Annotated in this window: 101 protein-coding genes (2 of these 101 only partly in view); 49 read left to right on the top strand and 52 right to left on the bottom strand. The window is 63.9% G+C overall.

Annotated features, from left to right (window positions below; translation table 11 throughout):
* The 4 genes from tauA to PCE31106_RS03390 all read left to right on the top strand — a co-directional run.
* Positions 1-368, top strand: the 3' end of a protein-coding gene (gene tauA, locus PCE31106_RS03405) for a taurine ABC transporter substrate-binding protein (protein ID WP_150562381.1). The gene continues 691 nt to the left of window position 1, outside the view; only the last 368 of its 1,059 coding nucleotides appear in the window; its start codon lies off the left edge, out of view; its stop codon occupies positions 366-368.
* 79 nt (positions 369-447) lie between these two features.
* Positions 448-1,272, top strand: coding sequence for a taurine ABC transporter ATP-binding protein (locus PCE31106_RS03400; RefSeq protein WP_150562380.1), 825 nt, complete (start codon positions 448-450; stop codon positions 1,270-1,272).
* Between the two features lie 140 nt (positions 1,273-1,412).
* A complete protein-coding gene (locus tag PCE31106_RS03395) occupies positions 1,413-2,228 on the top strand; it encodes an ABC transporter permease subunit (RefSeq protein WP_017235496.1) in 816 nt (271 codons plus the stop codon).
* 243 nt (positions 2,229-2,471) lie between these two features.
* Complete coding sequence (locus tag PCE31106_RS03390; RefSeq protein ID WP_150562379.1) at positions 2,472-3,875, top strand: amino acid permease; 1,404 nt, start codon at positions 2,472-2,474, stop codon at positions 3,873-3,875.
* A gap of 147 nt (positions 3,876-4,022) precedes the next feature.
* On the opposite strand, the gene PCE31106_RS03385 is transcribed toward PCE31106_RS03390, so the two are convergent.
* The 4 genes from PCE31106_RS03385 to PCE31106_RS03370 form a co-directional block, all read right to left on the bottom strand.
* Positions 4,023-4,910, bottom strand: coding sequence for an ABC transporter permease (locus PCE31106_RS03385; protein WP_017235494.1), 888 nt, complete (start codon positions 4,908-4,910; stop codon positions 4,023-4,025).
* Positions 4,911-4,913: 3 nt separating this feature from the next.
* Entirely contained in the window at positions 4,914-6,176 is a 1,263-nt protein-coding gene (locus PCE31106_RS03380; RefSeq protein ID WP_150562378.1) for an ABC transporter permease, read from the bottom strand.
* A 104-nt stretch (positions 6,177-6,280) separates the two neighbouring features.
* Positions 6,281-7,315, bottom strand: a complete 1,035-nt coding sequence (locus PCE31106_RS03375; protein WP_150562377.1) for an ABC transporter substrate-binding protein — start codon at positions 7,313-7,315, stop codon at positions 6,281-6,283.
* A gap of 57 nt (positions 7,316-7,372) precedes the next feature.
* A complete protein-coding gene (locus PCE31106_RS03370; RefSeq protein WP_150562537.1) occupies positions 7,373-8,506 on the bottom strand; it encodes an ABC transporter ATP-binding protein in 1,134 nt (377 codons plus the stop codon).
* A gap of 171 nt (positions 8,507-8,677) precedes the next feature.
* Between PCE31106_RS03370 and pdxR the strand changes: the two genes are divergently transcribed.
* Complete coding sequence (gene pdxR / locus PCE31106_RS03365; RefSeq protein ID WP_150562376.1) at positions 8,678-10,186, top strand: MocR-like pyridoxine biosynthesis transcription factor PdxR; 1,509 nt, start codon at positions 8,678-8,680, stop codon at positions 10,184-10,186.
* Between the two features lie 233 nt (positions 10,187-10,419).
* Positions 10,420-11,703 (top strand): 4-aminobutyrate--2-oxoglutarate transaminase, encoded by a 1,284-nt coding sequence (gene gabT, locus PCE31106_RS03360; protein WP_150562375.1) that lies wholly within the window; start codon positions 10,420-10,422, stop codon positions 11,701-11,703.
* A 36-nt stretch (positions 11,704-11,739) separates the two neighbouring features.
* Here the strand turns inward: gabT and PCE31106_RS03355 are convergent, their stop codons facing one another.
* The 4 genes from PCE31106_RS03355 to PCE31106_RS03340 all read right to left on the bottom strand — a co-directional run bounded on the left by PCE31106_RS03355 (position 11,740) and on the right by PCE31106_RS03340 (position 16,150).
* Positions 11,740-12,747, bottom strand: coding sequence for a CobW family GTP-binding protein (locus PCE31106_RS03355; RefSeq protein ID WP_367649252.1), 1,008 nt, complete (start codon positions 12,745-12,747; stop codon positions 11,740-11,742).
* Between the two features lie 5 nt (positions 12,748-12,752).
* On the bottom strand, positions 12,753-14,420 hold the full coding sequence (locus tag PCE31106_RS03350) for an amidohydrolase (protein ID WP_150562374.1): 1,668 nt from the start codon (positions 14,418-14,420) through the stop codon (positions 12,753-12,755).
* The gene (locus PCE31106_RS03345) at positions 14,420-15,841 is read right to left on the bottom strand and encodes a sodium:solute symporter family protein (RefSeq protein WP_017235486.1); all 1,422 of its coding nucleotides are present in this window, start codon (positions 15,839-15,841) and stop codon (positions 14,420-14,422) included. Before PCE31106_RS03345 ends, PCE31106_RS03350 begins: the two co-directional genes overlap by 1 nt.
* 108 nt (positions 15,842-15,949) lie before the next feature.
* Positions 15,950-16,150, bottom strand: coding sequence for a DUF3311 domain-containing protein (locus tag PCE31106_RS03340; protein ID WP_026132274.1), 201 nt, complete (start codon positions 16,148-16,150; stop codon positions 15,950-15,952).
* 300 nt (positions 16,151-16,450) lie between these two features.
* On the opposite strand from PCE31106_RS03340, the gene PCE31106_RS03335 reads away from it, so the two are divergent.
* The 5 genes from PCE31106_RS03335 to PCE31106_RS03315 all read left to right on the top strand — a co-directional run bounded on the left by PCE31106_RS03335 (position 16,451) and on the right by PCE31106_RS03315 (position 22,202).
* Positions 16,451-17,884 (top strand): NAD(P)/FAD-dependent oxidoreductase, encoded by a 1,434-nt coding sequence (locus PCE31106_RS03335; protein WP_017235484.1) that lies wholly within the window; start codon positions 16,451-16,453, stop codon positions 17,882-17,884.
* A 34-nt stretch (positions 17,885-17,918) separates the two neighbouring features.
* Positions 17,919-18,308, top strand: coding sequence for a nuclear transport factor 2 family protein (locus tag PCE31106_RS03330; protein WP_017235483.1), 390 nt, complete (start codon positions 17,919-17,921; stop codon positions 18,306-18,308).
* 176 nt (positions 18,309-18,484) lie between these two features.
* Positions 18,485-20,317, top strand: coding sequence for a sulfoacetaldehyde acetyltransferase (gene xsc, locus PCE31106_RS03325; RefSeq protein WP_017235482.1), 1,833 nt, complete (start codon positions 18,485-18,487; stop codon positions 20,315-20,317).
* A gap of 80 nt (positions 20,318-20,397) precedes the next feature.
* On the top strand, positions 20,398-21,438 hold the full coding sequence (gene pta / locus PCE31106_RS03320; RefSeq protein WP_150562373.1) for a phosphate acetyltransferase: 1,041 nt from the start codon (positions 20,398-20,400) through the stop codon (positions 21,436-21,438).
* Positions 21,435-22,202, top strand: coding sequence for a sulfite exporter TauE/SafE family protein (locus tag PCE31106_RS03315; RefSeq protein ID WP_150562372.1), 768 nt, complete (start codon positions 21,435-21,437; stop codon positions 22,200-22,202). Before pta ends, PCE31106_RS03315 begins: the two co-directional genes overlap by 4 nt.
* Positions 22,203-22,223: 21 nt before the next feature.
* On the opposite strand, the gene PCE31106_RS03310 is transcribed toward PCE31106_RS03315, so the two are convergent.
* Positions 22,224-23,966, bottom strand: coding sequence for a cobaltochelatase CobT-related protein (locus PCE31106_RS03310; protein WP_150562371.1), 1,743 nt, complete (start codon positions 23,964-23,966; stop codon positions 22,224-22,226).
* Complete coding sequence (locus tag PCE31106_RS03305) at positions 23,963-24,949, bottom strand: AAA family ATPase (protein ID WP_150562370.1); 987 nt, start codon at positions 24,947-24,949, stop codon at positions 23,963-23,965. Before PCE31106_RS03305 ends, PCE31106_RS03310 begins: the two co-directional genes overlap by 4 nt.
* Positions 24,950-25,169: 220 nt before the next feature.
* Between PCE31106_RS03305 and PCE31106_RS03300 the strand changes: the two genes are divergently transcribed.
* A complete protein-coding gene (locus PCE31106_RS03300; RefSeq protein WP_130024881.1) occupies positions 25,170-25,958 on the top strand; it encodes an IclR family transcriptional regulator in 789 nt (262 codons plus the stop codon).
* A gap of 4 nt (positions 25,959-25,962) precedes the next feature.
* On the opposite strand, the gene PCE31106_RS03295 is transcribed toward PCE31106_RS03300, so the two are convergent.
* Entirely contained in the window at positions 25,963-26,835 is an 873-nt protein-coding gene (locus PCE31106_RS03295) for an IclR family transcriptional regulator (protein ID WP_150562369.1), read from the bottom strand.
* Positions 26,836-27,176: 341 nt separating this feature from the next.
* On the opposite strand from PCE31106_RS03295, the gene PCE31106_RS03290 reads away from it, so the two are divergent.
* From PCE31106_RS03290 to PCE31106_RS03280, 3 genes are all read left to right on the top strand, one after another.
* A complete protein-coding gene (locus tag PCE31106_RS03290) occupies positions 27,177-28,847 on the top strand; it encodes a GMC family oxidoreductase (protein WP_150562368.1) in 1,671 nt (556 codons plus the stop codon).
* A gap of 43 nt (positions 28,848-28,890) precedes the next feature.
* Entirely contained in the window at positions 28,891-30,219 is a 1,329-nt protein-coding gene (locus PCE31106_RS03285) for an MFS transporter (RefSeq protein ID WP_130024879.1), read from the top strand.
* 237 nt (positions 30,220-30,456) lie between these two features.
* A complete protein-coding gene (locus PCE31106_RS03280) occupies positions 30,457-31,707 on the top strand; it encodes an EAL domain-containing protein (protein WP_017231497.1) in 1,251 nt (416 codons plus the stop codon).
* A gap of 88 nt (positions 31,708-31,795) precedes the next feature.
* On the opposite strand, the gene PCE31106_RS03275 is transcribed toward PCE31106_RS03280, so the two are convergent.
* Positions 31,796-32,902 carry an NADH:flavin oxidoreductase/NADH oxidase gene (locus PCE31106_RS03275; RefSeq protein ID WP_150562367.1) on the bottom strand — a complete coding sequence of 369 codons (1,107 nt, stop codon included), beginning with the start codon at positions 32,900-32,902 and terminating at the stop codon, positions 31,796-31,798.
* Between the two features lie 176 nt (positions 32,903-33,078).
* Here PCE31106_RS03275 and PCE31106_RS03270 point away from each other — a divergent pair, with 176 nt between their 5' ends.
* The gene (locus PCE31106_RS03270; protein WP_150562366.1) at positions 33,079-34,002 is read left to right on the top strand and encodes a LysR family transcriptional regulator; all 924 of its coding nucleotides are present in this window, start codon (positions 33,079-33,081) and stop codon (positions 34,000-34,002) included.
* A gap of 90 nt (positions 34,003-34,092) precedes the next feature.
* Here PCE31106_RS03270 and PCE31106_RS03265 read toward each other — a convergent pair whose 3' ends face one another.
* From PCE31106_RS03265 to PCE31106_RS03250, 4 genes are all read right to left on the bottom strand, one after another.
* Entirely contained in the window at positions 34,093-35,124 is a 1,032-nt protein-coding gene (locus tag PCE31106_RS03265; RefSeq protein WP_150562365.1) for an Ldh family oxidoreductase, read from the bottom strand.
* Positions 35,121-36,443 carry a C4-dicarboxylate transporter DctA gene (gene dctA, locus PCE31106_RS03260; protein ID WP_150562364.1) on the bottom strand — a complete coding sequence of 441 codons (1,323 nt, stop codon included), beginning with the start codon at positions 36,441-36,443 and terminating at the stop codon, positions 35,121-35,123. The genes PCE31106_RS03265 and dctA overlap by 4 nt, the downstream gene beginning before the upstream one ends.
* 183 nt (positions 36,444-36,626) lie before the next feature.
* A complete protein-coding gene (locus PCE31106_RS03255; RefSeq protein ID WP_150562363.1) occupies positions 36,627-37,802 on the bottom strand; it encodes a UxaA family hydrolase in 1,176 nt (391 codons plus the stop codon).
* 49 nt (positions 37,803-37,851) lie between these two features.
* On the bottom strand, positions 37,852-38,193 hold the full coding sequence (locus PCE31106_RS03250; protein ID WP_217425891.1) for a UxaA family hydrolase: 342 nt from the start codon (positions 38,191-38,193) through the stop codon (positions 37,852-37,854).
* A gap of 170 nt (positions 38,194-38,363) precedes the next feature.
* On the opposite strand from PCE31106_RS03250, the gene PCE31106_RS03245 reads away from it, so the two are divergent.
* On the top strand, positions 38,364-39,131 hold the full coding sequence (locus tag PCE31106_RS03245) for a GntR family transcriptional regulator (protein WP_150562362.1): 768 nt from the start codon (positions 38,364-38,366) through the stop codon (positions 39,129-39,131).
* A gap of 107 nt (positions 39,132-39,238) precedes the next feature.
* Here the strand turns inward: PCE31106_RS03245 and PCE31106_RS03240 are convergent, their stop codons facing one another.
* Positions 39,239-40,348: a tartrate dehydrogenase gene (locus tag PCE31106_RS03240; RefSeq protein ID WP_150562361.1), complete on the bottom strand. Its 1,110-nt coding sequence runs from the start codon at positions 40,346-40,348 to the stop codon at positions 39,239-39,241.
* 107 nt (positions 40,349-40,455) lie between these two features.
* Between PCE31106_RS03240 and PCE31106_RS03235 the strand changes: the two genes are divergently transcribed.
* A complete protein-coding gene (locus PCE31106_RS03235; RefSeq protein ID WP_150562534.1) occupies positions 40,456-41,355 on the top strand; it encodes a LysR family transcriptional regulator in 900 nt (299 codons plus the stop codon).
* A gap of 42 nt (positions 41,356-41,397) precedes the next feature.
* Here the strand turns inward: PCE31106_RS03235 and bglX are convergent, their stop codons facing one another.
* Positions 41,398-43,728, bottom strand: coding sequence for a beta-glucosidase BglX (bglX, locus tag PCE31106_RS03230; protein WP_150562533.1), 2,331 nt, complete (start codon positions 43,726-43,728; stop codon positions 41,398-41,400).
* 297 nt (positions 43,729-44,025) lie between these two features.
* Here bglX and PCE31106_RS03225 point away from each other — a divergent pair, with 297 nt between their 5' ends.
* The 3 genes from PCE31106_RS03225 to PCE31106_RS03215 all read left to right on the top strand — a co-directional run bounded on the left by PCE31106_RS03225 (position 44,026) and on the right by PCE31106_RS03215 (position 47,977).
* The gene (locus PCE31106_RS03225) at positions 44,026-45,570 is read left to right on the top strand and encodes a glucan biosynthesis protein G (RefSeq protein WP_254440908.1); all 1,545 of its coding nucleotides are present in this window, start codon (positions 44,026-44,028) and stop codon (positions 45,568-45,570) included.
* 344 nt (positions 45,571-45,914) lie between these two features.
* Positions 45,915-47,294: an MFS transporter gene (locus tag PCE31106_RS03220; protein ID WP_150562359.1), complete on the top strand. Its 1,380-nt coding sequence runs from the start codon at positions 45,915-45,917 to the stop codon at positions 47,292-47,294.
* Positions 47,295-47,551: 257 nt separating this feature from the next.
* Positions 47,552-47,977 (top strand): FapB/FapC family functional amyloid domain-containing protein, encoded by a 426-nt coding sequence (locus PCE31106_RS03215; RefSeq protein WP_150562358.1) that lies wholly within the window; start codon positions 47,552-47,554, stop codon positions 47,975-47,977.
* Positions 47,978-48,074: 97 nt separating this feature from the next.
* Here PCE31106_RS03215 and PCE31106_RS03210 read toward each other — a convergent pair whose 3' ends face one another.
* Both PCE31106_RS03210 and PCE31106_RS03205 read right to left on the bottom strand, forming a co-directional pair.
* Positions 48,075-48,953, bottom strand: coding sequence for an IclR family transcriptional regulator (locus PCE31106_RS03210; protein ID WP_437343783.1), 879 nt, complete (start codon positions 48,951-48,953; stop codon positions 48,075-48,077).
* A complete protein-coding gene (locus PCE31106_RS03205) occupies positions 48,950-49,771 on the bottom strand; it encodes an IclR family transcriptional regulator (protein WP_254440890.1) in 822 nt (273 codons plus the stop codon). The genes PCE31106_RS03210 and PCE31106_RS03205 overlap by 4 nt, the downstream gene beginning before the upstream one ends.
* A gap of 251 nt (positions 49,772-50,022) precedes the next feature.
* Here PCE31106_RS03205 and PCE31106_RS03200 point away from each other — a divergent pair, with 251 nt between their 5' ends.
* From PCE31106_RS03200 to PCE31106_RS03190, 3 genes are all read left to right on the top strand, one after another.
* On the top strand, positions 50,023-50,982 hold the full coding sequence (locus tag PCE31106_RS03200) for an MBL fold metallo-hydrolase (protein WP_150551663.1): 960 nt from the start codon (positions 50,023-50,025) through the stop codon (positions 50,980-50,982).
* Between the two features lie 86 nt (positions 50,983-51,068).
* Complete coding sequence (locus PCE31106_RS03195) at positions 51,069-52,805, top strand: FAD-dependent oxidoreductase (protein WP_150562357.1); 1,737 nt, start codon at positions 51,069-51,071, stop codon at positions 52,803-52,805.
* A 66-nt stretch (positions 52,806-52,871) separates the two neighbouring features.
* Positions 52,872-53,105 carry a DUF2783 domain-containing protein gene (locus PCE31106_RS03190; protein ID WP_150562356.1) on the top strand — a complete coding sequence of 78 codons (234 nt, stop codon included), beginning with the start codon at positions 52,872-52,874 and terminating at the stop codon, positions 53,103-53,105.
* Positions 53,106-53,187: 82 nt separating this feature from the next.
* Here the strand turns inward: PCE31106_RS03190 and PCE31106_RS03185 are convergent, their stop codons facing one another.
* Positions 53,188-53,988, bottom strand: a complete 801-nt coding sequence (locus PCE31106_RS03185) for an IclR family transcriptional regulator (protein WP_017233075.1) — start codon at positions 53,986-53,988, stop codon at positions 53,188-53,190.
* A gap of 303 nt (positions 53,989-54,291) precedes the next feature.
* Between PCE31106_RS03185 and PCE31106_RS03180 the strand changes: the two genes are divergently transcribed.
* The 3 genes from PCE31106_RS03180 to pcaF all read left to right on the top strand — a co-directional run bounded on the left by PCE31106_RS03180 (position 54,292) and on the right by pcaF (position 56,947).
* Positions 54,292-54,969, top strand: coding sequence for a 3-oxoacid CoA-transferase subunit A (locus tag PCE31106_RS03180; protein ID WP_150562355.1), 678 nt, complete (start codon positions 54,292-54,294; stop codon positions 54,967-54,969).
* Positions 54,970-54,994: 25 nt separating this feature from the next.
* Positions 54,995-55,645 carry a CoA transferase subunit B gene (locus PCE31106_RS03175; RefSeq protein ID WP_150551668.1) on the top strand — a complete coding sequence of 217 codons (651 nt, stop codon included), beginning with the start codon at positions 54,995-54,997 and terminating at the stop codon, positions 55,643-55,645.
* Positions 55,646-55,744: 99 nt separating this feature from the next.
* Entirely contained in the window at positions 55,745-56,947 is a 1,203-nt protein-coding gene (gene pcaF / locus PCE31106_RS03170; protein ID WP_150562354.1) for a 3-oxoadipyl-CoA thiolase, read from the top strand.
* A gap of 155 nt (positions 56,948-57,102) precedes the next feature.
* On the opposite strand, the gene leuA is transcribed toward pcaF, so the two are convergent.
* The gene (gene leuA, locus PCE31106_RS03165; RefSeq protein ID WP_150562353.1) at positions 57,103-58,815 is read right to left on the bottom strand and encodes a 2-isopropylmalate synthase; all 1,713 of its coding nucleotides are present in this window, start codon (positions 58,813-58,815) and stop codon (positions 57,103-57,105) included.
* Positions 58,816-59,166: 351 nt separating this feature from the next.
* Complete coding sequence (locus PCE31106_RS03160) at positions 59,167-59,640, bottom strand: Lrp/AsnC family transcriptional regulator (protein WP_150551671.1); 474 nt, start codon at positions 59,638-59,640, stop codon at positions 59,167-59,169.
* Positions 59,641-59,930: 290 nt separating this feature from the next.
* On the opposite strand from PCE31106_RS03160, the gene hppD reads away from it, so the two are divergent.
* From hppD to PCE31106_RS03145, 3 genes are all read left to right on the top strand, one after another.
* A complete protein-coding gene (hppD, locus tag PCE31106_RS03155) occupies positions 59,931-61,004 on the top strand; it encodes a 4-hydroxyphenylpyruvate dioxygenase (protein WP_130024860.1) in 1,074 nt (357 codons plus the stop codon).
* A 163-nt stretch (positions 61,005-61,167) separates the two neighbouring features.
* Complete coding sequence (locus tag PCE31106_RS03150; RefSeq protein ID WP_017233081.1) at positions 61,168-62,556, top strand: amino acid permease; 1,389 nt, start codon at positions 61,168-61,170, stop codon at positions 62,554-62,556.
* A gap of 216 nt (positions 62,557-62,772) precedes the next feature.
* Complete coding sequence (locus tag PCE31106_RS03145; protein ID WP_017233082.1) at positions 62,773-63,972, top strand: amino acid aminotransferase; 1,200 nt, start codon at positions 62,773-62,775, stop codon at positions 63,970-63,972.
* A 117-nt stretch (positions 63,973-64,089) separates the two neighbouring features.
* Here PCE31106_RS03145 and PCE31106_RS03140 read toward each other — a convergent pair whose 3' ends face one another.
* From PCE31106_RS03140 to PCE31106_RS03125, 4 genes are all read right to left on the bottom strand, one after another.
* Entirely contained in the window at positions 64,090-64,980 is an 891-nt protein-coding gene (locus tag PCE31106_RS03140) for an MBL fold metallo-hydrolase (RefSeq protein ID WP_150562352.1), read from the bottom strand.
* Positions 64,981-65,037: 57 nt separating this feature from the next.
* Positions 65,038-66,396 (bottom strand): MFS transporter, encoded by a 1,359-nt coding sequence (locus PCE31106_RS03135; RefSeq protein WP_150562351.1) that lies wholly within the window; start codon positions 66,394-66,396, stop codon positions 65,038-65,040.
* A 64-nt stretch (positions 66,397-66,460) separates the two neighbouring features.
* Positions 66,461-67,477, bottom strand: a complete 1,017-nt coding sequence (locus PCE31106_RS03130) for a succinylglutamate desuccinylase/aspartoacylase family protein (RefSeq protein ID WP_150562350.1) — start codon at positions 67,475-67,477, stop codon at positions 66,461-66,463.
* A 156-nt stretch (positions 67,478-67,633) separates the two neighbouring features.
* On the bottom strand, positions 67,634-68,527 hold the full coding sequence (locus tag PCE31106_RS03125; RefSeq protein WP_017233086.1) for a LysR family transcriptional regulator: 894 nt from the start codon (positions 68,525-68,527) through the stop codon (positions 67,634-67,636).
* 183 nt (positions 68,528-68,710) lie between these two features.
* On the opposite strand from PCE31106_RS03125, the gene PCE31106_RS03120 reads away from it, so the two are divergent.
* Positions 68,711-69,430, top strand: coding sequence for a glutathione binding-like protein (locus PCE31106_RS03120; RefSeq protein ID WP_150562349.1), 720 nt, complete (start codon positions 68,711-68,713; stop codon positions 69,428-69,430).
* 165 nt (positions 69,431-69,595) lie between these two features.
* On the opposite strand, the gene PCE31106_RS03115 is transcribed toward PCE31106_RS03120, so the two are convergent.
* The 4 genes from PCE31106_RS03115 to PCE31106_RS03100 all read right to left on the bottom strand — a co-directional run bounded on the left by PCE31106_RS03115 (position 69,596) and on the right by PCE31106_RS03100 (position 75,395).
* On the bottom strand, positions 69,596-70,801 hold the full coding sequence (locus PCE31106_RS03115) for an NAD-dependent formate dehydrogenase (protein ID WP_150562348.1): 1,206 nt from the start codon (positions 70,799-70,801) through the stop codon (positions 69,596-69,598).
* A gap of 175 nt (positions 70,802-70,976) precedes the next feature.
* Entirely contained in the window at positions 70,977-71,888 is a 912-nt protein-coding gene (locus PCE31106_RS03110; RefSeq protein ID WP_150562347.1) for a LysR family transcriptional regulator, read from the bottom strand.
* Between the two features lie 170 nt (positions 71,889-72,058).
* Positions 72,059-74,617, bottom strand: a complete 2,559-nt coding sequence (locus PCE31106_RS03105; RefSeq protein ID WP_437343782.1) for a penicillin-binding protein 1A — start codon at positions 74,615-74,617, stop codon at positions 72,059-72,061.
* A gap of 61 nt (positions 74,618-74,678) precedes the next feature.
* Entirely contained in the window at positions 74,679-75,395 is a 717-nt protein-coding gene (locus PCE31106_RS03100) for a FadR/GntR family transcriptional regulator (protein ID WP_150562346.1), read from the bottom strand.
* Positions 75,396-75,718: 323 nt separating this feature from the next.
* Between PCE31106_RS03100 and PCE31106_RS03095 the strand changes: the two genes are divergently transcribed.
* From PCE31106_RS03095 to PCE31106_RS03075, 5 genes are all read left to right on the top strand, one after another.
* Positions 75,719-77,425, top strand: coding sequence for a lactate permease LctP family transporter (locus PCE31106_RS03095; RefSeq protein ID WP_017232547.1), 1,707 nt, complete (start codon positions 75,719-75,721; stop codon positions 77,423-77,425).
* 79 nt (positions 77,426-77,504) lie between these two features.
* On the top strand, positions 77,505-78,287 hold the full coding sequence (locus PCE31106_RS03090) for a (Fe-S)-binding protein (protein ID WP_150562345.1): 783 nt from the start codon (positions 77,505-77,507) through the stop codon (positions 78,285-78,287).
* Positions 78,284-79,693, top strand: coding sequence for a lactate utilization protein B (locus PCE31106_RS03085; RefSeq protein WP_150562344.1), 1,410 nt, complete (start codon positions 78,284-78,286; stop codon positions 79,691-79,693). The genes PCE31106_RS03090 and PCE31106_RS03085 overlap by 4 nt, the downstream gene beginning before the upstream one ends.
* Positions 79,690-80,319: a LutC/YkgG family protein gene (locus tag PCE31106_RS03080; protein ID WP_150562343.1), complete on the top strand. Its 630-nt coding sequence runs from the start codon at positions 79,690-79,692 to the stop codon at positions 80,317-80,319. The genes PCE31106_RS03085 and PCE31106_RS03080 overlap by 4 nt, the downstream gene beginning before the upstream one ends.
* Positions 80,320-80,459: 140 nt before the next feature.
* Positions 80,460-81,167 (top strand): OmpW/AlkL family protein, encoded by a 708-nt coding sequence (locus tag PCE31106_RS03075; RefSeq protein WP_150562342.1) that lies wholly within the window; start codon positions 80,460-80,462, stop codon positions 81,165-81,167.
* 176 nt (positions 81,168-81,343) lie between these two features.
* On the opposite strand, the gene PCE31106_RS03070 is transcribed toward PCE31106_RS03075, so the two are convergent.
* Complete coding sequence (locus PCE31106_RS03070; RefSeq protein WP_150562341.1) at positions 81,344-81,916, bottom strand: cytochrome b; 573 nt, start codon at positions 81,914-81,916, stop codon at positions 81,344-81,346.
* Positions 81,917-82,508: 592 nt separating this feature from the next.
* Here PCE31106_RS03070 and PCE31106_RS03065 point away from each other — a divergent pair.
* On the top strand, positions 82,509-83,342 hold the full coding sequence (locus tag PCE31106_RS03065; RefSeq protein WP_150562340.1) for an aldo/keto reductase: 834 nt from the start codon (positions 82,509-82,511) through the stop codon (positions 83,340-83,342).
* Positions 83,343-83,427: 85 nt separating this feature from the next.
* On the top strand, positions 83,428-84,696 hold the full coding sequence (locus tag PCE31106_RS03060; RefSeq protein ID WP_150562339.1) for an NAD(P)/FAD-dependent oxidoreductase: 1,269 nt from the start codon (positions 83,428-83,430) through the stop codon (positions 84,694-84,696).
* An 81-nt stretch (positions 84,697-84,777) separates the two neighbouring features.
* Here the strand turns inward: PCE31106_RS03060 and PCE31106_RS03055 are convergent, their stop codons facing one another.
* Positions 84,778-85,779, bottom strand: a complete 1,002-nt coding sequence (locus tag PCE31106_RS03055; protein WP_150562338.1) for an LLM class flavin-dependent oxidoreductase — start codon at positions 85,777-85,779, stop codon at positions 84,778-84,780.
* Between the two features lie 162 nt (positions 85,780-85,941).
* Between PCE31106_RS03055 and PCE31106_RS03050 the strand changes: the two genes are divergently transcribed.
* On the top strand, positions 85,942-86,358 hold the full coding sequence (locus PCE31106_RS03050) for a winged helix-turn-helix transcriptional regulator (RefSeq protein WP_150562337.1): 417 nt from the start codon (positions 85,942-85,944) through the stop codon (positions 86,356-86,358).
* A gap of 2 nt (positions 86,359-86,360) precedes the next feature.
* On the opposite strand, the gene PCE31106_RS03045 is transcribed toward PCE31106_RS03050, so the two are convergent.
* From PCE31106_RS03045 to PCE31106_RS03030, 4 genes are all read right to left on the bottom strand, one after another.
* Positions 86,361-87,344 (bottom strand): M14 family metallopeptidase, encoded by a 984-nt coding sequence (locus PCE31106_RS03045; RefSeq protein ID WP_150562336.1) that lies wholly within the window; start codon positions 87,342-87,344, stop codon positions 86,361-86,363.
* 141 nt (positions 87,345-87,485) lie between these two features.
* Positions 87,486-88,805, bottom strand: a complete 1,320-nt coding sequence (locus PCE31106_RS03040) for an MFS transporter (RefSeq protein ID WP_017232558.1) — start codon at positions 88,803-88,805, stop codon at positions 87,486-87,488.
* A gap of 174 nt (positions 88,806-88,979) precedes the next feature.
* A complete protein-coding gene (locus PCE31106_RS03035) occupies positions 88,980-89,900 on the bottom strand; it encodes an alpha/beta fold hydrolase (RefSeq protein ID WP_150562335.1) in 921 nt (306 codons plus the stop codon).
* Between the two features lie 231 nt (positions 89,901-90,131).
* Entirely contained in the window at positions 90,132-90,665 is a 534-nt protein-coding gene (locus PCE31106_RS03030) for a MarR family winged helix-turn-helix transcriptional regulator (protein ID WP_150562334.1), read from the bottom strand.
* A 274-nt stretch (positions 90,666-90,939) separates the two neighbouring features.
* Between PCE31106_RS03030 and PCE31106_RS03025 the strand changes: the two genes are divergently transcribed.
* Positions 90,940-92,055: a M20 aminoacylase family protein gene (locus PCE31106_RS03025; RefSeq protein WP_150562333.1), complete on the top strand. Its 1,116-nt coding sequence runs from the start codon at positions 90,940-90,942 to the stop codon at positions 92,053-92,055.
* 40 nt (positions 92,056-92,095) lie between these two features.
* Entirely contained in the window at positions 92,096-93,412 is a 1,317-nt protein-coding gene (locus PCE31106_RS03020) for an MFS transporter (RefSeq protein WP_150562332.1), read from the top strand.
* A gap of 65 nt (positions 93,413-93,477) precedes the next feature.
* On the opposite strand, the gene lhpI is transcribed toward PCE31106_RS03020, so the two are convergent.
* The 6 genes from lhpI to PCE31106_RS02990 all read right to left on the bottom strand — a co-directional run bounded on the left by lhpI (position 93,478) and on the right by PCE31106_RS02990 (position 99,714).
* Complete coding sequence (gene lhpI / locus PCE31106_RS03015; protein ID WP_150562331.1) at positions 93,478-94,428, bottom strand: bifunctional Delta(1)-pyrroline-2-carboxylate/Delta(1)-piperideine-2-carboxylate reductase; 951 nt, start codon at positions 94,426-94,428, stop codon at positions 93,478-93,480.
* Positions 94,429-94,477: 49 nt separating this feature from the next.
* Positions 94,478-95,485, bottom strand: a complete 1,008-nt coding sequence (gene lhpH / locus PCE31106_RS03010) for a trans-3-hydroxy-L-proline dehydratase (protein WP_150562330.1) — start codon at positions 95,483-95,485, stop codon at positions 94,478-94,480.
* 95 nt (positions 95,486-95,580) lie between these two features.
* Positions 95,581-96,834: a metal-dependent hydrolase family protein gene (locus PCE31106_RS03005; protein WP_150562329.1), complete on the bottom strand. Its 1,254-nt coding sequence runs from the start codon at positions 96,832-96,834 to the stop codon at positions 95,581-95,583.
* 5 nt (positions 96,835-96,839) lie between these two features.
* Positions 96,840-98,144, bottom strand: coding sequence for an MFS transporter (locus tag PCE31106_RS03000; RefSeq protein ID WP_150562328.1), 1,305 nt, complete (start codon positions 98,142-98,144; stop codon positions 96,840-96,842).
* 213 nt (positions 98,145-98,357) lie between these two features.
* On the bottom strand, positions 98,358-99,251 hold the full coding sequence (locus PCE31106_RS02995) for a LysR substrate-binding domain-containing protein (RefSeq protein ID WP_150562327.1): 894 nt from the start codon (positions 99,249-99,251) through the stop codon (positions 98,358-98,360).
* Positions 99,252-99,396: 145 nt separating this feature from the next.
* Positions 99,397-99,714, bottom strand: a complete 318-nt coding sequence (locus tag PCE31106_RS02990) for a DUF190 domain-containing protein (protein ID WP_150562326.1) — start codon at positions 99,712-99,714, stop codon at positions 99,397-99,399.
* A 421-nt stretch (positions 99,715-100,135) separates the two neighbouring features.
* On the opposite strand from PCE31106_RS02990, the gene PCE31106_RS02985 reads away from it, so the two are divergent.
* Positions 100,136-100,699, top strand: a complete 564-nt coding sequence (locus tag PCE31106_RS02985; RefSeq protein ID WP_150562325.1) for a hypothetical protein — start codon at positions 100,136-100,138, stop codon at positions 100,697-100,699.
* Positions 100,700-100,858: 159 nt separating this feature from the next.
* On the opposite strand, the gene PCE31106_RS02980 is transcribed toward PCE31106_RS02985, so the two are convergent.
* From PCE31106_RS02980 to PCE31106_RS02955, 6 genes are read right to left on the bottom strand one after another with little or no spacing between them, the layout of a single operon-like run.
* The gene (locus PCE31106_RS02980; protein WP_150562324.1) at positions 100,859-101,281 is read right to left on the bottom strand and encodes a RidA family protein; all 423 of its coding nucleotides are present in this window, start codon (positions 101,279-101,281) and stop codon (positions 100,859-100,861) included.
* A gap of 58 nt (positions 101,282-101,339) precedes the next feature.
* Positions 101,340-102,086: an amino acid ABC transporter ATP-binding protein gene (locus PCE31106_RS02975; RefSeq protein WP_302476040.1), complete on the bottom strand. Its 747-nt coding sequence runs from the start codon at positions 102,084-102,086 to the stop codon at positions 101,340-101,342.
* Positions 102,083-103,042 (bottom strand): agmatinase, encoded by a 960-nt coding sequence (locus tag PCE31106_RS02970; RefSeq protein ID WP_150551703.1) that lies wholly within the window; start codon positions 103,040-103,042, stop codon positions 102,083-102,085. Before PCE31106_RS02970 ends, PCE31106_RS02975 begins: the two co-directional genes overlap by 4 nt.
* A gap of 31 nt (positions 103,043-103,073) precedes the next feature.
* Positions 103,074-103,736: an amino acid ABC transporter permease gene (locus PCE31106_RS02965; protein WP_017232568.1), complete on the bottom strand. Its 663-nt coding sequence runs from the start codon at positions 103,734-103,736 to the stop codon at positions 103,074-103,076.
* Positions 103,726-104,388 carry an amino acid ABC transporter permease gene (locus PCE31106_RS02960; protein WP_026131703.1) on the bottom strand — a complete coding sequence of 221 codons (663 nt, stop codon included), beginning with the start codon at positions 104,386-104,388 and terminating at the stop codon, positions 103,726-103,728. Before PCE31106_RS02960 ends, PCE31106_RS02965 begins: the two co-directional genes overlap by 11 nt.
* Positions 104,389-104,417: 29 nt before the next feature.
* Positions 104,418-105,278 carry a transporter substrate-binding domain-containing protein gene (locus PCE31106_RS02955; RefSeq protein WP_150562323.1) on the bottom strand — a complete coding sequence of 287 codons (861 nt, stop codon included), beginning with the start codon at positions 105,276-105,278 and terminating at the stop codon, positions 104,418-104,420.
* A 200-nt stretch (positions 105,279-105,478) separates the two neighbouring features.
* On the opposite strand from PCE31106_RS02955, the gene PCE31106_RS02950 reads away from it, so the two are divergent.
* Both PCE31106_RS02950 and PCE31106_RS02945 read left to right on the top strand, forming a co-directional pair.
* Positions 105,479-106,351, top strand: coding sequence for a LysR family transcriptional regulator (locus tag PCE31106_RS02950; protein WP_017232571.1), 873 nt, complete (start codon positions 105,479-105,481; stop codon positions 106,349-106,351).
* Between the two features lie 394 nt (positions 106,352-106,745).
* Positions 106,746-108,035 (top strand): MFS family transporter, encoded by a 1,290-nt coding sequence (locus PCE31106_RS02945; RefSeq protein ID WP_017232572.1) that lies wholly within the window; start codon positions 106,746-106,748, stop codon positions 108,033-108,035.
* Positions 108,036-108,063: 28 nt separating this feature from the next.
* On the opposite strand, the gene PCE31106_RS02940 is transcribed toward PCE31106_RS02945, so the two are convergent.
* From PCE31106_RS02940 to PCE31106_RS02930, 3 genes are all read right to left on the bottom strand, one after another.
* A complete protein-coding gene (locus tag PCE31106_RS02940; RefSeq protein WP_150562322.1) occupies positions 108,064-108,972 on the bottom strand; it encodes a LysR family transcriptional regulator in 909 nt (302 codons plus the stop codon).
* Positions 108,973-109,025: 53 nt separating this feature from the next.
* Positions 109,026-109,607, bottom strand: a complete 582-nt coding sequence (gene ruvA / locus PCE31106_RS02935; RefSeq protein ID WP_017232574.1) for a Holliday junction branch migration protein RuvA — start codon at positions 109,605-109,607, stop codon at positions 109,026-109,028.
* Positions 109,608-109,680: 73 nt separating this feature from the next.
* Positions 109,681-110,631 carry a LysR family transcriptional regulator gene (locus tag PCE31106_RS02930; RefSeq protein ID WP_017232575.1) on the bottom strand — a complete coding sequence of 317 codons (951 nt, stop codon included), beginning with the start codon at positions 110,629-110,631 and terminating at the stop codon, positions 109,681-109,683.
* Between the two features lie 193 nt (positions 110,632-110,824).
* On the opposite strand from PCE31106_RS02930, the gene gtdA reads away from it, so the two are divergent.
* The 5 genes from gtdA to PCE31106_RS02905 all read left to right on the top strand — a co-directional run.
* Positions 110,825-111,862 (top strand): gentisate 1,2-dioxygenase, encoded by a 1,038-nt coding sequence (gtdA, locus tag PCE31106_RS02925; protein WP_150562321.1) that lies wholly within the window; start codon positions 110,825-110,827, stop codon positions 111,860-111,862.
* A 99-nt stretch (positions 111,863-111,961) separates the two neighbouring features.
* The gene (locus PCE31106_RS02920; protein WP_150562320.1) at positions 111,962-112,660 is read left to right on the top strand and encodes a fumarylacetoacetate hydrolase family protein; all 699 of its coding nucleotides are present in this window, start codon (positions 111,962-111,964) and stop codon (positions 112,658-112,660) included.
* 9 nt (positions 112,661-112,669) lie between these two features.
* A complete protein-coding gene (gene maiA, locus PCE31106_RS02915) occupies positions 112,670-113,311 on the top strand; it encodes a maleylacetoacetate isomerase (RefSeq protein ID WP_150562319.1) in 642 nt (213 codons plus the stop codon).
* A gap of 40 nt (positions 113,312-113,351) precedes the next feature.
* Positions 113,352-114,569, top strand: coding sequence for a 3-hydroxybenzoate 6-monooxygenase (locus PCE31106_RS02910; protein ID WP_150562318.1), 1,218 nt, complete (start codon positions 113,352-113,354; stop codon positions 114,567-114,569).
* Between the two features lie 207 nt (positions 114,570-114,776).
* Positions 114,777-115,343, top strand: the start of a protein-coding gene (locus PCE31106_RS02905) for an MFS transporter (protein WP_150562317.1). It continues 777 nt past the right edge of the window; only the first 567 of its 1,344 coding nucleotides appear in the window; it begins with the start codon at positions 114,777-114,779; its stop codon lies off the right edge, out of view.

Below are 115,343 nucleotides of genomic sequence, written 5' to 3'. Positions count from 1 at the left end.
GCAAATGGGGGGAGGCGAACGCCGACTTCATGGCGAAGTTCGTCAAGGTGATCGCCGACGCCGACGCGGCCTACCGTGATCATCAGGCCGCCTGGACCGCCACCTCGCCACAGGTCAAGGCCATCGTGAAGATGATCGGCGGCAAGCCGGAAGACGTTCCCGGCGCGCTCTCGCTCTATGCCTTCCCGTCGGCCCAGCAGCAGGCATCGGCTGAATGGCTGGGCGGTGGCAAGGACAGCCGCGCCGCCAAGGCCCTCAAGGACACGGCCGAGTTCCTGAAGGGCCAGCAGAAGATCGATGCCGTCAAGGCCGACTACACGCCTTATGTCACGTCGCGCTACGTCGACGCCGCACTTAAACTGAAGTAAGCCGTACCGGGGCGGTCACGCCGAAAGTTCAGGCGCGACCGCCCCTCCCCGATCGCTCGATCGACAGGAGAAGGGCTTCATGGAACAACTCATCGTCAACGACGTCAGCGTCGTCTATCCCGGCCGGCGTCCCGGCGAGCAGGTGCAGGCGCTCGCTCACGTCGATCTGACCATCGCACCCGGCGATTTCGTAGTGGCCCTCGGCGCCTCGGGTTGCGGCAAGACCACGCTGCTCAGTCTGATGGCTGGCTTCATCGCGCCCACGTCCGGCGAATTGCTGCTGGGCGATGCCCCGATCGAAGGCCCTGGCGCCGATCGCGGCGTGGTGTTCCAGAAGCACGCGCTGCTGCCGTGGCTCAACGTGATGGAGAACACCGAGTTCGGGCTGAAGCTCCAAGGCGTGCCGAAGACGGAACGACGCGCCATTGCCGCGCGCAATCTCGCGCTGGTCGGGCTGCAGGACTTCCACAATCACATGATTTACCAACTCTCCGGCGGCATGCAGCAGCGGGTGGGCATCGCACGCGCGCTCACGTGCAATCCGTCGATGCTGCTCATGGACGAGCCAATGGCCGCACTCGACGCGCTCACGCGCGAAACCATCCAGGAACTGCTGCTCGACGTGTGGCGCGAGACCGGCAAGATGATCTTCTTCATCACGCACAGCGTCGAAGAAGCGCTGTTCCTCGCCAGTCGCCTGATCGTGATGTCGCCGCGCCCCGGACGCATCACGCACACGTATGAGCTTGACTTCAACCAGCGCTATCTCGAATGCCGTGACGCGCGCACCATCAAGTCGAGCCCGGATTTCATCGCCATGCGCGAGACCGTGCTCAGCATCATCTACGGCGACGAACGTGCGGGCCAGTCGGCGACGTCGAATGCCAATGCGGTCGCAGCCTGATTGCTGCAGGAGAGAACACCATGATGACCAAACCCGTCACCCCTCACCCCACGCCGCCCGCCGCTGCCGCCAATTCGCCCGGCGCGCGCCGCCCGGCGGTTGCGCCCCGTACACCGCGTCGGCGCGGTTTCTTCGCGCGCATGTTTGCCCCGCGCCCGGTCAAGGCCGGTGAGTCGTTCGGCGCCCCCGGCCAAGGCCCGAGCCTGGCGATCAGCGTCGTGACCGTGGTTGCCCTGTTGCTGCTCTGGATCGCCATTACGTCGTCGGGCATGATCAAGCCGCTGTTCCTGCCGGGACCGCGCGCGATCATCGAGAAGTTCATGCAGGTCGCCACGGAGGGCTTTGCCGGCTCGACACTGTGGGAGCACACGCTCGCGAGTCTGTATCGCGTCTTCGGCGCCTTTGCGCTGGCCTGTGTGACCGCCATCCCGGTGGGCATTCTCATGGGCGTGTCGCGCATCGGCCGCGGCGTGTTCGATCCGCCGATCGAGTTCTACCGCCCGCTGCCGCCGCTCGCCTACTTGCCGCTCGTCATCATCTGGTTCGGCATCGGTGAATTCTCGAAGGTGTTCCTGATTTACCTGGCCATCTTCGCGCCGCTGGCCATTGCGGCACGGGCAGGCGTGCGCTCGGTGTCGATGGAGCAGATTCACGCGGCCTATTCGATGGGCGCTTCGCCGCGCCAGATCGTCATGCACGTGATCGTGAAGTCGGCACTGCCGGAGATCTTCACCGGCATGCGCATCGGCATCGGCGTGGGCTGGACAACGCTGGTCGCTGCCGAAATGGTGGCGGCATCGAGCGGACTCGGTTTCATGGTGCTCAACGCGGCGGAATTCCTCGCGTCGGACATCGTGATCATGGGGATCATCGTGATCGGCTTTTTCGCGTTCGGATTCGATCTGATCATGCGCTACCTCGAGCGCGTGCTGGTGCCCTGGAAAGGCAAGGTCTGACAAGACGTAAGCAGGTCCGTTGGTCATTACAAAAGACGCAGGGCGGCTCCCCCCGCCGCACCTGCCGTCAGATAAGGTCTTCAGGAGGTTGTGTGGTAGTCGAGACATTGCAGGTCGGGCGTGTTGCCCGTGAGCGGCGCGTTGTCGCATTGGCGGTTCCCCCCCGGTTCTCCCTCTCCCCTTGTTCCATCAGCGTCTGCGATAGCGCCGTGCGCATCGCACGCCCCATCACGGGAGGTCGTCATGGCCAATCGTGAACAGGGCACGCATCTGCAATCGAGCCTCAAGCAGCGGCACATGAGCATGATCGCGCTGGGCGGCGTGATCGGTGCGGGCCTCTTCGTCGGCAGTGGCGTAGTCGTGCATGCCGCCGGCCCGGCGGCCGTGCTGTCGTTCCTGATTACCGGCGCGCTCGTGGTGCTCGTGATGCGCATGCTCGGCGAGATGGCGTGTGCGCTGCCCGCGGTGGGGTCGTTCTATGAGTACGCACGGCTCGCCTGGAACGACAAGCCGGTCGGCGGTGAGCTGGCCGGCTTTCTGACAGGCTGGATGTACTGGTACTTCTGGGTGATCGTGGTCGCGGTCGAAGCGGTCGCGGGTGCCAACCTGATCCAGTTCTGGCTCCCCGGCATCCCGGCCTGGGCCATCAGTCTCGCGTTGCTGGTGGTGCTGACATTGACGAATCTGGTGTCGGTGGCGTCCTACGGCGAGTTCGAATTCTGGTTCGCGTCGATCAAGGTCGCGGCCATCGTCGTGTTCCTGTTCCTCGGCGGGCTCTTTGTGTTCGGCCTGTGGCCGGGTGCGGTGGCAAGCACCGGACACCTGCTCTCGCACGGCGGCTTCATGCCCAACGGCATTGGCCCGGTGATGGCCGGTGCGGTCGCGGCGACCGGCTTTTACTTCGGCGCGGAGATCGTGACGATTGCCGCCGCCGAAGCGGCCGAGCCGCAACAAGCCGTGGCGCGTGCCACCAACTCGGTCATCGGCCGCGTGCTGTTCTTCTACATCGGCTCGATCCTGCTGGTGGTGATGCTCGTGCCCTGGAACTCCGCCGGCATGGCCACGCCGTATGTGAGCGCGCTCGAAGCGATGCACATTCCGGCAGCGGCGCACATCATGAACGCCGTGGTACTGACCGCCGTGCTCTCGGCACTGAACTCGGGCTTGTACGCCTCGTCGCGCATGCTCTTCGCGCTCACGCGCCGTGGCGATGCCCCGCGCTCGCTGGCCAAGCTCAATGCGCGTGGCGTGCCGGTTCGCGCCATTCTCATCGGCACGCTGTTCGGCTATGCGGCCGTGGTGATGTCTTACGTGTCGCCCGATACGGTGTTCGCCTTTCTGGTGAACTCCTATGGCACGGTGGCGATCTTCGTGTACGTGCTCATCGCCTTCTCGCAGCTGAAACTGCGCAAGCGGCTGGAGCGCGAGGCGCCGGGCAAGCTCAAGATTCGGATGTGGGGCTATCCGTACCTCACCTGGGTCGCGATTATCGGCATGCTGTCGATTGTCGGGGCAATGGCCTTCATCCCGGACCAGCGCACGCCCCTCGCCCTCGGGGTGGCCAGCCTGACGGTCCTGCTCGTGGCGTTCACCGTTCGGTCGATCTGGCGCAAGCTGCGCTCGCCGGACCCGGGCTTCGAGATCTGAGATAGGTCGGTGTGACAAGGGCGGTGGCAGAGATTCTGTCGATAGGCGAACGTTCAAATTCCGACGACCGCTTGCCACCGCCCTCATTCGTGGACTACCGCTGGCATCGAGACGATGCGGCATGCCTTCGGACGGGCCGACGTGCGCTTATGTCGCGTTACGCTTGGCACCTCGCCCCCGCAGCCACTCGAGCACAAGTAGCAGACAAGTGGAAAAGACGATCAGGATGGTCGCAAGCGCAGCGATGGTCGGGCTGATGTTTTCACGAATCCCGGTAAACATCTGACGCGGCAGCGTCGCCTGCCCCGGTCCGGCGAGAAACAGCGTCACGACCACATCGTCAAACGAGGTCGCGAAGGCGAACAGCGCCCCCGATATCACCCCTGGCGCAATCACCGGCAGCGTTACGCGAAAAAAGGTTTCCAGGGGGCCTGCGCCCAGCGACAGGCTCGCGCGCACCAAATTCTGGTTGAAACCCCGCAAGGTGGCCGACACCGTGGTGACCACAAACGGTGCGCCCAGCGCGGCGTGCGCCAGCACCATGCCCAGGTAAGTGCCGGCCAGCCCCAACGGCGCGAAGCACAGATACATGCCGACGCCGACCACGATCACCGGCACGATCATCGGCGACATCAGCACCGCCATCAGGATCGCCTTGCCGCGAAATTGCACCTGGTTCAGCCCCGTTGCAGCCAGCGTGCCCAGTATCGTCGCCAGCAAGGTGGCCAACGGCGCAATAATGAAACTATTGCGTGCCGCCGACATCCACTCGTCGGAGTTAAACAGGTTGTGATACCAGCGCAGCGAGTACGCCGGGATCGGATACGCGAGGAAGGTGCTGTCCGAGAACGACAGCGGCACCATCACCAGAACCGGCAGCACGAGGAACAACAGCGTAAGCGCGTTACCCGCGCGCAGCAGGTAGTACCAGAGCCGCTCGACCAGGGAAACATACGGCGGAAAGCGCGATGGACGACCACCGGTTGCCGGCGGCTCCTGATACGCGTTATGAGAATTGATTGCTGGTTGTCTCATTGCTCACCCCATGCCCAATTCCGCGCGCGTCAGGCGCCCATAGACCACATACAGCACGAGCGTGGCGGCAAGCAAAAGGCCGCCCAATGCACACGCCATACCCCAATTGATGGAAACGTTCGTGAAATAGGCCACGTAGTAGCTGATCATCTGGTCGTTGGGTCCGCCCAGCAACGCTGGTGTGATGTAGTAGCCGATCGACAGGATGAACACCAGCAGCGCGCCAGCGCCAACGCCCGGATAGGTTTGCGGCAAATAGACGCGCCAGAACGCCGCGAACGGATGACTCCCCAGCGAGACGGCCGCGCGCTGATACGTCGGGGGAATCGATTTCATCACGCTATACAGCGGCAAGATCATGAAGGGCAACAAGATATGGGTCATCGAGATGTACACGCCGACCCGATTGAAAAGCAGCTCGAGTGGCGCGCGTGTCATGCCGCTCACCATCAGTGCCTTGTTGACCAAGCCTTGCCCCTGCAGCAACACGATCCACGCGGCGACACGCACGAGAATGGACGTCCAGAATGGGATCAACACCAGGATCATCATCAAGTTCGCGCGCCGGCCCGGCAGCGTCGAAATCCAATAGGCAAGCGGAAAGCCGATCAACAAGGCGAAGCATGTCACCACGGCGCTGATGCCGAAAGTGCGCGCAAAGATGTTCAGGTAGATCGACGCGTCCGGGTCGGCCGGCACCACTTCGCCGAACGCATTCTGCCGATGGTCCAGCGCCGCGAGCACATAGAATGCAGAGTAGCGGCTGCTGTTCTTGGCGATCGCCTGCCAATAGGGCAGTTCGCCCCATCGCGCATCAAAATTCACCAGCCGCTCGCGCGCCTGTGTGAGCGGCACTGTCTTGCCGTCGTCATCGGTAAACGGCAACGCCCGCGCCGTCTTCATCACTAGTGTGTGAAATCCAGGCAATTCCGTGTTGAGGCGTCGCGCGAGGCCGCCAAGGCTATCGCCGTCCTGTAGCGCCGTCAGATCACTCATCAGTGCGACGTACGCGGCGTCGCCGGGCAACTGCTTGCGATCCCAGCCGTGCAGCGTGCGGCTTGTCGTGGGCAAGGCGCCGACGACCTCGGGATTCTCGACCGCGCGAGTGAGTAGCATCGCAATCGGCACGACAAAGATCAGGAGCAGAAAAATCGCCAGCGGTGCAACCAAGGCCAGCGCCTTGATCCGCTTTCGATTCCGGGTCTGACGCAACTCGTCTTTAACGAGTCGCATGTTCTCGGCAACGGCCAGTGTTGCGGTTTGCATGTAGGAGATCTCTTTTCTCGACGTCGAATCTTGCGATTCCACTACCGTTTCGGGTTCGCTCGTCGGTGCCGCGCGAACCCGAAGCATAGGCTTGCTACATCGTCTTATTTCGAGGCCCATGCCGCAAAGCGTTGCTCGAGTTCATCGCCGCGATCCGTCCAGAAGTCGATGTTCTGAAGCACAGCAGTCGTCACGTTAGCCGGCGAGTTAGGCAAGTCTTTCAGGGTGGAGGCATCGAGCGACTTGACCGCCTCATTGTTGACCGGGCCGTAGGCTATGTGCTTGGCATAGGCACTCTGCGCGGGTGTCGACAGCGAATATGCGATGTATTGCAGTGCCAGGTCCTTCTTCGGCGATCCCTTCGGAATCGCCCAGTAGTCGAGATCGTAGATACTGCCGTTCCAGACCACCTTCAGGTTCTTTCCCTCGCGCTGCGCCGCATCGATGCGGCCGTTGAACGCCGTCGACATGACAACGTCACCGGCCACCAGGAATTGCGGTGGCTGAGCGCCCGCTTCCCACCACTGAATCGACGGCTTGAGTTCGCTCAGCTTCTTGAAGGCTCGATCGACACCCTCCTTGGTCGACAACACGCGATAGACATCCTTGGGCGCAACGCCGTCGGCCATCAGCGCAAATTCAAGATTGCCGCGTGCGCCCTTGCGCATCGCGCGCTTGCCCGGGAATTTCTTGGTATCCCAGAAATCGGCCCAACCCGTCGGCGCAGTCTTGAGCGCGCTGGCGTTGTATGCCAAAACCGTCGACCAGATGAAAATGCCTGCGCCACAGGTCTGCACCGCGGCGGGCGTGAACCCGTTCTTCGGCCCGATCTTGCTCCAGTCGAGCTTTTCGTACAATCCCTCGTCGCAGCCACGGCCAAGGTCACCGGACTCGACTTCGACCAAGTCCCAATTCACACGCTTGGCTTCGACCATGGCCTTGACCTTGGCCTGCTCGCCGTTGTACTCGACGCTCGTCACATGATGGCCGGTGGCCTTCTCGAACGGCTGCACGAAAGCTGCTTTCTGGGCGTCGCCGTTGGCACCGCCGAAGTTGACAACGGTCACGTCGGCGGCTTGGGCAACGCCGAACAGCATGGCGCCGGCAACGACGAATACTGTGTTTACAACCTTCTTCATCTTCAACTCCTGTTGATGGTCAGACGGACAACTAGACAAGGAAACGGGATATCTTGATCAAGTGAATACGCGCAGATGTTCCGGCTCAAACGCGAGCGCGACCGGTACGCCTGGCACAAAGTGCTTGAGCGCCGGCGTTCCCAGCGGCACCTTCACGAAGCATTCGTCCTGCTGCGGCAATTGGCAGCGCATGCGCACGTGGTCGCCGAAATAGATCAGGCCGGCTGCACGTCCCACCACGCCATTAACGCCGCCGTCGACCGACGAAGCCGGGTCAATCAGGCGCATGCGTTCGGGGCGGATGCATGCGCTCACCACTTCTCCAATCTGGGCGCGACGACCCGTACTGCCGACGTCGCGAGCCGCCGGCGCGTGAACGCTCATGCCGCGAACCTCGCTTCCGTCCGCGAGCCGCAACGTACAGTAGTCGTCCCCCAGTTGTGAGACCACCCCGCGCAGGCGGTTACTGTCGCCAATGAAGTTCGCAACGAATTGATTGCACGGCGACTCATACAAGCGGTCCACGGTATCGAGCTGCTGTACATAACCTTGATCGAACACGGCGACACGATCGGACATCGTCAACGCTTCGCCCTGATCGTGCGTCACATACACGAACGTCACGCCCAACCTCTCGTGCAACGCCTTGAGCTCCAGTTGCATGTGTTCGCGCAGTTGCTTGTCGAGCGCACCCAGCGGCTCGTCCATCAACACTAGACGCGGCTCGAACACCAGTGCGCGCGCCAACGCGATACGCTGCTGCTGCCCCCCCGACAACTGCGCCGGATAGCGCTTGCCAAAACTCCCCATCTGCACCATGTCCAGCGCCGCTGCGACTCTCCTCGCACGGTCGGCGCCAGGCACGCGGCGCACCTTCAGCGGGTATTCAACGTTCTGCGCCACGCTCAAGTGTGGAAAAAGTGCGTAGTTCTGAAAAACCATGCCGATATTGCGTTGATGCGGCGGCACCGTGTTGAGCAGCACACCGTCGAGCCAAATCTCTCCGCCAGTGGGGTACTCGAACCCGGCCAGCATCATCAGGCAAGTGGTCTTGCCCGATCCCGACGGTCCCAGCAAGGTCAGGAATTCGCCTTGGTAGATGTCGAGGTCGAGTTGTTTGACCACCAACGTTTCGCCGTCGTAGGTCTTGCTCACGCGACGAAAACTCACCAGTACCTGTTTGCTGTTCACCATCGCGGGCCTCTTCATCCCTGGTAGATATGCGCGCACCGAAGCGCGACAAGCCCAATGCGCTTAGGGCGTTGCGACGTTTTCGGCGCCGTGGAACTTAACTTGAATCCGAATATAGACTGATTTGGCCCTACAATAGGGAACCATTTCTTTATTCTCGATGGAACCGCTTTGGACGCAATCATTCTGTCGGACTGGCTGATCCAGCATCTCGACAAAGCGGGCGGCGAGCCGGCATATCGTCAGATCAATAGCCTGCTCCAGCAGGCCATCCTGAGCGGCCAGTTGCCGCCCGGCACGAAGCTGCCCTCCTCGCGAACGCTCGCCGCCGATTTGCAGGTGGCGCGCAATACCGTGCTGCACGTCTATGACCAACTGACTGCCGAGGGCTATGTCACCTCGTCCACTGGTAGCGGCACCTACGTGGCGGATACGCGTCCCGCGCGCGGTGTCGATACGGCCGCCTCGGAGATGACATCGCACGAGCAGCCGCACAAGCGCTTGTCGACGCGGGGGCAGCAAATGATCGATCAGGCGGGCGTATCAAAGCGACAATGGGGTGCTTTCATGCCCGGCGTACCGGACACCTCCGAATTCCCGAGCAAGACATGGAACCGCCTCCAAGCCAAGCTCTGGCGCCAACCCAGCCATGAACTGCTGACGTATGCATCGGGCAGCGGCTACCGTCCGTTACGACGTGCCCTGTCGGATTATCTGCGCGTGGCACGTTCGGTCAATTGCAATCCCGATCAAATCATCATCACGACCGGCGTGCATCAGTCGGTCGACCTGGCAGTCAAGCTGCTGAGCGATATTGGCGACGTCGCGTGGCTGGAAGAGCCGTGCTATTGGGGTGTGCGCAGCGTGTTCCGGATGTCGGGCCTCGAACTGAAGCCGATCCCGATCGATACCGAAGGCCTCAACCCGAGCGTGGAGGACATGCAGGGCCCACCACCGCGCTTGATTCTCGTCACGCCATCGCACCAGTATCCGATGGGGATGGTAATGAGCCTGTCGCGCCGCCGAATGCTGCTGGATTTCGCGAGCAAGCATCGTACTTGGGTGATCGAGGACGACTACGACAGCGAATTTCGCTATGGCAGCCGGCCGATCTCATCGCTACAAGGACTGGATACGGCAGGTCAGGTCATCTATGTCGGCAGCTTCGGCAAGACCATGTTCCCCGGTTTGCGCATGGGCTATATGGTCGTGCCCGAGAACCTGATCGAACACTTTCGCACCGGCCTGTCGGAGCTGTATCGCGAAGGCCAACTGATGCAGCAAGCGCTGCTGACCGACTTCATCATCGATGGCTACCTGACCTCGCACATTCGACATATGCGCGCGCTGTACGGCGAGCGGCGCACCTTGTTGATCGATACGATTCGCGCCAACTTCGGCGATGCGCTGCCGGTGATGGGCGACGAAGCCGGATTGCACCTGGTGCTTGGCCTGCATGGGCAGTCACGAGACCCGCGCGATAACCCCATTTCGGATGAGAGAATTACCGACGAAGCGCTGGAAGCGGGCATCGTGGTGCGGCCTCTGACGCGCTATTACATCGACCCAGCCTCGGCACAATCGGGCCTGTTGCTCGGCTATGCGTGCGTGCCCAACCACCGTATTGAGCCCGCCTTCGACAGCCTCGCCCGCGTCATCGAAAAGCACCTGAAGCCGTAGACAAGCGCTGCCGAAAATACCAATGCTCAGCCATTCGGATCGCCGGGCACGATTCTCCCTCAGCGACTGTCCATTCCCATCCGAGGCGAAGCCGCACCTCGTTCGCCAAAAAAGCGGCCCCATCAAAGATAATGAAATGGCTCTTTTTTAAGAACCAGACCTGAGTATATTCCGAACTATCAGCCAGATCGTGCCGAACCTCGGCGCGGCAACCGGACCACTCAGGAGTCGAAATGTTGAATGCGGAATTTCACGCGCGCAAAAATGCCGCCACCCCACGCGGGATCGGAGTCATGTGCGATTTCTATGCGGAACGAGCGAAAAATGCCGAGCTCTGGGATGTCGAAGGACGGCGTTTCATCGACTTCGCCAGCGGCATCGCTGTGCTCAACACAGGGCATCGTCACCCCAAGATCGTAGCGGCGATTCGCGAACAACTGGATCGCTTCACGCACACGGCATACCAGATCGTGCCGTATGAATCGTATGTGACGTTGGCCGAGCGCTTGAATGCCTGCACGCCGGGTGACCATTCGAAGAAGACTGCCTTCTTCACCACCGGCGCCGAGGCTGTCGAAAACGCGATCAAGATCGCACGTGCCGCCACGGGACGTACGGGGGTGATCGCATTCGGCGGGGCATTCCACGGTCGGACAATGATGACCATGGCGCTGACGGGCAAGGTCGCGCCATACAAGAAGGGTTTCGGGCCGTTCCCTGGCGAGGTGTACCACGTGCCGTTCCCATCGGCACTGCACGAGATCGACTCGGCGCAGAGCCTCGCGGCGATCGAACAGCTGTTCAAGAGCGACATCGACCCGCAGCGGGTAGCCGCGATCATCTTCGAGCCGGTGCAGGGCGAAGGTGGCTTCTACCAGGCGCCGCCGGAGTTCGTGCGTGCCTTGCGCGCGTTATGCACGCAGCACGGCATCCTGCTGATCGCGGACGAGGTGCAAAGCGGCTTTTCTCGTACAGGCAAGCTTTTCGCGATGCAACACTACGACGTGATACCCGACCTGATGACCGTAGCCAAGAGTTTGGCAGGTGGCATGCCACTGTCGGCAGTCGTCGGTCGCACGGAGATCATGGATGCAGCCGCGCCGGGGGGGCTGGGCGGGACATATGCGGGGAATCCGCTGGCCGTTGCGGCAGCGCATGCAGTACTGGATGTGATCGAGGAAGAGCAGCTTTCATCGCGCGCCGAGACCTTGGGCAACCAGTTGAAGGCGCGCCTGCGCAAGCTACAGGCTTCGGTGCCGCAGCTTGTCGAAGTGCGCGGACCGGGTGCAATGGTAGCGGCGGAATTCCACGATCCCCAGACCGGAGCGCCGGCACCGGAAGTCGTGAAACGGATCCAGGCCCGCGCACTGGAACAGGGACTGCTGCTGCTGAGTTGCGGTGCCCATGGCAACGTGATTCGCTTCCTGTTTCCGCTGACCATAGAACAAGCGGTGTTCGACGAAGCCCTCGACATTCTGGAGACAGCCTTGCTCGAACTTAACGACGTAACGGTCTGAGCGTGCCTCGTTTCCACGCGCAGCAATTCACGCCGCCTATCGCATAGCCTCGTCGTCGCACGCGCTTCGAAGCATGGCGGCTTCGAGCGCCTGCGTGAGCCGACGCTCGTCTTCGTCCGAAACAATGCCAATGAACACGATGACCGACGACGCGGCAGGGAGATCCGAGCGACGTGTGAGCATCGAACGACGCCCGACGACATGCAGCTCGCTCATCTGACCGGCCTGCAGCGCCACCAAGCCCTTCGCGCGCAGCAGTTTGTCGCCCAACAGGGCCAGCGCCGCTTTCAGTCGCGACCGGTCGAACACGCCACCGGTCGCGACGCTGAAACTGCGCAGTCCACGCGGCAACGCGCGTGATGCCGACCCCATCGGGCGCGGGCTCAGCAACCCGGGCAAGGTCATCACGTCATCGGGAAAGAGAATGGCGGGTGGCACGACGCCCTGGTTCGCGGTGACAACGACCTGCGTTGCCCCCAGCGATGCCAGTCGCTCTCTGACGGCCTGCAACCTGGCGTCGCTCACAAGATCGGTCTTGGTCAGCACGAGCGTGCTGGCCGCCGCAATCTGACGCCGGACGATGTCGCCGACATAGCGATCGTCCAGTACGGCGTCAATGCCATCGACGTCTACCGCCACCACAATGCCATGCAGGCGGAATGCCTTGTCGAGCAACCCCACCTGCGCGATGCGCAGCGGATCGGACACACCGCTCGCCTCAATCACCAGCAAGTCGGGCCGCTGCGCGCGCTCGCCCAGCGAGATCAGCGTCTCGACCAGGCGTCCGCCAATGGTGCAGCACACACAGCCGTTCTCAAGTCCGATCACGTCGTCGCCTCGCTCACGAATGAGCGACGCGTCGACATTGATCGAACCGAAGTCGTTGACGAGCACGGTAACGCGCAACCCCTCGGCATTTTGCAGCAGCGCGTTGACAAGCGTGGTCTTGCCCGCACCGAGATAGCCGCCCAGGACGACCATCGGGATCGGCGGCCTGGGCGCCGCAGCGACCGCTGCGGGTGCGAGGGGTTGACTGCCTTGCATCGTCGTCACGCCGGGGCGCGGAACACCTCGCCCCCGAGCACCGTGCCCCACACCGGCATCTGTCGCAGGTCGTCGACGGGCACCTCGAACGGATCCGCCTCAAGGACGGCAAAGTCGGCGTACTTGCCGACTTCGACACTCCCGACCAAATGATCCATGCCCAACGAGAACGCGGCACCCAACGTGATCGCGTGCAAGGCATCCGCCACCGGCAAGCGCAGCGAGTCGCCCAGCACGCGTCCCGACGACGTCTCCCGTTTGGCCGCGCACCACGCGGTGAACAGCGGATTGAGCTGGGTGATCGGCGCATCCGAATGCAAGGCGAACGGCAGGCCGATCTGACGGGCGACCTCGGCGGCATCCATCCGATTGGCGCGATCCGGGCCCATCGTTTGGTGATAGTGTGCGTCGCCCCAGTAGTAGACGTGGTTCGCGAAGAAGTTCACACACATGCCGAGCCGCTGCGCTCGCGTGAGTTGCGCGGCATCGGCCATCTGGCAGTGCTGCAACGTGTGGCGATGATCGACACGCGGATGCAGCGCCAGCATCGCCTCGATCGCATCAAGCACGACGTCGGTCGCCTCGTCGCCATTCGTATGAATATGCAATTGCAGGCCCGCCGCGTGGAACGGCATGAACGTCTCGACCAGTTGCGACGGTGGAATCAGCCAGAGCCCGTTGGGCTTGCCATTGTGGTATCCCGGCCAGCGCAGCCGCGCCGTAAAGCCTTGAATCGAGCCGTCGACAATGAATTTGACCGGCCCGTAATGAAGCTTGTCCGTGTTGCCCTCACGCGCGCTCAACACGCGTTGCGGCCCCCCTTCCGGGCAGCGCTGCGGCGCAAACGCCGGCACGATGCGGATCGGATATGTCGGGTCACCTGTCACCTCGCGAAGATTCGCATTGCCCGACGGCGTCAAGTCGTTGACGAGGTCGGTGGCCGTCGTCACCCCGGCGAGCTGCGCAACGCGTCCGAAATTCCAGATCGCGCGAACACTCTCGCTCGCGGCAATCGATAGTCCTTCCCCAATGACCCGATACACCGGAAACATCGCCGCGAACTCCTGCAATTCACCGGTCGGCTCGCCATCAGTGCCCATGACGACGCCTTCGACATCGGTGTCGCCGTCGATGCCCGCCAGCGCGAGCATTGCCGAATTCACATTCATCAGATGCACACTGGCATGCAGGATCGCAATGGGCCGGGTGGCGGACACGGCATCGAGGTCGCGCGCGACGAGCGGCGCGCCCTCGAAGAAGATCGGGTCGTAGCCCCAGGCCAGCAACGGCTTGGGGTCGCCGGTCATGCGTTGCTCGGCCTCGCGCAGGCGCGCCAGCACGGTGGCCGGCGACTTCAACCCTTCCCACAAGTGTCCATCGGGGCCGCGCCGGTCGTAGTAACCCACGTAGACGGCATCCCACATCGCGCCCTCCATGAGATGGCAGTGCCCCTCCACCAGTCCGGGCATCAACACCTTGTCGCGCAATGTGTCGATCGGTGCCGCGTCGGTCCAGCGCCGCATGTCCTGCAAATCGCCGACGGCCAGGATGCGGCCATCGCACACGGCCACGTGCGTCGCAATCGGTTGCGCCGGGTTCATCGTCAGGATCTTGCGGGCGACGTAGACGCGAATGTCGTCGCGGCTGGCTGCGGTGTTGTCTCTGTCTGTCATCACGACTTCTTGTAGGTGGAAAGCGAGCCGACCCCCGTGTCCATCGAACGCTCGCGACTGCCGCCAAGCAGCAAGTTGAGCACCGACATCACCACGATGTTGACGACCAGGCAGATCAGCCCGAGGTTCACGCCGCCAAGGTCCGGATTCTTGAAGTAAAGTACGAGCGCCAGCCCCTGACCGGCCAGCACGCCGGCCGCGACCGCTGACGCCCGGACACGCAGTCGCAGGACCACGGCGATCACGCCCGGCAGGAACTGCGTCACCCCGTAATAGGCCATATTGATCAGCGTCAGCATGAGGTTCGGCGTGAGCAGCGTAAGTACGATGGAGCCCAGCAGATACAGCACGATCACGACCTTCGAGCTGGCTTTCTGACGATGCTCGGGCATGCCCGACAGAATGTTTCGCGTGACGATGGGGCCCAGTGCGAGGCAAATCCCCGCGAGCACCAGCAACCCCGACAACGCCGCGCCTGCCGCCACGAGCCCGACCAGCCACGACGGCAGCAATTGCGTCACGGCGGCGAAGAACGCCTCGTTCGGCGACGCCAGTGTGATGTTCCGGCTGATCGCGTAATACGACGCCAGCACGAGGAACGGATACATCAGCATGTACAGCGGCATGGCGACCTGCGTGCGGCGAATCGTCGAAGCACTTTTCGCCGTGAAGAAGTTCTGCACGCCAAATGGCATGACGTACATGCCGAGCGACTGGAAGACGATGGTCGTCATGGCGAACGTGAGCTGTTGCGTGTTCATCGCGTTGCTCACGTGCTGGCTCGCGGCCTGGAACACCGGCGTCACGCCCACTTCCCACGCCACGGCCACCCCGGTGATGACGATGGCGGCCACCATCAGCACGTCCTTGAGAACGGCGATATAGGCCGACGCGCGCACGCCGGCAATGGCGATGTAGATGAAGGCCAACATCGCCGAAAAAGCGATGAGCCACAGCGGCTGGAAGTTCCACCCCAGCCCCTTGAGCGCCGCCACCAGACCGGTGAACTGCAACTGGCCCCAAGGCAACAGGAAGACGATGGCGGTCACCGCCACCACGAGTTCGAGAAAGCGATTTTGAAAGTGCCCCTTGAACAGATCGGGCAGTGTGATCGCGTTGTAGCGTTTGCCCGCATCCCAGATCTTCGGGCCGAGGAAATACCCGACCGGATAGGCCAGCAGGATGTAGCCGAGAAACCAAACGCCATACGTCGGCCCCTTGGCGTAAATGCCGCCGGGAAAGCCGACCATCGTGCCAATGCTGTAGATCTCGCCGGCCGCGAGGAAGAACACGAGCCACGCGCCGAACTGGCGTGACGCGACGAAAAAATCGTGCACGCTCTGCGGGCCGCGTCCTCCGCGCGCTCGCAAGGCGAGATAAACCGACAACAGGATGAAGCCGGCAAAGATGAGGGTTGCCATCGACGCAATCTCCGGAGATTCGTTAATGAAGCGCTGGTCGCGCTGTCTGCGCGAGCTGGGCACGACGGCAAAACACGCCGGCCGCCAGGCACTAAGGGGAAACGGCCGTTACGCCGGTTCCTCGACGGTATGTCGGTCGAAGAGCGCCCAGCACAGCGCAAGGCAGCCGGACGTGAGCACGAACCACAGGAAGATCCAGCCGTAAATGAACGGCACCCCGAGCACGTAGCGATCGACGGACGCCGCCCACGGCAGCATTCCCACGACACCGAGATACGGCAATCCAAGACCAATGAACCATCTGAGCATCATCTCTCTCCGCTGCGCGAGGCGTTGATCGGCTTGTGCGCACCGGCCATTGCGGCGCACACGTGGCCCGCATCGCCGAATGACGATCAGAGGCCGGTTTTTTGGCCCAGTATCCACAGCCAAAATTCGCGCCGTTTAGAGCCACATGAGACAAAAATGTGGTGCCAGAGAGGCGCTCATCGACCCGCGAAAACGCTGCAACGGTGCCGCTTTTCACTGGCACCATCACAAAGCGGCGGTGGTACTAATCGCGGCAAAATGTTCTTGGCAGTATGGTCACATTTCCGTCAGGAGCCTACCGTGGGTACGATTGAAACCTTCGCGCTGGATCGTCGCTCCGAAGCTGCGCCATACGATCCCCTCTACGATCCGCTAGTCTCGGCCAGCCCCGGCCTCGGCATGGACTACGCGCCCACTTACTGGGTCGCCACCGCGGGCGATGCGCCCGAAGACGACGGCCCGCTGCCCGGCGATGCCGATGTCGACGTGGTCATCGTCGGTGCCGGTTTCACCGGTCTGGCGACCGCGCTGTTCCTCGCTCGCGAGCACGGCATTCGCGCCATGGTGCTCGAAGCGAACCGCACATGCTGGGGCTGTACCAGCCGCAACGGCGGCCAGGGACAAAACGCCAGCGGACGACTCTATCGCTCGCAATGGATCGCGCGTTGGGGCAAGGAAACGGCCCTGCGTCTCGATGCCGAAATTCGCGAGGGCTTCAATACGTTCAAGTCGCTCATCGCCGAAGTGCCCGAGTGCGAGCCTCAACCGGGCGGCCATCTCTACATCGCGCACCGCGATCGCAAGATGGAATTCCTGCGCAACGAAGCCAAGGTCATGCACGACGTTTTCGGTTACGACACGCGCATCCTCTCGCGCGACGACGTTCGCGAGCAGTATGTCGACGACCAGGAAAACTGCGGCGCGATGCACGAGCCCGACGGCATCGGCGTGCACCCGCTCAAGCTCGCGTTCGGCTATCTGCGCATGGCCCGCGCCCTCGGCGCTCGCGTGCATCCGTCCACACCCGTGCTGGATGTGCAGACGATCAACGGTGTGCATCACGTGCGCACGCCGCGCGGGGTGGTGCGCGCCAAAGCCGTCGCCTTCGCGACCGGCGGCTACACGCGCAACGACGTGACGAAGGCCCTGCGCGCCAAGATCATGCCGATTCTGTCGAACTCGCTGGTAACGCGCGTGCTCACGCCCGACGAACTCGCCGCGACGAACTTCCGCACCCACGAAGTCATTACCGATACGCGCACGCTGCGCTACTACTACCGTCTGCTGCCCGACAACCGCGTGCAGATCGGCAGCCGCAGCTCGATCACCGGTGCCGACGCACAGAATCCGAAGCACATGGCGGTGCTCGTCGAAGGCCTGCACCGCAAGTTTCCGGCGCTGCGCGGCATTCGCATCGACTATTCGTGGTGGGGCTGGGTCGACGTGAGCCACGACATGATGCCGCGCGTGACGCAGCCCGATCCGCGACAAAGCCTCTTCTATGCGGTGGGTTACGGCGGCAACGGTGTGTCGTTCTCCGCGCATGCCGGACGCCGCCTCGCACAGCGCATTGCCGGAGAGCGCGATCCGTCGTGGAACCTGCCGATCTACGACTCGGCCCTGCAATACCCGAACGTGTTCGGTGCCGTGCAGTGGCAGGGCTTCGCGCCGTTCCGCCGCATCGGCCAGCGCTTCCTCTATCAGAAGTATCACGCGCAAGACGAAGCGCGTTGAACCCTTTGCCTCTTTGCCTTTTCTGGAATTTGCCATGACGACTCAACACGACTCCACCGACATCCAGTTGCTCACGACCTTCAATGACGCCTGGAACCGGCACGACATCGACGCCCTCATGGCCTGCATGACCGATACCTGCGTGTTCCACGCCGTCGCCGGCCCTGACATGATGGGCCGCACCTTCGAAGGCCGTGACGCCGTGCGCACCGCGTTCCAGTCCGCGTGGGAGACCTTCCCCGACGCATCGTGGACCGAGGGCGTGCATTTCGTCACCGGCAATCGCGGCGTGTCCGAATCGACATTTCGTGGCACCAAAGCCGATGGCACCCGCGTCGAGGCCCGCATGGTCGACGTCTTCACCCTGCGCGACGGCAAGATCGAAGTGAAAAACGCCTTCCGCAAAGACCGCCCGGCGCTCTAAGACGCCCCCGACATCTCGTGGATCCATGGCACCGCCGTCGTTAATCTTATTTTTCAATACAAAACGTACCAAATAATAAAAATACTGATTGACCACGGCAGATACTTCGCCTAAATTTCCACTTACACAACTAAATCGGAATTATTTGTTCCGTTTATTTTTCACTGGAGACATCCATGAGCGCCAAAGATTCGGCTACGGCCACCCAACAACTGACCGCCTCCGACGGTGGCCCGCAGGCCATGACGCCGTCTGAAGCCTTCGTCGAAACGATGGTCGCCAACGGTGTGAGCGAGATGTTCGGCATCATGGGCTCGGCCTTCATGGATGCGATGGACATCTTCGCGCCGGCCGGCATTCGTCTGATTCCGGTGGTGCATGAGCAAGGCGCCGGCCACATGGCCGACGGCTACGCTCGCGTCTCGGGCCGTCACGGTGTCGTGATTGGACAGAACGGCCCCGGCATCAGCAACTGCGTGACGGCGATTGCCGCCGCTTACTGGGCACACAGCCCGGTCGTGATCGTCACGCCTGAAGCCGGCACGATGGGCATCGGCCTCGGTGGCTTCCAGGAAGCCAAGCAGCTCCCGATGTTCCAGGAGTTCACGAAGTACCAGGGCCACGTGACCCACCCGGCCCGCATGGCCGAATTCACCGGCCGCTGCTTCGACCGCGCGATGGCCGAAATGGGCCCGACGCAACTCAATATTCCGCGTGACTATTTCTACGGCCAGATCAAGGCCGAGATTCCGCGTCCGCAACGTCTCGATCGTGGCGCAGGCGGCGACGAGCGCCTGAACGAAGCGGCCGAACTGCTCGCGCAAGCCAAGTTCCCGGTCATCATCTCGGGCGGCGGCGTGGTCATGGGCGACGCCATCGAAGAGTGCAAGGCGCTCGCCGAACGTCTGGGCGCGCCGGTCGTGAACAGCTATCTGCATAACGATTCGTTCCCGGCCAACCATCCGCTGTGGTGCGGCCCGCTCGGCTATCAGGGCTCGAAGGCCGCCATGAAGCTGCTGGCGCAGGCCGACGTGGTCGTGGCGCTCGGCTCGCGCCTCGGACCGTTCGGCACGCTGCCGCAGCACGGCATGGACTACTGGCCGAAGAACGCGAAGATCATCCAGATCGATGCCGATCACAAGATGCTCGGCCTCGTGAAGAAGATCTCGGTCGGTATCTGCGGCGATGCGAAGGCTGCCGCCATTGCGCTGTCGCAGCGTCTGGCCGAGCGCACCCTCGCGTGCGATGCCACGCGTGCCGCCCGCGCCGACCAGATCGCCACGGAGAAGGCCGCGTGGGAGAAGGAACTCGACGAGTGGACTCACGAACGCGATCCGTACAGCCTCGACATGATCGAAGAGCAGAAGCAAGAGCGCACGTTCAACGGCGGCGAGTATCTGCATCCGCGTCAGGTGTTGCGCGAGCTGGAAAAGGCCATGCCGGAAGACGTCATGGTGTCGACCGACATCGGCAACATCAACTCGGTGGCGAACAGCTACCTGCGCTTCAACAAGCCGCGCAGCTTCTTCGCGGCCATGAGTTGGGGCAATTGCGGCTACGCGTTCCCGACGATCATCGGCGCGAAGGTTGCCGCGCCGCACCGTCCGGCCATTTCGTATGCCGGCGACGGCGCCTGGGGCATGAGCCTGATGGAAACGCTCACCTGCGTGCGTCACAACATTCCGGTCACGGCCGTGGTCTTCCACAACCGTCAGTGGGGTGCGGAGAAGAAGAACCAGGTCGACTTCTACAACCGCCGCTTCGTGGCGGGCGAACTCGATAGCCCGAGCTTTGCCAACATCGCCCGCGCGATGGGCGCGGAGGGCATCGTGGTCGATCGTCTGGAAGACGTGGGTCCGGCGCTCAAGAAGGCCATCGACCTGCAGATGAACCACGGCAAGACGACGATCATCGAAATCATGTGTACCCGCGAGCTGGGCGACCCGTTCCGTCGCGACGCGCTGGCCAAGCCGGTGCGCATGCTCGACAAGTACAAGGACTACGTCTAACGTCGTCGAGGTCGTTCGTGTGACAGCGCTCCCGGCTCTGTGGGTGCCGGGGGCGCTTTCTTTTTTTTGACATCGACATCATGAAAGCCATCCATCGCATTATCGACACGGCGCGCCACGCACCGATGCGCATCGTGCTGTGCGAATCGGAAGACGAGCGGGTGCTCGCCGCCGCCGCACGGGCCACGCGCGAGGGCATCGCCCGCATCTTGCTCGTTGGTGACATCGGCAAGACACAACGAGCGGCCGAGGCGGCGCACATCGACCTGGCCGGCATGGAACTGATCGATCCGGCCACGTCGCCGCTGACCGATGCCTTCGCCGAGACCTGGTACGGCATGCGCGCCAAAAAGGGCATGACGCGCGAGCAAGCCGTCGAGGAAATGCGCGCGCCGCTGGGCTTCGCCAACATGATGGTGCGGCTCGGCCACGCCGACGGCTCCGTCGCCGGCGCGGTCAACACCACGGCCGACGTGGTGCGCATGGCGATACAGATCATCGGGGTGCAGCCGTCGTTCCAACTCGTGTCGAGCTTCTTCCTGATGATGCTCTGCGAGCCGTTCCATACGATGAAGGGCGGCCTGATCTTTTCCGACTGCGCCCTGGTCGTCGATCCCGACGCCGCCCAGCTCGCACAGATTGCACTGGCCGCCGCCGACAGTGCCAGCGCCCTGCTCATGGAGCCACCGCGCGTGGCGATGCTGTCGTTCTCGACCAGCGGCAGCGCGAAGCACGCGGCCGTCGACAAGGTGGTCCAGGCGACCCATCTCGTACAAGCGGCGCGGCCGGAACTGGCCATCGATGGCGACGTCCAGCTCGATGCGGCCATCGTCGCCGAAATCGCCCTGCGCAAGGTCGTGCACTCGCAAGTCGAGGGCCATGCCAATACGCTCATCTTCCCGAATCTCGACGCAGGCAATATCGGCTACAAGCTCGCGGAACGCATCGGCGGAGCGAAAGCCATCGGCCCGCTCCTGCAAGGGCTGAACCGGCCGGCCAACGACCTGTCGCGCGGCTGCAGCGCCGACGACATCTATTACGTGATCGGCGTGACCTGCGTGCAGGCGCAGGCCGCCCAGGCAAAGCTCACCGGAACCTCGCCGCTCGCCACCCGGCCATGACGCTTCACGCCATTGCGGCCTACCTGCCGTTGATGCTGTTGCTGGGCTTCGCCACGTATTTCCAGACGGTCACGGGCTTCGGGCTGGGCATGATCGTTCTGGGCGGCGCCAGCGGGTTCGGGCTGGCGCCGGTGGCGAGCGTGGCCATTCTGGTGAGTCTGGTCACGCTAATAAACAGCGCCCTTGCACTGCCGGGCACGCTGCATCACATCGACTGGCGGGCGGTAGGCGCGGCGACCCTGGGCATCCTGCCATCGGTCGTGGTCGGCGTGTTGCTCTTCGATTACCTGAACGGCACCGCGTCGAACGCGCTGCATCTGCTGCTCGGCGCGGTCGTGCTGTACGGAGGTATCGGCTCGGCACTGCGCCCCGCGCCGAAGACCGAGCGCTCCGGCGACACGGGGTTCTTCCTCAGCGGCATCTTCGGCGGATTGCTCAGCGGGATGTTCGGCATTTCCGGGCCTCCGCTGATCTTCTATTTCTATCGCCAGCCGCTCACCCTGGTGCAGATTCGTTGTGCATTGATTCTGTTGTTCGCCGTCACGGCGTCGATCCGCACGCTCTACAGTGCCTTCGCGGGACAGTTGCCCGCGTCGATGATCTGGCAGGCGGTCGTCGCGCTACCGGTCGTGACGTTCGCCACCCTGTTCGCACGCCGTTATCCGCCTCCGCTCTCGAGCGTGACAACGCGGCGTCTCGCCTTTCTCACGTTGATCCTGTTGGGCACCCATTTGATGGTGAGCGCGTTGATGGAAATGGCTTAGGGACGACAACGCGGGCGGCGGTTAACTGTGTGCGCGACGACCACCAGTGCCGATCCAGTCGACGAGTCGCGAGAGCATCGTCATGTCGGGCGGCGACGTCAGGTCCAGCGCCAGCGAGTTCCGGTAATACGGGCTGAGATCGAGACCCACGCCGAGCCCCAGCACTTCCACATCGCCGAGCGCCTGCTGTTGCGCCACGACTTCGCGCAGGTGATGGTCGAGATAGTGGTCGTCGTTGGCCTGGTTGGTGGCGGCGTCCATCGGACTGCCGTCGGAAATCACGATCAGCAGGCGTCGGTTGACGCTGCGCGAGCGCAACCGCTCGCACGCCCACTCGACGGCCTCGCCATCGACGCCCTCGCGGAACAGATCGGCCTTGAACAGCGACGCGATGTCGGACCGGGCACGGCGCCAACTCGTCACGGCGTCCTTGAAGATCAGATGCGAGACTTCGTTCAAACGCCCCGGGAACTTGGGCTTGCCGCGCGCGAGCCAGTCGGTGCGCGCGCGTCCGCCGTTCCATGCGCCGGTGGTGAAACCGAGGATTTCGTTGGTAACGCCCGCCGCATCGAGCGCCCGCGACAGGACGTCGACAATCATCGCAACCGCTTCGATCTGGGCTTTCATCGACCCGGAGCAGTCGATCAGCAAGCTCACCATCGACTCGGCAATCAACGTATGCTTTTCGAGCCGGAACAGCCTCCGCTCGGCAGGCGAGCTGACCAGTTGAGCGAGCCTCCGTCCGTCGATACGCCCGTGCTCTTCGCCGAACGACCAGCCGTCGCGCTGCGGCACCGCCAGCGCCGCCTTGAGCGCGCGCGCAAGCCTCGGCACGTTGATCGCCTGCGCGACGATGCGCTCGTCGAGCCGTTCGCGAAATTCCGTCAGCAGCGCCCGGCGCACGAGCGTACCGGCATACAGCTCACGGTCGTAACGCTGGGTGAACACGCAGTAGCCCTGCGCCGACGCCTTGAGCACGCGGCTATCGCCCGAATGCGCGAGCGTGATGCCGTCGTCCTCCTGATCGTCGATATCGAGAAACAGCGAGAACGCGTTGCGCACACCTTTTTCGTCCTCGTCGTCCTTGGCATCGCCCTCGGTCTGGTCAGCGCCGGCGGCACGAATCAGGCCCGCGATATCGGCGGCCAGCGCGCGCGCGTACGCGGCGAAGGCGGCCTGATCGGCACACGTTCGGCGCATGCCCGCGAGGGCGCCGCCGATCTGTGGAGCGATGGCCATTCGCGTGGCTTCGATGAGACCTTCCGTGTCCTCGATGACCGGATAGCCGGTGAGCCGCGACCAGCCCATCTGGGCGACGGTATAAAGCAGCAGCCCGACATGACTGTCGGCCACGCCAGCGGTGTGCATCGCGCGCGACCAAGCCTCGAAGCGATCGCGCAGATTCTGCGCCACGCCGGGCATGCCCGCCGGGATGAACGTCTCGCAGCGCAACTGCTCCATCAGCTCGAAGAGCAGCCGCTCGAGCGGTGCGTCCGGTTGCAGGCGGCGATGCAACGCCGCATCGCTGTGCCGCAACCGCAGCGCCGCGCCGTCGGCTGCACCGCGCAGCGTCGCCAGCGGATCCGCGGGTGCCGGCAGCGTTTGCAGATGGGGGGCATGCAACGGCAACGGCCGCATGTTCCGGCACAGGCGCGCGCCGCTGTAATGCAGCGCGGCGTCGCCGGTCAGTGCGCGCACCGTCGCGGCGCACAGTGCCTCGCCACGCGCGGCGCGACGTGCCGCCTCGCGCTCGGATATCGTCATGACGCATCGGCCAGCAGCGACCGGCCGCCGTCGTTCGTGGGCAACTCGCAACCGAAGGCGCGCTGATAATACTCGGCCACCACGGCGCGCTCGGCCTCGTCGCACTTGTTCAGGAACGTGAGCTGAAAGGCCAGCCCGGCGTCGCGGAAGATTCCAACGTTCTCCGCCCAGTTGATCACCGTGCGGGGCGACATGAGCGTGGACAGATCGCCCGTCGCGAAGCCCTTGCGCGTGAGTTCCGCCACGCTCACCATCGAGTCGATGAGCGTGCGCCCGTCGCCGTTGTCCAGTTCCGGCACGCGCGCCAGCACGATGCCCGCTTCGTCCTCGCGCGACAGATAGTTGAGCGTCGCCACGACATTCCAACGGTCGATCTGGGCGTGATTGAGCACCTGTGTACCGTGGTAAAGGCCGTTGAGGTTGCCGAGGCCGACGGTGTTCGTCGTGGCAAACATGCGAAAACCTGGGTGCGGATGGATCACGCGATTCTGGTCGAGCAACGTGAACTTGCCGTCGCGCTCCAGAATGCGCTGAATCACGAACATCACGTCGGGACGCCCGGCGTCGTATTCGTCGAAGATCAACGCGACCGGGCGTTGCAGCGCCCACGGCACGATGCCTTCCTGAAACTCCGTGACCTGATGGCCGTCGCGCACAACGATGGCGTCCTTGCCCACCAGGTCGAGACGGCTGATGTGCCCGTCGAGATTCACTCGCACGCACGGCCAGTTCAGCCGCGCCGCCACCTGCTCGATGTGCGTGGATTTACCGGTGCCATGCATGCCCTGCACCATCACGCGCCGGTTGCGCATGAAGCCGGCCAGAATCGCCAGCGTGACGTCGGGGTTGAAGCGGTAAGCCGTGTCGATCTCGGGAACATGGTCATCGCGCTCGCCGAACGCCGGCACCTGCAGATCCGTATCGATGCCGAATACGCTGCGGGCATCGATCAGACGATCCGGTTGTTGGGTTGCGGTCTCCATTACGTCCCTCTCCTGTTCCAAAGCCAATTCGGTGCATCATAACGTTAACCATTTTTAGAAACAATTCGTTCCGAAAAATAAAAATACTGATTGACGACGCCTGATGGCTCATCTACATTTGAACCAACCGAAACGCATCGGAACCCAGCCCATGCCGTTCAATCCGTTCGATGGCCCGTTTGGGTACAATACCGCTGATCCATTTTCCGGAACGGCGCATATGAACGACGCAGCACTTCAGCTCGACTCTCCTGCAGACAACAAGGCGGATACCCCGACCCTGCGGGCGTTTGCGTTGCTCGAATATCTCGTCGCGGCCGACGCACCGGTCTCGCTCGCCGACATGGCGCACGACATCCAGATGCCGAAAGCTTCGCTGCACCGCATGCTCGGCTCACTCGAAGCGGGTGGCCTGGTGATTCGCGAGCCGGGGCAGAAGAACGCCTACGTGATTGGCCCGCGCCTCGCGCAACTGAGCCTGGGCGTGATGATGCAGGCGGGTGCGCGACGCATGCGCCATGCGATTCTTGGCCGTCTCGTGGCCGATCTGGGCGAGACGTGCAACCTCACGATGCTGCACGAGACCGAAGTGCTCTATCTCGACCGCATGGAAGCGCCGTGGCCGCTGCGTCTCGATCTCAAACCGGGGTCGCACGTACCCGCGCACAGCAGTGCGAGCGGCAAGCTGATGCTGGCCATGCTGCCGCGCGAGCAACGCGCCGCCCTCCTGCGCGCCATGAAGCTCCAACGCTTCACGCCGAACACGCTCACTGACCCCGAACTGCTGGAAAGCGAACTCGACCGCATTGCGCACAAGGGCATTGCCGTCGACAACGAAGAGTTCGTGCTGGGCATCGCCTGTGTGGCCGCGCCCGTGCTCAAGGACGACGGCACGTGCATTGCCGCCGTGGCCGTGCATGCCCCGGTCTCGCGCACGTCGCTGTCCAAGGCCATGGAGTTCGTGCCGCGCCTGCAGGAAGCCGCGAAGGAACTCGCCAAGACGTTCTGACACGTCAGACCGCTCTGCGCGGCTCCCGGGCGTCGGCCAGCTTCGCCAACGCTTCCGCCTTGCCGGCCCGCTGCCAGTCGAGCAGCGGTGCGAGCGCCGTCGCGGTCTCGCGCAGCGTGGGCACCAGCGCCAGCAGTTGTTCCAGCGTCACTCTCGCCGTCGGCCCATGCACGGCGAGCACCGCGCGTACGTGGCCGTCATCGAGCGCGCGCACCGGCACGCCCACCGCCACCATGCCGCGCACGAATTCCTCGTTATCGATGCCGATGCCGCGCGCGGCCAGCCGGTCCAGCTCGGCCTCCAACAGGCTCACGTCGGTGATGGTGCGCGGCGTCATGCGTTTGAGCGACAGGCGCGAGAGTACGGCGCGCCGTTCCGCCACCGGCATCTGAGACAGGAACAGCTTGCCGCTCGCCGTGCAATGCAGTGGCACACGCATGCCCGGATGCATCTGCATGCGCAACGGCTCGTTCGTCTCCACCCGTTCGATGTAAAGAATCTCGTCGCCGTCGAGCGCTGTCAGGTTGACGGTCTCGCCGACCCGATCGACCAACGCGCGCAGCAACGAGCGTGCCGCACGTGTGAAGTTGTTGTTCGCCAGCGTGACCAGCGCCAGTCGCGCCGCGCGCGGCCCCAACGACAGACCTCGCTCCGATCCGCGCGAATCGGGCACGTGCGAGACATAGCCGCAGACCTCCAGCGCCTCGATCAGGCGCATGAGGGTGGCCTTCGGAATCGACAGACGCGTGGCGAGCTGCGACAACGTGTAGGGCTGTCCGGCCATCGCCAATCGTTCAATGACGGCCAGCGCACGCAGATTCCGCGCCTCGTCGCTCGCGCGCAACTCCCCCTCCTCCAGCGTGACCGTCTCGCGCATTGCGCCTCCTTGCTCGCCACCAACACAATAAAAGAAACAAAATATACCAATTATTTGACGATCATCCGCTTCGGGATAACCCCGGGGCTGTCTGACAAACCTCGCGGTACCCCAGTCGATCGACGCATCGAGTCCGCGCGCCAACCCCTAGTAAAACCCCGCAGATGCGCTGCAGCAATCGTCTCGTTCTGAGACGCCAAGCGCGAAATCCGTTTCAGTTCTCCGCCGCACGCGGTTTTTTGCTTGGCATTTACGTACGGCTCGCCGACATTGGATCGAAACAATCCGAAACAAATCGTTTCACCCAATTCGAAGCAGATGCGAGGCAGGAGACAAGTGGTATGGAACATGAGGTCGACTATCTGATCGTCGGTGCGGGCTCCGCCGGGTGCGTGCTCGCCAATCGCCTGAGCGCGGACCCGGCAAACCGGGTGCTGCTGCTCGAGGCCGGCGGCCCCGATAGCAATCCGTGGATTCACATCCCGGTTGGATATTTCAAGACGATGCACGACCCCGAACTCGACTGGTGCTATCGCACCGAGGCCGACGCCAACGTGGCCAATCGTCAGATCGACTGGCCGCGCGGCAAGGTGCTGGGGGGCTCCAGTTCGCTCAACGGGCTGCTCTACGTGCGCGGACAGCGCGAAGACTACGATCACTGGGCGGCACTGGGCAATCGCGGCTGGCGCTATGCCGACGTGCTGCCGTACTTCCGCAAATCCGAAGATCAGGAGCACGGTGCCAACGAGTATCACGGCGTGGGCGGCCCGCTGAAGGTGTCCGATCTGCGCCTGCGCCGCCCGATCGCGGAACACTTCATCGCCGCCGCGAACGACACCGGCATCCCATTCAACGCCGATTACAACGGCGCGACGCAGGAAGGCGTCGGTTACTTCCAGCAGACGGCGTTCCGGGGCTTTCGCTGGAGTACGGCGAAGGGCTTTCTGAAGCCGGCGCGCGAGCGTCGCAACCTGGTGGTGGAGACGCGTGCGCAGACCTGCCGCGTGCTGTTCGAAGGCAAGCGTGCGGTAGGTGTCGAGTATCTGCAGAACGGCGAGCGCAAGAAGGCACGCGCGCGCGTCGAGGTCATTCTCGCGGCCGGGGCGATCGGGTCGCCGCAGTTGCTGCAAAACTCGGGGATCGGTCCGACAACGGTGCTGGCGAAGGCCGGTGTCGCGCTACGGCATGCGTTGCCGGGTGTCGGGCGGAACCTGCAAGACCACCTGCAAGTGCGCCTGGTTTTCAAGACCCGCGAGCGCACCCTCAACGACGAGGTCAACAACCCGCTGCGCAAGGCGCTCATCGGTCTGCAATACGCGTTGTTCCGCACGGGGCCGCTCACGCTCGCCGCCAGTCAGGTGACGATCTTCACGCGCTCGCGCCCGGAGCTCACGCGTCCCGACATCCAGTTCCACATGCAGCCGCTCTCGGCCGACAAGCCGGGCAAGGGTGCGCACCGGTTCTCGGCGTTCACTTCGTCGGTGTGCCAATTGCGCCCGTTCAGCCGGGGCAGTGTCGAGATCCGGTCAAACGATCCGCTGCAATACCCGGCGATCCACGCCAACTATTTGTCGGATGAGCGCGACCATCGCGTCGTGATCGACGGCATCAAGGTGGCGCGCCGCATTGCCGCCGCCCCGTCGCTCGCACCGCACATCATCAGCGAGTTCATTCCGGGCGCGCAATATCAGAGCGACGACGAGTTGCTTCAGGCCGCGCGCCAGTTCAGCCAATCGATCTATCACCCGGCGGGCACTTGCCGGATGGGTCACGACCCGATGTCGGTCGTCGACGACCGTCTGCGCGTTCACGGCCTTGCGGCGCTGCGCGTCGTGGACGCGTCGATCATGCCCGAGCTGGTGTCGGGCAACACGAATGCACCGACCATCATGATCGCCGAGAAAGCGGCCGACATGATTCTCGAAGACAGGAAGCAGGCGTCGGGCATGCAGGAGATTCGCGGCAGCGAGGCGCCGCCAGCAGAAGCGGCACGCGTTGCCGTCGTCATTTAGCCAGTCACGTCAGCCCCAACCATTACAAAATTCGGAGACAACCATGAATGCATCGAAGCAGACCGACGCCCGGCAGATGCGCCGTGTCGTCGTCGCCAGCCTTATCGGCGCCACCATCGAGTGGTACGACTTTTTCCTGTACGGCGTTGTCGCCGGCATCGTGTTCAACAAGTTGTACTTTCCCGGCAGCGACCCGCTCGTCTCGACGATGCTCGCCTATGGCACGTTCGCCGTGGGCTTTCTCAGCCGGCCACTGGGCGGCGTGATCTTCGGGCATTTCGGTGACAAGCTCGGCCGCAAGAGCATGCTCGTGATGACACTCACCATCATGGGCATTGCCACGATGCTCATCGGACTGGTGCCGACGTACGCACAAATCGGCCTGTGGGCGCCGGTGTTGCTGCTCGTGCTGCGGGTGCTGCAAGGCATCGGGCTCGGTGGCGAGTGGGGCGGCGCGGTGCTCATGGCATTCGAATATGCGCCCAAGGAGAAGCGCGGCTTCTACGCCAGCCTGCCGCAGGTGGGCCTCGCGCTCGGCCTGTGCCTGGCCTCTGGCGTGGTTGCCCTGCTGTCGTACACCCTCACCACGGCCCAGTTCCTGGCATGGGGCTGGCGCGTAGCGTTCTTCCTCTCGGTGGGGCTGGTGGCCATCGGCATGTACATTCGCCTGAACGTGATGGAGACGCCCGAGTTCACGAAGATCAAGAAGGCCGGCACCGAGATCAAGATGCCGATTGCCGAAGTCCTCATGCGCAGCCCGGGCAATGTACTGGCCGGCATGGGCGCGCGCTTCATCGACGGCGTGTTCTTCAACGTCTTCGGTGTGTTCTCGATCTCCTACCTGACGCAGACGCTCAAGCTGTCGCAGACCGAAGCGCTCACCGGCGTGATGGCCGCCGCGTTCGTGATGATCTTCACCATTCCGTTCTTCGGCAAGCTGTCGGATCGCATCGGTCGCACGCGTATCTACTTCTGGGGCTCGCTCGCAACCGGCCTGTCGTCGTTCGCAGGGTTCTGGCTGATGAAGGCGAGCGGCGGCAATGTGATGCTCGTCTGGCTGTCCATCGTGATTCCGCTGGGCGTGATCTACGCCTCGATTTACGGACCGGAAGCCGCCCTCTTCTCGGAACTGTTCGACGCCAAGGTCCGCTACACCGGTATCTCCTTCGTCTACCAGTTCTCGGGCATCTTCGCGAGCGGCCTGAGCCCGATCATCGCGACCTACCTGTTGCAGAAGAATGGCGGTGAGCCGTGGATGATCTGCATCTACGTACTCTGCGCCGGCCTCATCAGTGCGCTGTCCGCGGCGTGGATCGGCAGCCGCCAGCGCCGCCAGAATGTGTGGCACGGGGCCGGCGTGACCGAGCATTGAAGGGCCAAGCGCCGCCGCGCCGGGACGGACATCCGGCGGCGGCGCGATGCCAGGCGCCCTAACGCCCAGGCCCCAGTTTGGTGCGAAGGCGACGCACGCTGGTGCGATGCGTCGTCTCCCGGGCGAAAAATCGCGGAAAATCAGGGACAATAGCGCCGGCGCCGCCGGGCGCCTTTGAGCACGGTTCTTGCTCATCTATCCTGTACTTAACCCTGCTGCCCCGCGCCCGTCCCTACCATGACCATGATCGATCTCGACGCCCCCGGCTTGCTGCCGCCCCGTTTGACGGCGGCCGAAGACGGCCGGCGCATCGTCATCTACGGCGACTTCACGATTTGCAGCGTCTTCCAGCCGGTTTTCTCGGTCTCGCACCGGCGCGCCATCGGCTACCACGCGTCCCTGCGCGCGCACGACGCGCAAGGTCGCCACATCCCGTCGCACGAAGTCTTTACACTGGCCGCGCGGCATGGCGACATGCTCGAACTGGGCCGACTGGCCGAATCGCTGCATCTGGGCAACTTCCATGAATTCGACGGCCGCGATGCGTGGCTCTTCCTGAGCCTGCACCCCGCCGCCCTGATGGACACTGTCTACGGCGACGCACTCATCGCCACGCTCAAGGCCATCGGCCTGTCGCCGCAACGCGTGGTGCTCGAAGTGCCCGAGCAGGCGGGCGGCGACACCCCGCGTTTCGGCGCCATCGTCGGCAGCCTGCGCAAGGCGGGCTTCCTGATCGCGCTGGGCGGCTTCGGGGCCAAGCATTCGAACATCGACCGGGTGTGGGATCTGCGCCCGGACATCGTGGTGCTCGATCGCGGCATTCTGGCGCAGGCGACCGAGCAATCGCATCTGGCACGCGTACTGCCCGGGCTCGTGTCGCTGTTGCACGAATCGGGACAACTGGTGATGATGGGCGGCCTCGCGACGGATCGCGAAGCGCTCATCGCGCTGGAGTGCAACGTCGACTTCGTGCAGGGGCTGTACTTCGCGGGGCCGGATGTGGACCCCGTGCAGCCGAAGGTCGCGGCCGAGCGCATGGACGCGCTGTCGTCGGCGCTGCGCACGCAACTCGTCGAGCGGGAACGGGCCGAGCATGCGCGGCTTGCGCCGTATGTGGCGGGCATCGAGGCGGCCGCCGCCCACTTGGCTCAGGGGCAAGACCTCAGACACGCGACACACGACCTGCTCGCGCTGCCCGATGCCGCGCGCTGCTTCCTGCTCGATGCCGCCGGACGCCAGATCGGCGACAACGTGCTGCCGCACAACCATTCGTCACAGCGCGCCAAGCGTTTCCGTCCGCTGCTGCATTCGGAGGGGGCGAACTGGGCACGGCGACCTTATTTCATCGATGCCATGCGCGCGCCCGGCGAAGTACACTTCACCTCGCCCTATCTCTCGATCAACGAGGCTCACCTGTGCGTGACCGCCTCCATCGCCACGCCCGCCAAGCAAGGCCTGCATGTGCTCTGCGTCGATATCAACTGGTGACGGCAACCGTTTGAACCTCGCTTGAAATGCCAACGCCCCCGTACATCTTCCGATGCACGGGGGCGTTGTTCATGGCGCGTCGCCGTGATCAGGCGGCGCGTTGCACGCGATAGCGTTCAAGCCAGTGCGCATACGGGGCGGGCAACACCCACGACGGACGCGCCACATCCAGCTCGCGCGCTGCGTAATACGGCCAGTGCGGGTTGGCGAGCAGTGCGCGCCCAATCATCACGAGATCCATCTGGCCGTCGGCCACCACGCGCTGCGCCGCATGCGGGTCGTCGATACTCCACGACGACGCCACGGCAATCCCCGCTTCTTTCTTGACGCGCTCGGCGATCGGCGCGAGGAACGCCGAGCCCCAGGGAATAGTCGCGGTGGGTGTCGAGAAACCAACGCTGACGTTGAGCAGATCGAGACCGCCTTCACGCATCTGCCGCGTGAGGTCAATCGATTCCGCCAGCGTTTCTTCATCGCGGCCGTCGTACTCGAGCACGCCGAAACGTGCCGTGAGCGGCAGATGCTCGGGCCACACCTCGCGCACGGCGGCGAGCGTCTCAAGCAAGAAACGGCTGCGTCCCGCGACGTCGCCGCCGTAGGCGTCGTCGCGATGGTTCGCATGCACCGAGAAGAAGCTCTGCGCCAGATAGCCGTGAGCAAAGTGCAATTCGAGCCATTCGAAGCCCGCCGCCAGCGCACGGCGTGCGGCCGCCACGAAGTCGGCTTTCACGCGTTCGATGTCGTCCAGCGTCATCGCCTTGGGCACTTTGCCAAGATGCGCGCCGAAAGCGACCGCCGACGGCGAGATCGTCGGCCAGCCGCGCGGATCGTCTTCACCGATGTGGTCGTCGCCCTCCCAGGGGCGGTTGGCGCTGGCCTTGCGTCCGGCGTGCGCGATCTGAATGCCGGGCACCGCGCCGTGCGCCTTGATGGCCGAGGCAATGCGCGCCATGCCTTGCGCCTGAGCGTCGTTCCACAGTCCGGTGCATCCCGGGGAGATACGGCCTTCGGGCGAGACGGCGGTCGCCTCGACGATCACCAACCCGGCACCGCCACGCGCCAGTCCGGCGTAATGGGCGAGGTGCCAGTCGTTGATGAGACCGTCGACGGCGCTGTACTGGCACATCGGCGGAATGGCCACACGGTTGCGCAACTTGACGCTTTTCAATTCAAACGGGGAAAACAGGGCGGACATGGGTTTCTCTTGGAGTCAGGGGAGCGGCGCTGACGGACGACATCGGTCGCTGAAGATCATGACGGATGTCGGTGTTTCGCAGCGCCTCGACCGTGGCAGGTCGACCAACGCCATGTTAGTCTCACAACGCTATAATGAAAACTATCCACACATTATCGAATTGATAACAGTTCATTATGGTCAATCCTCAGTGGCTCAAATCGTTCGCCACGCTCGCCGAGCTCGGTAACTTCACGCGCACCGCCGACCGGTTGGGCCTGACGCAGGCGGCCGTGAGCCAGCACGTGAAGCATCTCGAAGCGGAGTTCGGGCCGTTGTTAGTGCGGCGTCCGCGCGCCATCGAACTCACGCCCGCCGGTCAGGCGCTGCTGACCTATTGTCGCGAAGTCGAGTGTGCGGCGCGGCATCTTCGCTCACGGCTGGACGATGCGGACGACGATTGCGGTGAAATCACACTCATCACGCCGGGCAGCATCGGGCTGTACCTGTGTCCGATCCTGCTCGACATGCAGAAGGCCAACCCGACGATGGTCGTGCAGCATCGCTTCGCGCCTGACCGGGAGGTGCTCGAAGGCGTGTTGCAGAATCGTTTCGAGCTAGGCCTGGTGACGTTGCGGCCTGACGATCCACGGCTTGCCGCCACGCCGTTCACGCAGGAGCCGCTCGAACTCGTGGTTCCGGCGGGGGAAGACGTGCACAAATGGGAGGACCTGAAGCGCATCGGGTACATCGATCACCCGGATGGCGAGGCGATGTCGACGCGCTTGTTGAGCCGTCGTTTTCCGGGCAATCCCGGCGTACAGAGCCTGCCGTGCAAGGGGTGCACGAACCAGATCGGCCTGATTCTCGAATATGTTGCGCGGGGGCTGGGGTTCACCATCATTCCGCAATACGCGCGGCAGGCGTTCGCGTCGCAGGCGGCCATTCGCGTGGTGGACTGCGGCCCGCCGGTGGTCGACACGCTATGGCTGATCCATCGCGCCGAGTGGCCGCTGTCGGCGCGCGCGCAGCGGGCGGTGGCGCTGCTGCGCGAACGCGTCGACGCGCCGCGCCCGCGCGCCTTCGGTGGCGAACGGGTGTTATCGCACGCGAACATTTGAGCCACCGGCTCGCTGGACTTGATATTGACGTCCGCGCCTTTCGCGCATGATTGGACAAACCGTCGCCCAATGCGCCGCGCGCACTGTCGATCATTGGCCGGAACAGCCTGCCGCCAGCGATTCGAGTTGCGCAAGCAGCCCCCGCGGGACGCCGATCCCGCCTTGCGAGGCCTCCTGTGCCATTGCATCACGTCGCGCCCCGGGCAATCGCACCGCTTCATCCATCAGCATCAGCGCAATGAGCGTCTCGATCCGCTCCTGATAGGCCTGCGTGCCCGCGAGCGCGGCGGGATCGATCAGCCAGAACAAGTGACCGACCCTTGAGCGCTTGCCCTGCGCAACCAGGAACGAGCCCGCCTCCGCGCCGAACTGCGCCCCCGACAACGCCGCAGCGAGGAGCTCCACCATCAATGCCAACATCGCGCCCTTGGCACCACCGAAAGGGAGCATCATGCCGTCGAGCGCGGCGTGCGCATCGGTGGTCGGGTGCCCCTGCGCATCGGTCGCCCATCCTTCGGGTATCGACTCGCCGCGCTGCGCCGCGACCATGACCTTGCCTCGCGCGACTTGCGACATCGACAGGTCGATCGTCAACGGCGGTGCCTTCGCGCGGGGAAACACCGCGGCAATGGGATTTGTGCCGAACAGCGGCCGTGTGCCGCCCCATGCGGGCATGGCGCCCGGTGCGTTACTGAACGCCAGTGCCACGAGTCCCGCCGCACCCGCAGCTTCAAGATGAAAGGCACCCGCGCCGAAATGATGGCTTCGCATGACGCTGGCCGTCGCCGTGCCGAATTCGCGCGCACGTTCGATACCGGTGCGCATTGCCAGGTCGCACGCGGCAAATGCCAGACCGTCGCAGGCATCGACGAGAAACGCTGCGCCCTTGTCGCGCACGATCGTGGGCTGCGCGGTCGCATCGACGCGGCCATTGCGCAACTGCGCGACATACATCGGCAGACGGGCTACGCCGTGTGACGTAAGACCGCGCTCGTCCGCATATACGAGCGCCTCGGCGGCGGCATCGGCTGTCGCCGGTGTCGCACCCGAGGCGCCCAGCACCCGGCGTACGAGCTGACGCAGGTCAGCCGGCATCACGCTTTGCTTATCGTTCTCGCTCATTGCTTCATGTCCTGCATGGCCTGATGCGGCAACGACTCGACCCGTGGGCTCGAAGGCGCCTCGCGCCCTGCACCCGGTCGGGCGAGAACCGCGCGCGCCGTATCGACATCGAACACACCCTCCCAGCGCGCCACGACAAGCGTCGCGACCGCGTTGCCAATCATGTTCACCAGCGCGCGAACCTCGTTGAGCACGCGGTCAATGCCGATGATCAGCGTGATCCCCGCCACGGGGATGATGTTGTGCGACGACAGGGTTGCCGTGAGCGCCACCAGCGCCGCCCCGGCCACTCCGGCCCCCCCCTTCGACGTGACGAGCAGGATCGCCAGCAGCCCGAGCTGCTGCATCAACGTCAGATGCGTGTTGGTGGCCTGCGCAATGAACAGCGACGTCATCGTCAGATAGATGGCGGCGCCGTCGAGGTTGAATGAATAGCCCGTCGGCAAAACAAGTCCCACGACCGTTTTCGGGCAACCGAGGCGTTCGAGCTTGTCCATCAGGCGTGGCAGCACCGACTCGGTTGTCGACGTGCCGAGCACGATCAACAATTCCTCGCGCAAGTATCGCAACAGCGGCCACAGGCCAACGCCCGCCCAGCGGCATGCGGTTCCCAGCACGATCACCACGAACAGGATGCTCGTCACGTAGAAGCACAGAATCAGCAATCCCAGTTGCTGCAACGCACCGATGCCGTACTTGCCGACCGTGAACGCAATCGCCCCGAAGGCGCCAAGCGGCGCGAGCCGCATGATCATCTCGACGATGCGCATCAACGCGTCGCCGAACTGCTCGATGGCCAGCGAGAGGAATTTGCTGCGATCGGACATGATCGACAGGGCAATGCCGAACAGCACCGAGAACAGCAACACCTGAAGCAGATCGCCGCGGGCGAACGCGCCGACCACGGAGTTCGGCACGATCGCTTCCAGGAAGTTCTTGTGCTCGGCCACGTGGACTTCGGTGACAAAATGCGAGACCGCGCCGGGATCGAGTGTTTTCGGATCGATGTTCAGCCCGGCGCCGGGATGCAGTACGTTGGCCACGACCAGACCGATGACCAGCGCGATAGTGGTGACCACTTCGAAGTACAGAATCGTCTTGAATCCGACGCGTCCGACCTGCTTCAAGTTTTCCATTCGTGCGATGCCGACGGACACCGTGCAGAAAATCAGCAAGGTGATCAACATCTTGATCAGTCGAATGAAGGTATCGCCCAGCGGCTTGAATTGAACGCCGAGAGCGGGCGCGAAATAGCCGACGAGAATGCCGGCTGCCAGGCCGATCAGAACCTGGACATAGAGATGTTTGAGCACGCGCAAGATGGTGTCTCCTCCACTTGCAAACAGACGACATGCGGCACAGGCGCCCGGCTCGCACCGCTCATGGGGCGGTTTGGCGAACCGGTGCGCGCACCGGACGGGGACCTCTGTACTGCTCCTGCATTGACGCCATAAGGCAACGCGCAGCGCCGCACCGGGCGCCGCGCGCGACTGCGGTGCGAATTATGCGCTTTCGAACAGGCGCGTCAGCACGAACTCGCGATGGCCGAGGACTTCGGCAGCCGTCCAGCGACCGTTGGCGGTCGCCAGCATGCACTCGAGAAGCTTGTCGCCGGTCTCGTCGAGGTTCTGCTCCCGCTGCAACAGACCCGAGACGTCCACGTCGATGTGCTCGCCCATGGTGCGAACGGTACGCGGATTTGCGCAGATCTTGATCACGGGAACGATCGCGTTGCCGATCACGTTACCTTGTCCCGTGGGGAAGAAGTGCACCGCGAAGCCCGACGCGGCGCACAGCGTCACCATCTCGGCCGCCGCAGACGACGAATCCATGAACCACAGGCCCGAATGCGTCGGCGCTTCGGCCTTGTCGAGCACGCCGTCGACCATGCACTTCTTGCCGATCTTCTGAATGTTACCGAGGGCTTTTTCCTCGATCGTCGTGAGGCCGCCCGCGATGTTGCCCTTGGTCGGCTGCGACTCGGAGAGGTCGTCCGTCTTCCAGCGATTGATCATGTCCTGGTAACGGTCGAACATGAACTGGAATCGCTCGCGCACGCCGTCATTCGCACAACGCGCGGCGACGATCTGCTCGCCGCCCGTCAGCTCCGAGGTCTCGCCGAACACAAGCGTGTTGCCAAGGCCGTACAGCTTGTCGAACGCATTGCCGACGGTTGGGTTCGCGCCGCAGCCCGACGTCGTATCCGATTCTCCGCACTTGGTCGACACCCACAACTCGCTGATCGGGCACTCCTCGCGCTCGAGCGTGCTCGCGTGGTGCACCATTTCCTTGGCGGCCTTCGACGCGCGCATGATCGTGTCGTGATCACCGTGCAGCTCGATGCCAAAGCCCATCACCGGCTTGCCCGACTTCGCAATGCCGTCGACCACGCGCTTGGTCCAGCCCTCTTCGATCCCGATGACGATCACCGCGGCAACGTTCGGATTGCTGCCCGCGCCGATGAGCGTTCGGAAGTGCAAATCCAGATCCGCGCCAAATTGCAGCCGGCCGTAGGGGTGCGGAATCGCCATGGTGCCCTTGATCGCGGATTCCACGGCCATCGCGGCGGCATTGGACAGATCGTCCACGGGAAGAATGATGACGTGGTTGCGCACGCCGACGCGGCCGTTCTCACGGCGATAGCCACGGAAAGTGGTGTCCAGTTGAATCACGCTCATGATGTCTCTCTCGATGTGGGGTAGGGGAAGCTCGGGGCCGACGTGCCGATCACCAGCGCTTCGTTTTGATGTTGTGAACGTGCGCGTGTTCGCCCGCACTGATCGGCGACACCACCTTCCCGATATCCACGCCGTACTTGAACACCGTATCGCCGACCTGCATGTCCTTGAGCGCGACCTTGTGACCGATGGGAATGTCCTGCTTGGCCGGGAACGTGACGATCTCGTCCTCGTCCATGATCCAGGCGTTCAACTGCGCTCCCGCCTTGATGCCCTCCACCACCGCGACCCCCACCGTGTCCTTCGCCTCGTGCAAGACGATGTGAATGGTCTTGCGCTCACCCGCTTTCGCCTTCGTCGCCTCGCCCACGCCCGCTGCTGCCTGACTCATGTCTGCCTCCTGGTTGACGATGTTGAGCGCCCTCCTGTCCCGATGGCGCCCGCCGTTGGAACCGATAGTAGGCGTTGAATTCATACATGTCAACCATATCATCTATATGTGTTACATCTTTCAAATCGGATGCGTACAATGGCGCCATATTCAAAGCATTCGGGGGAAACGTGAGCACAGTCACGGTCATGCCGTCCGCCCCGGGCGGCACGCGTTACAAGGAAGTCAAAGAAGCGATGCTGGCTGCGCTGACGGCACAGGAATGGAAAGGCGGCGAGGTGATCCCGTCTGAAAAGCGTCTGGCCGAGCGCTTCGGGGTATCGATCGGCACGCTGAGAAAAGCCATCGACGAGCTATGCGCCGAGAACATCCTGATTCGTCACCAGGGCTTGGGGACATTCGTCGCGCAGCATCGTCGCGATCGTCACTTCTTTCGCTTCTTCCGCGTGGCGCGGCGCGACGGAGAGCGCACGTATCCGGTCGTGACCCTGGTCAACTACCGAAAGTCGCAAGCCCCCGCGACCATTGCGGCAAAGCTCGGCATCGAGCCGGGGGCACGCATCATCACGTTCACGAACGCATTGGCATTGCACGAACGGGTCGTGATGGTCGACACCATCACGCTACCCGAGTCGATATTTCCAACGCTGACCGAAACGATGCTGCGTGACAGACCGAACACGCTCTATAACTTCTACCAGGACGCGTTCGGCATCAACGTCGTCAGCACAGACGAGCGACTGCGCGTTGCCCGGGCCAACGCAAGTGAAGGCACGCTGCTGGGGGTTCCCGAGGGGGATCCCGTGCTGGAAATCGAGCGCATTGCCTATTCCATCAATCTCAAGCCGGTCGAATATCGACTGACGCACGTGAACACTCAGGACTATGAATACGTCGCGAGCGCGACGAAGCATGGCACCGAGGCGGGTTTCGCGTAATCAGGCCTCGGTCTGGCGCCTGCCGCGAGTCTCCAGGCGTGCCGGCCTCGCCCCGCCGGCACGTCACGTCGAGCACCGCGCCCGCGCGACGGGCGTCATGCGATCGCTCAGCCCGCGCTGACCACGGCGGCAATCGCCTGACCGACTTCGGTCGTGTTCGCGCTCCCCCCTAAATCGCCGGTGCGCGGCCCGTCCTTGATGACCTGCGTGATCGCCGCGAGAATGGCGTCGTGCGCCTCGCGCGTGCGGCCTTCGCCGCGGCCGATGAAGTCGAGCATCATCGCGGCCGTCCAGATCATGCCAATCGGGTTGGCGATGTTCTTGCCCGCGATATCCGGCGCCGAACCATGCACCGGTTCGAACAGCGACGGGAATTTACCTTCCGGATTCAGGTTGCCCGACGGCGCGATGCCGATGGTGCCGGTGCAAGCCGGCCCCAGATCCGACAGGATGTCGCCGAACAGATTCGACGCGACCACCACGTCGAAGCGATCCGGATTGAGCACAAAGCGCGCACACAGAATGTCGATGTGCTGCTTGTCCCACGTGATGTCCGGATACTTCGCCGCCGTCTCGGCCGCGCGTTTGTCCCACCACGGCATCGAGATCGAAATCCCGTTGCTCTTGGTCGCCACCGTCACGTGCTTGCGCTCACGTTGCTGTGCGAGATCGAACGCGAACTTCAGCACGCGCTCCGTGCCGTGGCGCGTGAAGATCGACTCCTGCACCACGAACTCGCGCTCCGTGCCCTCGAACATTACGCCGCCCACCGACGAGTACTCGCCTTCGGTGTTCTCGCGCACGATCAGGAAATCGATATCGCCTGCCTCGCGGCCCGCCAGCGGTGACGGCACCCCTTCGAACAGACGCGCCGGGCGCAGGTTGATGTACTGATCGAATTCGCGACGGAACTTGAGCAACGACCCCCACAGCGAGATATGGTCGGGCACCGTCTCGGGCCAGCCCACGGCACCGAACAGAATGGCGTCGACGCCGTCGAGCTGCTGCTTCCAGTCGTCCGGCATCATCTGGCCGTGCTTGGCGTAGTAGTCGCAGCTCGCCCATTCGATGTGCTGGTAGTCGACGGGAATACCAAAGCGTCGGCACGCGGCGTCGAGCACGCGCAGGCCTTCGGGCATCACCTCTTTACCGATGCCGTCGCCCGGAATCACGGCGATCTTGAACGGACGCGCAGGGCGCTGGGACGTGTCGGTCATGGTCTGTTTCTCCTGAGGGTTGGATGATGACGCTAGGTTATTCCATTCCAACGCGGATAAAATCCCTCAATCGGTTAATCCACTATCCACGAATCGTGAATAAACCTCTGCCCGTCAACCCGAATCTCGACGACCTGCGCGTGTTTTGCCAGGTCGCGCGCCGTGCCAGCTTTTCAGCGGCAGCCGAAGCGCTGGGCGTCTCGCCCGCGTATGTGAGCAAGCGCGTCGGCATGCTCGAAGCCGACCTTGGCACGCGCTTGCTACATCGCTCGACCCGGCGCGTGGCCATCACCGACGCAGGGGAACGCGTGTACGCCTGGGCGGAAAAGATTCTCGACGACGTGAATCACCTGATCGAGGATGTCTCCAGCACGCGGCAGGTGCCGCGCGGCACGCTGCGGGTGTCGAGCAGCTTCGGCTTCGGACGGCATGCCGTGGCACCCGCCATGTCGCGGCTGCGCGCGCTGCATCCGCAGCTCAACGTGCGCCTGGACCTGTTCGACCGCATCGTCGACGTGGCGGCCGAGGGGTATGACCTCGACGTGCGCATCGGCGACGACATCGCACCGCATCTGATCGCCCGCAAGCTCGCGGACAATCATCGGGTGCTGTGCGCCTCGCGCGCCTATCTCGACGCGCACGGCACGCCGCGCCAATTGAGCGACCTGGCCGGCCATGCGTGCATCGTCATCAAGGAACGCGATCATCCGTTCGGCATGTGGCGGCTGCAACAGCGTGGCGAGGCGGTCGCACTCAAGGTGACGGGGCCACTGTCGACGAACCACGGCGAGGTGGCCGTGCAGTGGGCGCTCGACGGACAGGGGATCGTGCTGCGCTCGATGTGGGACGTGGGGGCGCTGATCGCGCGCGGGGATCTGGTGCAGGTGCTGCCCGACGTGACGCAACCGGCCAACGTCTGGGCCGTGTATCCGTCGCGCGTGGCATCGTCGGCCAAGGTCCGTGCCTGCGTGGAATTCCTTCGCGAGGAATTCCAGACGCAGACGTGAGGTACGTCAAGTCGCGACACCACGCCGCGACACGCGGCGCCATTACTGCAGTGTGAACGACGCCTGTTCGACGTGTTGCGAATCGAGCCCGATCTCGACGTTGAAGTCGCCGGGTTCGGCCACGTATTGCAGTTTCGCGTTGTAGAACTTCAGCAGACTTTCATCGATCGCGAAATGCACGGTGCGCGATTCGCCAGGCTTCAGGCTTACCTTGTCGAAACCCTTCAGCTCCTTGATGGGCCGCACGATCGACGCGGCAACGTCCTGCAAGTAGAGCTGCACGACGGTCGCCCCCTCGCGCTTGCCGGTGTTGCGCACCGTCACGCTTGCATCGAGCTTGCCGCCGCGCTCAAGTGTCTTGCTCGATAGCGTCACCTTCGACACCGCGAACGAGGTGTAGCTCAGGCCGTAGCCAAAGGCATACAACGGGCCGGAGTCTTCCTCGAAGTATTGCGAGGTGTAGTTGGCCGGCTTGCCCGGTGTGAACGGACGACCGATGCGCAACTGGTTGTAGTACGTCGGGATCTGGCCGATCGAGCGCGGGAACGAGATCGGCAGCTTGCCCGACGGGTTGTAGTCGCCGAACAGCACGTCCGCAATCGCGTGGCCGCCTTCGGTGCCGGTGTACCACGTCTCGAGCATGGCGTCGGCGTTGGCCTTCGGCCAGTTCAGATCGAGCGGTCGACCGTTCATCAGCACGACGACGAGCGGCTTGCCGGTCGCCTTGAGTGCCTGCAACAGCGCCAACTGGCTACCTGGCAACGACAGGCTCGTGCGGCTGGACGCCTCGTGCGACATGCCACGCGCTTCGCCCACCGCCACGATCAGCGTGTCGGCGTTGCGCGCGACTCGCACGGCTTCGTCGATCATCTGCTGCGGCGATCGCTTGTCCTGCACGACTTCCGGATTGTCCCAATCGAGGAAATTGAGATACTGCACCACGCGCGGGTCGTCGGTGATGTTCGCGCCGCGCGCATAGGTCACCTGCGCCTGCGGGCCGAGCGCGTCGCGCACGCCTTGCAGCAGCGTGACGGCCTGCGCCGCCACGCCCGCGGCCGACCAGCTCCCCAGGATATCGATCTTCGCGTCCGCGAGCGGCCCGATCACCGCGACCTTGCCCGCTTTGGCCAGCGGCAGTGTGTCGTGCCGGTTCTCCAGCAAGACAATGGACTTGCGCGCGGCATCGCGCGCGGCGTCACGATGCAGACGGCTCTGCGCATTCACATCTTTCGGATCCTGCGCCGCGTTGCCAATCCGGCGATAGGGATCGGCAAACAGGCCCATGTCGTATTTCGCGCCGAGGACTTCGCGCACGGCGTCGTCGATGTCGCGCATCGGCACCTCGCCCGACTTCACCAGCCCCGGTAATTGCTTGAGGTACTGCACGTCGGCCATGCTCATGTCGACGCCTGCCTCGATAGCCAGCTTCGCGGCCTCGCGGCCGTCCTTCGCCACGCCATGACGCATCAACTCTTCGATCGCGCCGTGATCGCTCACTGTCACGCCCTTGAATCCCCATTCGTCACGCAGCAGGTCGCGCAGCAGCCACTTGTTCGACGTGGCCGGCGTGCCGTTGATGGAGTTCAGCGCGATCATCACCCCGCCCGCACCGGCATCAATCCCGGCGCGGTACGGCGGCAGATAGTCCTGGTACATGCGCATCGGGCTCATGTCGACCACGTTGTAATCGCGTCCGCCCTCCACGGCACCGTACAGCGCAAAGTGCTTCACGAAGGCCATCAGGCTGTCCGGGTTGGCCGGCGACGTGCCCTGGAATCCCTGCACGCTCGCGCGCGCGGCTTGCGAAACCAGGTACGGGTCTTCGCCGAAGCCTTCCGAGGTGCGCCCCCAGCGCGGATCGCGCGAGATGTCGACCATCGGCGCGAACGTCGCATCCAGCCCGTCGGCGCTCGCTTCGATGGCGGCCACGCGTGCGGCGTGCTTCACCACCGACATATCCCAGCTCGATGCCAAGCCGAGGCTGATCGGGAACACGGTGCGATGCCCATGCACGATGTCGTAGGCGAAGAAAATGGGAATCTTCAGGCGGCTTTGCTTGACGGCCGCGTCCTGCAGCGGGCGGTTGTCGCTGCGCGTGACCGAGTTGAACGTGCCCCCTACGCGACCGGCAGCAATCTCCTTGATGAGCTGCGGCTGCGGCATGTCCGAGCCAATGCTGATCAGGCGCAATTGGCCGACCTTCTCCTCCAGCGTCATGCGCGCGATGAGGTCGTCGATGAACGCCCGCTTGGCGGACGCAGACGGCATGGCCGCCGGGGGATTGCCTTGAGCACCGTTGCCCAGGGCGGCAGGCGCGTCGGCGAAGGCCGGTGCGGCCGTGAGACTGGCCGCGAGCGCCAGTGCGGAGAACATTCTCATCTGATAGCGATCCAATGTGGCGCGACGTGTGGATGACCGGCGAGATCGCGCGGCAGTGCCTCGCGTCGTATCAACTGGCGTTACCCATACCGGCGCAACGATCCGGGTGCGTAACTCGAAGTGCGAAGTGCGATACTTTGCCACAATTGGTTTTTCCCGAAGGCGTTCGTCCCGGCTTTCGCGAACGTCGCGATGCCATCGGGCGCGATACGCCCCCCCCAACGACTGGAGAATTTCGTGGTTCTGCTTCCCCTCGCCAAGTCTTGGCATCGACGCGGCGCACGCGCGCTCGTGTCCGCCTTCGTCACGGGTGCGGCCCTGCTGGGCGCCGCGCATGCCCATGCCTTCTCGCTCGAGGACGTCACGGCCCGCGCGAAGGCGCTCGCCGACAAACCTTACGTCGCGCCAGTGAGCAATCTCACGCCGGCCTTCGCCAAGATGCCGTTCGGCGACTACATCAAGATCCAGCCGCGGCGCGACGCGTTCGAATGGAACGATCAGCCCTCGCCGTTCAAGCTGGGTTTCTATCACCAGGGCATGCAGTTCAGCACGCCGGTGAAGATCAACGAGGTCGTCGGCACAGGCCCCAACGCCAAGATCGACGAGATCAAGTACGACAGCCACCGCTTCGACTTCGGCGATCTCAAGCTCGACCGCAGCGCCACGCACAATCTCGGCTACGCGGGCTTTCGCGTGCTTTACCCGATCAACGAACCGGGCAAGCTCGACGAAATCATGAGCGTGCTCGGCGCGAGCTACTTTCGCGTGATCGGCAAGGGACAGGTCTACGGACTCTCGGCGCGCGGTCTGGCCATCGACACGGGCCTGCCCATCGCGGAGGAATTCCCGGCCTTTCGCGAGTTCTGGATCGAACGGCCGAACGCGGGCGACAAGCACCTGGTGTTTTACGCGCTGCTCGACTCGAAGCGCGCCACCGGCGCCTATCGCTTCGATCTGACGCCCGGCGAGGATTCGCTGTTGAAGGTGCAGGCACGGGTCTTCCTGCGCGCACCGGTGACCAAGCTCGGCATCGCGCCGCTCACGAGCATGTTCCTGTTCGGACCGAATCAGCAGCGCGATCCGTACAACTTCCGTCCGGCATTGCACGATTCGAATGGCCTGGCCATTCACGCCGGCAATGGCGAATGGATCTGGCGTCCGCTGAACAATCCGCGCAATCTGGCCATCAGCCAGTTCCCGGTGACGAATCCGCGCGGCTTCGGCCTGCTTCAGCGCGGGCGCGATTTCGCGCAGTACGAGGACCTGAAGGATCGTTACGATCTTCGCCCAAGCGCCTGGATCGAGCCGCAGGGCGACTGGGGCAAGGGCCATATCGAACTGGTGGAAATCCCGTCGCCGGACGAGACCAATGACAACATCGGCGCGTTCTGGACACCTGACCAATTGCCACCCAAGGGGCAGCCGCTGCAGGCCGATTACACGATCCACTGGACGATGAATGAGCGCGGCATCGTCGATCGACGTCTGGCCTGGGTGAAGCAGACGCTGCGCACGGCGGGCGAGATTACGCAAGCCAACCTGATCCGTCACTTCGACGGCAGCACCGGGCTGATCGTGGACTTCGACGGCGGCCCGCTCGCCACGCTGCCCGCCGGTTCGGTCGCGCCACAGGTCAGCGTGAGCGATAACGCCACCCTCATCGAGCAGACGCTGCAACCGAACCCGGTCACGCATGGCATGCGCCTGAATCTGCGTGTGATGGTCAAGGATCCGGCCAAGGTCGTGGAACTGCGGGCCGCCCTCGTCTCCGGCGGCAAGGCCGTAAGCGAGACCTGGAGTTATCAGCTCCCGCCGTTTTCGGTCGCCAAGCAATAAGTTGCATCCTGCGTCTTCGTGCGGCGGCGTCCTGCCGCCGCACACCGCGCTCCCTCCGCACCCTTCACCACCACAATTAAACAGGCACTTACGCGCCTCGTTTCCTCCTGTAAAACCCTGAATCGGGCAAATTGTCCTTGCAGTGAATCGTCATTTCGCGTTTACTGCATGCACAATATTGCATAAATAGCTGCCCATCGAGGTGTGTTGAGGCAGTCGGCTTCCTCGGCAACGGTCCTCGGCCGCCCGGATGGAGCCCGGCCTGGTGCCGCTTGCGTCGGTCAAGACATCCCCAAGACTCTCCGCATTTCGACGGAGGGCGGATTCGTTATGGAGACACTCGCATGCGACCTATCGACGTACATGAGTTGGCCGACAACGCCCGCTTGAACGGCTATCACTACCGCATCCTGCTCTGGTGCGCGCTCATCATCATCTTCGACGGCTACGATCTCGCGGTCGCGGGCATTGCGCTGCCCTCGATCATGAAAGCGATGAACGTCGACGCCACCAGTGCCGGCTTCATGGTCAGCGCCGCCCTCTTCGGCATGATGTTCGGCGCCATTGCGATGGGCATGGTGGCCGACAGCATCGGCCGTCGCAAAGCCATCGCCATCTGTGTGCTGATGTTCTCGCTGTTCACCGCCATGGCCGGATTCACACACGAGCCGATCAGCTTTTCCGTGACGCGCTTCTTCGCGGGCGTCGGCATTGGCGGCGTGATGCCGATCGTGGTCGCGCAAATGACGGAGTACGCGCCGCGTCGCCTGCGCGCCACGCTCGTCACGCTCATGTTCTCGGGCTATTCGGTGGGCGGCATGCTCGCGGCGCTGCTCGGCAAGGGGCTGATTGAGACGCACGGCTGGCAGTCCGTCTTTCTGGCGGCGGGTCTGCCCGCGCTGCTCGTGCCGTTCGCGATGAGGGCACTGCCGGAGTCGATGCCGTTCCTGATCCGCACTGGCCGTCTCGACGCGCTCAAGCAAGTGCTTGCCCGCCTCGCGCCGGATTATGTCGCGCAGCCGGGCGACCAGTTCGCGCTGGCCTCGACGGATCGCAAGCAGGCTGCGCCGCTCTCGCGTCTGTTTCAGGACGGGCGAGGCGTGAGCACCGTCATGCTGTGGGTCGCGTTCTTCATGTGTCTGTTCATGGTGTATGCGCTCAGCTCGTGGCTCGCCAAACTCATGGCAAGCGCCGGCTATAGCCTCGGCTCGGCGCTCACGTTTGTGCTCGTGCTGAACTTTGGCGCGATGCTCGGCGCCATCGGCGGCGGCTGGCTCGCCGACCGTTTCAACATCAAGTACGTGCTCGTGGGCATGTATGCGCTGGCCGCCGTGTCCATCACGCTGCTCGGCGTGAAGGTACCGACGCCGGTGCTCTTCGTGCTGGTGGGGTTGGCCGGGGCGTCGACCATCGGCACGCAGATCGTCACCTACGCCTACGCGGGACAGTTCTATCCAATGGCCGCGCGCGGCACGGGCATCGGCTGGGCCTCCGGGGTGGGACGCAGCGGCGCCATTCTCGCGCCCATCGCGATCGGCATGCTGGTGAGCCTGTCCCTGCCTTTGCAGCAAAACTTTATGGCAATCGCCATTCCCGCCGTCATCGCGGTCGTCGCCGTGTTGTTGATCGACCACAAGAAATCGGCGTCGGTGCAGCAGCAAGCGGCAACGCAATCGCACGTCACAGCGGCGAAACTCGCGAACGGCGCGGGAGAACCGGCGTAATCTCGCGCGTCAAGGCACGCTCGGCCAACCATCACCGACGCAACGGCATGGCGACGCAATCGCGCGTCGCCATGCGAAAATGCGCGCCGCGGCGGTTATGGGAATGATCGCGGCTTTCAGTGACGCAACGCGCCGGTGTCGGGGCAATCCGTCAACGTCCGGCGCATTCGCGGCACATGAAAATTTCCTTCAACCCGAGCGCCTCAGGCGCCGATAACCAGATATCCGTCCCAACGGACTCTCTGGGGAAAATCAATATGCCGCGTATTGCTTTGCTGAGTGCCCTCGTGCTGACCGTCGCCCAGGCGCCGGCCTTCGCCGCCCCCCTCAACGACGCCACCGTCGTCAATCTCTCCACCCGACAAACCCTCGCCAGCGACGCCGTGTTTCGTGGCGGCCAGACCGCCACCCTCGGCACCGACGCGCTGCGCAACGCGCACGGTAGCTTCGGCGTCAACGTTGCCGCCGGCGCGCTCAACTTGCAGTCGAATCAGCTTGTGCTGGCGAACGCCTCGCGCGTTGCGGTCGATACCCGTCAGACGATCCGCAACACGACGATCCTGACCGGCGTGCCGAGCGCGTCGCTGGGTGACCGGGCCCTGATGGGCGCCTCGGGCAATCTCGGCGTGAACGTGGTGGCCGGCGTGGCCAACGCACAGGCCAACGCGTTGGCCATTCATTGACGACTCGCTGAACCTTCACCCGGCCGGATGACGTCTCGGCCGGGATCGGTCTGTACCGATACGGCTCCCGCCGCGCGACTGCGTCGACGCCGCGCGCTTACCCTACCGCGCCAACCGAACCATCCGCGCCGTCCGCCCGGCCCACCGCGCCAAAGCGCCACGACAGCCGGCGCGCCGCCGCCAGCAAGGCCTGCGCCGGCGATGCGTCCAGCGCCGTCTCGAAACTGCCCGCCGACCCCATCAACGCAAGCACCAGCGTGACTTCCCCCGTGTGATCGAACACCGGTACCGCCACCGTGTCGATTCCGGGCACAGGGTTGCTCTGCGCCGTATCGAATCGTTGTTCGCGAATCACCTTCAACCGCGCGGCAAAATCGGCTGGCGGCGTCGACGCGCGCCCTTCCGCGCCGAGGCCCGCCATGCGCACCGATTCCTGTGCGAGCATGCCGCCGAGTACCGCATCGGGCAGGAACGCCGCGAACGTGCGCCCCATGGCGGTGTTCACCAACGAGAGCACCGTGCCGATGCGCAAGCTCACGTGCTGCGGACGCATCGCCTCCTCAAGGCGAACCACCGTGGGGCCGACCGGCCCCAGCACGGCCATCGCGGCCGACAGCCCGGTGGCGTGAGCCAGCGCAAGAATCTCCGGCTCGGCCTCCCCCGTAGGCGAGAGACGCTGCAATGCCATCAAGCCTAGCTCAAGGCTGAGCGCCCCCGCCTCGAAATTGCCATTCGCATCACGCGAGAGCAAGCCGGCACGTTGCAGGCTCACCAGATGCGGATGCGCCTTTGCTGGCGCCATCCCCGCGTTGCGCGCCAGCGCATTGAGCGGCAGCGGACGCCCCGCCGCCGCCAGCGCCTCGAGCAATGCCCCGGTGCTTTCCAGCGCCTGAATGCCGCGCTGCGGTTTCGCGGGCATCAATGCCACGTCGTCCGGCACCTCGTGCGTTTCCGTTCGGCTTGGCGTCGCGTTCATGCGCCCTCCTTGCCGTCTGCACCACGAGCATCGACTTGCGCGGCGATGTCGCTCGCCGTCGCGCGCAATGCATTCGCCGCCGCGCCGTCCCAGGCGACATCGAGTGCAGCCGTCGGCCCGATCGCGGTGAGCGCGAGACGCAGCCGCCCGCTCGCATCGAACACCGGCGCGCACAGGCTGCTCACCGACGGGCTCGGCGTATTCACGCTACGCGCCACACCGTGCGCGCGTGTCTCGTCGAGCAGCGCATCGAACCCTTCGCGCTCGCTCGGGGATGTCGGCATCTGCTCACGCCACGCCTGCGGCCATTGCGCCTGCGGGGTGAAGGCGCAAAACGCCCGCCCGGTCGACGTCGTCGTGAGCGACATGACCGATCCCACGTGCAGATTCACATGCAACGGAAACGCCGCACGCTCGAAATGCACGACGAGCGGGCCCTGCGGCGCACTCGTGCAAATCGCGACACAAAGCCCCGTCTCGCGTGCCAGCGCAACGACACGCGGCACCGCCGCGCGATACGCCGGGTCGTTCTCGAGATGCAGCAACGCGAGACGCAACGTCATCGGGCCCGGCGTGTAGTCGCCCGACATCGGGTCGCGCTTGAGCAAGCCGAGCCGCGTGAGGCTTACCAGATACGGATGCGCCTGCGCAGGCGGCAGCCCGGCGAGCGCGGCGAGATCGCCTGGCCCCAGCGCCCGGTGCGCCTGCGCCAGCGCCTGAAGCACGCGCGCCGCCACGTCCACGCTTTGCACGCCGCGCGAGGCACGCCCGGGTTGGCCGCTCGCGTCGGCCGTGCCGTCCATCGGAATTCGATTCATGCGATCAAGGGAGGCGAGCTCCCAAAGGAAAATGGCCTAGATTCTAAACAAGTCGACGCCCGCAATGGCATCGTTCCCGACGTTCCTCGGGGTTAACCCAAGACGGGAACGTCATTCCATCGCTCACGAAGCAACATTAGCAAATAACGATACTATTTGTCATTGACAAATATTAAAGGCATTTCGTAAGATGGCTTCATCCACCCCATCAGTCGCATCATCCCCGCAGACGAGATAAGAGAGAGACAAGCATGGCCAAAGCATTCGCCTCGCAAGCCGACCTGGAAACCAAGAAGGTCACATTTACCCAATTGTCGGAAAACACCTGGGCCTACACGGCCGAGGGCGACCCGAACTCCGGCGTCATCATCGGCGACGACGGCGTGATGATCGTCGACACGACAGCCACGCCCGCCATGGCGCAGGATCTCATCGCGAAGATCCGCACAGTCACCGACAAGCCGATCAAGTATGTGGTGCTCTCGCACTATCACGCCGTGCGCGTGCTGGGTGCGTCGGCCTACTTCGCCGAAGGTGCGCAGCAGATCATCGCAAGCCGTGGCACGTACGAGATGATCGTCGAGCGCGGCGAAGCCGACATGAAGTCGGAGATCGAGCGCTTTCCGCGTCTGTTCGCCGGTGTCGAAACGGTGCCGGGTCTCACGTGGCCGACGCTCGTCTTCGAGAAGGAAATGACGCTCTTCCTCGGCAAGCTCGAAGTGAAGATCGCGCACCTCGGTTCGGGTCACACCAAGGGCGACACCGTGGTGTGGCTGCCGTCGCAAAAGGTGCTGTTCTCGGGCGATCTGGTCGAGTACGACGCCGCCTGCTACACCGGTGACGCGCAACTCGCCGAATGGCCGGCCACGCTCGACGCGCTGGCCGCGCTCGGCGCCGAAAAGCTCGTGCCGGGCCGGGGCCCTGCCCTGACCACGCCCGACGATGTCGCCAAGGGCCTGGCGTACACGAAGGACTTCGTGACGACGTTGTTCGAAGCGGGCAAGCAGGCCGTCGAACAGAAGCTCGATCTGAAGGGTGCGATGGCGCTCACGCGTCGCGAGATGGATCCGAAGTTCGGTCATGTCTTTATCTATGAACACTGCCTGCCGTTCGATGTGACCCGCGCGTTCGACGAAGCGAGCGGCATCACGCATCCGCGCATCTGGACGGCGCAGCGCGACAAGGAAATGTGGACCGCCCTGCAGGACTGAGTTCGCGCCGAGCGCAACATCAAAAGTAAAAAGCGGAACCCGCCGGGGCACTTGCGCCGGCGCGGTGCCGACGATGGAGACATTGCATGAGCAGCATCGATTACCAGCGCCTGACGTTCGATTATCAGCCTTGCGCAGAACAGTCCGGCAACGCCGCAGGTGAGATCCACCCGGTCATCGTGGTCGGCGCGGGGCCAGTGGGACTGGCCGGCGCCATCGACCTTGCGCAGCAGGGCGTGCCCGTGATCGTGCTCGACGACGACTGCACGCTCTCGGCCGGCTCACGCGCCATCTGTTTCGCCAAGCGTACGCTCGATATCTTCGACCGTCTCGGCTGCGGCGAGCGCATGGTGCAAAAGGGCGTGCGCTGGAACGTCGGCCGCGTGTTCCTGCGCGATCAGGAGGTCTACAACTTCGATCTGCTGCCCGAAGCGGGACACCATCGCCCGGCGTTCATCAATCTTCAGCAGTACTACGTCGAAGGCTATCTCTACGAGCGCGCACGCGAACTGCCGAACATCGACATCCGTTGGAAGCACAAGGTCGTCGGACTCACCCAGCAGGGCACGCCCGGCACGCCCGGGGCGAGCGTCACGCTCACGGTCGAGACGCCCGACGGCGAGTATCAAACCAGCGCACGTTACGTCGTGGCCGCCGACGGATCGCGCAGCCCCGTGCGCAAGTTGATCGGTGTGGACACCCACGGACGCACATTCAAGGACCGCTTCCTGATCGCCGACGTGAAGATGACGGCAGACTTCCCGACCGAGCGCTGGTTCTGGTTCGATCCGCCGTTCCATCCGAATCAATCCGTGCTGCTGCATCGTCAACCCGACAACGTGTGGCGCATCGATTTCCAGCTGGGATGGGATGCCGACCCGGCCGTCGAGAAGACGCCCGAGCGCGTGATCCCGCGCGTGCAGGCTTTGCTCGGCCCGGACGCCAAATTCAGCCTGGAGTGGGTCAGCGTCTACACCTTCTCGTGCCTGCGCATGGACGACTTCCGTCACGGTCATGTGCTGTTCGCCGGAGACGCCGCGCATGGTGTGTCGCCGTTCGGCGCGCGCGGTGCGAACAGCGGCGTGCAGGATGTGGAGAACCTCGCGTGGAAACTGGCGCGGGTGCTCGCCGGTCAGGCGCCGGATACGCTGCTCGATACTTACGCCCGTGAGCGCGAATTCGCCGCCGACGAAAACATCCGTAACTCGACACGCTCCACCGATTTCATCACGCCCAAGAGCGCTGTCTCGCGGGTCTTCCGCGATGCCGTGCTGATGCTCGCCCGCGATCACGCGTTTGCGCGTCAGTTGGTCAACAGCGGGCGGTTGTCCGTGCCCGCCGTGCTGAGCGAGTCGACATTGAATACGCTGGAGCGCGACACGTTTGCGGGACGCATGGTCCCGGGCACGGCCTGCGTCGACGCGCCGCTCGTCCGGCATGGGCAGGACGGCTGGCTGCTGCCTCGCCTGGGCGGGCGCTTCGTCGCACTCGTATTCGGTGCGCCGGCGTCGCTCGATGCGGCATCGCTCGCGGGCCTCGACGCCCTCGCGAACGACAGCGTGCCCGTCATGCCATTGTTCGTCACGCCGGATGCCGAAGCGGCGCAGGACGCGCGCGGCGAACCCCATAGCGTCTGGCACGACGTGCAAGGCCTGGCGGCCCAACGCTATGACGCCGCACCGGGAACGGTGTATCTGATTCGTCCGGATCAACACGTGTGCGCGCGGTGGCGCAGCGTCGACGCGAAGGCGATTGCCGCCGCGCGCGAGCGCGCCTTGGGACGTACCGCCCCGGAAGTCGCGCCGATGCAATGCGCGGCCTGACGTGCCTCCGGCCAAACGCATCGACCACATCCCGATCCCATCGATCCCGCAGTAAGGAGCCCCTTCATGGCACTCGATACACAACCGCGTCTGACGCGTCCGGACGACTTCTACGAAGCCCTGATCGACATGCACCGAGATCTCGACGAGGCGCAAAGTCAGGCCGCCAACGCGCAACTGATCCTGCTGCTCGCCAACCAGATCGGCGATCACGACACGCTGCTTTCGGCGCTTCGGCTGGCGCGCGCTGGCGCACTGGGCACCGCGACGAGTGGTTCGACGGACGGTCCGCACGCGTGACACAAGCAAAAGCGGGGCGCCCGGCCATCGGGCGCCCCGCTTTGTTCGACGCGAGACCGCGCAAGCAACGCGCGGGCGTGCGTTACACCACCACCATCTGCGAAATCTTCTGCGCGGCCGCGAGCAGGGGCGCGAGGAATGTAGCTTCCATTTCCGCCGCCGACGTCCGGTTGGCCTGACCACTGACATTCATCGCCGCGATCACCTGCCCCGCGCGATTGCGAATTGGCGCAGCGATCGAAATCATCCCCTCTTCCAACTCCTGATCGACGATGGCCCAACCTTGGGCGCGCACGTCGAGAATGCGCTGACGCAACGTGTCGATATCCGTCACCGTGCGGCGCGTGTGCTGACGAATGTCCGCGCGACGCAAGGCGGCGTCGAGTTCGTCGTCGGGCAACGCCGAGAGCATGACGCGCCCCATCGAGGTACACCATGCGGGCAGACGGCTGCCGATCGACAGGTTGATCGACATCACCTTGCGCACCGGCACGCGCAGGACATAGACGATGTCGTCGCCATCGAGCACCGAGGCGGAACTGCTCTCATGCACTTGCTGCACCAGCGCCTCCATGAACGGCTCGGCCAGATTCCACAGCGGCATCGACGTCAGATACGAGAAGCCGAGGTCGAGAATACGCGGCGTGAGCCGAAACAGGCGCCCCTCGCTTCGCACGTAGCCCAGCGCTTCGAGCGTGAGCAGAATGCGTCGCGCCCCCGCACGGGTGAGGCCCGACGCCTGTGCGACTTCCGAGAGCGTCTGCGCCGGACGCGTCGCGTTGAACACCTTGACCACGGCCAACCCGCGCGCAAACGACTGCACATAGGAGTCACCCGGTTTCTTGTCGGTGGGGTCGGTAGCGTCGTTGGGCACGGGTGTCATGGAAAAGGCGGATGGCGAAAGGCAATGGAACGGCAAGCGTAATGGATTTGTGTTGCCGGTTCCACCGCTCGACACACGCCACCGCGTCGCCTGCGCCAGACCGGCGTGCCCCCCCTTCGGGCCGACCCTCGCTTGACGGCCGACACGAGAAGGCTTACGCTGTTCTTATAGCGAATACATGTTCGCTATAAGAACATTGTGAACCAGACGATGCCGCCTGACAAGTCGCCGTCGCCGGGAGACACTCAACAAGGGCCATGGGCGCGAGTCCGCCAGCCCGATGGAACTGCCCAGGAGGCACGTGTGATCAACAAGATTTACGATTCGCTCGCCAGCGCGGTGGCCGACGTTCACGACGGCGCGACGATCATGATTGGCGGCTTCGGCAATGCCGGGATGCCCTCGGCGCTCATCGACGCCCTGATTGAGCAAGGCTCGCGCGAACTGACCATCGTCAACAACAATGCCGGCAACGGCGAGACTGGCCTCGCCGCCCTGCTGGGGGCCGGGCGCGTGCGCAAGATTATTTGCTCGTTCCCACGGCAGACCGACTCGCAGGTGTTCGATGCGCTCTACCGCGCGGGCAAGATCGAGCTGGAACTCGTGCCGCAGGGCAATCTGGCCGAGCGTATTCGCGCCGCGGGCGCCGGCATCGGCGGCTTCTTCACGCCGACCGGCTACGGCACGCTGCTCGCCGAGGGCAAGGAAACGCGCGTCATCGACGGCAAGCCGTACGTGTTCGAACTGCCGATCCACGCCGATTTCGCGCTCATCAAGGCGCTCAAGGGCGACCGCTGGGGCAACCTCGTGTATCGCAAGACCGCACGCAACTTCGGCCCGATCATGGCCACGGCGGCCAAGTGCGCCATCGTTCAGGTGAACGAAGTCGTCGAGCTTGGCGAGCTCGATCCGGAAGCCGTGGTCACGCCCGGCATCTTCGTTCAACGCGTTGTCGCGGTGCCTGGCGCCGCACGCGCCTGATCCCCATCTGATTTCGGAGCACGACATGAACCGACTGACCCGCGACCAGATGGCCGCCCGCGTCGCCCAGGACATTCCCGACGGCGCCTACGTGAACCTCGGCATCGGCTTGCCGACCGCTGTTGCCAATCACTTGCCTGCCGAGCGAGAGATCATTCTCCAGAGCGAAAACGGCGTGATCGGCATGGGCCCGGCCCCTGCCAAGGGCGAAGAGGACGAAGACCTTATCAACGCCGGCAAGCAACCCGTCACGCTCAAGCCGGGCGGCGCCTACTTCCACCATGCCGATTCGTTCGCGATGATGCGCGGCGGCCACCTCGACTTCTGCGTGCTCGGCGCGTTCCAGGTCTCGAAGACGGGCGACCTCGCCAACTGGCACACCGGCGCTCCCGACGCCATTCCGGCCGTCGGCGGTGCGATGGATCTCGCCAGCGGCGCCAAGCAGGTGTTCGTGATGATGGAACACCAGACCAAGCAGGGCGAAAGCAAGATCGTCGAGCAGTGCACTTATCCGCTCACCGGCGTGGGTTGCGTCACACGCATCTACACCGATCTGGCGGTGATCGATGTCGCCCCCGAGGGCCTGCGCGTCGTCGAGATGGTCGACGGCCTCACGCTCGACGAACTCCAGCGTGTGACCGGCGTGACGCTGCTGCCCTCGCCGGCCGTTGCCTGACGCGACACCCCCCATCGCCGGGACATCGCCTGATGTGACCCGGCGTTTTTTCATCTGCGAGACTCCCTGCGCGAGTTTCGATTCGGCTGAGGTAGACCCATGAGTGAAGTCTTTATCTGCGACGCGATTCGCACCCCGATCGGCCGCTACGGCGGCGCGCTGTCCTCCGTGCGTGCCGACGACCTCGGCGCCATTCCGCTCAAGGCGCTCATGGCGCGCAACGGCGGCGTCGACTGGACGCAGGTCGACGACGTGATCTTCGGCTGCGCCAACCAGGCCGGGGAAGACAACCGCAACGTGGCGCGCATGTCGTCGCTGCTGGCCGGCCTGCCGCAAGACGTGCCGGGCGCCACGCTCAACCGCCTGTGCGGTTCGGGCATGGACGCCATCGGCACCGCCGCGCGCGCCATCAAGGCGGGCGAAGCCGGTCTGATGATCGCCGGTGGCGTGGAGAGCATGAGCCGTGCGCCGTTCGTGATGGGCAAGGCGGCGAGCGCGTTTTCGCGTCAGGCGGAGATTTACGATACGACCATCGGCTGGCGTTTCGTCAATCCGCTGATGAAGGCACAGTACGGTGTGGATTCGATGCCCGAGACGGGCGAGAACGTCGCGACCGAGTTCGGTATCAGCCGTGAAGATCAGGATCGCTTTGCGGTGCGTTCGCAGGAAAAGGCCGCACGCGCCCAGGCCGATGGCACGCTGGCCCAGGAAATCACGCCGGTGTCCATCGCCCAGAAGAAGGGCGAGGCGATCGTGGTGGATCGCGACGAACATCCGCGTGCAACGAGCATGGAAGCGCTCGCCAGACTCAAGGGCGTGGTACGCCCGGATGGCACCGTGACCGCCGGTAACGCTTCTGGCGTCAACGACGGCGCCTGCGCGCTGCTGTTGGCAGACGAGGCGAGTGCGGCGCGCTTTGGCCTGACGCCGCGTGCCCGCATTCTGGGCATGGCGACGGCAGGGGTGGCACCGCGCATCATGGGCATCGGTCCGGCTCCCGCAACGAAAAAACTGCTCGCTCGGCTCGGTATGTCGATCGATCAGTTCGATGTGATCGAACTCAACGAAGCGTTTGCGAGCCAGGGCCTGGCCGTGCTGCGTCAGCTCGGCGTGGCCGACGATGACCTGCGCGTCAATCCGAACGGCGGCGCCATTGCGCTGGGCCATCCGCTCGGCATGAGCGGCGCACGTCTGGTGACGACGGCGATGTATCAGCTCCAGCGTACGGGTGGTCGCTTTGCGCTGTGTACGATGTGCATTGGGGTCGGCCAAGGCATCGCTATCGCCATCGAAGCGGTGTAATCCCACCACACCGCCTGTGTTTCAGGGCCGGGCGTGCGTGCGGGACTCGGTAAGTCCCGCCACGCCTCGCCCGGGTCCCGTCGGCATGATCGATGCCGGTCGGGACGCGTCTGCCCTCAATCTCCTTCCGTCCTTCCTCAGGTTCCCCTGACCGTTCAGACAGCCTTGGCGACGTCGCGCATGACGGCGTCGAAGAACGTTGCCTGCGCGTCCGCTTCGCTGCGGGCATACGCGCGGTTGATGCCGCTGATCACTGCCCGAATCGATGCGGTCGTCAGATTCGCATCGATGCCCACGCCGAAAGCACTGCCCACGATGGCGTCGCCGGCCATCTCCGCGATGGCGATCGCGCGGGCGTCGGCCCCTTGCGTGAGCGCGCGCTCCTCGTAGTGCTGGACGCGCACAGGCGTACGCATGGCGTGCATCAGCGCATCGAGCGGTCCGTTACCGGTGCCCGAGACAGTCGTGCGCTGACCGTGAATGTCGACCGTCACGGCGATATGCTGGCGGCCGTCTCGCTCGGACAGCGTGTGACCGACGTACGCGACCGGCTCGCTCGACGCCACGTATTCCTTCTGGAACAGTTGCCAGATCTGCGACGCGGTGACTTCGGCCCCCGTCTCGTCGGTGTAACGCTGTACGGCCGAGCTGAAATCGACCTGCAGGCGACGCGGCATCTGCACGCCATACGACTGCTCGAGCAGATAGGCGATGCCGCCCTTGCCCGACTGGCTGTTCACGCGAATGATCGAGTCGTACGTGCGGCCGAGATCGCTCGGGTCGATGGGCAGGTACGGCACTTCCCAGACGGCGTCAGGTTTTTGCGCGGCCAGGCCCTTCTTGATGGCGTCCTGATGCGAACCGGAGAATGCGGTGAACACCAGGTCGCCGACATACGGATGACGCGGATGCACGGGCAACTGCGTGCATTCCTCCGACGTGCGGGCGATCTCGTTGATGTTCGAGAAGTCGAGGCCCGGATCCACGCCCTGCGTGTACAGGTTCAAACCGAGGGTGACGAGGTCGACGTTACCGGTGCGTTCGCCGTTGCCGAAGAGGCAACCTTCGATGCGGTCGGCACCGGCCATCACGGCCAGCTCGGCCGCGGCCACGGCCGTGCCGCGATCGTTGTGCGGGTGTACCGAGAGAATCAGCGAATCGCGGCGCGCGAGGTGACGGTGCATCCACTCGATCTGGTCGGCGTAGTGGTTCGGCGTGCCGATTTCCACCGTGGCCGGCAGGTTGACGATGCACTTGCGCTGCGGCGTCGGTTGCCACACGTCGAACACCGCGTCGCACACGTCCTTGGCGAACTCGAGTTCGGTGCCGGTGAACGTCTCGGGGCTGTATTGCAGCGTCCATTGCGTGTCCGGCGCGGCGTCGGCACAGCGTTTGATCGTCTTGGCCGCGGCCACGGCAAGCGCCTTCACACCGGGCTGATCGAGGTTGAAGACGATGCGGCGGAATTCGGGCGCGGTCGCGTTGTAGAGGTGGACGATGGCGCGCGGTACGCCCTTGAGGGCGGCGAAGGTGCGCTCGATGAGGTCGTCACGGGCCTGCGTGAGCACTTCGATAGTGACGTCGTCGGGAATGTGGCCGCCTTCGATCAATTCGCGCACGAAGTTGAAATCGGTATCGGACGCCGACGGGAACGCCACTTCGATTTCCTTGAAGCCAATGGCGACGAGCGTCTTGAACATGCGCATCTTGCGCTGGGCATCCATCGGCTCGAACAAGGCCTGGTTGCCGTCTCGCAGATCGGTGCTCATCCAGATCGGGGCACGCGTGATGGTGCGGCTCGGCCATTGTCGGTCGGGGATATTGACCGGGGTGAACGGGCGGTACTTCGTAGCGGGGTGCTTCAACATGGCGTAGTCTCGAGGGTCGGCAAAAGTGGCAACCGGACGACGCATGAACGCAGATAAGCTACGACCGCCGGTTGGAGGAACCGGGGCTCAGATCGGCGTAACTGGGGAAAATCAGCGGTGCTTCAGAGAAGTCTTCAGACGATGCACGCGCGCAGCAACGGACCAAGCCCGGTGGAGCGGGCTAGTAGTCGTAGCGAGAGGGAGAATTGCGCGGTGATCATGGCCCTCATGAAATCACAGAGTCTCGGACGCTGTCAACCATGATGTGTTGTCTCATGACATTTCCCTCGTGGGCCGGCACGCACCGGCGCGGTCGTCGTCGACCCGCGGCTCCGGGGCTCGGGCGCCTCGTCAGGGCGTGAGCGGCACGGCCGAGGTGCACTTGATCTCGTCGAGACAAACGCTCGACTTGACGGCACTCACCCCGGGAATCCGCATCAGTGTATCGAGCAGAAACTCGGACAGCGCCTTCAGATCACGGGCCACGACCTTGAGCACGTAGTCGATATCCCCCGTCACGGAAAAGCACTCTTGAATCTGTGCCAGCTCCGCCACCAATCCCTTGAAATTCGACAGGTCGCGGATATGACCGCGCTCCATCGTCACATGGACAAAGGCGACCACGCCAAAGCCGAGCCGCTGCGCGTCGAGCCGCGTGTCGTAGCCCTTGATCACCCCCATCTCCTCGAGCCGCCGGTGACGCCGCAACGTCTGCGCGGGCGACAGCTTGATCGCCTCGGCCAGCTCAAGATTCGAAATTCGCCCATGCGACTGCAATACCCCCAGCAACCGGACGTCGATTCGATCGATCTCGATGTCATGCACTTTTATCTCTCCTCAGGTACGTATCACGAAATATTAGTGCAAAAACTAGGGTTTCCCTAACACCGTTACGAAATCCTATTTTGCGGTGCCCCCCTTACACTGAGCGCGGTAAAACGTCGCACGTGCGTGCCACCTTCCCACTATTTCAGGGATTACGGCGAGCGGAACGGGCCCGCCGGTTTATCCCAACCCGACGGTCGACAAAGCGCAATTTTGTTGCACTTTCCGCCGTCACCCGGCGTTCGACGAATCTGACACCTTATCCATCACCTGACCCAGCCGAGACGATCATGGCCGACCTGTTTGACAACCCGATGCAACTGATGGGCTTCGAATTCGTGGAATTCGCGTCGCCTACCCCGAACGTCCTCGAACCCATTTTCGAGCAGATGGGCTTCACGCTGGTGGCGCGTCACCGTTCGAAGGACGTAGTGCTGTACCGCCAGGGCGACATCAATTTCATCGTGAACCGCGAGCCGAACAGCGAAGCGGCCTACTTCGCCGCCGAGCACGGCCCGAGCGCCTGCGGCATGGCATTCCGCGTGAAAGACTCGCACAAGGCCTACGCCCGTGCACTGGCGCTCGGTGCGCAGCCGGTAGAAATCGAGACCGGCCCGATGGAGCTGCGTCTGCCCGCGATCAAGGGCATCGGCGGTGCGCCGCTGTATCTGATCGATCGCTTCGAGGAAGGCAAGTCGATCTATGACATCGACTTCGAATTCATCGAGGGCGTCGACCGTCATCCGGTCGGCCACGGCCTGCGTCTGATCGACCACCTGACGCACAACGTTTATCGCGGCCGCATGGCCTATTGGGCCAGCTTCTACGAGAAGCTGTTCAACTTCCGCGAGATCCGCTACTTCGACATCTCAGGCGAATACACGGGCCTGACATCCAAGGCCATGACCGCGCCCGATGGTAAAATTCGCATCCCCCTGAACGAGGAATCCGCCAAGGGCAGCGGCCAGATCGAGGAATTCCTGATGGCCTTCAACGGCGAAGGCATTCAGCACATTGCGTTCCTCACCGACAACCTGCTTCAGGTGATCGACAACCTGCAAATGGCCGGCGTCGATCTCATGACCGCGCCGAACGACTTCTACTACGATGCGCTCGAGACCCGTCTGCCCGGCCATGGCCAGCCGATCGGCGAACTGAAGTCGCGCGGCATTCTGCTCGACGGCACGACCGAAGGCGGCAAGCCGCGCCTGCTGTTGCAGATCTTCTCGAAGACGCTGCTCGGCCCCGTGTTCTTCGAGTTCATCCAGCGCGAGGGTGACGACGGCTTCGGCGAAGGCAACTTCAAGGCGCTGTTCGAATCGCTCGAGCGCGATCAGATCGAGCGAGGTACGCTCAAGGTCTGAGTCCGGGGGAGACACGATCGTCGGCACAGGCCGACGATCCCAAAGGACACGGCGACGGCGTCATAAGCGCTGCGTCGTGGCGGCTCAACGGTTCCGGTTCGTTCGCACAGAACGAAACAGAGAAGCGCGCCGCATGGCAACGAAGGTAGGGTAAGGAACAGACATGTCCGCCAACGCACCACAAGAAGGCTCGCTCCACCGCGGCCTGAAGAATCGTCACATCCAATTGATCGCGCTGGGTGGCGCGATCGGCACCGGCCTCTTTCTCGGCATCGCCCAAACCATCAAGACCGCCGGCCCGTCAGTGCTGCTGGGCTATGCCATTGCCGGCGTCATCGCGTTTTTCATCATGCGCCAGCTCGGCGAAATGGTCGTCGACGAGCCGGTCGCCGGCTCGTTCAGCTACTTCGCCAACAAGTATTGCGGCCATTTCGCGGGCTTCGTGTCCGGCTGGAACTACTGGGTGCTCTACGTGCTGGTGTCGATGGCCGAACTCTCGGCCGTGGGCATCTACGTCCAGTACTGGTGGCCGGCCATTCCCACGTGGGTTTCGGCCCTCGTGTGCTTTGGCGTCATCAACGCCATCAATCTCTCCAGCGTGAAGTCGTACGGCGAGATGGAATTCTGGTTCTCCATCATCAAGGTCGCCGCCATCGTCGGCATGATCGGGTTCGGCGGCTATCTGCTGTTCTCCGGCAACGCCGGCCCTGAAGCCAGCGTGACCAACCTGTGGCGACACGGCGGTTTCTTCCCGAACGGCGTATCGGGCCTCGTCATGGCGATGGCCGTCATCATGTTCTCCTTCGGGGGACTGGAACTGGTCGGCATCACGGCGGCGGAAGCGGACAACCCGTCGCACACGATTCCGCGCGCGACCAATCAGGTCATCTACCGCATTCTGATTTTCTACGTTGGCGCGCTCGGCGTGCTGCTCTCGCTGTACCCGTGGGAGAAGGTGGTATCCGGCGGCAGCCCGTTCGTGCTGATCTTCCACGCACTGAACAGCAATGCCGTGGCCAACGTGCTCAACGCGGTGGTATTGACTGCGGCACTATCGGTCTACAACAGCTGCGTGTACTGCAACAGCCGCATGCTCTACGGTCTGGCCGGTCAAGGCAATGCGCCGCGTGCGCTGCTCAAGGTCAACCGGCGTGGCATTCCGCTGTTGGCGCTGGGCGTCTCGGCCGCCGCGACGGCCGTGTGCGTGGTGATCAATTACTTCATGCCCGGCAAGGCGTTCGAACTGTTGATGGGGCTGGTCGTGTCGGCGCTGATCATCAACTGGGCGATGATCAGTGTGATCCATCTGGTCTTCCGTCGTGCCAAGGCGCGCGCGGGCGAGACAACGCTGTTCAAGAGCCTCGGCTACCCGCTCACGAACTACCTGTGCCTGGCGTTCCTCGGCGGCATTCTGGTCGTGATGTACCTGATTCCGGACCTGCGCATTTCGGTCTACCTGATCCCGGTGTGGCTGGTCGCGCTCGGCATCGGCTATCGGGTGCGTCAGAAAACAAACCGCGTAGCGCCGATTCAGGCCAGGGCGGCACGCTGAGGTCTCCCGCTCAATGCCGGCGGCCACCGGCGGCAGCGGGTCGCAACGCTTCGCGATCTCGCCTCGGGTGCCAACCACCCGGGGCGTACCCAGCGATACCTCACTAGCGGTATCATCAACTGTTTGGCGCCGTCGGGGCCGCCGGAGCCGCACCGACGGTCCGGTGGCCCCCAGCCCGCACTCCACCGACTTTCTCTCGTTTTTCCAGGAACCGCCATGTTCGAACATATCGATGCCTATCCCGGTGACCCGATCCTCTCGCTCAACGAGAATTTCGCCAAGGATCCCCGTACCAACAAGGTCAACCTGAGCATCGGCATCTACTACGACGACGATGGCCGCCTTCCGGTCATGCAGGCTGTGCGAGAGGCCGAAGCGCAGTTGCTCGGCGAAGTCGGTCCGAAGCCGTACCTGCCGATGGCGGGGCTCGCCACCTATCGCGACGCCGTGCAAGCGCTCGTGTTCGGCGACGACTCGCCGGCACGCGCCGACGGTCGCATCGCTACGGTGCAGACGCTCGGCGGCTCGGGCGCGCTCAAGGTGGGCGCCGATTTCATCAAGCGCTACTTCCCCGGCGCGCAGGTCTGGGTGAGCGATCCCACGTGGGACAACCATCGCTTCATCTTCGAGCGTGCCGGTTTCACCGTGAATACGTATCCGTATTACGACGAAGCCACCGGCGGCCTGCGTTTCGACGCGATGGTCGACGCCATCGACAAGCTGCCTGCGCGTAGCGTGGTGCTGCTGCACGCGTGCTGTCACAACCCGACCGGCGTCGATCTGAACGACGCGCAGTGGGTGCAGCTGATCGACGTGCTCAAGAAGCGCGAGTTGTTGCCCTTCGTCGATATGGCGTATCAAGGCTTCGGCTCGGGTCTGGACGCCGACGCGTTCGTGATTCGCGAACTGGCCCGTCAGGGCGTGCCGGCCTTCGTCGCCAACTCGTTCTCGAAGAACTTCTCGTTGTATGGCGAGCGTTGCGGCGGCTTGTCGGTCATCTGCGAGTCGGCGGAAGCGGCGGATCGCGTGCTCGGTCAGCTCACGAGCGCGGTGCGTTCGAACTACAGCAACCCGCCGACGCACGGCGCGAAGATCGTGGCCAAGGTGTTGAGCACGCCGGCACTGCGCAAGTCGTGGGAAGCCGAACTCATGGCCATGTGCCAGCGCATTACGCGCATGCGCGGTGCGATTCACGACGGCCTGCGTGGACACGTCCCCGAGACGATGCTCTCGCGCTACCTCGAGCAGCGCGGCATGTTCACGTACACGGGGCTGTCGGCGACGCAGGTCGATGTGCTGCGTGACACTTACGGCGTCTATCTGATCCGCTCGGGCCGCATGTGCGTGGCGGGCCTCAACGAGAAGAACGTGGCGGTGGTGGCCGACAGCATTGCCAAGGTGCTGAGCCACGGCTGAGCGTCGCTCGATACCGGAAGCTCCACGAAAAGGGACGGCGCGTGCCGTCCCTTTTTCATTCCAACGCGGCGTGCTTGACGCGCCGCGCTGCACCGCAAGCTTGTCCGCCGTCTTTCGTCATCCGCGTTCCGTGGCGAGGTACTGCCACGACAGCCCTGCCCCATGGCGCACGACCTTGCCCGCCGAGCCCTCGGGAAAGTGGGCCGGGAACACCGTGGTTCCGGCGTCGACCGCCAGATCGAGCAGCCCGCGGCGAGACTCGCCGGCCTGAACCGCATCGAGACAGAACGCCGAACACCACTCGGGACGATAGACCTGCACCGGGCTGTGCATGACATCGCCGGAAAACAACGCGGTCTCCCCGCGAGACGCGATCGAGATGGCCATGTGCCCTGCGCTGTGGCCCGGCGTCGGCAGAAAGCGAATGCCGTCGAGCACTTGCTCACCGGCGTCGGGCACCTCATGCACAAGACCGGCGTCGAGCAGCGGCAACACGCTGTCCTCGAACACCATTCGACGTGCGGCGCCCGGGCCGGTGTCAAAGAACTCGCGCTCGCGCCGGGCGAAGACATACGTGGCGTTGGGAAAGACCGGCACCCAGCGCTCTCCTTCGCGAAAGGTGTTCCAGCCAACGTGATCGACGTGGAGGTGTGTATTGAACACGTAGTCGACCCGTTGGCGATCAAATCCCGCGGCGCTCAAGCGCTCCAGCACCGGGTTGGACAAACGGTCGAACAACGGACTGAAGGCGCGCGTCTTGTCATTGCCGATGCCGGTGTCGACGACGATCGTCAAGCCGGCGAACTCCACGATCCAGAGATGCGTTTGCAATGCGACGCGTCCATTCGAGTGATCGAACGAGGCCGGCGAGAGCCTTGTCGCGAGATCGGCCCCGGCCTCGGCTTCCCAATCGGGGAACAGTCGCGGCGCGGGCAACGCAAACGCGGTCTCGAAGATGCCCGTGATTCGGGCGGATCCCACATGAAAGACGGGTACAGACGGCGTCATGTTCGAACTCCAGGACGTTATCCAGAAGAATAAGCAGCGTATGCAGTGACCGGCGCATCACTCGCTACTGGATGCCAATGCCACCGCGGCGCGGCGCGTGGCAAGCGCATAGCAAAGGAAGCTGGCAATCGCCGCGACCGTCCCCACCAGCGCAAGCGCCGTGCCCAGACTACTTGCCGTTCTTCCAAGGTGCTCGTTGATCGCGCCAACCGCAAACGGCCCCACACTGCCGCTGATGGCATTCGTCATGAAGACGAGCAGCGCGATCGCCCGACCACGCATCCGGTTGGGCAGCGCGATCTGAAGTGGAACAGGCGCGAGCGCCATGGCGATGCTGGCGGCGAACGCGCATACGCCATACAGCACCACTGCCGCCAGACTATGGCTCATCAGCGGCATCGCAAACGCGGCAGGAATCAGTATGGCCGCGCCGCCCGTGGACAGCCCCAGTACCCGGCGCAGCGCACTGCGATCGATCGCACGCGCGGCGAGCAGGCCCGCACACACTACACCGAGCACGCCCCCCAGCATGTACGCGGGCGCCGCAAGTTCGCCGACCGTCCGGGCGTCGAGCTGAAACGTGCGCATGAGTAGCGCCGGAAACCAGGCGGCATGGGCGTAGAAGAGTGTGATCAGCGCCACATACGCCGCGAAGTACGGCAGGCAGAAGCGATTCCTGACGAAGAGTTCTCGCATCACCTCCCGCATCGACGGCAGGTCGTCCTCGTCGGCGGCGCCCGCACGTCCGAGACCGCGACGCGCCGGCTCACGCACCGTGAACAACACCAGGGCGCTGAGCAGGAAACCCGGCAGACCGACGGCAACGAAAACGGACTGCCACGGCGTCAGCCCATGGGTCGCCAGCCAGGCGCTCGCGGTGTGATCGCTGCTCAGGGTGAACAGAAAGCCGCCACCGAACAATGCCAGCCCGCCACCGACATACGGCCCCAACATGAAGATGCTGCTGGCGCGAGTGACCTTTCGCGGCGCGAAGAGATCGCTGAAGATCGACAGCACGGCAGGGCTGAGTGCCGCTTCCGCCACGGCCGTCCCGGCGCGCGCGAACAACAGCTCAGTGAAGTTGGTCGCAAACCCGCACAGCACGGTCGATGCCCCCCAGATGGCCACACAGGCCGCGATCAGCTTCACACGATTGGCGCGGTCGACCCAGCGGGCCACGAAAACCCCCGCCGTGGCATAGCACATGGTGAAGGATATCCCTTGCATCAGACCGATCTGCACGTCGGTGAGCCCAAGCGTTTGCTTGATCGGCTGCACGAGAATGCTGACAACCTGACGGTCGAGATAAGAAAACGCAAAGCAAACGAAAAACAGCAGCACCACGTAACCGTAATAGCCGGCACGTTCGTGTTGCTCATCTGCCGGCGTGGCAATGATGGCGGGTTGAGCGCTCATGAGAATGTCCTGTTTGACATGCAATGTGTCGAGATGACGGAGGCGGGAATCGGCGCAGTACGCGTCAGTCCCAGTGACTGTCGCTGGCGAGCAATGCGATGCAGTCGCCCGACTCCACTCGGGCGAACGTGCGCATGCACATCACCGTGCCGTCGCTGCGGAAGGCGATTTCGCGGGGTGCCTCCCACGGGGCGTGCGGATCGAACAGACGCCCGGCCAGTTGCCCCTCGCGCACGTCGTCGCCCAGCCGGAACGCGGGCTCGAAGACTCCGCCCCGCGGCGCGTAGACGTAATGCCTCGGCCCCTGCACCGCCATGACGCGGGTGTCGTGCGACGGTGCCGGACCGTCCTCCGACGCGACACCCAGCACGCGCAGAACGCGTTGCAGACCGGCTTCGACGATGGCGAGGTTGGCGGCGTCGCAACCCGCGCCACCACCAAATTCGCCGCAGAGAAATAGTTTGTCGTGGCGTTGCGCCGCAGCGCCGAAGGTGCGGTCTTCGCCGAGCAGATCCATGACCATCGTGTACGGGGCACCGAAGGCGCGAACCAGCTGCAGATAGTGAGCGCGGCGCGTGGCGTCGACGGGCGGTGCGGCCAGCAAGGTCGGCGTGTGGTCGAACGACGCCCCGCCAGCGTGCAAGTCGATCACGACGTCGGCACGGGGCAGCAACTCGGTCTCGACGTAGTGCGCGATCATCTCGGTCGGCGGCCCGTTACGCGCGCCGGGAAACAGCCGGTTCAGGTTGCCCTTGTCGATGGGCGACGTGCGCGTGCCATTCGCGAACGCCGGAAAATTAAGCCCTGGAATCACGATCAAGCGGCCGCGAATCGACATGGCGGGCAGGCGCCGCATCAGCTTCATCAGAGCGATGGGGCCTTCGTATTCGTCGCCATGATTGCCGCCCGTGAGCAGCACCGTGGGCCCCGTGTCCGGGCCCGCGTTCAGCACGGCGACCGGAATCGGGACATGGCCGTAAGCGGACCGGTCGTGAGAGTAAGGCAAGCGCAGCGTGCCGGTCTGAAGACCGGTGCGCTCGTAGTCGATATCGGAAGCGATCAGGGAAGCAGAGTTGTGCATGACGAGAGAGTGAAAAGCCAGGCGACGCCTAGGGTGAATTCACTATCGCAGACGCAAAAATGCTTGACCAATGCCGTTCATTGACCTGGGTGATGCCTCAAACGCATCGCCCGAAGCCGCGGCGGTTGCCGCCGCATTTCGTGGTCCCCGTGGTCGTCAAGCAGCCTGAACGGTCGCCAACTGCTCGATGAACCGTTGCAGGGCGGGCTGTGGCGGATGCTGGGCCGAGTGGCAGAAGGCCAATGGCAATCGCACCGAGAGATCGCGGATGGCGGCGAAGCGCACGCGGGCCGGCGGCCGGTCGCGGTTCGCATCGTTGACGATCGCCAGCCCGACACCCGCAGACACCAGCGACAGGATCGCCGCCTCGGTCGACACTTCCTGACGAATGTCGAGCGTCAAGCCACGCTCGGCGCATGCGGCGATCAAACGATCGTAGTACGCGGGATAAACCGCGCGCGGAAAGGCCACGAAGGGGTGCGCGCGAAGCGACGCGATGTCCACGTCTCCCTCGCGCCCCAACGGCCAGTCTGCCGGCACCGCGAGGACGACATCGTGTTCGAGCAGGGGCACCTCGGCGCATCCTTCGCGCAACGCGCCGAAACGATAACAAAACCCGCCGTCCAGCGTACCAGCCGCGATGGCGTCGAGCTGCTCGGGCGTGTTCATCGGTATCAGTTCGAGCGCCACGTCTGGCGTGGCGCGTTGAAAGGCATTGAAGGCGGCGGGCACCAGACCGTCCCAGGAAGCGTTCTCGACAAAGCCGATGCGCAACCGGCCGGTGACGCCCGACGCGAGGCGCCGTGCGGTACGGTTCGCGCTTTCGACACGGGCGAGGATGTCACGGGCTTCAGCGAGATAGGCCGTTCCGGCAGCGGTCAGCACGAGGCCGCGCGCCGTGCGCGTGAAGAGCGCCGCCCCGATGGTCTCTTCGAGATCCCGGATCTGCCGGGAGACGGCCGGTTGCGTCACATGCAGAATTTCGGACGCCGCGCGCACGCTCAACTGCTCTGCCACCGCAATGAAATATCGAAGATGCCTGAGTTCCATGGTCTGGCCGAGGAAGGTGCTTCGTGTCTCGCCTGCGCAGACAGCCTCCGCGCGACGGGTCAAAGTGCGAGCAGTCTACCGGAAAAGCCCGACGCCACCGCGCCCGGCAAGCCTGGCGACTTGGCGGTATATTGGTCGTCCCGCGGCGCTGCGCGTCGCTCCAACACGAACGCATCGATCCTCATGTCCGATCTATCCGCCGATCTGTCCCAGTTTCCCATCACGCGCAAGTGGCCTGCCGCGCACCCCGAGCGTCTGCAACTGTATTCGCTGCCCACCCCCAACGGCGTGAAGGCCTCGATCATGCTCGAAGAAATCGGGCTGCCTTACGAAGTGCACCTGGTGAACTTCTCGACCGACGACCAACTCTCGACCGAGTTTCTCGCGCTCAACCCCAACAACAAGATTCCCGCGATCCTCGATCCCAATGGCCCCGACGGCAAGCCGATGCCGCTGTTCGAGTCGGGCGCGATTCTCTGGTATCTCGCCGAGAAGACCGGCAAGCTGCTGCCCGCCGATCCGGCCGCGCGTTACGAAACGCTGCAATGGGTGATGTTCCAGATGGGGGGTGTGGGGCCGATGTTCGGTCAGGTCGGCTTCTTCCACAAGTTCGCGGGCAAGGACTTCGAAGACAAGCGTCCGCGCGACCGGTACGTGAACGAAGCGAAGCGCCTGCTTGCCGTGCTCGACGCGCGCCTGGCGACACACCGGTGGATCATGGGAGACGAGTACACGATTGCCGATATCGCCACGTTCCCGTGGGTGAGAAACCTCGTCGGCTTCTACGAGGCGGGGGAGCTGGTCAGCTTCGACCAGTTCAAGCACGTGCGACGCGCGCTCGACGCATTCGTTGCGCGTCCCGCCGTGATTCGAGGCCTCGACATTCCGAAGCGCTCCGCCTGAGCACCCGGATCAGGCCGGAATGTCGATGCGACGATCGGCCTGCGAATGTGAGTTGGCGCTAAGCGGCGCGAAGCCGTCACGCGCCCGCCGGACGTCTGACGGACGATCCGGCGGGGCGGGCGTTACCGCATGGACGAGGCCGCGTCGGCCCACCCGATGCCGACGTCAGGCCGACGTCTTGAAGCGCGCCGCCTCCTCAGATCCGCCCGTGGCATTACCGGCACTGTAAGAATGCGCGCCCACCCCGGCGAGCTTGCCGCCCTGCACGATCAGATACTCGTTGCGAATTGGACGGTTCTCCAAATAGCATTCCAGAATTTCGCGAGTCCCGGCGGCGTAGCGCGTTTGCGCGGAGAGGCTCGTGCCGGAGATGTGCGGCGTCATGCCGTGATGCGGCATTTGTCGCCACGGATGATCCGCCGGCGCCGGTTGCGCAAACCACACGTCCCCGCCATAACCCGCGAGCTGTCCGCTCTCCAGCGCGGCCGCCACGGCATCGCGATCGCAGAGCTTGCCGCGTGCCGTATTGATCAGATAGGCGCCACGTTTGAAGTGCTTCAAACTATCGGCGTTGATCATGTGCTCCGTTTCCGGATGCAACGGACAGTTCAGCGTCACCACGTCGCAAACCTTTGCAAGGCTCTCGAGACTCGAGTGGTACGTGAGGTTCAGCTCCTTCTCGACAGACACCGGCAGGCGGTGACGATCGAGATAGTGCAGATGTGTGCCGAACGGCCTCATCAGACGCAACACACGCAAACCGATTCGGCCGGCCGCGACCGTTCCCACGTGCATGCCTTCCAGATCGTACGAACGCGACACGCAATCGGCGATGTTCCAGCCGCCCTTTAGCACCCATTGATACGACGGCAGGTAATTACGCACGAGCGCGAGCGTCGTCATCATCACGTGTTCGGCAACGCTGTTGCTGTTGCAGTACGTCACTTCCGCAACCGTGATGCCGTGTTCCATGGCGGCCTGCAAATCGGTATGGTCCGAGCCGATGCCTGCGGTCACGATCATCTTCAACTTCTTCGCGCGCTTGATGCGCTCGGCCGTCATGTAGGCGGGCCAGAACGGTTGTGAGATCACGATTTCGGCGTCGGCCAATTCTCGATCGAGCACGCTGTCGTCGCCATCCTTGCTCGAGGTCACCACGAGTTGGTGGCCGTTCGATTCAAGGTATCGACGAAGGCCCAGCTCGCCCGACACACTGCCGAGCAGGGCCCCGGGTGCAAAGTCGATGCCACGCGGCGTCGGCAGAGACTGGCCATCCGGGTAGCACTCGATCTTGGGTAGGTCGTCGCGGGCGTAGGTTTTCGGGTATCCGGTGACGGGGTCGTCGTACAGTACACACACAATCTTGGCCATGATGTCTCGCTCCTGAAAGGTTATGGGTCAGCAGTCTGCATCGGCAACGCATGACAGCGTCGCTGCATTGAGACCAATCATCGGCGTCTCAGGCGCGCCTGGAAAATCGTTCCTGCCGATCGGTTGATCGGCCCGACCTATCAGATCGAGCGCAAAGGGGGGGGCGGGCGCGTCGTCAGACCGGCAACAGCGCATCCAGCCGCGCTTGCAAATTGACCGAGCGGAAGGCAGCTATGGCGGCTTCGAGCAAGGGCGGACGCGGCTGTCGTACGCGCAGGATCAGACCGATCTCACGATGCAACGCCGGCTGCAATGGCACCGCGTGCAGCTCATCGCGCATTTCCGCCAGGCACAGCACGCTATGCGGCACGATGCTGAAGAGCCCCGCGCATCGCACGTGGGCATACAACGCCATGAGCGAATCCGTCTCCACGCGCGGCAACGCCGACGTGCCCGCACGCGCGAGCGCCGCGTCGATCCCTTGGCGGCATTGCATATTGCCCGTGAGCAGACACAACGGCAGTTTCGCCGCCTCATGCCACGACAGCGACGAGCGTCCGGCCAGTATCGATGCGTCGCGCGCGATCAACACATAGCGTTCGCGGAACAAGGGGACGGTGTCGAACTCGCGCAACCGCGGGTCGTCGAGATAGCTCAACCCGACATCCAGATCGAGTTCGGATAGCTGGCGCAGTGCCTGCGTTGCCGAGAGCGTGAAGACCTCATGACGCATGCCGGAGAAGTCGCGCAGACAGGCATCGGTGAGCAGCGGCACGAGCGGCAATGCGGTGGGAATCGCGCCGACGCGCAAGCACCCGGTGACTTCGCGCCGACTGGCGCTCACCTCCTGCCGCAAGCCCTCACAATCGGCCAGCACCTGACGCGCCCAGGCAAGCACGCGCTCCCCTTCCGGAGTGAACCCTTCGAAGCGACGTCCGCGTCGTACGATGGGCAATCCGAACTCCTCTTCGATACTTCGGATCGCACCGGATAGGGTTGGCTGGGACACGTTGCACAACGCCGCCGCGCGCCGGAAGTGCTGCGCCTGCGATAGCGCCACGAGATAACTCAACTGCCGAATGAACATGGCCCGCGTCTCCGTCCGATGTTGCGGCGAGCGCCTGCACCACCGCTATATACGAATGAATATAACGCATGCCATGACCCACCGGTCATGAGAATGTTGCATAACTGTTATGGAAAATCCGCCCGGCGACCACCGGGCGGCACGCCCTATCCGAGCCCTTTGGTCGCCGCTTAGTGCGCGACGGTGGAAGCCGGCGAAACGGGGTTGGGTGCAGCAGGCAACGGCATCACGGACTGGGGTGACGGCATGCCGCCCGCCGAACCGGAGGGCGTGGTTGCACCGTTCGACGACGCCGCGCCCGGGCCGTTCCACTCGCCCGGCACGCCCGGAATCGTGGTGCTATATGGCGTGCTCGCGGGCAGACCTGACTCGGGCTGCGCCAGCACGGCCGACGCGACCGGCACCGGCAGCGGCCCGCTATCGCTCGCGGTGGCGGGCGTGGCGTCCGCGGAAGCGGGCGCAGGCGCCGCACGCTTCACCGGGGCTTTCGCCTTGTGCGCCGGTTCGGGCGCCTTCGTGAACAGCCCCGTCACCCAATCCGAGACGCGCGTCCACCCGTCGCTGTACCAATGGTGGTTATCCGGCGCTTCGAACTTCGCATTCGCATCGATCACCTTCGAGCGCAAGGCGCGCGAGAACACGTCGCCGACGATCGGCAACGCGCTGTGCGCGCCCTGCCCCCAGTAATCGCTGCGCAGCGTCACGCGACTGTCGTTGAAGCCGACCCACGCCCCCGCCACCAACTGGGGCTGCATGAGAATGAACCAGCCATCGGCATTGTCTTGCGTCGTGCCTGTCTTGCCCGCCACATCGGCGCGAATGCCGAAACGTGTGCGAATCGCAGTGCCCGTGCCGCGATTGATGACTCCCCGCAGCGTATCGAGCAACGTGTAGTCGTCGTTCACGGAAAGCGCTCGCTCGGCGCGCGCGGGTGAGAACGTGGCGAGCACGTCACCGTCGCTGTTCGTGATCTCGGTGACCATCGTCGGCTCGCGATACTCTCCGCCATCCGCGATGGTGCCGTATGCGCTCACCATCTCCTTGAGTGAGACCGGGCTCGTGCCGAGCGCCAGCGACGGCACCGGATCGAGCTTGCTCTCGCGCACGCCCATTGCCCGCGCCAGGCCGGCCACACGCGACGGCCCCACGTCCTGCATCAGTTGTGCCGTGACGGTGTTGCGCGACTGCGCCAGCGCGTCGCGCAACGTCATGGGCTTGTTGGTCGGCGCGGTGTCGTCGCTCGGTCGCCAGATCTCGCCGCCCGCAAGCGGAATGTCGACGACCTGGTCGACGATGGTGTCATCCGGCGTTCTGCCCTTGACGAACGCGGCGCCATACACGAAGGCCTTGAATGTCGACCCCGGCTGCCGCCGCGCCTGCTGAACGTGATCGAAGGGATCGGTCATAAAGTCGCGGCTGCCGACCCATGCGCGAATTTCACCCGTGCGCGGATCGAGCGCCAGAAAACCGGCTTGCACCCGGATCTTCGTCGCGCGCAGATTCTGCATGAACGTCTTGTCGGCGAGCAGGCGCTTCATCGCCGCGTCCGGCGCCTCTCCTCCCGCCACCGCGTTGCGATACTCCGCCGATTCGCGCACGAACGCATGCACCAGCGCCGCGCTGTCGCGCCAGCCACCGCGTGCCGACCAGTTCGCGTCGGCAATGCTCTGAAGTTGATTGGCCTGATGGGTGAGCGCCTGCGTGGCCATCGTCTGCAAGCGCGAGTCGATGGTCGTATGCACGACGAGGCCGTCGGAATAAATGTTGTAATCGTGACGATCGGCCCAGCCGATCAACCACTTGCGCAATTGCTGGGCAAAGTGCGGTGCGGGCCCGGGCTCCTCGGTCTGCCGTTCGAAGTTGATGCGCAGCGGGCGTTTCTGCAACGCGGGGAGCTTCGACGCATCGAGCCCTCCGAACTTGACCATCTGGGCGAGCACGGTATTGCGACGTTGCAGCGCACGCTCCGGGTTGATCACCGGGTTGTAATAGCTGTTGCCCTTGAGCATGCCGACGAGCGTGGCGGCTTCGAGCAAATCGAGCTGGTCGGCCGACTTGTCGAAGTACGTGCGCGCGGCCATCTCGATACCGTACGCGTTGTACAGGAACGGCACCGTGTTCAGGTATGTCTCGAGAATCTCAGGCTTGGTGTAAAGCGCTTCGATTTTCAGAGCGGTGATCGCTTCCTTGAGCTTGCGCGTGAGCGTGGGCGCCCGGCCGATCTCGTCCGGATACAGATTGCGCGCGAGCTGCTGCGTGAGGGTCGACCCGCCCTGCCGGTCGCCGGAGAACGTGTGCAGCGCCGCCGATGCGGTGCGCTTCAGGTCGATGCCATGATGCTCGTAAAAGCGGTGGTCTTCCGTCGCAACCAGTGCCTTGACGACGTTCGGAGATACGTCTTTCAACGGCACCCATTCACGGTTCGCCGGCCGGAATTCGGCAAGCAGCTTGCCGTCGGCCGACAGCACCTGCGCCGGTCGGTCGATCCTGGCGCGCCGGATGTCGCGGATGCTCGGCGTGAATGGAATCAGGATCAACGTGTACGCGACAAGCAGGCACGGCAGCGCCGCGACGGCGATGAGCACGCCCCGGCGCGTGGGGTGACGCACGTGAAACCACGCACGGGCCGCATACGGCTTCAGGGGTTGCGCGAGACGCAGACCATGCCGGCCCGTCTGGGCGACGGCATGCAACAGCGACGAGAACAGCGACGAAATCGGGCGCTTCACGATGGGGGATGGCGTGGCAAAGTCCGCATCCTACCAAAACCGACGGACGAACCCGGCAAGCTCAAGGCACGATCGGCGCCGGCGAGTCCGGTTCGAGCTTGCGCCACACGAAGCCGATATGCTCGCGCATGATGCGGCGCGCCGCTTCGGGCTGGCGGGTACGGATGGCCTCCCACAGTGCAAGATGGTGCGCGAGGATAGTTTCCGACGCCTGCTCGCGCAGATCGAACAGCCCCGAGTTGTTGAGTGAGATGTGCTCGTGGAGCATCTTGGTCACGCTGCCTTGCAGGTGTCGAAGCATCGCATTGTGCGACGCGTTCGCGAGCGCCGTATGAAAATCACCGTCGAGCCGTGACTCGCGCACCGTGTCGCCGCGCTCGTGCGCGTCGACCAATCCATCGACCAGTTCGGACAGGCGCGCAAGATCTTCATCGGTCGCCCGCACGGCCGCCAGATAGGCGGTGGTGCCCTCCAGCATCAGGCGAAACTCGAGCATGTCCGGACGCAATTCCGGATGATCGCTCACGAGTTGCCGCCACGGCGAAATCAACCCCGTCTGCAGACGATCCGAGACATAAACGCCCGACGCGGCGCGCGTCTTGAGCAGGCCGCGGGCAACGAGACGCTGAAGCGCGGCGCGCACCGTCGAGCGTGCCACGCCCAGCGACAGCGCCAGCGCACGCTCGGACGGAATGCGCTCGCCTGGCGCCCATACGCCTTCGATCAAACGGGTCTCGAGTTCGCGTGTGATGCGCTCGGTCAAAGTGGGACCGCTCACGGTGAGGTCTCCTGCAATCGGACAGATGCGTGCGTCGATGCCGACGCGGCGCCCAAGTTGCGACACACGAGCACCTCGATGCCTGGGCGTGCGTCGTCGGCGCGTGTTTTGCCTATGCCGCGATTTTGCCCTGTCGGCTCGCATTCACAGCAACTGGTACGACCAGTTTGCCCGAACGTTTCACGGGTGTCGATCATCGCGTCAGCCGGACGACACGTCCGTGCCAACCGTCGTGCCAACCGCCATTCAGACGCGGCCGCGCGCACGGCGACACCGCCTGACCAAGCCTTATAGCAATCGATCACCAAATCGAGGAGACGCAAGTGGAAGTGTGGGTACAGAACTACGTGCCGGGTGGCACGCTATGGATCGCGGCGCTCATGGCCGCGCTACCGATCATCGTATTCTTTGTCGCCCTGGCGGGACTGCGCATGAAAGCGCATGTCGCGGGCGCGCTGACCGTTGGGATCGCACTGATCATCGCCGTCGCTTACTTCGGCATGCCGGCCAGAATGGCCGCCATGTCCGCCGTGTATGGCTTTGCTTACGGTCTGTGGCCCATCGCCTGGATCATCATCACTGCGGTCTTTCTTTATCGTGTGGTCGTCAAGACCGGACAGTTCGACATCATTCGCAGCTCGGTGGTCTCGCTGACCAACGACCAGCGGCTTCAGATGCTGCTGATCGGTTTCTCGTTCGGCGCGTTTCTTGAAGGTGCGGCGGGCTTCGGCGCGCCGGTGGCCATCACCGCCGCGCTGCTCGTCGGCCTCGGCTTCGAGCCGCTGCGCGCCGCAGGCCTGTGCCTGATCGCCAACACCGCGCCCGTTGCCTTCGGTGCGATGGGCATTCCGATCATCGTGGCGGGTCAGGTGAGCGGCATCGACGCGTTCCATATCGGCGCAATGGCCGGACGCCAACTGCCGCTGCTCTCCGCCTTCGTCCCGTTCTGGCTCGTGTTCATCATGGACGGCAAGCGTGGCGTCAAGGAAACGTGGCCTGCCGCGCTTGTGGCGGGGGGCAGTTTCGCCGTCGCGCAGTACTTTTCGTCGAACTATATCGGACCGGAACTGCCGGACATCATCTCGTCGCTGTTCTCGCTCGTGTGCCTCGCCAGCTTCCTGAAGGTGTGGCAGCCGAAGACGTCCGCCGCGCGGGCCCATTCCGGCGTGTCGATGTCGGGCGGCAGCGCAGCCCTGGGTGGATTCGGTGGTCTTGGTGGCGGATCGGCGCACGGCGCGACAGCGTCGCCCTACTCCGCCGGCCAGGTTCTGCGTGCCTGGTCGCCGTTCCTGATCCTGACCGGCATGGTCACGATCTGGAGCCTGCCCGCCTTCAAGGCACTGTTCGCCGCAACAGGCCCGCTGGCGTGGACCGTGCCGTCGCTGCACGTGGCCGGGCTCGACCGCCTGGTGTCCAAGGCCGCGCCCATCGTCGCCAAGACGACCCCGATGGACGCCATCTTCAAGTGGGATGCCCTCTCGGCGACGGGCACCGCGATCTTCATTGCGGCACTGCTCTCGATGGCCCTGCTGCGCATGAAACCCGTCGACGGTGTGAAAAGCTTCTTCGAAACCGTCATGGCGCTGAAGAAGCCCGTGCTGGCCATCGGTCTCGTGCTGGCGTTTGCATTCGTCATGAACTATTCGGGCATGTCGACGACGCTTGCGCTGTTGCTCGCGCACACGGGCGCGGCGTTCCCGTTCTTCTCGCCGCTGCTCGGTTGGCTGGGGGTGTTCCTGACCGGTTCCGACACGTCGTCCAACGCGTTGTTTGCGAGTCTGCAAAGCACCACCGCGCAGCAGATCGGTGTGTCGAACACGCTACTCGTGGCCGCGAACACCACCGGCGGCGTGACCGCCAAGATGATTTCCCCGCAATCGATCGCGGTGGCTTGCGCGGCCACCGGCCTGATCGGCAAGGAAGCCGATCTGTTCCGCTTCACCGTCTGGCACAGCCTGATGTTCGTCTTGCTCGCCGGTGTGATGACGCTGGTGCAGGCTTACTGGCTCACGGGGATGCTGGTGCATTGAGTCGGTCGTCGTTGTAGACACTCGCCGTGGCGCCGATTGTGTGCCGCGGCGAGTGTGTCGTCCCCTGTTGGAGAATCCCATGAAAGCGGCCTTGTTCGTCCCCTGTTTCATCGATGCCCTGTTTCCCGAAGTCGGCATCGCCACGCTGGAGTTGCTGGAGAAACTCGGCGTGAGCGTCGATTACCCGCGCCGTCAGACCTGTTGCGGACAGCCGTTGGCCAACAACGGCTGCGAAGCCGACGCCGCGGGCGCCGAGTCGCTCTTCGTCGACAACTTCGCCGGTTACGACTACATCGTGGCGCCGTCGTCGAGTTGCGTGCATCACGTGCGCAAGCACCTGAGCGCAGCGGGCGAGTCGGAGCGCACGGCCGCCGTTCGCGCCAACACCTACGAACTCACCGAGTTTCTCCACGATGTGCTCAAGGTCCGCCACTTTCCCTGGGCCGAGTTTGCGTACACCGTCGGGCTGCATAACAGTTGCAGCGCCATCCGCCACCTGCATGCGGCGTCTGCCAGCGAGATTCCCGGCGAGCCATGGTCGAAGGCCCGCACGCTGCTCGACGGCGTGCGGGGCATCCGCTTCGCGGCGCCGCGTCGTCCCGACGAATGCTGTGGCTTCGGCGGCACATTCTCCGTGTCCGAGCAGGCCGTCTCGGTCAAGATGGGGCAGGACAAGGTGCAGGACCACCTCGACGCGGGCGCGCAGTTCATCGTCTCCGCCGACATGTCTTGCCTGATGCATCAGAAAGGTTGCGCGGCACGCGCGCAGGCACCGATGCGCTTTCTGCATATCGCTCAAGTCCTCAATGGCGTCGACCTCGACACCCTCGCGCCGGCGGCGCATGCGCAGGTGACGGCATGAGCCGGGCCGAGCGCGTGAATCACGCCAGACAGGCTGAGGCGTTTCTCGCGAAAACCGCGCACGTGGCATTTCACGACAAGCGCCTGTGGGATCTGCGGATGAAGCGCGACGCGCAGGCCGCCTCCATTGGCGAGTGGGAAACACTGCGCACGCTCGCGTCGCAGATCAAGGAACACACGCTCTCGCGATTGGGAGACTACCTCGACCGATTCTCGACACAAGCCGAAGCCAATGGCGTAAAGGTTCATTGGGCGCTCGACGCCGCGGCGCACAATGCCATCGTCCACGGCATTCTTGCGGCGCATGGCGTCAAGACACTCGTCAAGAGCAAGTCGATGCTCACCGACGAATGCGAATTGCGCGAGTATCTCGAACCGCGCGGCATCGAAGTCATGGAGACCGATCTTGGCGAGCGCATTCAGCAGCTCGACAAGCAGCCGCCGTCGCATGTCGTCGTGCCTGCTGTGCACAAGCTGCGGGGCGACGTCGCAAAGCTGTTCGGCCGCACGCTCGGCACCGATCCCGACAACGACGACGTGCACTATCTGGCCGAGAGTCAGCGTCAGACCACGCGTCCGGCGTTTCTCGAAGCGGGCGCCGGCATGACCGGCTGCAACTTCGCCGTCGCGGAAACCGGCACGGTCGTGGTGTGCACCAACGAGGGCAATGCCGATCTGTCGGCCAACGTACCGCCGGTGCACATCGTGTCCATCGGCATCGAAAAGCTGATTCCGCGCACGGCCGACCTCGGTGTTTTCATCCGCTTGTTGTCGCGCAGCGCCCTCGGGTCGCCCATCACCCAATACACGTCGCACTTTCGCGCGCCGCGTCCGGGTACGGAGATGCACTTCGTCATCGTCGACAACGGCCGCTCGGCGCGTCTCGCGATGGACGACTTCTGGTACTCGCTCAAATGCATTCGCTGTGGGGCCTGCATGAATACGTGTCCGGTCTACCGACGCAGCAGTGGCCTGTCCTACGGCAGCACTTACGCGGGCCCGATCGGCGCCATTCTCAATCCCGCCTCCGACCTCAAGCGCTACAGCGCGCTGCCGTTCGCGTCGACGATGAATGGCAGCTGCACCAACGTCTGCCCGGTGCGCATCAATATTCACGAGCAGTTGTACAAGTGGCGACAGATCGTGGCGGAGGAAGGTGAATTGCCCCGCGTCAAGCGCAGCCTGATCAAGGTCGCGGGCAAGCTGCTCGCCAATCCGGTGCTGTATCGCACATCGATCAAATCGATGAACGTCGCCCTGCACCGTCTGCCGAACCTGGTGCTTTACAACCCCCTCAACACGTGGGGCAAGGGGCGCGATCTGCCCGACGCGCCCACCCAGACCTTCCGCGACTGGTACGACGCCAATCGAACATCGCGCGACGCGACAAGCAAGGAGACGCCATGAGCACGTCCCGCAACGAATTTCTCGTGCGCGTGCGCGCCGCGCAGCGCGTATCGCTGCGTGATGACGAACGGACTGTCGACGGGGCGTACGAACCGTTTCCCTTGCCCGTACTGCCGGTCTTCGAGACACCCGAGGGCGACCGGTGCGAGCGCTTTGGCCTGAATCTCGTTGCGATGGGCGGCAAACTCGCGACGCTCGACCACGCGCGTGAACTGCCTGCGTGGCTTGCCGAGCGGTTTCCCGGCGTGACGCCCGTCACCGCAACGGCGGAGGCCGCCTCGGCGGCACCGCTCGACGTCGCGCGCGCGCCGGCATCGCTGCATGACGTCGACGTCGCCATCGTGCGTGCGCGCTTCGGCGTTGCGGAGACCGGATCCGTCTGGCTCTCCGAGCAGGAGTACGGAGTGAACGCGCTCGGCTATCTCGTGCAGCATCTCGTGGTGTTGCTCGACCCACGCGACATCGTCGATGGCCTGCAGGACATCTATCGATTGCCCGACTTTGCGTCGGCGCGTTACGCGGTCCTCGTCACCGGACCGTCCGCAACGGCCGATATCGAAGGCGTGCTGATTCAAGGCGCCCAGGGCGTGCGTTCCCTCACGGTCGTGTTGCTGCCTCGCGACTGATTGCGTCCCAACGCAGCTCGGCGCCGCGACGCTTTGTCGCACAGCGCCCCTGCGTTCTCCCGCACTTGACGCGCATCAAGTTCGCCACGGGAGGCGGCTTCTACCATCGGTCGGGCTCACTCACGACTATGGAAACCACCATGAAGCTCTCTCTTGGCGCTACGGCCATCGCCGCCGCATTCGTCAGCTGTGCCGCCGTCTTCAGCCCATTCGCGGCGGCACAGGCAACGTCACAAACGACCGGCAACGCCCCGGTCGAGTCAGCCAAACGCTTCGGCTTCATCAAGGACAGCTCGCAAGGGATTTACGCCGGCGACATCCTCGCACGCGTTCGCGTCATCGGCATTTTGCCGGACTCGCATGCAAGCGGCAGCGTGTTGCCCACGCTGGGGGTGAGCGTGAACAACGCCATCGTGCCGGAGCTGGATTTCAGCTACATGATTCTCGACAACGTTGGTGTTGAACTGATTCTTGGCATGTCACGTCATCAACTGACGTCCAGCATCGGGAACCTCGGCAGCCTGAACGTATTGCCACCGACGCTGCTGCTTCAATATCACTTCAATCACGCGGGCAAGGTACGTCCGTATGTCGGTGCAGGCGTCAACTACTCGCGCTTCTGGAACAGCAACCTGCAGGCGGGCGGCACGCCGATCTCGATCACGAACCACAGCTTCGGTCCGGCACTGCAAGCGGGTGTGGACGTTCAAATGACGAAGCATCTGTTCGTCAACATCGATGTCAAGAAGGTCTGGATGAAGACGGATACCTCGCTTGGCGGCACCGATCTGGGCACGCTCCACATCGATCCGTTGATCGTTGGCGTGGGGCTTGGCGTGACGTTCTGATACCCCTGCGGGCACACAAGAGAAACGTTCAGGCCAAACGCCGAAACGCGCTGGCCGTTACAAACGGCCAGCGCGCTCGCCCGTGCCTTGCTGGGCAGCACCGCACCCGCACACACGCGGCGCCCGGGGAGGCGCCGCGCAATGTCCCCTCAGAGCGGGCGACGCAAAAATCCCTTTTAAAGCATGCGTCGCAACGTATCGTCGCGACGGAAGTAGTGGTGCCACAGCGCCGCCAGCGCATGGAAGCCGATCACCCAATAGAACGCGTTGCCGATCGTCTCGTGAATCTCCTTGATCGAGCGGCCCGTCTGTTCGTCTTTTGCAATGAACTGCGGCAGCGCGATATCCAGCCCAGGAATCGTGAGCGGATGCCCCTGGGCATTGAGCGTCAGATAGCCCAGCACCGGCTGCGCAAACATGAACAGATAGAGCAGCAGATGCGCGGCCGACGACCCGGCTCGCACCCACCACGCATGGCCTGGCAGCGCCGCCGGCGCGCCCTTGATCAATCGAATGAGCAAGCGCGGCACAGCCAGCACCAACACCGCGAGCGCAGCCCATTCGTGGATCGTGAGTGATAACGCACGTGGCGCACTCCCTCTCGGCAGATAGCCTTTGATGATGACGGCGGCATAGGCGATCACAATCAGCAATGCGATCGCCCAGTGAAAGAAAACCGAGGGCGGCGCGTACCGCTCACCGGGCAAGAGCGACGAACCGCGCGAGCGGAACTTGATCGTGTTATCCATCTGGGGAGTTCCTCGAGTTTGGGGTCCCCCATTATCGCGTTCGTCCCGCGACAAGAAAAGGTCGCCAATTGTCACATTTGTTACCCAACGTTCCCCCCTGACATTCGGAATCCTCCTTCCCATAGGTAGATCGACTATGCCGACAATACGTCTGAAGCGCGCCCCTACTCGATGTTCGCGCCGCGCTGCGATGAACCTCCTTGGCCGACGCACGCTCGGTCGGCCTTTAAGCCCCGCTCGCGGGGCTTTCTTTTTGCCCGTAACGCTCGCCCCCCTTTTCTTCCGCCCCCTCCTGTCCTCACAGGTCCGATGCACACGACGGGAGCCATCACCGAGCCGTCTCGCTGCGGAGCAACAATCGCCATGCACATCGGTGAAATCAGCTTATCGCGGCAGCGCGACGATAGGGCTGTGAACTATCCGAGAGAATCGGTGCACAAATGCAAAAGCGGCAATTTCCGAACGGTGTTTCAGGCGAGTCCGAGTCAAACGATCGGACGACACCGCAAAGTGTTGCGTGAAGCCCTCACGGCACTGGTCATCGCTCGACTTGCGGGCCGATAATGGTGACCAGGATTACGGAGGACAGACCATGCGAAAAATCGCGCTGCCCCAGGGCGACACCGTGCCGGTACTCGGCCAGGGGACTTGGATGATGGGCGAGAAGCCGGAGCGGCGTCGCGAGGAGATTGCGGCGTTGCAACTGGGCGTCTCGCTGGGCATGACGCTGGTCGATACGGCCGAAATGTATGGTGAAGGGGCGACCGAGCGTCTCGTGGGCGACGCGCTCGACGGACTGCGCGATGAAGTATTTCTCGTGAGCAAGGTCTACCCGCACAATGCCTCGCGACGTGGCGTGATCGCCGCTTGCGAGCGCAGTCTGGAACGCCTGCGCACCGATCGCCTCGACCTCTACCTGCTGCACTGGCGCGGCGACGTCCCACTCGAAGACACGATTGCCGGCTTCGAAGCATTGCGTGAAGCGGGCAAGATCCGGCACTGGGGCGTGAGCAACTTCGATACGGACGACATGGAAGACTTGTTCGAGCTGCCCGGCGGCGACCAGTGTGCGAGCGATCAGGTGCTGTACAACCTTTCGCGGCGCGGTCCCGAGTATGACCTTGTCCCGTGGCTGGCGGCGCGCGGTCTGCCGATGATGGCGTATTCGCCGATCGAACAGGGACGGCTGCCGGCAAAAGGCGCACTCGGCGACATCTCCGCCGCGCGCCATGTCGCACCGCTGCAGATTGCGCTTGCCTGGGTGCTGAGCCGCCCGGGCGTCATCGCCATTCCCAAGGCGAGCACGGACGCTCACGTACGCGCCAATCGTGCTGCCCATGACATCGATCTGACGGCGGAGGAACTGTTACGACTCGATCACCAGTTCGAAGCGCCGTCGCGAAAGCGTCCGTTGGAAATGATCTGAACACATTCCTGAATTTTGAAGGCGTTCAGGGGTACGTACTTAACCCGGTACACTAGGCGCTTTCGTGTTTTCGCAGGGCGGCTTCATGAATGATTCACGTCCCGTCGTCGTTATCGGGGGCGGTTTGGTCGGCGTATGTACGGCCGCGTATCTTCAACGCGCCGGACACGCGGTGGTGATCGTCGACCGGCAATCGGCACGCCAGGCGGCGTCGCTTGGCAATGCGGGCTGCATCAATGGCTCGTCGGTCGTGCCCATCGCCATGCCCGGCGTGCTGTGGCAGGTACCCGGCTGGTTGATGCAACCGGAGGGTCCGCTGGTGCTGCGTTGGAGGTACCTTCCGCGCATGGTGCCATGGCTGATGCGCTTCGTCGCCGCGAGTCAGCCCGCACGTGTCACCGCGCAGGCGCGCGCGTTGCGCGCACTGCTCGGCCCCGCGCTCGACGCCTATCAACCGTTGCTTGACGATGCGGGCGCAAACGATCTCGTCACGCGTCGCGGCTATCTCATCGCCTATTCCAGTCAGAAGGGTATGGTGGGCGACGAAGGCGGGATGGCGCTGCGCCGCGACAACGGCGTGCACATCGAAACGCTGGATGCGAACGCATTGCGCGAGTTCGAGCCCACGCTATCGCATGACTTCATCGGTGCCCGCTATATCGGCGAGACCGGCCACACGCCCGATCCCGGCGCGCTGTTGGCGCGCTTGACGGCGCAAGTGGTCGCGCGGGGCGGGCGAGTTGTCGATGCTGCCGCCACCGCCATCGAGACCAATGGCGCACAGGTCGTGGCCGTGCACACCAACCGGGGCCGCGAAAGCGCAAGCGCCGTAGTGATCGCGGCCGGTGCATGGTCCGCACCGCTTGTGCGCCAATTGGGCGACACCGTTGTCTTCGACACCGAGCGCGGCTATCACGTGGAAATTCCGACGCCGCACGAGATGCCCTCACGTCCCGTCATGTGGGCCGAAGGCAAGCTGTTCGCCACACCGATGAACGGCCGTCTTCGCGGTGCGGGCACGGTCGAACTGGCCGGTCTGCAAGCCTCACCGAACTGGCGGCGCGCCGATCTGCTGCTCAATCAGTTGCACAAGATGTTCCCCGGCGCAGTGAACGGGACGAAGCCGACACAGTCGGTCGACGGTGCACGCTGGCAAGGATTCCGCCCCAGCACGCCCGATTCGCTGCCGGTATTGGGCGCGGCGTCGAAGGTGCCTAACGCTTTCTATGCATTCGGCCATGGCCACGTAGGTCTGACCGCCGCCGCCTCGACGGGACGCACGATTGCAGCGCTGGTGTCCGGCGAGCGGCCCGCCATCGACCTCTCGCCCTTCTCCATCGGCCGCTTTCGCTGACGGGGCAGCGTCAGGCGGAGGACAGCGGGCGTGATCGTTGCGCCCCCTCCTTCGCCAATCCTCACGACGCGCTGCGTATCGTCATGACTTGCAGACGGACGCGACGATATCGCACGAGCGCAGGCGCAGCGCGGGATCGTAGATGTCGGTGACGAGCATCAGCTCATCGGCCTGCGTACGCTCGACCAGATCGGACAGACCGGCCCGCACCCGCTCGGGGCCACCCACCACGGCCACGCCGAGGAACGCTTCCACCGAGTGCCGTTCGGCCGGATCCCAGCGCGCGTCCATATCGTTCACGGGCGGCTGCAATTTCAGGCTTTGCCCGCGCATGAGCGCCAAAATCTTCTGCTGTGCGGACGTTGCGAGAAATGCCGCTTCCTCGTCCGTGGGCGCGGCCACGACCGGCACGCCCACCATTACGTAGGGCTTATCCAACGCTGCCGAGGGACGGAATCGCTCGCGGTAAAGCCGAAGTGCGTCGAACAGGAACCGCGGGGCGAAGTGCGACGCGAACGCATACGGCAGCCCCAAATGCGCCGCGAGTTGCGCGGAAAACAACGACGAGCCCAGCAACCACACCGGAATATCGCTGCCCGCGCCGGGCGTTGCGACAAGCCGTTGTCCGGGCTGCGCGGGCGCAAGCAGCGCGCGCAATTCGGCGACCTGCTCGGGGAAATCGTCGCCATCGGACAATCGGTCGCGACGCAGCGCGCGCATGGTGGCCTGGTCCGCACCGGGTGCGCGCCCCAAGCCCAGATCGACACGTCCCGGATACAGCGCGGCGAGCGTGCCAAAGTTCTCGGCAACGACCAACGGCGGGTGGTTCGGCAACATCACACCGCCCGACCCCACGCGAATACGCGACGTCTTGCCTGCAACGTGACCGATCAACAGCGCCGTCGCCGAACTCGCGATGCCGTCCATGTTGTGGTGTTCGGCCAGCCAGAACCGCGTGAAGCCCAAGCGTTCAACGTGCTGCGCCAGTTCCGTGGATTGTTTCAGGGCATCGGCCACCGTGCCGCCGGCACGCACCGGCACCAGATCCAGCATTGAAAGGGCCGTCTTCGACAAACTGCTCATGGGAGTCTCCAAGTTCCTGCGCGCGCCCACTCCGCATGTCGACCCGCAGGCTTCCAGGCTCCCTCACACCGGATGACGCGCACCATCGCCACAAAGTATAGTGACGAAGGTCCCAAATCCCCAGTAGGCACCTTTCAGTTGAATAGTCACCAATTAGTAACCATGAACAAACTTGCCCCATTCGTTTTCGAGGAAACCTGCGTGCCGCGCCGCGTGCTGGAGCTCTTCAGCGTGAAGTGGACGAGCATGGTGTTGTACGCGTTGCAGTGCGGCACCACACGCACGGGGGAACTACAGCGCCGATTGCCGGGGATTTCCAAGAAGATGCTCACGCAGACGTTGCGCGAACTCGAACGCGACGGTCTGATTCACCGCGAGGTGTTTGCCGTCGTGCCGCCCAAGGTGGAGTATTCGCTCACGCCGCTGGGTGAATTGTTCATCGAGCCCATCGAGATGCTCTACCGCTGGGGCAATCAGCACGCCGATGTACTCGCCCAACTGAGCCTGCGCCGCGGCAAGCGGGCACAGGCTCAGGATTCCGGGGATTCCGGGGACGCTACCGACACGACGGCCCCATAAGATCAACGATTCAGCAACCGTCCCAGACGCATCATCGTGACATTCACGCCAAGGTGCCGCATCGACGGTTGCACGATGACGCAGTTGTCATAGGGCGTGACGATCACCTCGTCGCCATCGCGGGCGATCTCGGTGCCGGCCTTCTCGATTACTTCGAGCCCGGTGAACGGCTGCGAGAAGCGGAAGTCCATCGAGCGCGCCACAACCGGCTGCGTGATTTCCACGAACTTCTGGCGGGCGGGCTGCGTCTGCGTCAGGTACGGCGCCATGTCGGCTTCGGCCACGACGCCCGCATGAATCAGGAAACGCGCCGCGCAATCGAGCGCGACATCGCGGGCGCTCCCCGCGAAATGCTGACCGGTTTCGATCAGCAGTGCGTTCTTCGCGCTGGCCGGGTCGCCGAAGCCACCGTAATCGCGCATGCGCGTGCCATTGGCGTGCCCCTTGTCGACGATGACGTGCTCGGGCGTGCCGAGTTCGGCCGCGAGGGCGATCGCCTTCTCCAGCGGACCGGTCATCATCAGCGGCGCGGACGCCTCGTGCATCGAGTGGATGTCGAGCAGCAGGTCGACCGTGTCGATGAACGGACGCATCGCACGGGCACGCGCGAGCTCGCGGCTCTGACGCGCTCCGTCGAGCGTCGATGGCGTCCAGACACGGTTCATGTCTTCGTCGAGGAAACGGGTAGCGTCGGCATTCTCCGCGCTGAATAGCGCGTACGCACCGATATTGCCGAAGCCGAGCGACAGACGGCCCGCCGTGGGACGCACACCGGCGGCAAGCAACGTATCGACCGCGATGGCGCCGCTCACTTCGTTGCCGTGCGTGAGCGCGAGAATCATCACGTGCTTGCCGGCCTTGCCGCTGTCGAACGAATGTAGGTAGTCGATGCCAGTGTTGCCTTCGCGCCAGCGGGCGATGTCGGGGAACGAGACTTCGATGGGGTACGCCGGCAGGGCGGCGCGGATCGCTTCAAGCGTGGTCATGAAAATGCTCCACAGAGGATGTCGCGAACGACGACGTCTCGGCAGGGAATGGCGAACGACGTCGTTGCGGCGGGATTCAGTTCATCGGACGATGGCGCCGGTGCAGGAAGTGCATTGCATGCCGATCGTCCGGGGCGTCGATCAAACCTTGGATACGCGGGGCGAGCCGTGCGTCATGCCGGCGATCTTGCCGGCGCGCACCCGGCGGCCGAGCGATATCACTGCGGTAACGCTGAGTACGGCGGTCGCCATCACGTAGAAACTCGGCGCAAGCTTGTTGTGTGTGGCATCGATGAGCCAGGTCACGATGAGCGGTGCAAACCCGCCGAACAGCGTCACCGAGAAGTTATACGACAGCGCCAACCCCGTGCCGCGCGTGCTCGTCGGGAAGATGTCCGCCAGCAGGGCGGGCAGCGGCGCGAGACTCACCGCGATGAGCAGACCGACGAGCGCCTGCACCATGAGCAGCGTCTGGAACGTCGGATATTTGTTGAGCAACACGAACAAGGGGTACGTCGTGACGCCCACGAGAATGAGTGCCCAGAGCATTACGCGAATGCGACCGAAGCGATCGGAAAGGTGGCCCACGACCGGGGCGGCGATCATCAGCATCACGCCGGTGACGACCGCGCCGATGAACGATGACGTCGCCGGAATATGCAGTTGCTTGACGGCATACGTCGGCATGTAAAGCTTGTGGACATAGTTGAACGCTGTGGCCGCCGCGACAACCCCCGCGCCGAGCAACATATTGGCGCGATCACGACCGAAGACCTCGCGCAGCGGCGACGTTTCGCGCTGCTTTTGACCCAGCTTCTTGAAGTCGGCCGTCTCGTCGATATTGCGGCGAATGTAAAGACCGACCGGGCCGATGAGCAAGCCCACGGCGAAAGCGATACGCCATCCCCATGCGCTCAGTTGATCGGCGGTGAGCAGCAGACTCAGCAGCGCAGACACCCCGGCGGCGAGCACGGTGGCGAGTCCCTGCGTCGACATCTGCCAGCTCGCGAAGAAGCCACGGCGTTTCGCGTCGGCATGTTCGACCATGAAGGCCGTGGCGGCGCCGAACTCGCCGCCCGTCGAGAAGCCTTGCAACATGCGGGCGACGATGATCAGGAGCGGCGAGAAAATGCCGATCTGCGCATACGTCGGGGCGAATGCGATCATGGCGGTGCCGAGCATCATCAAGGCGATGGATACCGTGAGCGACGCCTTGCGGCCGGCACGGTCAGCGTAGCTGCCCAGAACGATCGAGCCCAGGGGACGCGTCACGAAGGAGATGCCGAAGGTGCCGACGGAGAGCAGCAACGACGTCGTCGGGTCGTGCGAGGGGAAGAACAACTGCCCGATCACGATGGCGAAGTAGCCATAGATCAGCAGATCGTAAAACTCAAGTGCATTACCGATGCTCGCGGCGCAAATTTCGCGCCACGGGTTGTGGGGTTTGGCGTTGTGGGTCATGCCCGGCTCCTCTGGATCGCTGGCGTTGGGGATAAGTGTGAGATGGCCCCGGGGCGCCACGAAGGCGCGCAGGAGCCATCAGCCAGTCTCAGGAAGCGGAGTGTAGGCGGCAGAAAAAGAGGCTTCGTGCCGATTCGGCACGCACGGGTGCTGATTGAGAAGTCGGCGCGTGCATCACTGAAGAAACTGGACGATGGCCGCCACCGTCGCCTTCGGCTGCTCCTCCATCAGCCAGTGGCCAGCCCCCGGGATCACCACCCCCTGCACATTGGCGGCGGCCCCACGCGCCACGGTTTCCATCATGGTGCCGAACGATTTTTCGCCGCCGATGGCGAGCACCGGCATCGGCAACGGGCCTTTGGCGAGGAAGGCTTTGTTATCGATTGCGTCCTGGTCGAAAGCGTGGAACTGCTCGAAGCCGGAATGCATGGCACCGGGCAAGGCGTAGAACTTGGCGTAGTGCCGGCGCGATGCCTCGTCGAAGTTTTTCGGATTCGCCGAGAAATCGTTCCAGAAGCGATCCAGGTAAATGCGCTCGCGGCCTTTCACCAGCCGTTCCATGTCCGGCCCACCAAATCGGAAGTGCCACAGCAGCGGGTTCTTTAGGATTTCCTCCCACGGGCCGACGCCGGGTATCGGGGCATCCATCAACACGAGTTTGGACACGCGCTCGGGTTGCTCGGCCGCGAACGCGTAAGCGACCATGTTGCCGATGTCATGGGCGACCACGTCGACCTTGCCAATCTGGAGTGTGTCCAAAACACCGGCGATATCGCGTGCTTCGTTCTTCTTGTCGTAGCCGGTCGCGGGGTGGTCGGAAAGCCCCATGCCCCGCAGATCCGGCACGACCACCGTGTGAGTGGCGGCCAGCTTCGCGGCGAGCGGCGCCCACATGTCGCCGGTCTCACCGTAGCCATGCAGCAACACCACGGCAGGCCCATGGCCGCCGACGCGAACGTAAATCTTTGCGCCGTTGGTCGTAATGTTCCGCGTCTTGAAACTCGCCGGAAATGGCACGACTGCGGAGAAGGCTGGGACGACGGGCAAGACGTACAGCGAGGCAAGCAACACCAGAAACGAGAGCATCTTTCGCATTTCTAACCTCCGAGGGTTGAGAAAACCGATCCACGACGCCACCGTTGGCGCCATCGATCGCTACCGCGAACCACGTGCTTCGTTACCGCGTCTTACCCGTGCTGGTTGCTTCCATGAAAGAATCGGCGCTGATGCGAACACCCTCTGCACCCATGACGCGCTACGCCCCGGAACGTTCATGGGCTGTCGTGTCGCGCCGAACCGACGACCCCGCCCGCGCGTCCGTGACGTTTACCCCTGAGCCTTTCCCGCCTTCTGAAACGCGTCGACCAACTTGTCGACGATGCTGTTCAGTTGCCCACGCTCGTCGGCACTGAGCATCGACAGCATTTCCGTCTCCATCGACTGCCCAAGCTCGTCGCTGGACACGCGCAGGCGCTTGCCGGCCGCCGTCGGCCACAGTTGAAAGTGACGCGCGTCGTCGGGATGGATCGAGCGCCGAACCAGCTTGCGTTGAATCAGGTCCGCGATCAACTTCGAGAGCAACGTCTTCTCGACGAGCGTCTGCGCATTGAGCGCGCTCGCGGTTATCCCGGGGGCGTCGCAGATCACGCGCAGCACACGCAATGAACGCACATCGAGCCCGAACGCGGGACGATACTCGGCGTTGGCACGGCTGATCATCTCGCTTTTGATCAGGTCCAGCTTGAACGTCAAATAATAGGCCACGCCACCGGCCGTGCCGCCTTCGGCTTCGGCCTTGTCGTCTTTGCCACGGCCCTCCGGTCCTTCGTCATGTCCCGCCGGTGACGTTCCTGCTCCCATGTGCTGCCGCCCTGTCTGAAGTCTGCATCCCATCGAAGCGCGTTGCGCCGGCCTACCCTCGCCCGCAGCCGCTTCGCCACGGACGATGATAGCTCAGCCTGATCGATGACCGACAGCATCCGGGTAATTCATTAGTTGAAATATTCAACTAATGAATTACCCTTCGACCAGAAGCATTCGTTCGGGCAGTCCCTGGACGGCCCCCACACTCCCCCATGAAAAAGAGGTTGGCGCAATGCAGACGGATGGCGAATTGAGCGGTCTTGGAGCACAGATGCGCACGTGGCGCAGGGACATCCACCAGCATCCGGAGTTGGGCTTTCACGAGCATCGCACGGCCGGCCTGGTGGCACGGCTGCTCGCCGACTGGGCGATCGACATCGAGACCGGTATTGCCGGCACTGGCGTGGTCGGCACGATCCGCGGTACGCGAGGCGAGGGACCGTCGATCGGTCTGCGCGCCGACATGGATGCGCTGCCGATGAGCGAAAAGGGCACGTTCGCGCACCGCTCGACGCACGACAATGTGTTCCACGGCTGCGGCCACGACGGCCACACAGCCATCCTGCTCGGCGTCGCCAGGCACTTGTCCCTGAATCGCGATTTCCGGGGCACGGTCCATCTGATCTTTCAGCCGGCCGAGGAAACGCTGCGCGGCGGCTCGGCCATGATCAACGATGGCCTGTTCGAGCGATTCCATTGCGACGAAATTTACGCGCTGCACAACAACAACGCTCTGCCGGCCGGCAAGGTCGGCGTGCGCAGCGGTGTCATTCTGTCGGCATGCGACCTGTTCCGCATCACCATCAAGGGCATCGGCAGCCACGCGGCGATGCCGCACAAATCGATCGATCCGTTGATCGTCGGGACCACCCTGGTGCAGTCGATACAGAGCATCGCAAGTCGCAACATCGACCCGCTCGACACCGCTGTGGTGAGTGTGTGCAAGTTCCTGTCGGGCACGGCGATCAACGTCATCCCCGACACCGCGGTGCTCGAAGGCACCGTACGCACGCTGTCGGTCAAGGCACAGGACATCACGCTCGCACGACTGCGCACGATTTGCGAAGGCGCGGCGACGATGTATGGCTGTGAAGTCAGCTTCGAGCATCTGCAAACGTCGCCGCCGACCGTCAACACCCCCGCCGAAACCGAACATGTGCGGCGCGCGGCGGAGCGCGTGCTCGGTGTGGACAACGTGATCGTCGACGTCGCCCCGCTGATGGCCTCGGAAGACTTCGCGTTCATGTTGCAGCAGCGCCCGGGCTCGTACTTCTTCCTCGGTCACGACGGACTCACCTGTCACCACCCCGAATTCGATTTCGACGACGACACCGCCCCCACCGGCGTGGCCGTGTTCCTCGAAATCGTCCGGCAACGGCTTGGCTAAGCCGGCCTCACTTCCAACAATCGATCAGAGGGGAACCGCAATGAACGAAAACCCGACATCGTCGCCGGCGATGGTGCGCAAAGTCGTCATCGCCTCGGTACTCGGCAATGCCTTCGAATGGTTCGACTTTGCGATCTACGGTCTGTTCGCCGTAATGATCGCGAAGCTGTTTTTCCCAAGCGGCAACGAGTTCGCGTCGATGCTGCTCACACTTGCGACGTTTGGCGTCGGCTTCGCGGTACGGCCGCTCGGCGGCATACTGCTCGGCCTCTATGGTGACCGGGTCGGCCGCAAGAAAGCGCTGTCGCTGACGATCGTGCTGATGGCGGTCGGCACCGGCATGATCGGCATCTTGCCGACGCATGAGGCTATCGGCATTGCGGCGCCGATCCTGATGGTGCTTGCGCGGCTGATCCAGGGCTTCTCGGTCGGCGGCGAGTTCAGTGGCGCGACCACGATGCTGGTGGAGTTCGCCCCCGCGAATCGCCGCGGCTTTTTCGGCAGCTTCCAGATGTGCTCGCAGGCGCTGGCGTTCTCTCTCGGTGCCTTGGTGGCCTATCTACTGACAGTCAATCTCGCGCCGCACGATCTCGAGTCGTGGGGCTGGCGTTTGCCGTTCCTGCTCGGCATTCTGATCGGGCCGGTCGGCTGGCTGATCCGCTCGAACGTCGACGAATCGCCGGAATTCCTCAATTACGCGAACGATGTGAAACGCGGCAAGATTCAGCGCGTGAACACGCCGCTGCGCACCGTGTTCCGCGACTATCCGCGCGCGGTGCTGGGCACGCTCGGCATCTCGGTGGTCGGCACCGTGTCGGCCTACGTGTTCGTGTTCTTCCTGCCGATCTTCGCGAAGAAGCAACTGGGCATGTCGGCCGCCGACGTCAACCTGAGCACGTTCATCGCCACCCTGGTCATCCTCGTGTTCTGCCCGCTTGCCGGCTATTTGTCGGATCGCTACGGCCGCAAGGCGGTCCTGCTGCCGGCGATCATCGCGTACGGCGTGGCGTCGTACGTGCTGTTCAAGCACTTCGTCACCCTGCCGGGCCTGGGCTCGCTGCTGGCGGTGCAGATCGGCGTGTCGTTCTTCATGAGTTTCTTCTGGGGCCCGACGCCAATCGTGCTGACCGAGGTGTTTCCAGTCAGCGTGCGCTCGACCGGCGCCGCGGTCACCTACAACCTCGCGGTGCTGGTATTCGGCGGCCTCGCACCGTTCCTGAATACGTGGCTCGTGCATGTGACCGGCAGCAATCTCGCGCCGATCTACTACGTCCTGACGAGTGTGGTCATCGGACTGATCGGCGTGCTGGTGTTGCCGTCGAGCGGGCGTCGCGCCTCAGCGGCTCTCGCGACCTGAGGCTCTGCGCAGCAAGCCCGAGCTAGGCGGCCGGACGGTCGGCCGCCGCGCGCACTTCGGCTAGCCTAGCCACGCAGGCGATCGCGACACCCCTCGAACACCAGGATCGCGGCAGCCAGGTCTTCGAGGGCCGACCCCACCGCCTTGAATACGGTGCGCTGCGACGACGATGTCCGGCCTTCACAGCGCCCTCTGCACAGATCGAACATCGTTCCCTTGATGTCCGACGTCACCATGGCACCGGCGCTTATCGCGTTCAGGATGTCGCCGGATTTGCCGATCGCTTCTTCGGTATCGACCCAGACGCCCGCATCGGCAAAGCATGCGGGCGACGCTTCCGTCATCTCCGGCGTGAAGCTGCCGATCAAATCCAGATGACTCCCCTCCTTGAGCCAATCGGCCTCGATCAACGGCGCGGTGGCAAGCGTCGCGCAGCTCACGATGTCGGCGCGCCGAACGCCGGCCTCGAGGTCCGTCACCGCGCGTGCCGGAAGGCCCAGCTCTCGCCACTGCTGCGCGCACCGTTGCGCGGCCTCCCGCGTGGGATTCCAGACTTCAACTTCACGCAGGGCGCGCACGGTCGCAACCGCCGGGGCGACCAGACTGGCCACACGCCCAGCGCCCACGACCAGAAGTCGCGACGCGTCAGAACGGGCGAGACGGTCGACCCCCAACGCCGCAGCGGCCGCGGTACGCCGCGAGGTGATGACATCACCATCCAGCGACGCCAACGGCACGCCGGTGTTGCCGTCGAAAAGCATGTAGACCGAGTGCAGTCCCGGCAGCCCGCGCTTCGCATTTTCCGGGAAGATGTTCACCAGCTTGACGCCGTAGTAGCCCGTGCGGTTCCACGCCGGCATCAACAGCGACGTGCCGATCGGCGAACGCTCGTCGGGCAGTTTGAGCGTTTGCCGCAACGGCACCGTAATGTCGTCGCGAAACGCGGCACGCAACGCACCGATCAGTTCCGGAAACGGGAGCAGGCGCTCTGCGCTGGCTTTGTCGATAGACAACATGACGCGGTATTTTCCTTATCCAATTCAGCAATTCAACGAGCGAAAATGCTCAACGCACAAGAAAGCCGTGCTTCATCGGGTCCCGCTCGTCGATGACCCAGTTGGCGAAGCCGCACAGATGCGCCGAGCCTTCCACCTCCGGAATCACGGCGTCGAACTCGCCCTCCCGAGTGCGCGACACAGCTTTCGCCCCGAACACCGAGCCCACCAGCGATTCGTTGACGAGGCGCTCTCCCAGGCCGATGTCCCCGCGCAGGAAAAGTTGGGCCACCCGGCCGGCCGTACCGGACCCGGTCGGCGAACGATCGACCTCACGGTCCGCGAAGATGCAGCAGTTCGCTTGTGTCGATGTCTCGAAACGTGGCGCTCCGTGGATGATTGTGCCGTAGATGTGATTGATCTCCGGAATATGGGGATGCACCACCTTGACCGCCGCGTTCGCCGCCGCCTTGACTTCGGCGCCGAAGCGTTTGAGCGCATCCACATTCGACTCCCGGATCGCAAGGCCGAACGGTGTGCCATCGGTATAGAAATAGAACGCGCCACCGAAAGCGATATCCCCTGTCACCGCCCCGAACGACAGTGTCTGCACGGTGACATCCCGACAATAGATGAACGACGGCACATTGATGAATCGCACCGTACCCGCGTGCTCACCGTCCCAATGCACGAACGCCTCGATGAAGCCGCACGGCGCGTCGATCCCCACGCGCGTTTCCGGCGACGTGCGCACCACCCAGCCCAGCTCGACGGCCGCCGTCGCCAGTGCGATCACGCCATGCCCGCAATGGTCGCTATACCCCTCGTTATGCAGGAAGATCACGCCGAAGTCCGCATTCTGCGACACCGGCGACGTCAGATAGCCGCCATACATGTCCGCATGACCGCGCGGCTCCCACATCAGGGAGCGGCGCACGTCGTCCAGATGATCGACGAGCCACGCGCGACGCGCGACGATGGTGTCACCGGGCAAGCGCGGCAGCCCCGACGTGACGATACGAAACGGTTCGCCGCCCGTGTGCATTTCCACGGTGCTGACGGTACGAGTGATTTGCATGGCATTCACCGATAAAAGCGACACCGGCGCCGCGATGACGCCAGGCCTTGAAGAGAGATGTGGCGCAGCCCGCGATGCCCACGGGCGGCGACGTCTTACATGGGTTCGTGCAGACGGCCGTCGCGTTTGACGCATTGGCCATCCTTGAACACGACGGGGATATGCTCGCCCTGCCCGAGCAGCAGCGAAATATCCTCCAGGGGATCGCCCGCGACGATCGCCAGATCGGCCACCGCGCCGACCGCCACCGTGCCGCGCACGCCCGGTTCGTTGACGATCTCCGCGGCCACCGACGTGGCCGATCGAATCGCCGCCTCGTTACCCACGACCTTGGCGCGCGCGAGAAACTCGTCCGACTGATGCTGATGCAATTCGCCCAGCATGTCCGAGCCGAAGCCCGTGCGCACCCCGACGCGATCCAGCAGCACCAGCGCCTCGCGCCCCACCGAGCGCGCCGCATCGATCTTGTCGAGCGACGCTTGCGGGAAGCCAAGCTTCGGCCCGTACGTCATGAGGTGGTCGAGGGTCGAGAGCGTCGGCACCATCGCGACGTCACGTGCCAGCATCAACCGTGCGGTCTCCTCGTCGACGAGGTTGCCATGCTCGATGCACTTGACGCCCGCCTCCACCGCGCGGCGAATGGCGCGCGGCGTGTAGGCATGCGCCATCACATAGGTACCCGCCGCGGTCGCCTCGTCGACCGCCGCGCGCAATTCGGCTTCAGAATACTGGGTATGGGTGATGGGATCGTTCGGCGATGCCACGCCGCCCGACGCCATCACCTTGATCTGCGCCGCGCCCTTCAGAATCTCCTCGCGCACGGCCAGACGCATCGCATCGACGCCATCCACCACGCGCGCAATCGCGCCCTGGCGACCGAGGCAACCGCAGGCATCGTCGAGCTGATCGTTGCGTTGTCGGAAATCGCCGTGTCCACCGGTCTGCGACAGGGCTTTGCCCGACGACAGAATGCGCGGCCCGGCAAGCACGCCGTTGGCGATCGCCTGGCACATGCCGAAATCGGCGCCGCCGGCGTCGCGCACCGTGGTGAACCCGCGATTGAGCATGCCGCGCAGGATCGGCAGCGTGCGCAGCGCCGCCAGGAAGTTGGGGAGCGTGGCGTTCGCGCCCAGATTCGTACTCGACGCCACCACATGGACGTGCAGATCGATGAAGCCGGGCAGCACCGTGTGACCGCGCAGCGGCAACCGCTCGGCATCGGTGATCTCCCGCGCGAGCGCACCGATCGCCGCAATCTTTCCATCCTGAATCAATACGTCGACTTCACGCTGCCACGTCCGGCTGGCCGGATCGTACACATCGACATTCTCGAGAACCCACTTGCTCATGGAAATCAACCTCGATTGGCGTAAGGCTTCATCAGCGCCGCGCCGAACAGGCTGACCACGGCGGCGAAGATGATGTAGTACGCAGCGGACTTCGGATCGCCGGTGAGCTGCATGAGCCACGTGATGATAAACGACGCGAAGCCGCCGAAAATCGTGACCGCGCCGTTATAGGCCAGCGACAAGCCCGTCGTGCGCACCCGGCTCGGGAACATCTCGGTGAACAGCGCGAGAATCGGGCCGGTGTAGGCGGCGATAAGCACCCCGAAGATCACCTGGAACGTCAGCAGCGTCGCGAACGTCGGCGTGTTGTTCAGGTACGAAAACAAGGGGTAGGTCAGCACGAGAATCGCCACGGCCGCCACGCGCAGCACCCTTGGCTTGCCGATCCGGTCGGACAGCGCGCCGAACATCGGTGCCATGACCATGAGGACGGCACCGCTCACAATGCCCGAGATGAAGCCCTGTTGTTGCGGCATGTGCAGCGTACGGGTGGCGTAGGTCGGCACGTAGAAGAGGATGACGTAAGTGCACACCGTCCAGAGCACGACCATCAGCAAGCTGGATGCCACCTGCCGCGGATACTCCCGCACGACGTCGCGCAACGGCGTCTGCGCACGTTCGGTTTCCGTGGCGAACTCCGGCGTTTCGTCGATCTTCAGGCGGATGTAATAGCCGACCGGCGCCACCAGCATGCCGACGACGAACGGAATGCGCCAGCCCCACTGCGTCAGCGATTCGGTCGACATCGTCGAGACGATCAGCGTGCCCACGAGACTGCCGATGACGACGGCGAAACCGACGCTCGTCTGAATCCAGCTCGAGTAGTACGCGCGCTTGCCGGCCGGTGCGTGCTCCGTGAGAAAGGCCGTCGCCCCGCCCATCTCGCCGCCCGCCGATAGCCCTTGCAGCATGCGCGCCAGCACGATCAGACACGGCGCGGCGATGCCGATGCTGTCGAACGTCGGCGCAAAAGCGATGATGGCCGACCCGGCCGCCATGACGAGCATGGCAAGCGAGAGCGCCTTCTTGCGACCGACACGATCGGCGTAGATGCCGAACACGATGCCGCCGAATGGACGGACGATGAAGCCGACACCAAAGGTCGCCAACGCCAGCAGCAGCGACGTGGTGTCGTTACCCGCCGGGAAGAATAGCTTGCCGATGATGGCGGCGAAAAAGGCGTAGCCCGAAAAGTCGAACCATTCGAGCCCGCTGCCGATCACGGTGGCGAAGATCGCCCGGCGGCGCGTGATGCCCGTAGAAGCCAACAGCGTCCCAGCCGGAACGCTTTGCGATGCACTCAATGACATGATTTCCCCACTCTGTCGTTAACCTGCCTACGTGTTTTCCGTTGATGCTGGATCAACGCCCCGTGCGTTCGCGTTCGTCACGAACTCAATTTAGTTTTTGACGCGGGGAAACGACAACGATAGTTCTGCAAGCGCGTTTGCAAAATTTGCATGCAGCGCGCGACAGCCCGCACGGGCTGCCGGAGGGGGTGACAACAGGGGGAACGGATCGGGCTAGCGCATTTGCTCGACGACCCACGCGCGAAAGCGGCGTGCGGCTGAGCTTTCGGCGCGCTCGGATGGCCAGGTGAGAAAATAGGCGCCGCCCATCGTGGCGCTCCCGGTCGACGCCGTCACCAGTGCGCCGCTATCGAGCAGCGGGTCGATCACCCGCTCCCAACCGAGCGCGATCCCCTTGCCGTACACCGCGAGTTCCACCAGAAGCGGGTAGCTGTTGACGATGATGGTGGACGCCGACGAGATGCGCGGCACCCCGTTCTTTTCGAACCAGCTATGCCAGGACATCCAGCTGCGCTCCGCGTCTTCGAGCACGAGAAGCGTATGTGGGAGCAGTTCCAGCGGCTCGACAAGGCGCCCTGCCAGGTAACCCGGCGCGCAAACGGCAAAGACCCTTTCCTCGAAAAGCTTTTGCACGTGCGTGCCTGGCACCTCGGCGTTGCGCAAATAGAAGATGCCCACATCGTATTCCGCCGGGGACACCACGCCGAAATGGTCGCGAACGATGATCCGAAGATCGACATCCGGATTGTGTTCGAGAAAGTCACCCACGCGCGGCGCCAACCAGAAGGCGGAGAGACCGGCCGTGCAGGACACCGTCAACCGAGACTTCACGACGCGCGCCATCAGGCTGGAGGTCGAACTGACACACAGCTCCAGCATGCGCCTGACATCGACCGCGTAGGTTTCACCAGCGGGCGTCAGGCGCAGCGCGTTGTGCTCCCGCACAAACAGCCGCCGGCCAAGAAACGCCTCGAGTTGCGAGATCTGACGGCTGACGGCACTCGGCGAGAGATGTAGCTCGTTGCCTGCACGAGTGAAACTGAGATAGCGAGCACTAACCTCGAAGGCCTGAAGACAGGCGAGCGGAGGTAATGGCGTAAGTCCCATTGCGAGCCTTGCTGAGGAGATAGAGGGGCGTTTCGAGGAGATGGCCTTCGCTCGAAAGTATGGCTTATATCGTACCCGTGGCGGATTTCCGTAGTGATCCGATGCCCTCGCCTTCGACCGGGCGGCGGATCGCCCCCCACCCCGCCTAACCGTCACCCAGCGTGCCGAACTCGATAGGAAAGCGCGTATAGAAAACGTGGACGTGCTCGCCGCGAATCACGTCGAGCAAGCGCTCGGCTTCGTCGTCGGTGATCGCCAGCACGATCTCGATCGGCTGTTCGGCGAGTTCGAAGAATCGCGCGGCGTGCCGTTTTCCGACATGATCGATGCCTTCCGTCCCCGTGAACAGGGCCGCACCGCGAATGCCCAGTTGCCGCACCTCGCCCATGATCCAAGCGGCGACCGGCTGATGGCCATGGCGGTGATTCTGCTGTGTGTAGAAGGTGAGTTGACATCCGTGCATGACGACCTCCCCAGGCGCGGCGTGCGCCACGTTCGCGCGCCCCTGACTGGCATACCCTCGCCCGTTGATTTAAATCTAGCACATCGCGCTTCACCGGGAACGCGACTCGTTCAATGCGCCGCCCAACCGCCGGTCCGCTGCGTCGGCAACCGCCTTCACGATCTCGGGACAAACCCCGAGCCGCGTCGTTGCCCCCCACGCAAGCGTCAGGTCCGACGGGCTTGGGCAGGGAGTTCCGGTCTGACGACGATCAACCTCAGTGCAAATTGGGGTAGCGGGACGCAAATGACTGACTACACTTCCTAAATGCGTACGACGCGATAAGGCCACGAAAGACGGTTCGTAATACGAAGGTCGTTGTACGTGAGACAAATTGGGGCTGGCGACGTAGCGTTTCCATTCCTTCACGGGAGGCATGTCCATGACGTGCCTAGGCAAATGGATGATCGGCGCGTGTGTCGTCACGCTAAGCGGCGTGGCGATCGCAGAGGGCGCCAACTCGGGCTCATCCGAACAGATGATGCTGGCCAACGTTGGCCCCGGGCCACTCCCCATACACGTGCCGCAACCGCCTCCACCGGTCTCCGTCGCTGCCGTTCCGGCCGTTCGCGTCACCCTGTATCCGTTTGGTCGCGAGGGTCCGGAGCCGACCGCGCTGGCCGACGACAACGCATTCCTTTACACGCGCATCGAAGCGATCAACAGTGCCCTGCCGACGGCGGACAACGGACATGTGGACTGGATCGACACCTCGACCTCGGAACCGGCCGCGCGGCCAACTCACAGCTACCTGAAGATCGGACCTTCCACGGCGCCGCAGTTGTCCCTCGTGCAGTGGGCCAACACCGATGATAAGCTGGGCTCCGACCCAAAACGCGGACTGTCGCTCAAGACGGAGGACTGGACGTTTTCGGCAAGCGCCCGTGTGCCGCTGCTGCGCTCACACGACCTCGGTGCGACGATTTACGTCAAACGCCGCTTCTGAGTGGGCTGCTGAGTGGGCTGTTGGGTGGGCTGCTGAGTGCGCTTCGGTGCGTTTGACCCCGCTTGGCGCAGCGCGATACGTGGCCGGCGCTTGCACGCCGACCCGACGTTGTTGTTGCTTCACTTATGCGGCTTGTGCGGCTTATGTCGCTCGTGCCGCTTATGCCGACGACGCCGCCGACTTCACCGCCGTCACATCGATTTCAACCAGCCACTCCGGGCGCGCCAGCGCCTGCACGACGATGCCGGTCGACACTGGAAACACGCCCTTGAGCCAGCGTCCCATGACGTTGTAGACCGCCTCGCGATAACGCGGATCGACGAGATACACCGTGACCTTGCAGATATCCGCGAGCTGGCTGCCGCACTCGTCGAGCAGCATCGCAACGTTGGCCATGGCCTTTTCGGCCTGCGCGGCAACATCGCCGATGCCAACGGATTCGCGCGTATCGAGATCCTGGCCGATCTGACCACGCAGATAAATAGTGTTGCCGGCGACGACCGCCTGACAGAGGTCGTTGTCGAGCTTCTGCTCCGGGTAAGTGTCGCGGGTGTTGAATTTGCGGATTCGGGTGTGCGTCATGATGTCTTGGTATGGGGTCTTGATGGGGGTCGGCACGGCGCGCGATGGCGTCGTGCACTCAATGTGTCAGGATCTTTGAGAGAAAGCGTTTGGCGGCGGCACTGGCGGCGTCGTTGAAGAACATGTCGGTCGGACTGTCCTCGATGATGGCGCCGTCCTCCATGAACACCACGCGATGGGCCACGCGTCGCGCGAACCCCATCTCGTGCGTGACGACCATCATCGTCATGCCTTCGCGGGCGAGTTCGACCATCACGTCGAGCACCTCGTTGACCATCTCCGGGTCCAGCGCCGAGGTCGGCTCGTCGAACAGCATGGCCATCGGGTCCATCGACAACGCGCGCGCAATCGCCACGCGTTGCTGCTGACCGCCCGACAACTGCCCCGGATACTTGTGCGCATGCGCCGACAGACCGACGCGATCGAGTAGCGCGCGCGCCTTGGTGCGGGCCGCGTCGACACCGCGGCCCAGCACGATCTGCTGCGCGAGCGTGAGATTGCGCGTGAGATCCAGATGCGGGAACAGCTCGAAATGCTGGAAGACCATGCCAACCTTGCTGCGCAGCTTCGGCAGGTCGGTCGTCGTGGCCGTGAGCGACGTGCCGTCGACGACGACATCGCCCTTCTGGAAAGGCTCCAGTGCATTGACCGTCTTGATCAGGGTCGACTTGCCGGACCCGGACGGTCCGCACACCACCACGATCTCGCCCGCGCCCACCTGCGTTGAGCACTGCTTGAGCACGTGATGCGCGCCGTACCATTTGTCGACGTTCCGGATGTCGATGATGGGCTGTGCGGTGCTCATTTGTCGAAGTGCCCCGCGCGAATCGATGCGCCGATCAGGTTGAGAATCAGACGACCGGCCGTCACGCACGAGATCATGTTGGCGTCGTCCTTCTCGGGCTGAATCTCCACGATGTCCATGCCGACCACGCGTCCCTTGCGTACCAGGCCGTGAATCAGCTTGCGCGCCTGTACAAACGTCACCCCACCGGGCGCGGGACCGGCAACGGCCGGCATCGTCGACGGATCGAGGCCGTCCGCGTCGATGGTGAGGTAGTAGTTGCCGCCGTCCGGAATGCGATCGAGCACGGCGTCCATGCCGATATCATGCAGCTCGTACGCGGTCACCAGTTCGGCACCGTAGGCGCGCGCCGCGACGAGTTCCTCGTAACGGCCGCTCCCCTGCGCGCGCAGGCCGATCTGCACGATGCGGTCCACGTGCGCCATCTCCGAGGCGCGGCGAATCGGGCTCGAGAGGCCTTCGCGCACGCCGTTCACCTCGTCACGCCAATCCAGGTGGGCATCGATGTGCACGAGCGTGATGGGCCCCTTTTGGTCCAGGCCGCGCAGCACGGGCGTCGTAATGCCGTGGTCGCCGCCAAGCACGATGGGCATCGCACCGCCGGCCACGATGCGACGCACCGCCGCCTCGGCGCGGGCATAGTGCTCGCCGGGCTTCGTCAGGTCCGGGATGATGTCACCACAATCGACGAAGCGAATATCCGTGCGCCCCTGGAGCAGCGGCCCGTCGATGTCGAAGTCGTAGTGGTTCGGGCGACGCGCGATGCGATCCGTCGCCTGGCGGATGGCGGACGGCGCATTCGTCTGGTCGTTGCTGAAATCCGACGCCGCGTACGGGGCACCGTAGGGCATGCCCAACACGGCGATGTCGGCCTTGAGGTTGTCGATATCGAGATCCAGCTCAGAATACAGCAGGGTCGGATGGCCGGTGCGAGGGGCCACGGTGTAGGTCGTCATGAAAGTGTCCTCGGGTGGAAGTTTCGGGGCGTCAGGCGTGCCGGGTACGTCGCCCGACAACGGTTTCCAGTCGGCGCCCCACGCTGGCCAGCAAGACGCTGCTGACCCAGTAGATCAACGCTGTCGTGCCAAGCACTTCAACGTAGGCGAATGTGTTGGCCGTAAGCAGATTGCTCTGATAGGTCATCTCCGGCAGGCTCATGACCGAAAAGATGGCCGAGTCCTTGAACATCATGATCACGAGGCTCGTCGTCGGCGGAATCAGGAAGCCAAAGAGCTGCGGCGCGATGATGTGCCGTTGCGTCTGCCAATAGGTCATGCCGAGCGAGAGCGCCGCATGCGTTTGTCCGCGGGCGACGCTGCGCAGTGCCGCGCGCAGGATTTCGCAGAAGTAGCCGCCGGTGTAGAACGCCGTGCAACCTACCGCGACGCTCATGGCCGACGCGCCAATGCCGAGCTTGGGCAGGCCGAAAAACGACAGATAAACGAGAATCAGGTATGGGATGTTGCGCACCCCTTCCACGTAGCCCAGTGCGATAGGTCGCAAGATCGTGCGCGACTGCGCCGCATAGGCGGCGACGATGCCGATCGCCACGCCGAGCGGAATGCCGATGACGCTGACCAGGGCCGTGACACGCAGGCCTTCGAGCAGCACGGGAATCGCTTCCCTGACGATGGAGACATCAATGGCCATGGGGCAACATCCTGGAAACGCGGCGCTCGCACAGACGCGAGGCGGCCGAAATGCAGAACAGAAGGACGAAGTACACGGCGGCGGTGATCGCGAACACCTGTAATGGCAGGTCGGTCTGCAGCGTCGCATTGCGGGCGACTGTCGCCAGTTCCGGCACGGCGATGATCGACATCAGCGACGACGCCTTGAGCAGGATCGTGAACTCGCTGGTGAGCGGCGGAATGGCGCGATAGATCACCTGTGGCAGGAGTACGTGCCGCCAGACCTGCGAGACGCGCATGCCCATGGCGTAGGCGGCGGCGCGTTGCCCACGAGAGATCGTGCCGAGCGCGCCGCGCAGAATCTCGACGATATAGGCGCTCGTGTTACACGCCAGCGCCGCAATTCCGGCGGTGATGGGCGAGATCGAGATATCGAACAGCGCCGGCACCATGTAGTACGCGATCAGCATGTGAATCAGCGCCGGCGTGCCGCGAATCAGGCTCACCCACAGCACGACGAGCGAGCGCAATGGCGCGAGCGGCGAGATGCGGGCGAGCAGCAGCACGACACCCAGCGCCAGACCGATGGCGAAGGCGACGGCCGACGCGGCCAGCGTGATCGCCGTTCCCGAGACGACGCCTTCGAGGAACGGTGCAATCACACCGCCCATGTCAAGCCCGCCGACCGTGGTCGCGGGCGTCAAATGGCACCTTGCGGCAGGTAGTTCGCGTGCGGCATGTCCATCGACGCCCCGAACCACTTTTTCTGCAAGGCGGCGAGCTTGCCGTTCGCGCGGAATTCATCGAGCGAATCGTTGATGAACTTGCGGATCTCCAGATCGTTGGGATTGGCGACCCATGCCAGCAGCTTCGGCTGGCCGATGGTCCCGGCAATGCGGAACACGTTGGGCTGCTTGCGCATCTGGACGGCGGCGATATTGGACGGCATCAGCGCCACGTCGATCGTCTTGTTCGCGAGCGCGTTCGACACATCCGGATAGGCCTGGAACAGGCGCGTTCCGGCGTATCCCTTGCCGGTCTTTTCCTTCAGTTCCTTCTCGAATTCGTCGGCCACCGGCTGCGACGACGATCCCATCTGGGTGCCGATGGTCTTCCCGGCGATGTCCATGTCCTGCTTGATCGCTACGTCGTCGGCGCGCACCATCAGAACCGAACGCACCACGCCGACCGGCTGGCTGAAGGCGAAGCGCTTGGCGCGCTCCGGCGTAATGCCCACACTGGTGGCGACGAAGTCGAACTTGTGCGACATCAGGCCCGGCAGCAAGCCCTGGAACGGCAGGTTCATCTGCTCGAGCTTCACGCCGAGTTTTGCCGCCATCAGTTCAAGCACATCGTGCCCATATCCGACCACCTGACCGTTTTCCACGAACTCGAACGGCTCGTAGGCCGCCTCGGTGCCGACCGTCAGCTTGCCGCGCTTCTTGATGTCGGCCAGGGTGCCGCCTTCGGCATACGCCATCGTCGGCAGGGCCGGCAGGGCCAATGCGGCGCTCGATGCGAGCGTCGCCTTTACAAAGGATCGTCTGGACCAGGTCTTCATCGCTTGCCTCGCGGGGTGTGGGTAGGGGATTGCGCTGGCGCATCGGTTCGGTCAGGTCCGGCCCGGTGCGAGTGAAATCCAATGTATGCGGGCAAAAAGATCATGAAAAATGATTTTTTTATTGGTATGGTTCCAAAAAACGAAACCTTTTGACACGCGCCATCCGCAGCGGATTTGGCGCTATTTCCGGGAGTGGCGCAGTGGCAAGTCGTGACTTCAGTGAGCGTGACCTGCGCTCGTTGCGCATCTTCTGTGCCGTCGCTCAGGCCAGCGGATTTGCGGCGGCGGAGAAGCAACTGAACATGTCGAAGGCGTCGATCAGCCGGCACATTCGCGAGGTCGAGGAAACCTTGGGCACGCGTTTGTGCGAGCGTGGACCGTCCGGATTTGTTCTCACGCACGCGGGCAAGGTCGCGCTGGACCTTGCCCGCGACGCGCTGAAGTCGCTGGAGCGCATACGACCCGAAATCGATGCGGTGCGCGGTGTGCTCTCGGGCACGTTGTCCATCGGCATGGTCGAGCACGTCGTGTCCGACATCGGCTGCCACATACCCGAGGCACTTGCCGCGCTCAAGGCGCAGGCGCCCGACGTGAAGGTCGAACTCACGGTCATGACGTTCAACGAGCTCGACCTCGCGTTGCGCGAGCGCCGGGTACAGATCGCCATTCGCGGGATGTATCGTCGCGAAGCCGGGTTTCACTACCAGCCGCTGTTTATCGAGCGTCACCGCCTATACGTTGCGCGGCATCGGATCAAGGACGCGTCGACGCTCCCCCTCGTCTACCGGAGCCAGCCGTTTGTCCATGAAGCGCTCAATTCGCTCGGACTGACGCGAGGGCCAACGGCGTCAGGCCTGGAGGCTGTCGCCATGCTGGTCCTCTCCGGGCATTACGTCGGACTGTTGCCGCAGTACTACGCCGCGCTGTTTGGCAAGCGCCATGCGCTGGCGCAGGTTCCGACAGGGCCTGAGTATGAGAATGCCATCAGCGCCATCACTGAGGCCTCGCGGCCCAGGACGCGCGCGCTGGAGCTGTTTCTCGACCTGCTGGCGCAGTGTCACCCGCGCGAATGAGGCGTGAGGGTTCGGTCGCGCGGCGCGCTGGCCAATACGGTGAACGCGGTATCCGAAAAAAATTTTCTCGATTTTCCACGCGTCGTCCCGCCCATCAAAACGCTCGTAACACGCCCGCAAATCGCCGTCCGACGGGCGCGATCACCATGCTGCAACGCAACAATCCAAACAATTGTTTCGATATTCACAATAATCGATTCAGCACTCAGGCATTGTCTGCGCATGCCCACACCCGCTATAGTTGGCCCGCCCCCGGGACGCGATGCCTGGTTGTGCCTCCGGACAGGTGATCCCTGTGAGGCGCGCGCATCAGCGTCATGTTGCAAACGTAGTTATTAATGCGATGTCACCATCGCCCGTAGAAATGAGAGACACAGCTACTACCGACGCCGCCATGGCCACCAAGCCGCCCACGCCGGAAGAAATCCGCAAGCGCATTTTCGCGATTGTTGCGGCATCGTCCGGGAATCTGGTCGAGTGGTTCGACTTCTATATCTATGCGTTCTGCGCGATCTACTTCGCGCCGGCGTTCTTCCCGAGTGCCAATCCCACCGCACAGCTGCTCAACACCGCGGGCGTGTTTGCCGCAGGCTTCCTGATGCGCCCCATCGGCGGCTGGATTTTCGGCCGCATCGCCGATCGCAACGGCCGCAAGAACTCAATGGTCATCTCGGTGATGATGATGTGCTTCGGCTCGCTGATGATCGCCGCGCTCCCGACGCACGCCAGCATCGGCAACTGGGCTCCGGCGTTGTTGCTGGTGGCACGTCTGTTGCAAGGTCTGTCGGTGGGTGGCGAATACGGCACCACGGCGACGTACATGAGTGAAGTGGCGCTCAAGGGCCGTCGCGGCTTCTTCTCGTCGTTCCAGTACGTGACGCTCATCGGCGGTCAGCTGCTTGCCGTGCTCGTGGTCGTGATTCTCCAGCAATTGCTCAGCGAGGCCGAACTCAAGGCCTGGGGCTGGCGCATTCCGTTCGTGGTCGGCGCGATCACCGCGGTCGTTGCCTTGCTGCTGCGTCGCACGCTGCACGAGACGTCGACGAGCGCGAGCCGCAACAGCCGCGACGCCGGTTCGATCGCCGGGTTGTTCCGCCACCACAAGGCTGCGTTTTTCACGGTGCTCGGCTACACGGCCGGCGGCTCGCTGATCTTCTACACCTTCACCACGTACATGCAGAAGTACCTGGTGAACACCGCCGGCATGCCGATCAAGACCGCCAGCTACATCATGACGGGCTGCCTGTTCGTCTACATGTGCATGCAGCCGATCTTCGGCATGCTGTCGGACAAGATCGGCCGTCGCACCAACATGCTGCTCTTCAGCGCGCTCGGCGCCATTGCCACGGTACCGATCCTCACCACGCTCAAGACGGTGCAAAGCCCGACCGCGGCATTTTTGTTGATTTGTCTGGCGCTCGCCATCGTCAGCTTCTACACGTCGATCAGCGGCATCGTGAAGGCCGAGATGTTCCCGATCGAAGTGCGTGCGCTCGGCGTGGGTCTGGCCTACGCCGTGGCCAATGCCATCTTCGGCGGTTCGGCGGAATATGTGGCGCTCGGCCTCAAGAAGGCCGGCATGGAGCCGACGTTCTACTGGTACGTGACCGGCATGATGGTCCTGGCGTTCCTCGTCAGCCTGCGCCTGCCGCGTCAGGCAAAGTACCTGCAGCACGAGCACTGATCGGGCCCGTCGGGGGTTGGCGCGCGGTTCAGGCGTCGTCCCCCGAGGTCTGACGCGCGCTCTGCCAGATCGCGTCGAGCACCGGGTGCGGTTGGTGCCGGCGCCGGTAGAGCGCAATATCGAAGCCGATCTGCCATTCCTTGCCGCCCACGATCGCGAGCGTGCCGCGCGCAATGTCGTCGGCCACCAGGCGTTGCGGCAACCACGCGATACCGGCACCGCGTCGCGCCATTGCCAGAATCGCTTCGTACGAATCGGCCTGATACACCGGCTTGAGCGTGGGACGGTTTGCCATCTCGGCAAGATGGCGGGCCAGCACAGCCCGCAACGTCAGCGTGCGGGAGAACGCCAGCCAGGGAATCGGCGACGGGCCGGCGGCAAGCCGATAGGTGGCGCGCCCCTTGGCGTCGAGCGCACTCACCGGCACCAGCACTTCACGCGCGACACTCAACCAGTCATAACGCTCCTGATCGATCAACAGCCGCGTGTGCGCGCTGGAATACACGATGAGCAGATCGACCTCCCCGGCCGCGAGCCGCAGAATGGCCTCCTCGGCCCCTCCCGTGGACAGCGTCGCGGTGAAGAAGCCGATGCGCGAGACCGCCTCGTCGTACCAATCCGGAAAGAAGGTCGCGGCCAAGGTTCGGCCCGTGGCGATCTTCAGATTGTTTTCGAGTGTGGGCGCGGCGTCCTGCAACTGCGTGCGAGCGCCGTGAAGAATGTCGAGCGCATTGGTGGCCGCATCGAGAAACACGGTGCCGGCAGCCGTGAGTTCGAGCGGCTTGCTCCGTTCGACAAGCTGTGTGCCCACCCACTCTTCCAAGGCGCGGATGCGTCGCCCGAATGCCGGGTGCGTGACGAAACGGTTTTCCGCCGCTCGCGTGAAACTGCGCGTGCGTGCCAGTTCGACGAAGTCTTCAAGCCATCGCAGTTGCATACCGTCTCCTCACGGCCTCCCCACGGCCTCGACGAGGCCGATTCGTGTTTCGCTCAGGCCTTGGAGAGCGACTTGAGCGCGTGCTTGATGCCGTCGGACACGCTTGTGCCGTCGGGCACGCTCTTGACGGCGGCGAGCGCCTCCTTGTCGGAGTAGCCCAGCGCGAGCAATGCATTGACGACGTCGCTCTTGTGGTCGTGCGGTGTGAGCGCGCCGGGCACCGTGCCCAGTTGCGCGCCGAGCTTGCCCTTGAGTTCGAGCAGCAGACGCTCGGCGGTCTTCTTGCCGATGCCGGGGATCTTCGTCAGACGTCCCGACTCCTGCAGCGTGACGGCCTGGGCGATGTCCGCGACGCTCATGCCCGAGAGAATCGCAAGTGCCGTGCGTGCGCCCACGCCGGAGATCTTGAGCAGTTCGCGAAAGGTGTTGCGCTCGTCAGGCGAGCCGAAGCCGAAGAGCAGTTGGGCGTCTTCGCGCACGATGAACTGGGTGAGCAGCGTCACGCGCTCGCCGAGATTCGGCAGGTTGAAGAAGGTGCTCATCGGCACCGAGATTTCATAGCCTACGCCCTGGCAATCGACCAGGATGTGCGGCGGATTCTTTTCCAGCAACGTGCCGGAGATGCGGCCAATCATTGACGCCTCGGGAGAGTGACTTCGACAGGCGGCAAGTGTAGCAGCCGCCAGCTCGGCAACGGACTCGGCAAGCTCATCCGTCGCCTTCAATGCCCGCGACCGCGTCGCCCGTCGAGCGTCTCGCCGCGCTGCGCAGACACTCAAGCGCCGCTGCCACCGCAGCCCGGTTCGCGCCGTCGTCGCGCCAGTACATCGAGATCGCCCCGAACCCCGCCAGACGCAACGGCACGATACGCAACGCCCCGAGCGCCTGCAGACGACTCGCCGTGCGGTGCGACGCCAGGCCGATCATGTCGCTGTTGTTGAGCAACGTCAGGTTGAGAATCGTGGAGTTCGATTCGACGGTGTCGTTCGGCAACGGATAACCGGCCTCCGCGAGCGCCGCCTCCAGCGCGTTGCGAATCGGCGTGCCGCGCGGCCAGACCACCCAGCGGTAACGCTGCATGTCGGGCCAGTCCACCCTGTCGAGCGAAAAGACTGGATGGCGCGCGCGCGCAACGAAATGCAGCGGCTCCAGATATAGCGCCTCGGCGCGAACGTTGCGGTCCTGCAGTTCGGGGGCCGAGCGCCCAACGACGATATCGATCTCGCTGTGCGCGAGCTGATTCATCAGCCGGTCCATCGTGTTCTCGATCACGCGGGCCTGCACGCGGGGCATGCGCTGCAGGAGCAACAACATCGCGAGCGGCACCGTGTCCGCCGACGACGCCCCCGACGTGCCGATCGCCACCAAACCGCTGCCGCCCTCGCGCATGGCGTCGAGATCGTCGCGCGCCGTGTCGAGCTGCGCCTCGATTCGCCGCGCGTGCTGGATCAGGGATTCCCCGTAGGCCGTCGGACGCAATCCCCGCGCCTGACGCTCGAACAGCGGCAGGCCAATGTCCTCCTCCAAATCCTTGAGCCACTTCGACAAACCGGGTTGCGTTGTGTTGAGCAATGTCGCGGATTGGCTCATGTTGCCGGTCTCCGCAAGGGTCAGCAGCATTTGCAGATTGCGCAGACGCAGTCGATGGGTCCAGTCCATACGAAGTCTCCGGGCTCCCTCGGGACGCCCCCAAAATCACCCAATCCATACTATTTTTCGTATGGATCCGATGATTTATTCATTTCAAAGAATATGTCTCGCCGAGTATAACGCTACTCATAGACCCGCAAGCCCTCGTCGGCCGAGCTTGTCAGACGAGTTGACCGGGCCCCATATCGACACGGAGACACGCATGTCCGAACGCGCCCCCAGCGCCGATCGCGCTGCCTATTACGAACACATCGGGCACAACCACATGGCCCCGCTGTGGGAATCGCTGCACAGTCTCGTGCCCCCGCAGCCGCGCCCGCGCGTGGTGCCCGCCCTCTGGAAATACAACGAAGTGCGCCCGCTCGTGATGGAAGCGGGACGCGTCATCAGCGCCGAAGAGGCCGTGCGTCGCGTGCTGGTCTTGCAGAACCCGGGAACGCCGGGCTCGTCGAGCATCACGGGTTCGCTTTACGCCGGGCTGCAACTCATTCTGCCGGGCGAGATCGCGCCGAGCCATCGCCATACGCAATCGGCCCTGCGCTTCATCGTGGAAGGCCGCGGTGCCTGGACGGCCGTGAACGGCGAACGCACCACGATGCACCCCGGCGACTTCATCATCACGCCGTCGTGGACGTGGCATGATCACGGCAACCCGGCGGACGGCGAGCCGGTCGTGTGGCTCGACGGGCTCGACATTCCGCTCGTGCAGTACTTCGACGCCGGCTTTGCCGAGAACTACCCCGAGTCGCAACAGCCGGTGCAGCGTCCCGAAGGCGACAGCTTCGCGCGTTACGGCAACAACATGCTGCCGGTGCATCACAAGGTCAGCGATCCGACCTCGCCGATCTTCAGCTATCCGTATGCCCGTTCGCGCGAAGCGCTCGACACCCTGTACCGCAACGGCGAACTCGATCCGTGGGACGGCATCAAGTTGCGCTATGTGAATCCGGCGACCGGCGGCTGGCCGATGCCGACGATGGCGACGTTCATGCAATACCTGCCCGCCGGCTTCCAGGGCAAGACCTATCGCAGCACCGATGCAACGGTCTTCTCGGTGGTCGAGGGTCGCGGCACGGCGCGCATTGGCGACGAAGTCTTCCAGTTCGAGCCGCGCGATCATTTCGTCGTGCCCTCTTGGGCGCCGGTGCAGCTCGCCGCGCTCGACGACGCCGTGCTGTTCAGTTACTCCGATCGCCCCGTGCTCGCCGCCCTGAACCTGCTGCGCGAGTCGCGCACCTGAGGCCAACCCAACGCTCACTTGCCGGCCCCGCGCGCCGAACACGCGCGTGAGCGGCGCGCGCCGCCTGTGTCCTTTCCTTTATTCGTCGAGTCAAACGCTATGTCCTTCGTCTTCGCTCCGCCCGCTACCGTCGCCATTCCCGTTGTCGGCAGCGCCGACCAGTTCGCCGTGCGCCGCGTGTACTGCGTTGGTCGCAACTACGCCGCGCATGCCCGCGAAATGGGCTTCGATCCCGATCGCGAACCGCCGTTCTTCTTCTGCAAGCCGGCCGATGCCGTGGTGCCGGTGGCCTACGGCGAAACGCTCACGTTGAAGTATCCCACCCAGACGACCAACTATCACTACGAAGCCGAACTGGTCGCCGCGATCGGCAAGGCGGGCTCGGACATTCCGCTTGAGCAGGCGCTCGAACATGTCTGGGGCTACGCCGTGGGGCTCGACATGACGCGCCGCGATCTGCAGATGAAGATGCGCGAAATGGGCCGTCCGTGGGAAATCGGCAAGGCATTCGATGACTCGGCCCCGATCGGCCCGATTCATCCGGCGTCGAGCGTCGGTCATATCGAGAAGGCCGCGATTTCGCTGACGGTCGACGGCGTGCAAAAGCAGAAAAGCGACGTCACGCATCTGATTTGGTCGGTGGCGGAAACCGTCTCGTACCTGTCGCAGTTCTTCCGTCTCGAGCCGGGCGATCTGATCTACACCGGCACGCCCGAAGGCGTGGGCCCGGTCAAGGCGGGAGAGACGATGGTCACCGCCGTGGAAGGGCTCGGCGAGATCACCGTGCGCGTGGTCTGAGGCCTCGTCATGCAGCTCTATAGTTTCTTCAACAGCTCGACCTCGTATCGCGTGCGCATTGCGCTCGCGCTCAAAGGGCTGGAATTCGACACCATTCCGGTGAATATCCGCGCCGGCGAGCATCGCGCCGGCGCGTATGTCGACGAGGTCAATCCGTCGGCCAGCGTGCCCGCCCTGATCGACGGCGAGATCGCGCTCGGCCAGTCGCTCGCCATCCTCGACTATCTCGACGCGAGATATCCCGAGCCGCGTCTGGTGCCGCAGGACATCGAGGCACGCGCCCGCGTGCTCGAATTGGCGATGCTCGTCAGTTGCGACATGCACCCGGTGAATAACCTGCGCATTCTGAAGTATCTGCAAGGCCCGCTGGGCCTCAGCGCCGAGCAGAAGAATGCGTGGTACCGCCACTGGGTCGACGAGGGCATGGCAGGCGTGGAGCGATTGCTCGGCAAGCATGGTCACGGCGCATGGTGCTTCGGCGATGCACCGACGCTTGCCGACGTCTGCCTGATTCCGCAAATCGCCAATGCCCGGCGCATGGGTTGCGATTTGTCGGCGTATCCGCGAGCGATGGCGGTCTACGCGCAGGCGGAGACACATCCGGCTTTCCTCGCGGCAGCGCCCAATCGTCAGCCGGATTACACGGCCTGAATTCCATCCAGAACGGCTGGACAGGCCGCAGGAGACAACCATGAGTCAAACCTCTCAACCCAAAGCGCTGGTCGTTGGCGGTGGCATCGGCGGCCTGGCGGCTGCACTCGCGCTCGCCAATCAGGGCGTGCAAATCGAACTGCTGGAGCAGGCCGAGACCATCGGCGAAATCGGCGCGGGCATTCAGCTCGCCGCCAACGCGTTCGCAGCACTCGACGCCCTCGGCGTCGGTGAGGCAGCGCGCGGGCGTTCGGTCTTCACCGACCACATCACGCTGCGCGACGCCATCGACCGCAGCATCATCGCGCAAGTCGACGTCGGCGCGCCGTATCGCGAGCGCTTCGGCAATCCGTACGCCGTGATCCACCGCGCCGACATCCATCTGTCGATTCTGGAAGCGGTACAGCGCAATCCGTTGATTCAGTTCCGCACCGCGACGCGGGTCGTCTCGCTGTCGCAGGACGACAAGCACATCACCGTCATCGACCAGCACGGCGAGCGACACACGGCCGACGCCGTGATCGGCTGCGACGGCGTGAAGTCCGCCGTGCGCGCCGTGCTGATCGGCGACGAGCCGCGCGTGACCGGTCACGTGGTGTATCGCGCGGTCGTCGACGTCGAGAACATGCCGAAGGACTTGCAGGTCAACGCGCCGGTCGTCTGGGCAGGACCGAACTGCCACCTCGTGCATTACCCGTTGCGCGGCGGCACGCAATACAACCTCGTGGTCACGTTCCACAGCCGCGAGCAGGAAGTTTGGGGCGTACGCGACGGCAGCAAGGAAGAGGTGCTGTCGTACTTCGAAGGCATTGATGCGCTGCCGCACCAGATGCTCGACCGTCCGACCTCGTGGCGACGCTGGGCCACCGCCGACCGCGATCCGGTCGCGCAGTGGAGCTTCGGGCGCGCCACGATCCTGGGCGACGCCGCCCACCCGATGACGCAGTACATCGCGCAAGGCGCCTGCCAGGCGCTCGAAGACGCCGTCACGCTCGGTGCCGCGTATGCGGCGGCGAACGGCGATTTCGTCGACGCCTTCCGCCGCTACGAGCACGCCCGCATTCCCCGCACAGCCCGCGTGCTCTACGGCGCGCGCGACATGGGCCGTGTCTACCACGCCAAGGGGGTGGATCGCTGGGTGCGCAACTCGCTGTGGAAGGGACGCACGCAAACGCAGTTCTACGACGCCCTGCAATGGCTGCACGGCTGGCGCGCCGAGCATTGCCTGTCGCAAACCCCGTGGCTGGCTGAGGCCTGAGCGCTAACCACGCCCTACCTCTCGATTCATCGCCCGGCATCCGGGCATCCCGCCACGCGACGGTCCCACACCGTCGCGCGGCCCCCCTCGCCTCGCGTCTCGCGATACGGGGGCTCGGCAGCACTAATAACAACAATCACGGCAACACGTTTCGGCGACGACGGCCGACTTGCCGCGCCGCTTCTGGCAACCCTGAGGAGACAACCCATGCCAGCCACCCCCATCAACGTGACGGCGTTCATCGACCGCCATCGCATTTCCCCGTTCCAGGTGATGATCGTCGTGCTGTGCTTCCTGATCGTCGCCATCGACGGTTTCGACACGGCCGCCATCGGCTTCATCGCCCCTGCCATTCGCGCCGAATGGTCGCTCACCCCGGCGCTGCTCGCGCCCCTTTTCGGCGCCGGGCTCGCGGGCCTGATGGCCGGCGCATTCCTGTTCGGGCCGCTCGCCGACAAGTTTGGCCGCAAGACCATTCTCATCTTCTCCGTGGTGTTCTTCGGTCTGGCGAGTCTCGCGTCCGCAGGGTCGATGGAACTGTGGCAACTGATCGCATTGCGGTTTCTGACGGGCCTCGGACTCGGCGGCGCCATGCCGAACGCGATCACGCTGACGTCGGAGTACTGCCCTGAGTCGCGCCGTTCGTTCCTCGTAACGACCATGTTCTGCGGCTTCACGCTCGGCTCGGCGCTGGGCGGTCTCGCGTCGGCCGGGTTGATCGACGCCTTCGGCTGGCGCGCCGTGTTGATCGTGGGCGGCGTCATGCCGCTCATG

Source organism: Pandoraea cepalis (assembly GCF_902459665.1).
Classification (GTDB): domain Bacteria; phylum Pseudomonadota; class Gammaproteobacteria; order Burkholderiales; family Burkholderiaceae; genus Pandoraea; species Pandoraea cepalis.
The sequence above is the reverse complement of the archived record's forward strand: the minus strand, read 5'-3'. Positions and strand labels throughout refer to the sequence as shown.

Coding starts and splice junctions, on each gene's coding strand:
- PCE31106_RS03400 (WP_150562380.1), top strand. CDS start 448: ATGGAACAACTCATCGTCAACGACGTCAGCGTCGTCTATCCCGGCCGG.
- PCE31106_RS03395 (WP_017235496.1), top strand. CDS start 1,413: ATGTTTGCCCCGCGCCCGGTCAAGGCCGGTGAGTCGTTCGGCGCCCCC.
- PCE31106_RS03390 (WP_150562379.1), top strand. CDS start 2,472: ATGGCCAATCGTGAACAGGGCACGCATCTGCAATCGAGCCTCAAGCAG.
- PCE31106_RS03385 (WP_017235494.1), bottom strand. CDS start 4,910: ATGAGACAACCAGCAATCAATTCTCATAACGCGTATCAGGAGCCGCCG.
- PCE31106_RS03380 (WP_150562378.1), bottom strand. CDS start 6,176: ATGCAAACCGCAACACTGGCCGTTGCCGAGAACATGCGACTCGTTAAA.
- PCE31106_RS03375 (WP_150562377.1), bottom strand. CDS start 7,315: ATGAAGAAGGTTGTAAACACAGTATTCGTCGTTGCCGGCGCCATGCTG.
- gabT (WP_150562375.1), top strand. CDS start 10,420: ATGTTGAATGCGGAATTTCACGCGCGCAAAAATGCCGCCACCCCACGC.
- PCE31106_RS03355 (WP_367649252.1), bottom strand. CDS start 12,747: ATGCAAGGCAGTCAACCCCTCGCACCCGCAGCGGTCGCTGCGGCGCCC.
- PCE31106_RS03350 (WP_150562374.1), bottom strand. CDS start 14,420: ATGACAGACAGAGACAACACCGCAGCCAGCCGCGACGACATTCGCGTC.
- PCE31106_RS03345 (WP_017235486.1), bottom strand. CDS start 15,841: ATGGCAACCCTCATCTTTGCCGGCTTCATCCTGTTGTCGGTTTATCTC.
- PCE31106_RS03340 (WP_026132274.1), bottom strand. CDS start 16,150: ATGCTCAGATGGTTCATTGGTCTTGGATTGCCGTATCTCGGTGTCGTG.
- PCE31106_RS03330 (WP_017235483.1), top strand. CDS start 17,919: ATGACGACTCAACACGACTCCACCGACATCCAGTTGCTCACGACCTTC.
- xsc (WP_017235482.1), top strand. CDS start 18,485: ATGAGCGCCAAAGATTCGGCTACGGCCACCCAACAACTGACCGCCTCC.
- pta (WP_150562373.1), top strand. CDS start 20,398: ATGAAAGCCATCCATCGCATTATCGACACGGCGCGCCACGCACCGATG.
- PCE31106_RS03315 (WP_150562372.1), top strand. CDS start 21,435: ATGACGCTTCACGCCATTGCGGCCTACCTGCCGTTGATGCTGTTGCTG.
- PCE31106_RS03310 (WP_150562371.1), bottom strand. CDS start 23,966: ATGACGATATCCGAGCGCGAGGCGGCACGTCGCGCCGCGCGTGGCGAG.
- PCE31106_RS03305 (WP_150562370.1), bottom strand. CDS start 24,949: ATGGAGACCGCAACCCAACAACCGGATCGTCTGATCGATGCCCGCAGC.
- PCE31106_RS03300 (WP_130024881.1), top strand. CDS start 25,170: ATGAACGACGCAGCACTTCAGCTCGACTCTCCTGCAGACAACAAGGCG.
- PCE31106_RS03295 (WP_150562369.1), bottom strand. CDS start 26,835: ATGCGCGAGACGGTCACGCTGGAGGAGGGGGAGTTGCGCGCGAGCGAC.
- PCE31106_RS03290 (WP_150562368.1), top strand. CDS start 27,177: ATGGAACATGAGGTCGACTATCTGATCGTCGGTGCGGGCTCCGCCGGG.
- PCE31106_RS03285 (WP_130024879.1), top strand. CDS start 28,891: ATGAATGCATCGAAGCAGACCGACGCCCGGCAGATGCGCCGTGTCGTC.
- PCE31106_RS03280 (WP_017231497.1), top strand. CDS start 30,457: ATGACCATGATCGATCTCGACGCCCCCGGCTTGCTGCCGCCCCGTTTG.
- PCE31106_RS03275 (WP_150562367.1), bottom strand. CDS start 32,902: ATGTCCGCCCTGTTTTCCCCGTTTGAATTGAAAAGCGTCAAGTTGCGC.
- PCE31106_RS03270 (WP_150562366.1), top strand. CDS start 33,079: ATGGTCAATCCTCAGTGGCTCAAATCGTTCGCCACGCTCGCCGAGCTC.
- PCE31106_RS03265 (WP_150562365.1), bottom strand. CDS start 35,124: ATGAGCGAGAACGATAAGCAAAGCGTGATGCCGGCTGACCTGCGTCAG.
- PCE31106_RS03255 (WP_150562363.1), bottom strand. CDS start 37,802: ATGAGCGTGATTCAACTGGACACCACTTTCCGTGGCTATCGCCGTGAG.
- PCE31106_RS03250 (WP_217425891.1), bottom strand. CDS start 38,193: ATGAGTCAGGCAGCAGCGGGCGTGGGCGAGGCGACGAAGGCGAAAGCG.
- PCE31106_RS03240 (WP_150562361.1), bottom strand. CDS start 40,348: ATGACCGACACGTCCCAGCGCCCTGCGCGTCCGTTCAAGATCGCCGTG.
- bglX (WP_150562533.1), bottom strand. CDS start 43,728: ATGTTCTCCGCACTGGCGCTCGCGGCCAGTCTCACGGCCGCACCGGCC.
- PCE31106_RS03220 (WP_150562359.1), top strand. CDS start 45,915: ATGCGACCTATCGACGTACATGAGTTGGCCGACAACGCCCGCTTGAAC.
- PCE31106_RS03215 (WP_150562358.1), top strand. CDS start 47,552: ATGCCGCGTATTGCTTTGCTGAGTGCCCTCGTGCTGACCGTCGCCCAG.
- PCE31106_RS03210 (WP_437343783.1), bottom strand. CDS start 48,953: ATGAACGCGACGCCAAGCCGAACGGAAACGCACGAGGTGCCGGACGAC.
- PCE31106_RS03205 (WP_254440890.1), bottom strand. CDS start 49,771: ATGAATCGAATTCCGATGGACGGCACGGCCGACGCGAGCGGCCAACCC.
- PCE31106_RS03200 (WP_150551663.1), top strand. CDS start 50,023: ATGGCCAAAGCATTCGCCTCGCAAGCCGACCTGGAAACCAAGAAGGTC.
- PCE31106_RS03195 (WP_150562357.1), top strand. CDS start 51,069: ATGAGCAGCATCGATTACCAGCGCCTGACGTTCGATTATCAGCCTTGC.
- PCE31106_RS03190 (WP_150562356.1), top strand. CDS start 52,872: ATGGCACTCGATACACAACCGCGTCTGACGCGTCCGGACGACTTCTAC.
- PCE31106_RS03185 (WP_017233075.1), bottom strand. CDS start 53,988: ATGACACCCGTGCCCAACGACGCTACCGACCCCACCGACAAGAAACCG.
- PCE31106_RS03175 (WP_150551668.1), top strand. CDS start 54,995: ATGAACCGACTGACCCGCGACCAGATGGCCGCCCGCGTCGCCCAGGAC.
- pcaF (WP_150562354.1), top strand. CDS start 55,745: ATGAGTGAAGTCTTTATCTGCGACGCGATTCGCACCCCGATCGGCCGC.
- leuA (WP_150562353.1), bottom strand. CDS start 58,815: ATGTTGAAGCACCCCGCTACGAAGTACCGCCCGTTCACCCCGGTCAAT.
- hppD (WP_130024860.1), top strand. CDS start 59,931: ATGGCCGACCTGTTTGACAACCCGATGCAACTGATGGGCTTCGAATTC.
- PCE31106_RS03150 (WP_017233081.1), top strand. CDS start 61,168: ATGTCCGCCAACGCACCACAAGAAGGCTCGCTCCACCGCGGCCTGAAG.
- PCE31106_RS03145 (WP_017233082.1), top strand. CDS start 62,773: ATGTTCGAACATATCGATGCCTATCCCGGTGACCCGATCCTCTCGCTC.
- PCE31106_RS03140 (WP_150562352.1), bottom strand. CDS start 64,980: ATGACGCCGTCTGTACCCGTCTTTCATGTGGGATCCGCCCGAATCACG.
- PCE31106_RS03135 (WP_150562351.1), bottom strand. CDS start 66,396: ATGAGCGCTCAACCCGCCATCATTGCCACGCCGGCAGATGAGCAACAC.
- PCE31106_RS03130 (WP_150562350.1), bottom strand. CDS start 67,477: ATGCACAACTCTGCTTCCCTGATCGCTTCCGATATCGACTACGAGCGC.
- PCE31106_RS03125 (WP_017233086.1), bottom strand. CDS start 68,527: ATGGAACTCAGGCATCTTCGATATTTCATTGCGGTGGCAGAGCAGTTG.
- PCE31106_RS03120 (WP_150562349.1), top strand. CDS start 68,711: ATGTCCGATCTATCCGCCGATCTGTCCCAGTTTCCCATCACGCGCAAG.
- PCE31106_RS03115 (WP_150562348.1), bottom strand. CDS start 70,801: ATGGCCAAGATTGTGTGTGTACTGTACGACGACCCCGTCACCGGATAC.
- PCE31106_RS03110 (WP_150562347.1), bottom strand. CDS start 71,888: ATGTTCATTCGGCAGTTGAGTTATCTCGTGGCGCTATCGCAGGCGCAG.
- PCE31106_RS03090 (WP_150562345.1), top strand. CDS start 77,505: ATGAAAGCGGCCTTGTTCGTCCCCTGTTTCATCGATGCCCTGTTTCCC.
- PCE31106_RS03085 (WP_150562344.1), top strand. CDS start 78,284: ATGAGCCGGGCCGAGCGCGTGAATCACGCCAGACAGGCTGAGGCGTTT.
- PCE31106_RS03080 (WP_150562343.1), top strand. CDS start 79,690: ATGAGCACGTCCCGCAACGAATTTCTCGTGCGCGTGCGCGCCGCGCAG.
- PCE31106_RS03075 (WP_150562342.1), top strand. CDS start 80,460: ATGAAGCTCTCTCTTGGCGCTACGGCCATCGCCGCCGCATTCGTCAGC.
- PCE31106_RS03070 (WP_150562341.1), bottom strand. CDS start 81,916: ATGGATAACACGATCAAGTTCCGCTCGCGCGGTTCGTCGCTCTTGCCC.
- PCE31106_RS03065 (WP_150562340.1), top strand. CDS start 82,509: ATGCGAAAAATCGCGCTGCCCCAGGGCGACACCGTGCCGGTACTCGGC.
- PCE31106_RS03060 (WP_150562339.1), top strand. CDS start 83,428: ATGAATGATTCACGTCCCGTCGTCGTTATCGGGGGCGGTTTGGTCGGC.
- PCE31106_RS03055 (WP_150562338.1), bottom strand. CDS start 85,779: ATGAGCAGTTTGTCGAAGACGGCCCTTTCAATGCTGGATCTGGTGCCG.
- PCE31106_RS03050 (WP_150562337.1), top strand. CDS start 85,942: ATGAACAAACTTGCCCCATTCGTTTTCGAGGAAACCTGCGTGCCGCGC.
- PCE31106_RS03045 (WP_150562336.1), bottom strand. CDS start 87,344: ATGACCACGCTTGAAGCGATCCGCGCCGCCCTGCCGGCGTACCCCATC.
- PCE31106_RS03040 (WP_017232558.1), bottom strand. CDS start 88,805: ATGACCCACAACGCCAAACCCCACAACCCGTGGCGCGAAATTTGCGCC.
- PCE31106_RS03035 (WP_150562335.1), bottom strand. CDS start 89,900: ATGCGAAAGATGCTCTCGTTTCTGGTGTTGCTTGCCTCGCTGTACGTC.
- PCE31106_RS03030 (WP_150562334.1), bottom strand. CDS start 90,665: ATGGGAGCAGGAACGTCACCGGCGGGACATGACGAAGGACCGGAGGGC.
- PCE31106_RS03025 (WP_150562333.1), top strand. CDS start 90,940: ATGCGCACGTGGCGCAGGGACATCCACCAGCATCCGGAGTTGGGCTTT.
- PCE31106_RS03020 (WP_150562332.1), top strand. CDS start 92,096: ATGAACGAAAACCCGACATCGTCGCCGGCGATGGTGCGCAAAGTCGTC.
- lhpI (WP_150562331.1), bottom strand. CDS start 94,428: ATGTTGTCTATCGACAAAGCCAGCGCAGAGCGCCTGCTCCCGTTTCCG.
- lhpH (WP_150562330.1), bottom strand. CDS start 95,485: ATGCAAATCACTCGTACCGTCAGCACCGTGGAAATGCACACGGGCGGC.
- PCE31106_RS03005 (WP_150562329.1), bottom strand. CDS start 96,834: ATGAGCAAGTGGGTTCTCGAGAATGTCGATGTGTACGATCCGGCCAGC.
- PCE31106_RS03000 (WP_150562328.1), bottom strand. CDS start 98,144: ATGTCATTGAGTGCATCGCAAAGCGTTCCGGCTGGGACGCTGTTGGCT.
- PCE31106_RS02995 (WP_150562327.1), bottom strand. CDS start 99,251: ATGGGACTTACGCCATTACCTCCGCTCGCCTGTCTTCAGGCCTTCGAG.
- PCE31106_RS02990 (WP_150562326.1), bottom strand. CDS start 99,714: ATGCACGGATGTCAACTCACCTTCTACACACAGCAGAATCACCGCCAT.
- PCE31106_RS02985 (WP_150562325.1), top strand. CDS start 100,136: ATGACGTGCCTAGGCAAATGGATGATCGGCGCGTGTGTCGTCACGCTA.
- PCE31106_RS02980 (WP_150562324.1), bottom strand. CDS start 101,281: ATGACGCACACCCGAATCCGCAAATTCAACACCCGCGACACTTACCCG.
- PCE31106_RS02975 (WP_302476040.1), bottom strand. CDS start 102,086: ATGAGCACCGCACAGCCCATCATCGACATCCGGAACGTCGACAAATGG.
- PCE31106_RS02970 (WP_150551703.1), bottom strand. CDS start 103,042: ATGACGACCTACACCGTGGCCCCTCGCACCGGCCATCCGACCCTGCTG.
- PCE31106_RS02965 (WP_017232568.1), bottom strand. CDS start 103,736: ATGGCCATTGATGTCTCCATCGTCAGGGAAGCGATTCCCGTGCTGCTC.
- PCE31106_RS02960 (WP_026131703.1), bottom strand. CDS start 104,388: ATGGGCGGTGTGATTGCACCGTTCCTCGAAGGCGTCGTCTCGGGAACG.
- PCE31106_RS02955 (WP_150562323.1), bottom strand. CDS start 105,278: ATGAAGACCTGGTCCAGACGATCCTTTGTAAAGGCGACGCTCGCATCG.
- PCE31106_RS02945 (WP_017232572.1), top strand. CDS start 106,746: ATGGCCACCAAGCCGCCCACGCCGGAAGAAATCCGCAAGCGCATTTTC.
- PCE31106_RS02940 (WP_150562322.1), bottom strand. CDS start 108,972: ATGCAACTGCGATGGCTTGAAGACTTCGTCGAACTGGCACGCACGCGC.
- ruvA (WP_017232574.1), bottom strand. CDS start 109,607: ATGATTGGCCGCATCTCCGGCACGTTGCTGGAAAAGAATCCGCCGCAC.
- PCE31106_RS02930 (WP_017232575.1), bottom strand. CDS start 110,631: ATGGACTGGACCCATCGACTGCGTCTGCGCAATCTGCAAATGCTGCTG.
- gtdA (WP_150562321.1), top strand. CDS start 110,825: ATGTCCGAACGCGCCCCCAGCGCCGATCGCGCTGCCTATTACGAACAC.
- PCE31106_RS02920 (WP_150562320.1), top strand. CDS start 111,962: ATGTCCTTCGTCTTCGCTCCGCCCGCTACCGTCGCCATTCCCGTTGTC.
- maiA (WP_150562319.1), top strand. CDS start 112,670: ATGCAGCTCTATAGTTTCTTCAACAGCTCGACCTCGTATCGCGTGCGC.
- PCE31106_RS02910 (WP_150562318.1), top strand. CDS start 113,352: ATGAGTCAAACCTCTCAACCCAAAGCGCTGGTCGTTGGCGGTGGCATC.